This window comes from Salipiger bermudensis (genome assembly GCF_017309175.1).
Classification (GTDB): domain Bacteria; phylum Pseudomonadota; class Alphaproteobacteria; order Rhodobacterales; family Rhodobacteraceae; genus Salipiger; species Salipiger bermudensis.
In genome coordinates this window covers 280993-393282 of sequence record NZ_JAEKJV010000002.1, presented here as the reverse complement: position 1 = coordinate 393282, position 112290 = coordinate 280993, and the positions used below count along the sequence as shown (strand labels likewise).

Sequence of the window (112290 nt, the reverse complement as noted above, 5' to 3'; positions counted from 1 at the left end):
GCTGATGCGCGATCCCGACCACGCCCTACGGTTGATCGAGGCCGTGGTCGCGGCAGTGGATCTGCCGGTGACGCTCAAGACCCGGCTGGGCTGGGACGATGGCAGCCTGAACGCGCCCGAACTTGCGGCCCGGGCCGAGGCGGCGGGCATCCGGATGATCGTGATCCACGGCCGCACCCGCTGCCAGTTCTACAAGGGTCGCGCCGACTGGGCGGCCATCCGCAAGGTGAAAGAGGCGGTCAGTGTGCCGCTGGTCGCCAATGGCGACATCACCGACGCGGCAAGCGCCCGCGAGGCGCTGCGGCTGTCGGGCGCTGATGGCGTGATGGTCGGGCGCGGGGCGCAGGGGGCGCCGTGGCGCCTGGCCGAAATCGCCCACGCGCTCTACGGAGCGCCGCTGCCCGAGATCCCCGAGGGTGCGGCTCTGACCGATCTTGTGCGCGAGCACTATGACCGGATGATCGATTTCTACGGCCCCGAGCTTGGCGTGCGCTGCGCACGCAAGCATCTGGGCTGGTACATGGACGCCGCCGGCACCGATGCCGCGATGCGCCGCAAGGTGCTGACCGAGCGCGACCCCTCCCGGGTCGGTGCATTGCTCAAGCCGGCGCTTGAAGAGGCCCTCGAGGAGGCCGCATGAACACCGAGATCCAAGGCCAGCTCTGGTCCTCCCTGCCGATCCCGGCGATCCTTCTGGACGCCGAGGAGCGCATCGCCGACATGAATCCGGCCGCCGAAGGCTTCATGAACAACTCGGCCAAGTGGCTGATCGGGCAGCCGATCTGGGATCGGCTTGCGGTCGACGCGCCGCTCGAGGAAAGCCTTGCCCGGGCGCGCGAGAATGGCACGCCGCTCTTCGTCAACGATGTCGACGTGGGCACCGGGGCGCGCCCGCCGCTGGTCTGCAACCTGCAGATCGCGCCGGTCCAGAGCCATCCCGGCTGGTTCATCATGCTGATCTCCCCGCGCGAGCTTGCCGGGCGGATGACCCAGAGCCATTCGGTGAAATCGGCGGCCAAATCGGCCATCGGCATGGCCGAGATGCTGGCGCACGAGATCAAGAACCCGCTCGCCGGCATCGCCGGCGCGGCGCAGCTCCTGAGCATGAGCCTCAGCAAGGACGACCTCGAGCTCACCGACCTCATCGTTGCCGAGACGCGCCGCATCGTGAAGCTGCTCGAACAGGTCGAGCAGTTCGGCAACCTTTCGGCCCCCGAGAAGAAGCCCGTGAACATCCACGACGTGCTCGACCGGGCGCGGCGCTCGACGCAGCTCGGGGCCGGGGCGCACATGAAATTCATCGAGGAATACGACCCCTCGCTGCCGCTCGCCTACGGCGATCCAGACCAGCTTTTGCAGGTGGTTCTGAACCTGCTGAAGAACTCGGCCGAGGCGGCGGACCAGAAGGCCGGCGGCACGATCCGCCTGCGCACCTTCTACGAGCATTCCTTCCGCATGCGCCGGGCCGATGGCTCGACCCAGAAGCTGCCGCTGCAGATCGAGGTGATCGACGACGGCCCCGGCCTGCCGGACGACATCAAGGGCGACGTGTTCGACCCGTTCGTCTCGGGCAAGGAGAACGGCACCGGCCTCGGCCTCGCGCTGGTGTCCAAGATCATATCCGACCATGACGGCTGGATCTCGGTGGACTCCGTCCCCGGCCGCACGGTCTTTCGCATTTCGCTTCCGCGCGCCCCGCGCGAGACTGAGGAGAAGAGCTAATGGACGGCACCGTTCTTGTCGCAGATGACGACCGCACCATCCGCACGGTCCTGACCCAGGCCCTGACCCGGGCCGGCTGCAAGGTGCACGCGACCTCGTCGCTGACCACGCTGATGCGCTGGGTCGGCGAAGGGAAGGGCGACGTGGTGATCTCGGACGTGGTCATGCCCGATGGCAACGGGCTCGAGATGCTGCCGAAGATCCATCAGGACCGGCCCGAGCTGCCGGTGATCGTGATCTCGGCGCAGAACACCATCATGACCGCGATCCAGGCCGCCGAGGCCGAGGCCTATGATTACCTGCCCAAGCCTTTCGACCTGCCAGACCTGATGAAGCGCACCGCCAAGGCGCTCGACAATCGCAACCGCACGCCGAAGCGCGAAGAGGTGGCGACGATCGGTGCCGACGGCCCGGACGAGCTGCCGCTGGTCGGCAAGACCCCGGCGATGCAGGCGCTCTACCGCCTCGTGGCGCGGGTGATGAACACCGATCTGCCTGTCCTGATCTCGGGCGAGAGCGGCACCGGCAAGAGCCTGATCGCGCGGGCGATCCACGATTTCTCCGACCGCCGCACGCTGCCCTTCGTCACCGTCACCGGGGCCGACCTGTCGGATCTCGAGGGGCCGGCGCGGGTGCTCGCGCGGGTCAAGGGCGGGACTCTGCTGATCGACGAGATCACCGACATCCCCGACGAGATCCAGGCCCGCGTCGTGCGGATGATGGATATCCCCGGCGAACACGTGCCGCGCTTCATGGCGACCTCGCAGGGTGATCTGGCGCAGGCGATGGAAGAGGGTCATGTGCGTCAGGATCTCTACTATCGCCTCTCGGGCGCGACCATCAACGTGCCGAGCCTGCGCGAGCGGGTCGAGGACATCGCGCTGCTCACCGACCACTTCCTCGCCCGCGCCGAGCGTGAGGGCGCGCCCAAGCGCTGGCTCTCGGCGGATGCGGCCGAGCTCTTCCGCGCCTACAGCTGGCCGGGCAACGTGCGCCAGCTCGAGAACTCCGTGCGCCGCCTGAGCCTGACCAGCCGCGCCGAAGAGATCAGCCGCCCCGAGGTCGAGGCGGTGCTGGGCAACCAGCCCGACACGGGTCCGATCCTGCGCGGCGGCGATGCCGAGAAACTCGGCACCTCGGTGGCCCGCCACTTGCGCCGCTATTTCGACCTGCACGGCAACATGCTGCCGCCTCCGGGGCTTTACGCGCGCATCCTCAAAGAGGTCGAGGCGCCCCTGATCGAGATCGCGCTGGAGGCGACCGGCGGCAATCAGGCGAAATGTGCCGATCTTTTGGGAATCAACAGAAATACGCTGAGAAAGAAGATCACCGACCTCGATATTCGCGTGACACGCCGCCGCAAACTGATGTAAAACCGCCACAGAGATGTGGCCGCGCTGCTTGGCTTTCGGCGAAAGTGGCGAAGAAGCCACAAGATATGGCGGTTCGCTGCATCGAGCAGCACATCAGGATGAGGTCGGCCTGTGGCCATCCGGGCACGGAAATCAGTCTCGCGCAGCGCGGCGTGGTCAAAGCTGGCCCGTCTGCGGCGTCAGCGCATGGTACAGAACATCGCGGCCCTGGGTCTCGTGATCCTCGGCCCGCTGCTGGCGCTGATGACCTTCATCGCGCTTGGCCCGCTCGACAAGGGCAGCGGGCCGGAACTGAGCCTCAGCCTCGTCCTTCTGGCCGATCTGATCTACGTCCTGCTTCTGGCGACGCTGGTCCTGGCCCGCGTCGCCCGGATGATCGCCGACCGCCGGGCGCAATCCGCGGGCTCGCGCCTGCACCTGCGCCTGACCGGGGTGTTCGCGCTGATGGCGCTGCTGCCCACGGTGACGGTCGCGGTCTTCGCCGTGCTCACCATCAATATCGGCCTCGAAACCTGGTTCTCGAGCCGGGTGCAGAACGTCGTTGGTGCCTCGCTCGCCGCTGCCGAGGCCTATGAGGAAGAGCAGCGCCGCGGCCTGGCCGAGGACGTCGACGCGCTGGCGCGCTTCGTCGACAACGCCCGCCGTGCCAACTTCGCTTTCGATGACGGTGACATCCGCCAGATCCTCGCGCAGGGGCAGGGGCAGGTGCAACGCGGCCTGCGCGAAGCCTACGTGATCGACGGCGCCGGCGAAATCCGCGCCCGGGGCGAACGCTCCTACCTCTTCGACTACGAACAGCCCACCATCGCCCAGTTCGCGCTTGCCGAGGACGAGGGCGTGGTGATGATCCCCGACTGGGACAATCACGAGCTGCGCGCGCTCACCCCGCTGGATGCCTATGCCGACCGCTATCTGTATGTCAGCCGCGCCGTCGACGGTAACCTTCTGAACCTGCTGGATGAAACCCAGGCCACGGCACAGTTCTACCAGCAGCAGGAAAGCGAGCGCGGGCGCCGCCTGTTCGACTTCGCGCTGCTCTATCTTGGCTTCGCCGTACTGCTGATCCTCGCCGCCACATGGCTCGGCCTGTGGTTTGCCGAGCGCCTGTCGCGCCCGGTCGGCCGTCTGACCGGCGCCGCGCAGCGCGTTGGCGCGGGCGATCTTGACGTGCAGGTGAAGGAAGAAGAGGGCGACGACGAGATCTCGATGCTCGGACGCTACTTCAACCAGATGACCCGCCAGCTCAAGGCGCAGCGCGAGACCCTGCTCGAGAACACCCGCCAGATCGAGCGCCGCCAGCGGCTCTTCGACAGCGTGCTCTACTCGGTCACCTCCGGCGTGGTCGGGCTCGATGACAGTGGTCGCGTCACCTTCGTGAACCGCTCCGCCGAGCGCCTGCTGGGATGGCACGAAACCAAGTCCGAAGTGCCGATCACCGTCGCCGTGCCCGAGTTCGGGGCGCTGTTCGACAAGCTGATGGCGACCGGGCAGGAGACCGCGCAGGAAGAGGTCAAGGTCAGCCGCGAGGGGCGGCTCGAGCACTTGCTGGTGCGCATGTCGCTGCGCCGCCGCGACGACGGCTCGCTCGAGGGCTACGTGGTCGCCTTCGATGACGTGACCGATCTGGTCAGTGCGCAGCGTATGGCCGCGTGGGGCGACGTGGCGCGCCGCATCGCCCACGAGATCAAGAACCCGCTGACCCCGATCCGGCTCTCGGCGGAGCGTATCAAGCGCAAGTTCGGCCGCCAGATGCAGGGCGAGGATGCCGAGAAGCTGGACCAGATGACCGAGGTCATCGTGCGCCAGACCGAGGACCTGCGCCGCATCGTCGACGAGTTCTCCAAGTTCGCCCGCATGCCCGAGCCCGAGCGCCGCCCCGAGGACGTGGTGACGCTGCTGCGCGGTGCGGCGCTGCTGCAGGAGACCGGCCAGCCCGACGTGCGCTTCGTCATCGACCTGCCTGAGGGCGAGATGCCTGCCGAGCTTGATGCCACGATGATCGGGCAGGCGCTGACCAACATCATCAAGAACGCCGGCGAGGCGATCGAGTCGCGTGTCGAAGGCGGCGCGCCCGAGGACTACGCCCCGGAGATCCGCGTCAGCCTCACGCAAGAGGACGGCCGCGCGCTGATCCGGGTGATGGACAACGGCATCGGCCTGCCGGAGGACCGGGCGCGGCTCTTCGAGCCCTACGTCACCACCCGCGACAAGGGTACCGGCCTCGGCCTGCCCATCGTGAAGAAAATCATCGAGGAGCATGGCGGCAGCCTCGCCCTCGAGGACGCGCCGCTCTTCGACGGCGACACCCATGCCGGGGCGATGGCGGTGATCCGCCTGCCGCTCGGGTCGATGCCGGCGGATCCGGCGCAGAAGCAGAAGATCATTGCAGAGTTAGAGGGGCAGACATGAGTGACATCCTGATCGTCGACGACGAGCGCGACATCCGCGAGCTGATCGGGGACATCCTCGAGGACGAGGGCTTCAGCACCCGGCTGGCGGCCAACAGCTCCGAGGCGATGACCGAGGTAAACGCCGAGCCGCCCGGGCTGATGATCCTCGACATCTGGCTGAAGGACAGCAAGATGGACGGCATCGACATCCTCAAGACCGTCAAGCGCGACAACCCCGATATCCCGATCATCATCATCTCGGGCCACGGCAATATCGAGATCGCCGTCGCGGCGATCAAGCAGGGTGCCTATGACTTCATCGAGAAGCCGTTCAACATCGACCAGCTGCTGGTGGTGATCCGCCGCGCCATGGAGACCTCGCGCCTGCGCCGCGAGAACCAGAAGCTCAAGCGCCGCGAGACCGAGGTGGCGCAGATGGTCGGCGACAGCGCCGCCTTCCGGGCGCTGGTGAGCCAGCTCGACAAGGTGACCAAGTCCAACGGACGGGTGATGCTCACCGGCCCGGCGGGATCGGGCAAGGAGGTGGCGGCGCGCTACATCCATGCCAATTCAGGCCGCGCGCAGGCGCCCTTCGTGACGGTCAACTGCGCCGGGGTCGAGCCCGAGACCATGGAAGAGGTGCTGTTCGGACGGGAAAGCCCCGAGCGCGGCATCGAGCCGGGCCTCCTGGAGCAGGCGCATGGCGGGGTGATCTATTTCGACGAGGTTGCCGACATGCCGGGCGGCACCCAGTCCAAGATCCTGCGCGTGCTGGTGGACCAGTCCTTCACCCGGGTTGGCGGCTCCGACAAGGTGCGCGTCGATCTGCGGGTGATCTCCTCCACCAACCGCGATCTTGACGCCGAGATCGATGCCGGCCGCTTCCGGCAGGAACTCTACCACCGGCTCAACGTGGTGCCGATCGCGGTGCCGAGCCTCGAGGACCGGCGCGAGGACATCCCGATGCTGGCGGCGCATTTCATCGAGGCCTGCAACAAGAGCCAGGGCCTGCCGGTGCGCCCGCTCTCCGAGGACGCGGTGGCGTTGATGCAGACCATGGTCTGGCCCGGCAACGTGCGCCAGCTCAAGAACCTTGTCGAGCGGGTGCTGATCCTCGGCGAGGGCACCGGTCCGATCGAGGCCCGCGAACTGCCGCAGGATGCGCCCTCGGGCGTCGAGGAGGAGGGCCGCGTGGTGCTCTCGGGCACGCTGGCGACGCTGCCGCTGCGCGAGGCCCGCGAGGCCTTCGAGCGCGAGTACCTGCTGACCCAGATCAACCGCTTCGGCGGCAACATCTCCCGCACCGCCGCCTTCGTCGGCATGGAGCGCTCGGCGCTGCACCGCAAGCTGAAGTCGCTGGGCGTGGTGACCGGCTCGAAATCCGGCGGCCGCATGGCCTATGTGGACGAGGACCATGTCCAGCAGGCAGGCTGACGCGGCGCTGCTCGCGCTGGCGCTGTTGCTCGCAGGCTGCGGCGCGACGGTGTCGACAAAAGGAAGCCTCGCCGCGCCGCCCGCCGCCGCCACCGAGGCCCGCGAGGCGAGGGTCGCCGAGCTCACCCGGGCGCTGCTGGCGCTTGGCCACTCGGTCGACCCCGCCGAGGCGGCCCGCGCCGCCCGCATCGCGGTCGAGGTGCCGCTCGCGCGCGCCCGCGACTGGCAGGTGACCGACCCGCCGCTGGTGCACAATTTCAAGGTCGTCAACGGATTGCGTGACAAGGGCGTGTGCCAGGATTTCGCCGACGCGCTCGAGATCGCGCTGGCCGGCGAACGGTTCCGCACCCTCGAGTTGCACAGGGCCATCGCAAATGCCCGCAACCTCAAGCTCGAGCATGCCACGGTGATCGTCACCGCCAGCGGCGCGCCGATGGAAAGCGGGCTGGTGCTCGATCCCTGGCGCACGGGGCAGGGCCGTCTCTGGGTCGGCAGCGTCACCGAAGACCCCGACTACCACTGGGAGTCCCGCGCGGCCGTGCGCGCGTGGCACGCCGCGTGGAAAGCCCGCGCGAGGGCCGGGACCTGACGCCGGCAGGTCTTCTTCTGGCTCGAAATATCCCGGGGAGTTTGAGGGGCAGCGCCCCTCATCGGCCCACCAGATGCCGCGCCGCGAGGCATCGGCCCAAGCGCGCTCGGACCGCCTTCAAAGGCCGCAGTCCCGCCCGTCCGGCGGCCCTGAGGGCAACCGCCCGTTGACGCTCTGGCGCGCCCGTGTCATGCCAACGAGACGTCTTGGGCCAACCACGAGGAACGGATGAAGGTCATCATTTGCGGGGCGGGGCAGGTCGGATGGCAGATCGCCCGGCACCTCTCGGGCGAGCGCAACGACGTCACCGTCGTCGACAGCAACCCCGATCTCGTCCGCCGTGCCACCGATACGCTCGACGTGCAGGGAATCGCGGGCTTCGCCTCCTACCCGGACGTGCTCGAAAAGGCCGGTGCGCGCGATGCCGACATGATCATCGCCGCCACCCATTCCGACGAGGTCAACATGGTCACCTGCCAGGTGGCCCACTCGGTCTTCGCGATCCCGCGCAAGGTGGCGCGGCTGCGCTCGCAATCCTACCTCACGGCGATCTATTCCGATCTCTACCGCCGCGATCACATGCCCATCGACGTGGTGATCAGCCCCGAGCGCGAGGTCGCCGAGGCGGCGCAGCAGCGTCTCTCGGCGCCGGCGGCCTTCGACACCGAGCGCTTCCTGCAGGGCGATGCCCAGCTGCTGGGTCTGACCATCGACGATGACTGCCCGATCGTGAACACGCCGTTGCGCCAGCTTTCCGACCTGTTCTCGACCCTGCGCGCGGTGGTGGTGGGCGTGCGCCGCGAGGGCACGCTTTTCGCGCCAGAGCCGGGCGACCAGCTTTTCGCAGGCGATTCCTGCTACGTGGTGGTGCATCACGAGGATATCCGCCGCACCCTCGAGATCTTCGGCAAGTCGCTGCGCAAGCAGGAGCGGGTGGTGGTGATCGGCGGCGGCAACGTGGGCCTTGCCGTGGCCAGCGCGCTCGAGAAACGCACCGAGCGCATCCGCGCGAAGGTGATCGAGCGCGACCGCAGGCGGGCCGAGCGCGCGGCCGATGCGCTCGAGCGGACCATCGTGCTGCATGGCGACGGGCTCGACGCGGCGCTGCTGGCCGAGGCCGGCATCGACCGCGCCGACGCGGTGCTCTGCGTCACCGACGACGACAAGACCAACATGCTGGCGGCGGTGCGCGCCAAGGCGGCAGGTTGCCCGATGGCCATTGCGCTGGTCAACGACCCCACCATGGTGCCGCTGATGGAGCCGCTGGGCGTCGACGCCTATATCAACCCCCGCGCCACCACGGTGAGCTCGATCCTGCGCCACATCCGCCACGGGCGGGTGCGTTCGGTCTACTCGATTGGCGATGCCGAGGCCGAGGTGATCGAGGCCGAGGTGCTCTCGACCTCGTCGCTGGCCGGCAAGATGATCCGCGAGATCGACTTTCCCGAGGGCGTGCTGGTGGGCGCGGTGCGCAAGGGAGACAAGGTGGTCAAGATCACCGGCGACCTGCGCATCGAGGATGGCGACCGCGTGGTGATCTTCGCGCTGGCCAAGGACGTGGCGCAGGTCGAGCGGCTGCTCCAGGTCTCGATCGATTTCTTCTAGGCCGATGCGCGCGCTGTCCCGAACGCCGCTGCTGCTCCTGCTGACCGGGATCGTCTGCGCCTCGATGATCCTGCCGGCGGCGGTGTCGCTCTCCGAGGGCGAGTATCACGACGCGCGCAGCTTCTTCTACGCCGCCATCGTGGGGCTGGTGCTCACCGTGCTGATCGCCATTGCCCAGGCCACACGGCGGCACAACCGGAACGCCTCGCGCCAGCTGCTGGCGCTGATGACCGCGTTCATCGTGCTGCCGGCGGTGATGGCGGTGCCATTCCACGAGGCGGTGCGCACGACCAGTTTCCTCAACGCCTTCTTCGAGATGGTCTCGAGCTTCACCACCACCGGTGCAACCCTGTTCGACGCGCCGCGCCTGTCCTCGGCCGAGCATCTCTGGCGCGCCCAGGTGGGCTGGCTCGGCGGTCTGCTGATGTGGGTGGCGGCGGCGGCGATCCTCGCACCGCTGACGCTTGGCGGTTTCGAGATCACCGCCCGTGGCGAGCCGGGCCAGAGCGTCGATGCCGGGGCCACCCTGCGCGACCTGTCGGACCCGGCCGAGCGGCTGTCGGTCACTGCGCGCATGCTGGTGCCGATCTATTGCGGGCTGACGCTGGCGCTGTGGATCATGCTGATGATCGCGGGCGACCCGCCGTTGCTGGCGGTCAGCCACGCCATGTCGACGATGGCAACCTCCGGCATCTCGCCGCTTTCGGCACCGCTCAGGGCGCCTTCGGGCATCGCGGGCGAGATGATCGTGTTCTGCTTCCTGTTCTTTGCGCTGTCGCGGCTGACCTTCTCGGGCGACACCGGCGCCTCGTACCGGCCCGGCCTGCGCGAGGATCCCGAGTTCCGCATGGGCTTGGCGCTCGTCATCGTGGTGCCGGCGCTGCTGTTCCTGCGTCACTGGATCGCCGCCTTCGACGTCGGCGAAGAGCAGAACCTCCTGCAGGGGCTGCGGGCGCTCTGGGGCGGCATCTTCACCGCGCTGTCCTTCCTGTCGACCACCGGGTTCGTGAGCGCCGACTGGGCCGAGGCGCGCAGCTGGTCCGGGCTCGAGACCCCGGGGCTGATGCTGATGGGGCTGGCGATCATCGGCGGCGGCGTCGCCACCACCGCGGGCGGCGTGAAGCTGCTACGCATCTACGCGCTCTTCCTCGCCGGCAAACGCGAGCTTGAGCGGCTGGTGCATCCGCATTCGGTCGGCCATTCCGGCGTCATGGCGCGGCGGATGCGGCGGCAGGGTGCGTTCATCGCCTGGGTGTTCTTCATGATGTTCGCGATGTCGATCGCCGCGTTCTCTCTGGTCTTCAGCCTGTTCGGGCTGGATTTCGAGAACGCCATGACGGTCACCATCGCGGGGCTGACCAATTGCGGCCCGCTGCTGCGCGCGGCGGCCGAGATGCCGGTCGATCTGGCGGGACTGAGCGGCGGCGCCAAGCTGACCTTCGGGGCGGCGATGGTGCTGGGCCGGCTCGAGCTGCTGGCGATCATCGTGCTTCTCACGCCGGGGTTGTGGCGCGACTGAGGTGCTGTCCCGCGCCGCCTCGGGCCGGGGCCGTGGGCGCATTCCGTGGCGTCACGGGCGGCGGGGCTCCGCGGCCCACACCTGCATCTGTGTGAGGCAGAGGGCTTGCGGGCACCGCTGATCGGGGCTACGGGCCTATTTTTACACTGGAAGTTCCGCTGTACGCGATACATACTCGGCAAAACGAGGGAAGGCCGCAAAGCGGCAAAGGGCAAGAATAAAGGCAATTTCAATGGCTTCGGACAGACAGAACCTGCAGGACGCATTCCTTAATCACGTCCGCAAAACCAAGGTTCCGGTGACGGTTTTTCTGATCAACGGCGTCAAACTTCAGGGGGTTATCACCTGGTTTGACAATTTCTGCGTGCTGCTGCGCCGTGATGGCCAGTCCCAGCTTGTCTACAAGCATGCGATCTCGACCATCATGCCGTCGCAGCCGATCAACCTCTATGACGGCGACGGCAACGATTGAAAGAACACGCAACGCATGTGACCCGCGCGTGGGTCCTGCATCCTGACATCCGGTCGGACCGGGATCGGCGCGACGCGGATATGGCCCTCGAGGAAGCGGTGGCTCTGGCCGCGGCGCTTCCCGACCTCGAGATCGTCGGCAGCGCCGTCGTGCCGCTGCGCGATCCCCATCCCGGACATCTCTTCGGCACCGGCAAGATCGAGGAACTGCGCCAGCAGATCCAGGATGCCGAGGTCGAGCTGGTGCTCGTCGATGGTCCGGTGTCGCCGGTGCAGCAACGCAACCTCGAGAAGGAATGGAAGGTCAAGCTGCTCGACCGCACCGGCCTGATTCTCGAGATCTTCTCCGACCGCGCCGCCACCCGCGAGGGTGTTCTGCAGGTCGAGATGGCGGCGCTGAGCTACCAGCGCACCCGGCTGGTGCGGGCCTGGACCCACCTTGAACGGCAGCGCGGCGGGCTCGGCTTCGTCGGCGGCCCCGGCGAAACCCAGATCGAGGCCGACCGGCGCGCGATTGACGAGCAACTCGTGCGGCTGCGCCGTCAGCTTGAGCGCGTGGTCAAGACCCGCGACCTGCACCGCAAGGCGCGGGCCAAGGTGCCGTTCCCGATCGTGGCGCTGGTGGGCTACACCAACGCCGGCAAGTCGACGCTTTTCAACCGGCTGACCGGGGCCGAGGTGATGGCCAAGGACATGCTCTTTGCCACGCTCGACCCGACCATGCGGGCGGTGAAGCTGCCCACGGGCATCGATGTGATCCTGTCGGACACGGTGGGCTTCATCTCGGACCTTCCCACCGAGCTGGTCGCGGCCTTCCGCGCCACGCTCGAAGAGGTGCTGGCCGCGGATATCATCGTGCATGTGCGCGACATCTCGCACCCCAACACCGAGGAGCAGGCCGCGGACGTGGCCGCGATCCTCGACAGCCTCGGGGTCGACGAGGAGGTGCCTCTGGTCGAGCTGTGGAACAAGACCGACCGTCTTGCGCCGGATGTTCACGAGGGCGTGCTGCAGCGTGCGGCGCGCGAAGAGACCATCTTCGCGGTCTCTGCGCTCACCGGCGAGGGACTCGACACCATGCTCGAGGCCATCACCGAGCGGCTGCAGGGCGAGACCCTCGAGGAAGAGCTTCGCCTTGCCTTCGACGACGGCAAGCGCCGCTCGTGGCTGTTCAAGAAGGGGCTGGTGCAGGGCGAGGCGCAGGACGAGGACGGTTTCGTGCTTCAGGTGCGCTGGTCCGCCAAGGACCGCGCCCAGTTCGAGACGCTCTGATCTCACGCAGGGGTGGCGCGCCGGTCGCGGCGTGCTAGCCTGCGCCGCGACAGTCGCAGAAAGAGACCCCTGCCATGGCCGAGCACAGCCGAGTGACCTCGTGGTTCATCGACGGGCCGCGCAAGATGGGCTGGTCCGACGTCGGCATCATGATGCTGGCGGTGGGCGTGCCGCCGTTGGTGGCGGTGCTGGCCTTCGGACCCATCGGTATGGCGGCCTTCGCCGCGTCGATGCCGGCGCATCTGGCCGCGCGCGAGGGCGGGGCGCCGGTGGCGCTGCTGGCGACGATGGTCACCGGGCTCGGTGGCATGGTGGCGATCGCCGATCCGGTGATGGCGCTGATGGTGGCGGGATGCCTTGCGGCGATGACCGCCATCGCGGCGCATCACCGGCTGGCGCGCCCGGCGATGCGGGCATTGCTGACGTGGACGCTGTTCACCTCGCCGCTGATCCCCTCCGACAACCTGCCGCAGCTCTTGGCGATCTACCTCGCCGGCATGGTGTGGAGCATCTCCGTCACCTCGCTGGCCAGCAGGGTCGGCGTGCCCGAACCGCCGAAGCCGGTGAGCCGCGTCTACAGCTTCACCTTCGGGGTGATCTTCGGTGTCGGGCTGGTGAGCGCGGTCTGGCTCGGCCAGCGCGCCTTCGGTACGCATGGCTTCTGGCTGCCGCTGACCTTCGTGATCCTGTCGATGCCGCCCTATGGCACGCTGTTCTCGCGCAGCCTGATCCGCACGCTGGCGACGCTGCTCGGCGCGGCCGCCTCGGTGGCGCTGACGCTTCTCGCGCCGCCGCAATGGCTGACCATCGCGCTGGCGCTGCTCTGCTTCCCCGTCGCGTTCCGCTTCATTCCGCGCAGCTCTTTCGTCGGCACCGCGCTGCTGACGTTCACCATCCTCGAGATGCTGTCGCTGATCTCGGATATCGACGTGCTCGCGGTGGAGCGGGTCGAGACGGTGATCCTCGCCAGCCTGATGACGCTGGGGCTCGGGCTCGTGGCGGCGGGTGCGCTCTGGGTCCTGAAGCGCGACGCCCTGCACGAGATCGTCGGCCGCGACCAAGGCTGAGCGGGGCGCTCAGCTGGCGAAGAGCGCGCGATCGGTCGCGATCAGACGCAGCGCCGAGAGATACCGCGCCGCCTGCCGCCGCGACGGCTCGGGCGGGGTGTTGGCCCAGACCCCGAGCGCGAACAGCCGCTGCAGGAAGACCGTCGCCTCGGGCGTGCTTCCGACCGGGCCGTAGCCCTTGGAGAGCGCCGCGGCGTGCCGATCAAGCGCTTCGGCATCGTCCGAGAGCGCCACCGCGTCGATCAGCAGCGAGACCAGATCCCGCAGCGGCTCGTCGGGTTTGGCGTTTTCGAAATCGAGCCCAACCAGCCCCTCGCGCGTCGCGATGAGGTTGGCGAGATGCAGGTCGCGATGGGTCACCGCGCGCTGCGAGGGCGTGCCGCGCACGGCGCGGAACATCGCCTCGAGCCGCGCCACCTCGGCGCGGAACGCGTCGATTTCGGGGATCGTGCGTTCGCCGCTGTCATGTTGCTCCAGCAGCCGGTGCAGCCAGGCGATCTGCCCCTTGGGGCGGAACGGGTGCGCCTCGCGAGTCAGCCCGTGAAACCGCCCGAGCCACTGCCCCGCGGCCTCGAGCTGCCGTGCGGCGTTCTCCTGGGCGAGCTTCGGCACCACCGCCGCAAGGCTCGGCCCATCCGCATACGTCATGCCCAGCACCAGCCGCGCGGCGTCGAAGAACAGCACCGCGGGGGCGCCCTTTGGCCACGCCTCGGCAAGGGCGCGCTGACGCGCCGCCTGCGCGCGGGCCTTCTCGGCGGACGCGGGCGCGTAGACCTTTACCACAAGCCGCTCATCGGGGGAGGCAGCGCAGAACACCTGCGCGCGCTGCGTCTTGTCGGTGTTCTTCAGGCAGCCAAGCCCGAACGCCGTGCCGGGCCGCTGCTCTGCCAGTGCCGCACGGGCAATCGCGCGCGCATCCGCAGGAGCAAGATGCGTCTCGCCCGGCCGCTTGCCGCTCATTCCGGGATCAGCCGCGTGACCCCGATCGAGGCGGCGCGGGCGAGTTCCGCATCCAGCGACATCGGAATGTACTCCCCGCGGCGCCATAGCGTGCCGAGATCGTCGTAATGGCGCGACAGGAAGTGCCCCGACTGGCCGGTCGACGAGATGAAGACCGAGGAGTCCGGGTCGGCGAAATCATAGACCCCGCGATAGGTCGCTGCGTGGATGTTGAGGAAAGGCTCCGGATCGCGCCCGGAGGTGCGGCCGCGCTCCAGCGTGAAATCGCCGCCGCTGGTGTTCTGGCGGATGTTCACGAAGTGGCGCAGCACCGGGATCTCGCCCAACACCGCATGTGCGTGCAGCGCCTGGTGCGCGTCGCCCCAGCGCAGGCTCTCGAGCGAGCCGCCATAGGTCTCGGCGATCCACACCAGCGCATCGTCGAGCGATTGCCGCGCGATGTCGCTGCAGGTCTCGACCACCACCGAGCGGATCACGTCGCACCAGACCGCCGCGCCATCGACATTGCGGAACACCCGCTCGATGAACAGCGGCTCCACGTGGTTGAAGCGCTCGGCCAGCGGCCCGAGCTCGTCGCGGATCAGCCGTTCCTGCAGTGCCCGCACCCAGGCGGCATAGATCAGCGGCTCCGGCAGGTGCTCGTTCATCTCGCCGTTCCAGTTGGCAAGCAGGTCGAGCGCTTGCTGGCGGCGGCGCTCGGGCGTGCCGTCAGGCGCCGCCTCGCCGGTGTACCACAGGTCGCGTCCGATAAGCGGCAGCAGCGTGCGCGCCGCCGGCGAGACGGTGTCGAGCTGCGCCTCGATAAAGCTGTCGCGGGTGTGCACCTGACGACCCTGCATGAGCTGGGTCCAGCGCATCACGCGCTGGCTGTCGCCCCAGTCGAAGCTCACATGCATCGGGAAGGGGCGGTCGATGATCTTGTTGTTGGTGTTGCCGACGATGCCGCCATCGGGATCGGTCCAGACCGGGTTGGCGCTGTCGGGCAGCATGCCCTGCCAGCGGTTGGCCTCGATCCAGCCGGGCGAGGGCAGGCGGCCTTGGCTCTGATGCGCGGGATCGCGGGCCGGCATCGCGCCAATGAGCTTCATCGCGATGCTGTCGCGGTCGATCAGCGTCAGCATCTGCGACGGCGCCACGAACCGTCCGCTGCTCTCCAGCGCCTCCTCGACGCTTCCCGCGCGCATCAGCCCGATGGCGGCGCTCATCGAGCTGTCGTCTTCGGCAAGCGCCGTCCAGTTCAGGCTCACCACGTGGCCCGGCGGCGTGATGGTCTCGAGATCGAAGCGGGTGCGCGGCAGCACCGGGCCGTTCTCGGTCCAGCGCAGGGTGACGGTGACCGGCGTGTCGTCCTTGATCTCGATGATCGAGCGCCGGGTGCGGAACCGCGCCCAGCCCTCGGGGGTGCGGTACTGCTCGGAATTCTCCGGGTTCAGCTCCTCGATATGCAGGTCCTGGTCGTCGAGATAGGACGAGGTCAGCCCCCAGGCGAGATCCTGCGAGCGCCCGAGCATCACCGCGGGCACGCCCGGGATGGTGCCGCCGATGACGCCGCCCGAGGACAGCTGCAGCCGCGCCAGATACCAGGTCGAGGGTGCGGTGAGGCCGAGATGCGGATCGTTGGCCAGCAGCGTGCCGCCACCGGCCGAGCGGTCCGGCGCGGCGGCGAAGGCGTTCGATGCGCCCGCCAGCCCACGCTCGGGCACCGGCGAGAGCGGGGCGCGCGGGCCTTCGCTTGCCGCCGCGAAGCGCGGCATGTCCCGGTTCGGGAACAGGCTGGCGTAGTCGGGCAGGGCGGCGGTGCCGTCTCCGGGCATGTCGGGCAGGATGTCGGCCAGCCGGTTCGGGTCGGGCAGCAGCAGCGAGGTGCGGGCGCGCAGGATCTCGTCACGGAACTGGCCCGAGAGCTGCAGCGCCATCAGCTTGACGATCGCGAGCGAATCCGCCGGCTGCCACGGCGCAACCGGGGCGTTGAACAGGAAGAACTCCGGCGCGCCGCGCCCGAGGCTCTGGTCGTTGATCTCGGCGATGCGGGCGTTGACCCCGGCGGCATAGGCGCGCAGCGCCTGCGTGGTGCTCGCGTCCTGTGCGTCCACCGAACGCGTCGCGGCGGTGTAGAGATCGAGCCGGCGCATCAGGATGTCGGTGTCGAGCGTGCGCCGTCCGAACACCTCCGACAGACGCCCCTGTGCGGTGCGCCGCATCAGCACCATCTGCCAGATGCGGTCCTGGGCATGGGCATAGCCGAGGCCGAAATAGGCATCCCGGTCGCTCCGGGCGAAGATATGCGGCACCGCCGCGTTGTCGCGTACGATCTCGATCTCGGCAGCCGCGCCCGCTACGGCAAGGTCCTTGTCGTATTCGGGCAGCGAGCGCGAGGCGAGGTAGTAGACAAGCAGCACCACGATCACCGACAGCATGATCGCCATCGAGGCAAATCTCAGGAGCCATCGAAAGAGTGTCGCCATTGGGAAAACCCTTGCTGTCCGGTTTTCCGGGGCTTAGCGCGCCGCCGCCCCCTTGCCAAGGGGCGGGGCAGCGGCGACAAAGTGCAAAGCACAGCGATAACGGGAGGTTTACCCATGGCGAAATGCGCGTTCCTGGGTCTTGGGGTGATGGGATACCCGATGGCCGGCCACATGGCGGCGGCGGGGCACGAGGTTACGGTCTACAACCGCAGCACGGCCAAGGCGGAGAAATGGGTGGCCGAGCATGGCGGCGCCATGGCCGCGACCCCGCGCGAGGCCGTGGCGGGGGCCGAGTTCGTCATGGCCTGCGTCGGCAACGATGACGACCTGCGCTCGGTCTGCCTTGGCGAAGACGGCGCTTTTGCCGGCATGGGCGAGGGCGCGCTCTTCGTCGACCACACCACGGTCAGCTCGATGGTGACCCTCGAGCTCTACGCCATCGCGAAAGAGCAGGGCGCAGGGTTCGTCGACGCGCCGGTCTCGGGCGGTCAGGCCGGGGCCGAGACCGGTCAGCTGGTGGTGATGTGCGGCGGTGATCAGGCCGATTACGACCGCGCCGCTCCGGTGATCGACGCCTATGCCAAGCTCTGCAAGCGCATCGGCGACAGCGGCGCCGGGCAGAAATGCAAGATGGTCAACCAGATCTGCATCGCGGGCCTCGTGCAGGGGCTGTCCGAGGGGCTGGCCTTCGCCGAGAAGGCGGGCATCGACGGTCGCGCCGTGGTCGACGTGATCGGCGGCGGCGCCGCGGGGTCATGGCAGATGGTGAACCGCTACGAGACCATGCTCGACGATCAGTTCGAGCATGGCTTCGCAGTCGACTGGATGCGCAAGGATCTGGCCATCTGCCTCGCAACCGGCGAAGAGATCGGCGCTGCCTTGCCGGTCACGGCGCTGGTCGACCAGTTCTACAAGGACGTGCAGCAGATGGGCGGCGGGCGCTGGGACACCTCCTCGCTCGTCAAGCGCCTGAAGGCGTTCGGCTGACGTCACCGTCGGATGCCTCCGGCGGGGATATTTGAGGCCAGAAGAAACCAAGAGCGCTTCGCCCCTGATTTCTTCTGGCCACAAATATCCCGGGGGTTAGCGCGCCCCGGCGCGCGAAGGGGGCAGCGCCCCCTCCGTCCCTGAGCGTCACGCCAGCGTGGCGTCCATGGTGATCTCGGTATCGAGGAGCTTCGAGATCGGGCAATTGGCCTTGGCGGTCTCGGCGGCCTTGGCAAAGTCCTCCGCCGTCGCGCCCGGCACCTTTGCGGTAACGGTCAGGTGGCTCTTGGTAATGGCAAAGCCGTCATCCTTCTTCTCCAGCGACACAACCGCCTTGGTGGAAATGTCGTCAGCCGTGAAGCCGGCGTCGCCGAGGATCATGCTCAGCGCCATCGAGAAACAGCTCGCGTGGGCGGCGGCGACCAGTTCTTCGGGGTTCGAGCCCGGCTCCCCCTCGAAACGCTTCTTGAAGCCGTAATTCACCTCGTCGAGCACGCCGGACTCGGTCGAGATCGTGCCGGTGCCGTCTTGCAGGCCACCTTTCCAGTTCGCCGATGCGGATTTGTTGATCATCTGCCGTTCCTTTCCGTCTGTCTTTCAAGAGGCCCGTTTCCGGGCATTCGAGGGTCCAACGCGGGGGCGGCGGGGAAGTTGCATGGCCTGTCGCAGCCGGGGCCCGCCATCTCCGCCCACGCTCACATTCCATATTGTCTTTTCCACACCCCATCCTCTATGCTGACCGACAGGCCGATGCTGGACATTGGCCAACAGAGTTTCGCTGCGACGGCGCGTCCCCGACAAAGGACCCGGCGCAGACCGATCGGGCCGCAAGGCCAACCGAAGACCGCCCGGACCGCTCATCGGCGACGGGCCGCAAACAGGCGCCGGACGCGACACGCGGACGAGCGTCGGAGAAGAACCGCGATGACGCGTGCGACGCAGACGAGGCACCCGGGTGAAGGCATATTGCCTTCCCGTGCCTGCGCGCCGCAACTCGCCCAGACAAGCCACGCCGCAACCCGTCTCCACCCGCCAGGGAGGAGCGAGCTTGCGCCGTGCAGACGGACAACATGGCAAAGAAGATGCTCATCGACGCCACCCACGCGGAGGAAACCCGCGTCGTGGTGGTGGACGGAAACAAGGTCGAGGAATTCGACTTTGAATCGGAGAACAAGCGGCAACTCGCCGGCAATATCTATCTCGCGAAGGTCACCCGCGTAGAGCCCTCGCTTCAGGCGGCCTTCGTGGATTACGGCGGCAACCGCCACGGGTTCCTCGCGTTCTCCGAGATCCACCCCGATTACTACCAGATCCCGGTCGCCGACCGTCAGGCCCTGATGGAAGAAGAGGCGGCGCTCGCCGCCGAGGCCGAGGAAGAGGAAGACCAGCCCAAATCCAAGCGTTCGCGGTCGCGGCGCTCGCGCTCCCGCACCTCGTCCAAGGCCGAGAAGGCCCGCTCGGAGGACAAGACCGCCAGCGCCGATCCGTCCGAGATCAAGGGCATGGAGACCATCGACCTCGGCGAGGACGAGATCCCCGACGAGGACGCACCGTCCTCGCTGGCGGAAACCGTGAGCGCCGATGCGACCGACACCGTCGCCGCGGCGGATGCACCCGTCTCCGACGAGCCTGCGCAAGCGGGCGAGGAGGCCGTGGCCAAGCCCGCCGAGCAGGACACCTCCGCTCCGGCGGCCGAAGAGACCGTGTCGCAAGACACGTCCGACGACGACGCGGATGACAGCGACGACGATGACACCGATGACGGCGACGACCATGCCGGCACCGAGGACAGCATCGAGTCGGTGGCCGATGACGACACCGAGGAAGAGATCCGGCCCAAGCGCAAGCCGCGGCCGCGCAAGTACAAGATCCAGGAAGTCATCAAGGTCCGCCAGATCATGCTGGTGCAGGTGGTCAAGGAAGAGCGCGGCAACAAGGGCGCGGCGCTGACAACCTACCTGTCGCTGGCCGGTCGCTACTGCGTGCTGATGCCCAATACCGCCCGTGGCGGCGGCATCTCGCGCAAGATCACCAACGCCGCCGACCGCTCCAAGCTCAAGCAGATCGCCACCGAGATCGATGTGCCCAAGGGCGCTGGCCTGATCATCCGGACCGCCGGTGCCAAGCGCACCAAGACCGAGATCAAGCGCGACTACGAATATCTGCAGCGCCTTTGGGAGCAGATCCGCGCCCTCACGCTGCAGAGCGTCGCGCCGGCCAAGATCTACGAGGAAGGCGACCTCATCAAGCGCTCGATCCGCGATCTCTACAACCGCGAGATCGACGAGGTTCACGTGGAAGGCGACCGCGGCTACCGCATCGCCAAGGACTTCATGAAGATGATCATGCCGTCCCACGCCAAGAACGTGAAGCACTACGTCGACCCGATGCCGCTTTTCGCGCGCTATCAGGTCGAGAGCTATCTGAGCTCGATGTTCAACCCGACGGTGCAGCTCAAGTCCGGCGGTTACATCGTCATCGGTGTGACCGAGGCGCTGGTTGCGATCGACGTCAACTCCGGCCGCGCCACCAAGGAAGGCTCGATCGAGGAGACAGCGCTCAAGACCAACCTCGAGGCCGCCGAAGAGGTGGCGCGCCAGCTGCGCCTGCGCGATCTCGCCGGTCTGATCGTGATCGACTTCATCGACATGGAAGAGCGCAAGAACAACGCCGCCGTCGAGAAGAAGATCAAGGACAAGCTCAAGACCGATCGCGCCCGCATCCAGGTTGGCCGGATCTCCGGCTTCGGCCTGCTCGAGATGTCGCGCCAGCGTCTGCGTCCCGGCATGATCGAGGCGACGACCCAGCCCTGCCACGCTTGCCACGGCACCGGCCTCGTGCGCTCGGACGACAACATGGCGCTGAACATCCTACGCCAGGTCGAGGAAGAGGGCACGCGCCGCCGCTCGCGCGAGGTGCTGCTGAAGGTGCCGGTGGGCATCGCCAACTACCTGATGAACCAGAAGCGTGAGCATGTCGCGATGATCGAGGCGCGTTACGGAATGGCCGTGCGCATCGAGGGTGACCTGCACCTGGTCTCGCCGGACTTCACCATGGAGAAGTTCAAGACCGCCACGCGCAACGTCGCCGAAGTTCTGGCGCCGGTGGTGTCGGTCGATACCTCGCTGATGGACCAGATCGACGAGGATGCGCTCGCCGAGGAAGACGAGGACGAGAGCACCGAGGACAGCGGCTCGACCGGCTCCGAGACCGAGAATGGCTCGGAGAACAACAGCGACAGCGGCGAAAACGGTGACAACGGTGACGACGAGGGCAAGCCCAAGAAGCGCCGCCGCCGCCGCCGCCGCTCGCGGTCCAAGAAGTCGAACGGCGAGGGCGAGAACGGCTCCGAGAACGGCGCTGACAACGAGTCGGGCAACGGCGATAACGACAATGGTGAGCCCGGCACGGACACGCCGTCCGACGCGGCGACCGAAACGACCGGCGAAGCAACGACCGAAGAGGTCGCTGCGGCCGAGACCGACGACGCTCCGGCCAAGCCCAAGCGGACCCGCACCCGGTCGCGCTCGCGCAAGCCCAAGGCTGACGTGGTGACCGAAACCACAGACGCCATCGAAACCGAGGCTGCACCCGCCGAGGCAGAGACCAGTGGCGCCGCCGTGGTCGAGGCCTCCGAGCCGGCACCTGCCGCCGAAGACGTGGCCGCGCCCGCACCGGAAGCCGAGGGCGCCGCGGTGTCCGAAGCCCAGCCCGAGGCAGAGGTTGCCGAGGTTCCCGAGACGGTCGAGGCCGAAGCGCCTGTACCGGTCGAGGCCGAGCGCCAGCCCGCGCCCGAGGCAGAGCCTGCCGCGGAGGCACCGACACAGGCACCGGAGCCGGCCGAGGAGGCTGCGCCCGTGGTCGAGGAGGCGTCCGCCGAGGAGGTTGCTCCCGCGGCCCCCGAGGCAGAGCCTGCGCCCGAGCCCGCTCCGGTGCCGGAAACGGTCTCCGAGACAGCCGAGCCCGAGGCTGCCAATGCAGAGGCTGACGACAAGCCGAAGCGCCGCGGCTGGTGGTCGATCGGGCGCTGAGCCCCCGACCCGCATGACCGATGTTGCAAACGGCCCCGGAGATCCTCCGGGGCCGTTTTCCGTTGCGCGGCCGGGGCCACGTTTCAACGCGCCTACGGGGATGTGACCCTGCGCCGCGTGACGCGGGCCGGGTTATCTTCTATCGAAGGCATATGTTCGGAATCGACCTCATCGACGCCAGCCTCTTGCCGGCCATGTTCGTGGCGCTCGCCGCTGGGATCATCTCTTTCCTGAGCCCCTGCGTGCTGCCCATCGTGCCGCCGTATCTCGCCTTCATGTCCGGCGTCTCGATCGCCGAGATGGAGGCGGGGGGCCGCGCACGCTTGCGCGCCTTCACCGCCGCGCTGTTCTTCGTGCTGGGGCTCAGCACGGTCTTCGTGCTGCTCGGTTTCACCGCGTCTTGGCTGGGCATGTTCTTCCTGCAGAACCAGATCCTTCTGGCCCGGATCTCGGGCGTGGTTGTGATCGTCTTCGGGCTGCATTTCCTGCATGTCTTCCGCATTCCCTTCCTCGACCGCGAGGCGCGGATCGAGACCGGCGATGCCGGCGGCTCGGCCTTCGGCGCCTACATTCTCGGGCTGGCCTTCGCCTTCGGCTGGACGCCCTGCATCGGTCCGCAGCTGGGCGCGATCCTGTCGATGGCTGCCTCCGAGGCCTCGGTGGCGCGCGGCACGGCGCTGCTCGCGGTCTATGCCGCCGGTCTCGGCCTGCCGTTCCTGCTGGCGGCGGTGTTCCTGAGCCGCGCCATGGGCGTGATGAACCGGCTCAAGCGCCATATGGCGCTGATCGAAAAGGTCATGGGCGTGCTGCTGATCGCCGTCGGTCTCGCGCTGCTCACCGGGGCCTTCTCGGCCTTCTCCTTCTGGCTGCTCGAGACCTTCCCGGCGCTTGGCGAACTGGGCTGAGGCGGCCAAGATCCGGCCTTAGTCTTGCCCTCGCGGCCTGTTAGCGACAGGATCGCGAAAAGAGGGCAGGGATGATGGGCAACGACCCGCAGGCAGAAGCCGCGCCAGAGGCGGCGCAGGAGGTGCGGCGCCGCCGGGTGTTCTACATCCCGGGGTACGATCCCATCCATCCCCGCCGCTACCGCGAGCTCTATCGCAAGGAAGGTGCCGAGCAGGCACGGATCTCGGGCTACGAGATCGCGCTGACGCCCGGCGCTGGCGGCGGGCATTACGGCTGGCAGGTCGCGGCGCGCATCGACGGCGCGGAGGTCGCGGCAGAGGTCGAAGTTCTGATCTGGTCCGACATCGTGCGGGACAGCATGTCGACCAGCATCCCCGCCACCTATCTCCAGCTGATCCGCACCGCGTGGGAGTACATCACCACCGGCGCACTCAGGCGGCTGATGCGGCTGCGCAAGGGGCCGGTGATCGCGGCGCTCTACCCGGTGGGGATGCTGCTTGGCCAGCTTGTGCTGGCGCTGCTGCTGCTCTGGGCGATGGTCTCGGCGGCGGGGCTCCTCCGCCCGTGGCTGGGCGTCCTCGCCGATATCGGTGGGCTGGTCGCGGGGGCCGCGGCGGCGGTCTGGCTGCTGCGCTGGTTCAAGGCCAGGGACGGCAAGCTCTTCGCCTATTACCTGATGCACGACTACGCCTATTCGGCGCAGCACCGCGGCGCCAACCCGCCCGAGCTCGAGGCGCGCATGGCCAGCTTCGCCGATGCGATTGCCGACGCGCTCGGCGACGACGTGGACGAGGTTCTGGTGGTCGGCCACAGCTCGGGCGCGCATCTGGCGGTTTCCATCCTGTCGGACCTGTTCCGGGACGGGCGGGTGCCCGACCACGGCCCGAGACTGGCCTTCCTGAGCCTCGGGCAGGTGGTGCCGATGGTCTCCTTCCTGCGCGACGCATGGCGGCTGCGCGCCGATCTTGCCTTCCTGTCGGCCCGGGACGAGCTCACCTGGGTCGACGTCACCGCCCCGGGCGACGGCTGCGCCTTCGCGCTTTGCGATCCGGTCTCGGTCTCGGGCGTGGCGCCGGAGGACAAGCGTTGGCCGCTGGTGTTCTCGGCCCAGTTCACCCGCGCGCTCAGCCCCGAACGCTGGAAGGCGCTGCGCTGGCGCTTTTTCCGGCTGCATTTCCAGTATCTCTGCGCCTTCGATGCGCCGCGCGACTACGATTATTTCCAGATCACCGCCGGTCCGCTCAGCCTCGCCAGCCGCTACGCCGGACGTCCGCCCTCGGCCAGCCGCATCGACGTGGCGGTGTCGAAATTCACCTCGACCGCGCCATGACCCTGCCGCCGAAACCCGCCTCGCGCCCCGACAAGGTCTCGCTCTGGCGCTACCTCAAATTGTTCCGGCAGGATCTGCTTTCGGCGCAGCCCGAACGGCTCTACCGGGCGTGGATGGCCGAGTTCCGCACGCCGTTCTTCCGCTCCTACCTCGTCAACCAGCCCGATCTGGTGAAGACGGTGCTGAAGGACCGGCCGCTCGACTTCCCCAAATCGGAACGGATCTCGGAAGGCTTGCGGCCTCTGCTGGGAGAGTCGGTCTTCCTGACCAACGGCGCGCAGTGGCAGCGTCAGCGCCGCATCATCGACCCGGCCTTCGAGGGCGGGCGCCTGCGCGAGACCTATCCGGCGATGTGGGCGGCGAGCCGGGCGGCGCTGGCGCGGCTTTCGGCACGCGCCGGCGAGATGGTCGAGATCGAGGAGCAGACCAGCCACGCCGCCGCAGACATCATCTTTCGCACGCTGTTTTCGATCCCCATCGAAGACGATCTTGCGGCGCAGGTCTTTCACGAGTTCCGCGCCTACCAGCGGACCCAGCCGATCCTCAACCTCGCGGCCTTCCTGCCACTGCCGCGCTGGATGCCGCGCTTCTTCCGGCCTGACACCAAGGCCGCGGCCAAGCGCATTCGCGGGCTGATCACCGCGCTTTGCGAGCGCCGCCGCGCCGAGATCGAAGCCGACACCGCGCCGGACGACCTTGCCACCAAGATCATGACCACCGCCGATCCCGAGACCGGCGAGACCTTCTCGACCGAGGAGATGGTCGACCAGGTGGCGATCTTCTTCCTCGCCGGGCACGAGACCTCGGCCTCGGCGCTGGCCTGGGCGCTCTACCTCGTGGCCACCCATCCCGACTGGCAGGAGCGGCTGGCCGAGGAGGCGCAGCTTCTGGGCGAGGCGCCGGACTTTGCCGACATCGCCAGGCTCAGGCTCTCGCGCGATGTCTTCCGCGAAACGCTGCGGCTCTACCCGCCGGTGCCGATGATGGTGCGCGAGACGACCTGCCCAGAGCGGTTCCGCGACCGCGATCTGCCAAAGGGCGCGCAGATCGTGCTGAGCCCGTGGCACCAGCACCGCCACGCACGGCTCTGGGAGAACCCCGACGAATTCGACCCGGCGCGCTGGGGCACGGAAAATGGCCGCAGCTGCGCGCGCGAGGCCTACATGCCGTTCTCCGCCGGGGCGCGGGTCTGCACCGGGGCGGGCTTTGCGATGGTCGAGGGGGTGCTGATGCTGTCGCTGCTCCTGCGCGATCTCAAACTCACCGCGCTGCCCGGGAAGACCCCCGAGCCGGTGGCCTTCCTGACCGTGCGGGCCCGCGACGGCATCCACCTGCGGGTGGAGCGCCGTTAGCGGATGACGTTAACGACGGACGTTAGCGTTAAACCTCTGTCTTTCGCCTACCCATCGCAAATCCCTTGCGATATGCCTTTGGCAACAAGGATTTTTCAGCATGGGAGAGGGTTCCTCATGAGCGTTTTCGAAGAGCAGAAGACAAAGATGTCGACCGGCCAGGGCTTTATCGCGGCGCTGGACCAGTCGGGCGGGTCCACCCCCAAGGCGCTGCTGCAATACGGTGTCGAAGAGAGCGAATATGACGGCGAAGCCGAGATGTTCGGCGAGATCCACAAGATGCGCACCCGCATCATCACCGCGCCGGACTTCACCGACGGCAAGGTGCTTGGCGCGATCCTCTTCGAGCGCACCATGCGTGGCGAGATCGACGGCATCCCGACGGCGCAGTACCTGTGGGAAAAGCGCGGCGTGGTGCCGTTCCTGAAGATCGACAAGGGCCTCGCCGACAAGGAAAACGGCGTTCAGCTGATGAAGCCGATGCCGGGCATCGAGGATCTGCTCAAGGAAGCCAAGGAGAGCTTCGGCATCTTCGGCACCAAGGAGCGCTCGGTGATCCACGAGGCCAATGCCGAGGGCATCAAGGCCGTGGTCGACCAGCAGTTCGAGCTTGGCAAGACCGTGGTCGCCGCCGGTCTCGTGCCGATCATCGAGCCCGAGGTCGACATCAACTCGGCCACCAAGGCCGAGGCCGAAGAGATCCTGAAGGCCGAGATTGCCAAGCATCTCGACGCACTGCCCGAAGGCGATGACGTCATGCTGAAGCTGACCATTCCCAGCGTCGATGGCCTCTATGACGAGCTTGCCGATCACCCGCGCGTGGTGCGCGTCGTGGCGCTTTCGGGCGGCTACTCGACCGACGTGGCCTGCGAGAAGCTTGCCAAGCAGCCGAAGATGATCGCGTCGTTCAGCCGCGCGCTGGCCGAGGGCCTGTCGAAGAAGCAGTCGGACGGCGATTTCAACGCGCTGCTCGGCAGCAACATCGACAAGATCTATCAGGCCTCGCTCTGAGCGACGCCTGCAGCCCCTCCCTCTGGGGCATCGGAAACGAAAAACGCGCCGGAGCAGTCCGGCGCGTTTTTTCTTGTCTCGAAGGCGGGATCAGGAGCGCGCGATATAGCGGTCGCGGCGATGGTTCACGGTGATCAGGATGTTGAGCACCACGGCACCCAGCAGTGACCAGAGCACGCGCTCCCAGTCGAACATGAACAGCGCCAGCAGGAAGACGCAGAGGTCGAAGCCAAGCTGCACGTGGCCTGCCTTGATGCCCTTGGTGTCCTGCGCCCAGAGCGCCACGATGCCGACGCCGCCGAGCGTGGCACCGTGCCGGAACAACATCAGCAGGCCGACGCCCGCCAGCATCCCCGACAGCGTCGCCCCGAGCGCCGGGTGCAGGTGATTGATCGTCAGCACCAGCGGCAGCGTCTCGGCGATGGTCGACATCAGCGCCACCGACAGGAAGCTCTTGATGGTGAAGCGCCAGCCGATCTGCCGGATCGCCAGCAGATAGAACGGCAGGTTGAGAACGAAGAAGATCGCGCCGAAGGGCAGGCCGCTGGGATAGGACAGCACCAGCGACAGGCCGGCGATCTGGCCGGTGAAGAGCTCGGAGGCGCGCAGGAACTGGATCGACAGCGCCACGAGCGTGGTGCCGACGAGGATGGCCTGCAGGTCTTCCCACAGGGTGTGACGGTCGGGCGGGGGCGATTGAAGCAGCAGCATGGGTTTGCCATGCCGTCACGCGGCAGTGAGGTCAAGACGCGTGCGGCGGCGACCTGACGTTCCAAGCCGGGGCCGCCCGTTTCGCGGGCGGCGGCGGGGCCGATGCCGGCTCAGAAGCCGCATTGCTCGAGCACCGCGAGCCGGAACGCACCGGTGCCCTTCGCATCGGTCCGTGCGATCTCGCGGTTGTCGATATCGAAGCCAAGCGAGGCCGCCTGCTGCAGGTGCTCGAGAACCAGAGACGAGGTCATCAGCGTGACGCTCAGGGCGCGGTCGCGGGCCATCACGTCCATCGGCTGCCGGTCGTTGCGTCCGTCGGGCAGTGTGATCCAGATCATCGCACCGCGGGCCGGTTGCGGCCACGGATCGAAGGAGACCTGCAGCTGGTCGGGCCGCGAGCGGGTGCAGAAGAAGGTGATCTTCACCGGCCCGGCCTGCTGCGACATCGCGGCACTGCCGTTGCCCTGTGAGAGCGCCCAGTCGGCCCTCGCGGGAGCGGTGGAAAACATGGTGAGCAGCGCCAGCGCGCCGGAGAGCAGAATGGATCGCATGAGAAAGACCTGAGACAAGGAAATGCCTGCTCAGGCTCTCACGGCTCCGGGCGTCCGGTCAAACGAAAGCCGGCCCCCGTGTGGGGCCGGCGATCTCTTCTTGCCTGCAGCGCTCAGAGCGTGCCAAGCGCCTTGTTGAGATTCTCGTCGACCTTCTCGAGGAAGCCCATGGTGGTGAGCCATTTCTGGTCGGGCCCGACCAGCAGCGCGAGGTCCTTGGTCATCCAGCCCGATTCCACGGTCTCGACCACCACCTTCTCGAGCGTGGTGGCAAAGGCCATCAGCGCGGTGTTGCCGTCGAGCTTGGCGCGGTGCTTGAGGCCGCCGGTCCAGGCGTAGATCGAGGCGATGGAGTTGGTCGAGGTCGCCTGTCCGGCCTGGTGCTGGCGATAGTGGCGGGTGACCGTGCCATGCGCCGCCTCGGCCTCGACGATCTGGCCGTCCGGCGTCATCAGCTGCGAGGTCATCAGGCCGAGCGAGCCGAAGCCCTGCGCCACGGTGTCGGACTGCACGTCGCCATCGTAGTTCTTGCAGGCCCAGACGAAGCCGCCGTTCCACTTCATGCAGCAGGCGACCATGTCGTCGATCAAACGGTGCTCGTACCAGATGCCCTTGGCCTTGAACTGCTCCTCGAACTCTTCCTCGAAGACCTTCTGGAACAGGTCCTTGAAGCGGCCGTCATAGGCCTTGAGGATGGTGTTCTTGGTCGAGAGATAGACCGGCCAGCCCAGCGACAGACCGTAGTTGAACGAGGCGCGGGCGAAATCGATGATCGAGGCGTCGAGGTTGTACATCGCCTGGTAGACGCCGGCCGAGGGGGCGTCATAGACCTCTTTCTCGATCACCGTGCCGTCCTCGCCGACGAATTTCATCGTCAGCTTGCCGGCGCCGGGGAAGTGGAAATCGGTGGCCTTGTACTGGTCGCCGAAGGCGTGGCGGCCGATGACGATGGGCCGGGTCCAGCCGGGCACGAGGCGCGGCACGTTGCGGCAGATGATCGGCTGGCGGAACACCACGCCGCCAAGGATGTTGCGGATCGTGCCGTTGGGCGAGCGCCACATCTGCTTGAGGCCGAACTCTTCGACCCGGGCCTCGTCGGGCGTGATGGTGGCGCACTTGACGGCGCAGCCGATCTCCTTGGTCTTCTCGGCGGCGTCGATGGTGATCTGGTCGTTGGTCTCGTCCCGGCTTTCGATCCCGAGATCGTAATACAGCAGGTCGAGATCCAGATAGGGCAGGATCAGCTTTGTCTTGATGAAGTCCCAGATGATGCGGGTCATCTCGTCGCCGTCCATCTCGACGATCGGGTTGTCTACCTTGATCTTCGACATGCAGGTCCCTTTCCGTTGTGCACGTGCAGCATGATGCGGCCTTAGCCCAGATTCGCAACTTTGGGAAGTATGGTATGCATCGGTATACAAAATGTGACGCCCATTGCAGGAAATTTGGGCGGCGATAAGGGAATGGAAAGAACTCTGCTGCTAGATGCGCGCATGTTTGCCTCGCCTCGCCTTGTTCTCGATGCCGCTCTGCTTGTCTTTCTCCTGCTCGCCGGGGGCGGTGTCACGCTGGCCTCGGCGCTCGGCCCCGCGCCACGCGAGGGCGCGCCGGTGCTGGTCATCGCGCCGCCCTGGTCCGACGGGGCAGGCTCCATGATCGCGAAGACCGGGGGGCGGGCGATCGGGCCGGGGGCCGCGTCCTTCGGCGCGCTGGCGGTGTTCGACGGCGCGGCCCCGGTGACGCAGCTGCGCGCGCTCGGCGCCTGGTCGGTGCGCGATGCCCGCGCGATGGCCTCACTGTGCGGAGGACTCACATGATGACCAAGCTGCTCTCACGGGTTCGCGGGTTGAGCGAGCCGGCGCTGGTGGTCCTGCTGGGACTGATGCTCCTGCCTGTCTTCCTGGCGACCGACCTCTATCTCGGGCGGACGACGATGCCCGGCACGCTCGCCGCCTCGGCGCTGATGGCGGTGGCGCTGCTGTCGCTGCGGCTACGCTCGGGGCTGCGGGACTACGTTCTCGCTACCGCGGTGCTGGCCGAGGTGATGGTGCTGACCGCAGACTACCAGATGCACCCGTGGCAGATCGACACCCACATGGTCTATTTCGTCATGCTGGCGGGGGTCTCGGTGCTGGGCCGGGTGGGCGTGATGCTCTACGCGGCGGGGATCGTGGCGGTACATCACGTGTCGCTGACGCTGTTGTTGCCGGCGGCGGTCTACCCCTCGACCGACCTGATCGAGAACATCATGCGCACCGCGCTGCACGCCGGCATCGTGGTGATGGAGACGGCGATCCTCACCATGGCGATCCTGCAGCGCAACGCCTTCACACGAAGTATCGAGGAAAGCCGCGAGCTGCTCGCGGATGAAAGCCACAAGGCCGCCGCCGCACAGGCCCGGGCCGAGGCCGCGGCACAGGAAACCCGCGACGTGGTGGCGCAGTTCAACCACCATCTGCACCGGCTCGCGGATCGCGATCTGGCCTGCGCCATCGACGCGCCGATGCCCGAGGCGTTCGAGACGCTGCGCCATGATTTCAACCGCGCGGTGCGTCAGCTCGAAGAGGCGCTGCGCAGCGCCGGCAGCAAGGCGGTCAGCTTCGAGGAGGAGGCGCAGGCGCTCGAGGCGGTGACCGGCGATCTCTCGTCGCGCAGCGAGCGGCAGGCGCACGAGCTTAGCGCCGCGACCCACAGCATGAGCGACATCACCCAGGCCCTGAACGCCACCGCCGATCAGGCCAGCACCGCCTCGGAGCGCGCCAGCGTCGCGCGGCAGAGCGCCGAGCAGGGCGGCGCGGTCACCAACGAGGCGATCCAGGCAATGAACCTGATCGAGCAGAGCTCGTCCGAGGTCGGCAAGATCATCGACCTGATCGACGACATCTCGTTCCAGACCAATCTTCTCGCCCTCAACGCCGGGGTCGAGGCCGCCCGCGCTGGCGAAAGCGGCAAGGGCTTCGCGGTGGTCGCCGCCGAGGTCCGGCAGCTGGCGCAGCGCACCTCCGAGGCCGCTGCCGGGGTCAAGACGCTGATCCTCGACAGCGAGGCGCAGGTGACCAATGGCGCGCGGCTGGTGAACGAGGCCGGAGCGCGCCTGTCGAGCATCGTCGACGAGGTCAGCGCGGTCAGCGGCATGATCTCGGAGATCCGGGACGAAAGCCGCGGCCAGTCCGGCGGCATGTCGGATTTGTCCCAGACGCTGGCGCGGCTCGATTCCGAGACGCAGGATACCGCAGGACTAAGCGAGGAGATGGCCGCGATGGGGCTGCGGCTGCGCAGCCACGCGCGCGAGCTGCTGGCCGAGATGGGGGCCTTCAACCTCGAAGGCGAGGACACGCCCGCAGCCAGCCATCGAAAGAGCGCGTGACCGAACGGGCCGTCGCCGCCCGGGGCGCGGGTCAGGCCGCCTCGGCCGCCTCCGCGCGGAGCAGCCAGCGCATCAGCAACAGCGCCAGGATCGCCTCGACGAAGATCCCCGCCGCCAACGGCACCGGGGTGCCATCGAACATCAGCCCGTTCGGCACCGCGATCAGCACACCGGCCACCGTCGCCACCGCTCCGATCACCGACGCGGCGAGCCCGGCGATGTGCCCGACCGGTTCCATGGCGATGGCGTTGATGTTGCCCACGGTCAGACCCATCTGGAAGAACACCGAGAGCTGCCAGACCAGGAACAGCGCAAAGCCCGGCGTGCCGGACAGGCCGAAGGCAAAGAGCGCAAGGGTGATGCCGGCCATGACCACCTGCACCGCCAACATCGCGGTGATCAGGAAGCGCATCCCCAGCCGCATCACCAGCGCCGCGTTCAGCACGCTGGCCGAGGCGGCGAGGATCGCCACGCCGCCGAACCAGATCGGGAAGCTGTCGGCGCGCCCGAAGCTGATGTCGTAGATCTGCTGCACGGTGGAGATCATCGAGAACAGCATCGCGAAGATCAGCGCCTGAGCGCCGATCGAAATCAGCACCACCCGGTGGCTGAACAGCTCGGCCAAAGATGCGCGAAAGGCCTCGAGCCGGAACGGGCGGCGGTTCTCGCGCGGGTGGGTCTCTGGCAGGCGCACCATCAGCCAGATCGAGGCGATGCTTGAAAACAGCACGAAGGCCCAGAAGATGCCGCGCCAGCTGGTGGCGTCGATGATCACCGCGCCGATCGAGGGGGCCAGCGCCGGGAACAGGGTGAAGACCATCATCACAAAGGACATGATCCGCGCCATCTCGCGCCCCGAGTAGAGGTCGCGCACGATGGCGAGCGCCACCACCCGCGGCCCTGCCGCGCCCAGCCCCTGCATCAGGCGGGCCGCCAGCAGCAGTTCGAGCGTTTCGGCATAGGCGGCGAGGATCGAGGCCACGACATACAGCGCGGCGCCGCCCAGCAGCACCGGCTTGCGCCCGAACACGTCCGAAAGCGGCCCGGTGAAGAAGGTGCCGATCCCCATGCCGAAGACGAAGCTGGTCACCACCAGCTGCGCGCGGTTGATCGCGTCGGGCGTCAGGTCGGCGCCGATCTCGGGCAGGGCCGGGAGCATGGCGTCGATGGAGAAGGCGATGGTGGCGAAGAGCATCGCGAGAAGCGCGATGAACTCGACCCGTCCGGGAACAGACCGCATGTGACCTCTGAGTTTTGCAGGGCCACGCCGGTGCAGCATCCGCTGCCGGCGGCGGGCCGGTTTACCGCTATCGCCGGGCTAGCGGAAAACGGTATACCGGCACAACCGCGGATCTGTCGGAAACACGCGCAACCCGGCCATGCGCCGCCCGCATGAGCCGTCGCTCGGCGGCCTCTCGCCGGTGTGCCGCCGCGGGCGCGGTCGGTTCAGGCGGCGCCTTCGCGGATCTCCGCGATGACCTTGGACCAGAGCTCGGTGGGCTGCGCGCCGGGCACCGCGTGCTGGCCGGCGACCACGAAGGTCGGCACCGAGGTCACGCCCATGCCGCGCGCCGTGGCATCCATCTCGACGATCTCGCGCCGGTCCGCGTCGGAGGCCAGCAGGCGCTGGATCAGGCTGGCATCGAGCCCGCACCCGTCGGCGATGTCGGCCAGTACCTCGCGGTCGCCGATGTCGCGGCCATCGACGAAATAGGCCCGGAACAGCGACGAGACCACGGCGGTCTGCACGCCCTCGATGCCGGCCCAGTGGATCAGGCGGTGGGCGTCAACGGTCGAGGGGGTGGTCTCGATGGCGTCGAGGTTCAGCGTCAGCCCTGCCTCGGTGGCATGCTCGGCCACCGGCATGTAGGCCTGCACCGCCCCCTCCTTGCCGCCGAACTTGGCCTCGAGATAGGCGCGCCGGTCCATGCCCTCGGCGGGCATGTCGGGGTTCAGCATGAAGGGCCGCCAGCGGATGGTGAACGGGTGATCCGGCTCGTCGAGCAGGGCGCGGTCGAGGAGGGCTTTGCCGATGTAGCACCAGGGGCAGATCGGGTCGGAAAAGATGTCGAGCGTGACCATGTACCATGTCCTTTTGGGGCTCTTCTAACAGGGCCCGCGCCGGGAATCGACAGCGGAACGATGCGCGCCTCAACCGGTGGCGGCGGCGATGGCGCGCAGGGTGTCACGGTCGAGCAGGCGCACCGCCCCACGGTCAAGCGCCACGATGCCGCGCCGCGCCAGCGCGTCGAGCCGGCGCGACACCACCTCGCGGGCGGAGCCGATCATGGTGGCGATCTCGGCATGGGTGGCGTGCAGAATGTCGCCCTCCGCCCGGGCTAGGAGCGCCTCGGCGAGACGGCACTCCACCCGCTGAAAAGCCACTTTTTCAAGTAGATGCATCATGCTCTGCATGCGCTGCGCGAAGGCCGAGAAGACAAATTCCCGGAACCCGGCCTCCTCGGCCATCAGCCGCAGGAACAGCGCGCGGGGGATCAGTACCAGCCGGCTGTCGCCGCGGGTCACGGCCTCGCCGGAATAGTCGTCGCCCCCCAGAAGTCCGAGGGTGGATTGCACGCAGCTCTGGCCCGGTTCGACCGCGTAGAGTAGGATGTCGCGCCCGGTGGGGCCGGTGAGGCAGACATCGACGCGCCCGGCAAGCACGATGACGAACCCGCGCACCGCCTCGCCGGGGCGGAACAGCACGGTGCCGCGCGGCGCCTCGAACGGCGACAGCTGCGCCAGCGCGGCGCGGCCCTCGGGCGAAAGCGCGGCGATCTGCGGGGGAATCTCGGTCCAGCTCATGGCGCGCAGAATGGCGCGAAAGCCCGGTTGCGGAAAGAGGGGCGCGATGCCGCGCCCGCGTGCGATGGCCTAGCCGCGACCACGCTTCTCGAAGCGCGGCAGCATGGCGGAGAAATCTCGCCCCGTGCCGCCCTCGTCCTCGACGAAGGCGCGGTAGAGCTCGAGCGCACGCTGACCCATGGGCGTGTCGGCATCCGCCGCCTCGGCGGCCTGCTGCGACAGGCCCAGATCCTTGAGCATCAGCTCGGCAGCGAAGCCGGGCTTGTAGCCGTTGTCGGCGGGGGATTGCGGCCCGACGCCCGGCGCCGGGCAATAGGCGTTCATCGACCACGAATAACCCGACGAGGTCGAGACCACGTCGAACATCGCCTCTCGCGACAGGCCGAGCTTGTCGGCCAGTGCAAAGGCCTCGCAGGTGGCGATCATCGTCACGCCAAGGATCATGTTGTTGCAGATCTTCGCCGCCTGGCCATTGCCCGAGGGGCCACAATGCACCGCCTTCTGGCCCATGATGTCGAAGAGCGGCCTGGCCTTGGCAAAAGCCTCGTCCGAGCCGCCCACCATGAAGGTCAGCGTGCCTCCCGAGGCGCCGCCGATGCCGCCCGAGACCGGCGCGTCGAGCGCGCCGAGACCGGCCTCGGCGGCCTGGTCCGCCACCGCGCGGGCGCTCTCGACATCGACGGTCGAGCAGTCGAGCAGCACCGCGCCGGGCGACATGGCCGGGATCACCTCGGCGGCGACGCTGCGCAGGATCTGGCCGTTGGGCAGCATGGTAATGACGACGTCGGCGCCGGTCGCCGCTTCGGGGCCGGAGGCGGCGGTGCCCACGCCCTCCGCCGTGGCACCGGCCACGTCGAAGCCGGTGACCTCGTGGCCGGCCTTGGACAGGTTGGCGGCCATCGGCGCGCCCATGTTGCCGAGCCCGATAAATGCGATCTTCATGGTGTCTCTCCTCCCTCGCGCAGCGCCTCTCAGAGCGCCAGTTCTGCGTCCCCGAGCGGCGCCAGCATGGCGGCAATCCGATCCTCCGTCACCTCCTCGATGGAGAGGCGCCAGCGCGGGTTGCGGTCCTTGTCGATGATCTGCGCCCGCACGCCCTCGAGGAACTCGCCCTCCTCGACGATGCGGTGCGAGACCCTGAATTCCTGCTTGAGCGCGCTGCGGATGTCGGCCTCTCCGGCGCGCAGCCGGGCCAGCATCGCCAGCGTCAGGGCCATCGAGAGCGGCGCGTTGCGGCCCACCGCCTTGGCGGCGCGCTCGGCGATCTCTCCTTGCGCGCCGTCCAGCGCCGCCTTGATCTCGGGCAGGCTGTCGGAGGCGAAGAGCTGGTCAATCTCGCTTTGAGCTGTGGCCAGCGGGCTTTCGGGCCCGGGCTGGGCCTCGGCGTCGAGCGCGGCGATGCTGCCGGTCTTGGCCAGCTCGGACTTGAGCGCCTCCCAGCGCGCCTCGGGAACGAAGAGATCGGCAAAACCCGCGTGGAGCGCATCACCGGGGCCCATGCGCGCAGCGGTGAGGCCGAGATAGGCGCCGAGCCGGCCCGGGGCGCGGGCCAGCAGCAGCGAGCCGCCGACATCGGGCACGAAGCCGATGCCGCATTCCGGCATGGCGATCTGGGCGCTCTCGCCGATCACCCGGTGCGACACGTGCCCGCCAAGCCCGACGCCGCCGCCCATGACGAAACCGTGCAGGAAGCTGACGATGGGCTTGGGATACTCCGAGAGCTTGGCGTTCATCCGGTACTCATCGCGCCAGAAGGTGCGGCCGGCATCGAACTCGCCCTTCAGTCCGGCGCGGTAGATCTCGGCGATGTCGCCGCCGGCGCAGAACGCCTTCTCGCCCTCGGCATCAAGGATCACCAGCGCGACCGAGTCGTCGTCGCGCCAGGCGTCGAGCGCGGACTCGATCTCCATGCACATGTCATAGCTCAGCGCGTTCAGCGCCTTGGGCCGGGTGAGGGTGATGTGGCCGGCGCGGCCATGGGTGCGGATGTGGGTGTCGCTCATGGGGCTCCTCGGCAGGTCGGGGCATTGTGGGCGGCAGGCCCCTCGCGGGACCTGCCAGAGCGCGGCGTGAGTGGTGCCTTGCGCGTGTGTTCGGTCAGGACGAGATCAGGCTGCGCGCCACGATCATGCGCATGATTTCGTTGGTTCCCTCGAGGATCTGGTGCACCCGCAGGTCGCGGACAATCTTTTCGATGCCGTAATCCGCGAGATAGCCGTAACCGCCATGCAGCTGCAGGCACTGGTCGGCGATCTTCGAGCCCGCCTCGGTGACGAATTTCTTCGCCATGGCGCAGAACTTGGTGGCATCCGGCGCGCCGGTGTCGAGCTTCCACGCGGCTTGGCGCAGGAAGGTGCGGGCGGCCTGCAGCTCGATCTCCATGTCGGCGAGGCGGAACTGCAGTGCCTGGAACTGGTCGATGCTCTGGCCGAAGGCGCGACGCTCGGCCATGTAGGCCAGGGTCGCGTCCAGCGCCGCCTGCGCCGCGCCGAGCGAGCAGGCCGAGATGTTGAGGCGTCCGCCGTCGAGCCCGGCCATGGCGTAGCGAAAGCCCTTGCCCTCTTCGCCCAGCAGGTTGCCGGCGGGAACCGGGCAGCCGTCCATCTGGACCTGCCGCGTGGGCTGCGCCTTCCAGCCCATCTTGGCCTCAAGCCCGCCAAAGCTCAGCCCCTCGGTTCCGTCGTCGAGCACCAGCGCCGAGATGCCGCGCGGCCCGGCCTCGCCGGTGCGGGCCATGACGATATAGGCGTCGGAATACCCGCCGCCGGAGATGAAGGCCTTGGTGCCGGTAAGGCTGTAGCCGCTCCCGGACGCCTCGGCGCGGGTGGCAAGCGCGGCCGCGTCCGAACCCGAGCCGGGCTCGGTCAGGCAGTAGGAGAGCACCGTCTCCATGGTCAGCGCCTTCGGCAGGTAGCGCGCGCGCAGATCGTCGGAGCCGTAGAGGTCGATCATCTTGGCGCACATGTTGTGGATCGACAGGAAGGCCGCCACCGCCGGGCAGCCCATGCTGAGGGCCTCGAAGACCAGCGTCGCGTCGAGACGGCTCAGCCCCGAGCCGCCGTTCTCCTCGCTGACATAGATGCCGCCGAGGCCAAGCTGGCCGATCTCGGTCCAGAGCTCTTTCGGGATCGTGCCCTCGGCTTCCCAGGCCATGGCGTTGGGCGCTACGTGTTCCTGGCCGAAGCCGTAGGCCATGTCGAAGATCGCCGTCTGCTCCTCGCTCAGCGCGAAATCCATGTCGGGCCCTCCCTGCCGTTATGGAAATGAACAAGTGTTCATAATCTGGCCGAAAGCGGATCGGGATGCAAGCGATTGCTGCGGCGCGGGTGGAGAGGCTGATTGGGGGCGCTGCCCCCGCCGCGGCTTCGCCACGACTCCCCCGAGGTATTTTCGAACCAGAGAAGATGAGGGTGCGGCGCCCCTGTCTTCTTCTGGCCAAAAATATCCCCGCCGGAGGCAGGCCGGACCCGGCGGCCGGGCGGTGCGTTCGGGAAATGGGCGCTCAGGCGAGGGTGTCGCGGATGATGCGCTCGACCTTTTCCAGTAGGACGGCGTTGTCGAACCGGGCGACGGCGGTGTCGCGGGCGGCGCGGGTCATGGCGGAGCGGTCCTCCATGTCCAGAAGCTGCGCGATGCGTGCAGCAAAGCCATCTTCGTCCCATTCGGGCACCAGCAGGCCGTTGACGCCATCCTCTACCGCCTCGGGGATGCCGGCGTGGATGGTTGAGAGGGTGATGCAGCCGCAGGCCAGGGCTTCCTGTATCGCGGTGGGCAGGCCCTCGGTGTTGCCGTTCTTGGCGGTGACCGAGTGCTGAAGGAAGATTTCGGTACCCATGAGGTGCTGGCGCACCTCGTCATGGGGCAGGGCGCCGGTGAAGGTGACCTGCGGGCCCACGCCGAGCTCAGTGGCCATCGCCTTGCAGGTCTCGAGCAGGGGGCCGTCGCCGATGAAGGTGAGATGGGCGTCGCGGCCCCTCGCGGCGGTGGCGAAGGCGCGCAGGGTGACCTGTGGGGCCTTCTTCTCGACCATGCGGCCCACCGCGAGGAAGGAGCCCGGGGCCTTCTCGGCCGGGGTGAAGCGCCGGATGTCGACGCCCGAGGGCACCACATGGGCGTTGGGATGGCTGACGCCGTGGCGGGCGAGGTTGTCGAGCAGGAACTGCGAGACGGAGAACACGCCGGCGAGCCGCGGCATCATGTGCTTGTAGGCCCGCACGGTCTTGTTCGAGCGCAGCGCGAAGCTGGCATCGGTGCCGCGGAAATAGGTGAAGCAGGGCAGGTCCATTTCCTGTGCCAGCTTGGCCACCACCAGCGCCTGGGTGCCGAACTCGGCGAGGATCACCTCGACCTCCTGAGCGCGCAGCCAGTCGCGCAGGCGCGCCTTGTTGTCACCGAAGGGAAGGCGGCCGGTGCTCTCGGTGAGCGCGTTCAAGCCCATGGCGAAGGGCGCGCGCAGGCGATCAGCCGTCGAGAGCGGCGCGCGGCGCTGGAAGATCGGCTTGCCGAGCGGATCGGTCCCGTTGAAGCGCCCGGTGAGCACGCAGGTCTCGCCGCCGAAGATGTGCTCGATATGGCGGTTGATGAAGGTCTCGCCCGGGACGAAGAAGTCGGACGTGGCGATGCAGGTCTTCATGGGGCACTCCGAAGGTTGCGGCGCGGTCCTTGTGCCCCTCCCGACCGCGCCGCGCAAGTGGGGCGCCCGTCTGCCGGGCGCCCCGATGTCGCTCAACCGAGCACGCTGGCCACCGCGTCGCGGGTCACCGAGACGATCTCGTCGGCCTCGGCGCGGCTCAGGCAGAGCGGCGGGGCGAAGCCCAGGATGTCGCCCTGCGGCATGGCGCGGGCGATCACGCCGCGCTCGAGCATGGCGGACACGACCTTGGCGCCCTTGCCCTCGGAGGCGTCGAAGAAGCGGCGCCCGTCGCGGTCCTGCACCAGTTCCACCGCACAGAGCATACCCTCGCCGCGCACCTCGCCCACATGGGCATGATCGCCAAGGGCGGCGCGCATGGTCTCGGTCAGGTAGCGGCCGGTTTCTGCGGCGTTCTGCACCAGGTTCAGCTCGTCGATCAGCTGCAGGTTGGCGATGCCGGCAGCGGCGCCGATCGGGTGGGCCGAGTAGGTCCAGCCATGGCCGAGCACGCCGTACTCGTCGGTGCCCTGGCACAGCACGTCCCACATGCGCTGGCCGACGATGGTGGCCGAGAGCGGCGCGTAGGCCGAGGTCAGCCCCTTGGCCGAGGTGATCAGGTCGGGCTTCATGCCGTAGTGATCCGAGCCGAACATCGAGCCCAGGCGCCCGAAGCCGGTCACCACCTCGTCGGCGATGAGCAGGATGTCGTGGCGGTCGAGCACCTCCTGGATCGCCGGCCAGTAGCCCGCGGGCGGCGGCACGATGCCACCGGTGCCCAGCACCGGCTCGCCGATGAAGGCGGCGATGGTGTCGGCGCCCTCTGCGGCGATCAGCTCCTCGAGCTTGGCCACGCAATGGGCCACGAACGCCGCCTCGCTCTCGATGCCCTCGGGCCGGCGGTAGTAGTAAGGCGCCTCGGTATGCACCACTTGCGCCAGCGGCAGGTCGAACTTCTTGTGGAACAGCTCGAGCCCGGTGAGCGAGCCGGTCATCAGGCCCGACCCGTGATAGCCGCGCCAGCGCGAGATGATCTTCTTCTTCTCGGGGCGGCCGAGGATGTTGTTGTAGTACCAGACCAGCTTGATGTTGGTCTCGTTGGCATCCGAGCCGCCAAGGCCGAAATACACCCGCGCCATATGATCCGGCGCCCGGTCCATGACCATCTTGGCCAGCGTGATCGAGGCCTCGGAGCCGTGGCCGGCATAGGCGTGGTAATAGGCCAGCTCATGCGCCTGCTTGGCGATCGCCTCGGAGATCTGGGTGCGGCCATAGCCCACGTTCACGCAGTAGAGCCCGGCGAAACCGTCGAGCAGGCGGTTGCCGTCGCGGTCGGTGATGTAGACGCCTTCGCCGCCGGTGACGATACGCTGGGGCGCCTCGCCGCGGGCGAACTGGCCGAGATGGGTGGAGGGGTGGAAAAAGCTCTCGCGGTCCCACTTGCCCAGTTGGTCATTCGTCAGCATGGATCGTTCCTTCTTGGTGTTCTTCAGGCGCGCGGGGCTCAGCCCCAGTCGCGGCAGACGTATTTGATGTCGGTGAAGGCCTCGAGGCCCTGCCGGGCGCCCTCGCGGCCAAGGCCGGACTGCTTGGTGCCGCCGAACGGAATCGGCGCACCGGTGACCTTGGTGCGGTTGACCGCGACCATGCCGAATTGCAGCGCCCTCGTGAGGCGGTAGATGCGGCGCGGGTCGAGGCTGTGGACATAGGCCACGAGCCCGTACTCGGTGTTGTTGGCGCGGGCGATCACCTCGGCCTCGTCGTCGAAGACGGTGAGCGGCGCGACGGGGCCGAAATTCTCCTCCGACATGATCGCGGCGCTGTCGGGCACGTCGGCCAGCACCGTGGGCGCGAAGAACAGCGGGCCGTGGCTTTCGGAGACTTTGCCCCCGGCGAGCAGCCTGGCGCCCTTCTCGACGGCGTCGGCGACCTGCGCCTGCTGCTTTTCGATGGCGCGCTCGTGGATCAGCGGGCCGATCTCGGGGTCATCCATCCCGTGACCCATGGTGAGCGCCTCCACCGCCTTGGTGAAGCGGGCGCAGAAATCGTCATAGACGGCGCGCTGGATGTAGAACCGGTTGGCGCCGAGACAGTCCTGACCGGACGTGGCGAACTTGGCCTTCACCGCCTCGGTGACGGCGCGGTCGAGGTCGGCGTCGTCGAAGACGATGAAGGGGGCGTGGCCGCCAAGCTCGAGCACCAGCCGCTTCACCGTGTCGGCGGACTGCCGGTAGAGCAGCCGCCCGATCTCGGTCGAGCCGGTGAACGAGAGCGCACGGACGCGGGTGTCGGCGGTCCATTCGCCGACAATGGCGGCGGCGTCGCCGATCACCGTGTTGACCACACCTTCGGGGAAGCCCGCGCGGCGGGCCAGCTCGGCCAGTGCCAGCGCCGAGAGCGGGGTCTCGGCAGAGGGGTGAATGACCACGGTGCAGCCGGCGGCAAGCGCCGCGGCGGCCTTGCGGGTGATCATCGCGCAGGGGAAGTTCCACGGGGTGACGAGGGCGGCCACACCCACCGGCTCGCGCCAAAGCTCCATCTCGGCATCCGGCAGGTGGCTGGTAACCCCCTCGATATTGGGGCGCAGCGCCTCTTCGGCGTAGAACTGCACGAAGCTCGCAGCGTAGTCGATCTCGCCACGGGCCTCGCTGATCGGCTTGCCCTGTTCGGCGGTCATGATGCGGGCGAGGTCTTCCTTGGCCTCGACGATCAGCGCGTGCCAGCGGTGCAGGATCGCGGCGCGGTCCTGCGGCAGGGTCAGCGCCCAATCGGCAAAGGCAGCATGGGCGGCATCAACGGCGGCACGGGCGCCATCGGCCTCGCTCATCGCCACCTTGGCGACAAGCTGCCCGGTGGCCGGGTCGCGCACGGCAAGACGGCCTCCACCGGGGAAATCGCCGGCATTGGGCATGAGGGCGGGATCGGCAAGGCCGAGGGTCGGGCTGTTCGAGAGATCGGTCATGGGCAACACCTCCTGAGTGTCCTCAGGATGCATCGGACGGGGGAGAGGATTTCTCCGGAGTTTCTCGCGGGTGAAGAAATTTTCTCTCCGTTTTCGCTGCAGTGCGGAGAGGAATTCTCTGGTCGTCTGGCTGGGCGCCATCGAAGGCGCTGCCGGTGCAGCGCAGGGCGACAGGCGGTCACCGGCTTGGCGACGAGGTCGCTGGACGAGCGCCGAGGGCAGGCGCGGCTTGGTCGCGGAGGGCCGGTCGGCACCCTTGCGATTGGGGCCGCGCGGCCTTCGATGAGCGGAGGGAAACTCTCTGCCTGTCTCGCGCCGCGCTCAGGGGGCGCCGCGCAACAGCCCCATGGCAGGGGGATCGGCCTTTACCGGCTTGGTGACGATGTAGCTGTAATAGCGCCGCACCCCGGCGCGGCTCTCCAGCAGCCCGTCCATCATCTCCTGGAAGGTGGCGACATCGGTTGTGACCACCTGCATGAGGTAGTCATAGCCGCCGCCGATGGCCCAGCAGCCGGTGATCTGGTCCATCCGGGCCACGGTGCGCTCGAAGAGCTGGAAGCTCTCGGCCTTGTGGCTCTCAAGCTCGACGGTCACGAAGACCTGCACATGGGCCCCGAGCGCGGCAAGGTCGATCTCGGCCCGGTAGCCGGTGATGTAGCCGGCCTTCTCAAGCCGCTTCATGCGTTCCCAGCACGGGGTGGGCGAGAGGTTCACCCGCGCCGCCAGTTCGGTCTTGGCGATACGGCCCTCGCGGCTGAGCGTGGCGAGGATGGCGATGTCTCTGTGATCGAGGCGGGTGGACTGCATCCCTCGCTTGTTCCGGGATGGGCGCGGTTTGTCAATCTGGACCGCGGGGCATGGTCGCCAAGCCGGGCTGCGGCGCTGGACATGGCGGCGCATTCGCGGGACGCTCGGGCAACAGCGGACTGACGGAGGACCCATGAGCGACATTCGCATCCTGCAGGAACCGGAGCTGCGCGCGCATGTGCATCTCGACATCACCATCGTCGACGTGATCGAGGCCGCCTTCGCCACGCTGGCGCGCGGCGGGGTGCAGATGCCGCCGATCCTGTCGATGCACATGCCGCAGGTGAATGGAGAGGTGGATGTGAAGACCGCCTACGTGCCGGGGCTGCCGGGCTTCGCGGTGAAGATCTCGCCCGGGTTCTTCGACAATCCCGCCAAGGGGTTGCCCTCGACCTCCGGGCTTATGGTGGTGCTCTCGACCGAGACCGGACGCGTGCAGGCGGTGTTGCTCGACAATGGCTATCTCACCGACATTCGGACCGCGGCCGCCGGGGGCGTGGCGGCCCGACATCTCGCGCCGACCGATGCGCGCCGGGCGGCGATTTTCGGGGCGGGGCTTCAGGCGCGGCTACAGCTTCAGGCGTTGCGCCTCGTGCGCCCGATCCGCGAGGCGGTGATCTGGGCCCGCGATCCCGCCAAGGCACAGGCGCTGGCAGCGGATCTCTCGGACGACGCGCTGAACGTGCGCGCCTCTGCCGATCCCGCGGACGCGGCGGGCTTTGCCGACGTGATCGTCACCACCACGCCCGCGACCGAGCCGATCCTCAGGGCAGAGTGGCTGCGCGCTGGGCAGCATGTCACCGCCATGGGGAGCGATCAGGCCGGCAAGGCCGAGCTGGAGCCCGCCTGTCTGGCGCGGGCCGATCTCTATGTTGCCGACCGTGTGAGCCAGACCAGGCTGATGGGAGAGTTACGCGGCGCGCTCGAGGCCGGTGTGCTGGCCGACGATGCGAACCTCCCTGAGCTCGGGCAGGTGATCACCGGGGCCCATCCCGGGCGCACCGATCCGGAGCAGATCACCATCGCCGATCTCACCGGCACCGGGATACAGGACACCGCCATCGCGAGCCATGTGCTGGCGCTGATCTGAAACGCCATGCGCGGCGCGCATGGGGGCAGTTGCATCCATCGTTGGGGGCAGGGCGCGGGGGGATGGTAGCGTCTTTGGACAATGCTTTCCGACAGACGAAGGAGTCTCTCCCCGATGCTCACCGAACCGCTTTCCGCCCTCACCGCGCGCACCTTGCAGGCCTGCGGCGTCACCACGTCGCTCGATGTTGCCGGCGGCATGGAGGTGGTCTCTCCGCTCACCGGCGAGACCGTGGCCTCGGTCGCCCCCCAGAGCGCCGCCGATGCCGAGGCGGCGGTGAGCCGTGCCGCAGTGGCCTTCCGTCACTGGCGCATGGTGCCCGGCCCGCGCCGGGGCGAGCTGGTGCGCCTGTTCGCCGAAGAACTGCGCGCGTCGAAGGACGATCTCGGACGGATGGTGTCCATCGAGGCGGGGAAATCACCCTCGGAAGGGGCCGGCGAGGTGCAGGAGATGATCGACATCTGCGACTTCGCCGTCGGCCTGTCGCGCCAGCTCTATGGCCTCACCATCGCCACCGAGCGGCCGGGGCACCGGATGATGGAGACATGGCACCCGCTGGGCGTGGTGGGCATCATCACCGCGTTCAACTTCCCCTGCGCGCCGTGGTGCTGGAACGCGGCGCTGGCGCTGGTCTGCGGCGACCCGGTGGTCTGGAAACCCTCCGAGAAGACCCCGCTGACCGCGCTCGCCTGTCAGGCGGTCTTCGAGCGGGCAGTGGAACGTTTTGGCGACGACGCGCCCGAGGGGCTCTCGCAGGTCCTCGTAGGCGGCCCGGCGCTGGGCGAGGTGCTGACCGACAGCCCCTCCGTCGCGCTGATCTCGGCCACCGGCTCGACCCGCATGGGCCGCATCGTCGGCCCGCGCGTGGCGGAACGCTTCGGGCGCTGCATCCTCGAGCTTGGCGGCAACAATGCCGGCATCGTCTGCCCCTCGGCGGATCTCGACATGGCACTGCGGGCCATCGCCTTCGGGGCCATGGGCACCGCCGGGCAGCGTTGCACCACCATGCGCCGGCTCTTCGTGCATGAGAGCATCTATGACCAGATCGTGCCGGCGCTGAAAAAGGCGTATGCCTCGGTCTCCGTCGGCAACCCGCTCGAGACGCAGGCGCTTGTCGGCCCTCTGATCGATGGCGCCGCCTTCGAGGCGATGCAGGACGCGCTGGGCGAGGCCCGGGCGCTGGGCGGCCGCGTCCACGGCGGCGCGCGCGAAAGCGTCGGACCGGAGAGCGCCTTCTACGTCAAGCCGGCGCTGGTCGAGATGCCCGAGCAGGCCGGCCCGGTGCTGCGCGAGACCTTCGCGCCGATTCTCTACGTGATGACCTATTCAGATTTCGACGGCGTGCTCGAGGCACACAACGCGGTGGGCGGCGGGCTGTCGTCGTCGATCTTCACCACCGACCTGCGCGAGATGGAGCTGTTCCTCTCGGCGCGTGGCTCGGATTGCGGCATCGCCAACGTCAATATCGGCACCTCGGGCGCCGAGATCGGCGGTGCCTTCGGGGGCGAGAAGGAGACCGGCGGTGGCCGCGAGAGCGGCTCGGACGCGTGGCGCGCCTATATGCGGCGGGCCACCAACACCATCAACTACTCGCGCGAGCTGCCGCTGGCGCAGGGTGTGGTGTTCGACATCGACTGACCGCCAAGCGCCCGTCGCCACCAAAGACCAAAAACCCCGCGGGCAGCGCTCGCGGGGTTATATATGTTCGTGCGGTTTCAATGCGTTGCGGCGTTCTTCTCAGCTGTCGCCGCAGGCGCTCACATCGAGAAGCTGGTGCCGCAGCCGCAGGAGCTGGTGGCGTTCGGGTTCTCGATCACGAAGCGCGCGCCGATCAGCTCCTCGGAGAAATCGATCACCGCGTTGGTGAGGAACGGCAGCGAGACCTCGTCGATCACCACCTGTTCACCGGAGCCTTCGAGCACCAGATCATCGTCGGCCGGATCGTCGAGCTTGATCTCGTACTGGAAGCCCGAGCAGCCGCCACCCTCGATGGCCACGCGCAGGGCCTTTCCCTGGGCATGGGCGCCGATCTCGTGAAGGCGGGCAAAGGCACGGTCTGTGACTTTGGGGGGCAGATTCATGGCAAGACTCCCAACGGTTTATCTTGGCGGACTTGTCGAATATAGGGATCTCAAGGACAGGCGGCAACCGGGCGAAACGATCCGGCCCGCGACAGACATGAAGGCGAACGCGCATGGCGATCTACGCTTGCGATCCGCAGCACGCACGCGGACGACGCGTGCCCGAGGAAGAGAGCGCGTTCCGCTCCTGCTTCCAGCGCGACCGGGATCGCATCATCCACTCCTCGGCCTTCCGCCGGCTCAAGCACAAGACGCAGGTTTTCGTCGAGCACGAGGGCGATTTCTTCCGCACGCGGCTGACCCATTCGATCGAGGTGGCGCAGGTGGCGCGCACCATGTCGAACGCGCTTGGGCTCAACACCGATCTCACCGAGGCGGTGGCTCTGGCGCATGACCTCGGCCACACGCCCTTCGGCCACACCGGAGAGGACGCGCTGCACGAACTGATGGCGCCCTATGGCGGCTTCGATCACAACGCGCAGGCGCTGCATATCGTCAGCTCGCTCGAGCGTCACTATGCTGAATTCGACGGTCTCAACCTCACGTGGGACACGCTCGAGGGCATTGCAAAGCACAACGGCCCGCTGCTGCCGCTGGCCGAGGGCGAGGATCTGCCTGTGACGCTGGCCGAGTACAACGCCCGACACGATCTCGAGCTGCACACCCATGCCAGCGGCGAAGCGCAGGTGGCGGCGCTGTCGGATGACATCGCCTACAACAACCACGATTTGCAGGACGGGCTGCGCGCCGGCCTGTTCACCGAGGCCGAAATCGCCGAGCTGGCGCTGATCGGCCCGGCCTATGCCGAGGTCGACCGGCTCTATCCCGGTCTCGACGCCTATCGCCGCCGCCACGAGGCGCTGCGTAGGGTGTTCGGCTACATGGTCTCGGACGTGATCGACACCAGCCGCGCCCGGCTCGAGGCCGCCGCGCCGGACGGGCCACAGGCGATCCGCGATCTTGGCCGCCCGGTGATCGCATTCTCCGATGACATGTGGGTGCAACTCAAGGAGATCCGCAGCTTCCTGTTCCGCCGCATGTACCGCGCGCCCTCGGTGATGGAGATCCGCACCAAGGTCACGCAGGTGGTCTATGACCTGTTTCCACTGTTCATGGCGACGCCGTCGCTGCTGCCCGAGCGCTGGCATGCCGAGATCGCGGCGGCCGAGGACGAGACCGCGCTGGCGCGGCTGGTCTGCGACTACATCGCCGGCATGACCGACCGCTATGCGCTGCAGGCCCATTCGCGGCTGATGGGCGTGGACATCCTGCACGACGTGCGCTGAGCCGGCGCCGCGTCGCCGGATTCACTGGACAGCACCGCCTTTCGACACATCTGATGGTGTCCGGCGCGCGGGCCTCTGCCTGCGCGCCCTTGCGTGTGCCCGTCAGGGTGGCGTTCGAGTGAAAGGAAGACGATGGCAGTGGCTGAAACCGCGGGTCTCGACCCGGTGATTGGATTTGCGCTTGTGGGCGCGCTCGGCGTCGGCTCGCAATGGCTGGCGTGGCGGCTCAGGATGCCCGCCATCGTGCTGATGCTGGTGGCGGGCCTCGCGATCGGGCCGGGGCTGGGGGTGCTCAACCCGTCCGAGGATTTCGGCACGCTGATGCAGCCGATGCTGGCCATCGCCGTGGCGATCATCCTCTTCGAGGGCGGCATGACGCTGAACTTCCAGTCGCTCAGCGATGCCGCCACCGGTGTGCGCCGGCTGGTTCTGGTCGGCGGGCCGCTGGGCTGGGCGGCCTCGACGGCGGCGCTGCACTGGGCCGCGGGGCTGTCATGGGAAGTTTCGGCGGTGTTCGGCGGCATCATGATCGTCACCGGCCCCACGGTGATCGCGCCGCTCCTGCGACAGGCCCGGCTCAAGCGCCGCCCGGCGGCGCTGCTGCAATGGGAGGCCATCGTCAACGACCCCGTGGGCGCGCTGGCGGCGGTACTGGCCTTCGAGGTGGTGATCGTTCTCAACAACGCCGAGACCGCGGGCGACGCGGTGCTGCAGATGGTGCTGGGCGTGGCGGTGGCGATCGCTCTGGGTGTCGCCGGCGGCTGGGGGCTGGCACGCGCCTTCCGCAATGCCTTGGTGCCGGAATACATGAAGGTGCCGGTGCTCTTCGTGCTGCTGCTCGGGGTGTTCGCGCTCTCCGACAGCCTGCTGCACGAGAGCGGCCTGCTGGCGGTGACCGTGATGGGGCTGTGGATCGCCAACGCCAACCTTCCGAGCTACGAGGAGCTGCGCCGCTTCAAAGAGCACGCCACGATCCTGCTGGTCTCGGGGGTCTTTATCCTGCTCGCCGCCAACATGAGCCGCGAGACGCTGCTGTCGCTCGACTGGAGCGCGGCGCTCTTCGTGGCGGTGGTGATCCTGATCGCGCGCCCGATCCCGGTGCTGGCGGCCCTGGGCTTCTCCAACATCCCGTGGCGCGAGCGCCTGCTGGTGGCCTTCACCGGCCCGCGCGGCGTGGTGCTGGTGGCGGTGGCCGGGCTCTTCGGCGAGCGCCTCGCCTCGCTGGGCGTGGCCGATGCCGAGCGCATCGCGCCACTGGCCTTCGCGCTGGTGGCGGCAACCGTGGTGCTGCACGGCTTCACGCTGACGCCGATGGCGCGGCTGCTGGGCCTGACGGCCACCGAGACACCGGGCGTGCTGATCGTCGGCGGCTCGCGCTGGTCGGTGGCGCTGGGGATGGCGTTCAAGAAGCTCGACCTGCCGGTGCTGGTGGCCGATCCCAACCGCGCCCACCTGCGCAGCGCCCGCGAGGCGGGGCTCGAGACCTTCTGGGGCGACATCCTGTCCGAGGCCGCCGAGCACAAGCTCGATTTCGTCAGCTACGACAAGATCATCGCCGCCACCGACAACGATGCCTACAACACGCTGGTGGCCACCGACCTCGCGCCGGAGTTCGGTCGCGAGCACGTGTTCCAGCTCAAGCGCGTGCGCGAGACCTCGGCCCGCCACGCCCTGCCGGCGACGCTCGGAGGGCAGAAATTCGCCGCCGACGAGACCTTCTTCGAGGCCAATGCGCGGCTTGCCGAGGGCTGGGAGTTCCGCGTCACCAAGCTGTCGGCGGAATTTACGCTGGCGCAATGGCGCGAGACCAACCCCGAAGCGGTGCCGGTTGCCGATCTCGGCCCGAACGGAACGCTGCGCCTTCTCGGGCCCGAGACCAAGGTCAAGGAGACCGAGGGCACGCGGCTGCTCTTCCTCGCGCCCAAGCGTCAGGAGCGCAAGGAAGACCGCCGCGACGAGAACGGGCAGGACACCATGAAGGCCGGCTGACGCGGGCGCGCCGTCCGCGGGGGATCTCCCGGTCGCACTGGCCGGCCTGCCTCCGGCGGGAGTATTTTTGACGAAGAGAAGCTCAAAGAGAAGACAGGGGGCGCTGCGCTCCTGTCTTCTTCTGGCTGAAAATATCCCGGGGGAGTCCGCGCGCCGCGCGGGCGGGGGCAGCGCCCCCTCTTAGCGGACGTGGAGCGCGTGCGGCGCAGGCCATTTGACCCTGCCCGCCGAAGTGGTAGAGGGAACGCCGACCGTATGGAGACGCTGACATGAACCTCTTCACCGATATTCGCGCGCTTGTCCTGCAGGCGATCGAGGCGCTGCAGGCCGAGGGCGCGCTGCCCGAGGGCCTCGCCACAGCCGCCGTCACGGTGGAGCCGCCGCGAGACCCGCTGCATGGCGACATGGCGACCAATGCCGCGATGGTGCTGGCCAAGCCCGCCAAGGCCAAGCCGCGCGACATCGCCGAGGCGCTGGCCGCGAAGATCGCCGCCGACGACCGCGTCGACCACGCCGAGGTGGCGGGGCCGGGCTTTCTCAACCTGCGGCTCGCGCCGTCGGTCTGGCAGGCGCTGCCGCAGGGCGTGCTGGCCGCCGGCACCGATTTCGGGCGCTCGCAGATGGGGCAGGGCGCGAAGGTCAATGTCGAGTATGTCTCGGCCAACCCGACCGGCCCGCTGCACGTGGGCCACACCCGTGGCGCGGTGTTCGGCGACGCACTCGCGAGCCTGCTGGATTTCGCAGGCTACGACGTCACCCGCGAATACTACATCAACGACGGCGGCGCGCAGGTCGACGTGCTCGCCCGGTCGGTCTACCTGCGCTACCTTGAGGCGCAGGGTCACGAGGTCGAATTCGCCGACGGGACCTATCCGGGCGACTACCTGATCCCCGTCGGCGAGAAGCTGAAGGAGCAGGTCGGCGACCGGTATGTCGGCCAGCCCGAAGAGGTCTGGCTCGAGGAGGTGCGCAACTTCGCCACCGACGAGATGATGGCGCTGATCCGCGAGGATCTGAAGATGCTCGGCGTCGAGATGGACGAGTTCTTCTCGGAGAAGTCGCTCTACGGCACCGGCCGCATCGAGGCCGCGATCGAGAGCCTCAACGCCAAGGGCCTGATCTATCGCGGCGTGCTGGAGCCGCCGAAGGGCAAGAAGCCCGAGGACTGGGAGCCGCGCGAGCAGACCCTGTTCAAGTCGACCGAGCACGGCGATGATGTCGACCGGCCGATCATGAAATCCGATGGCGCCTGGACCTATTTCGCCCCCGATATCGCCTATCACTACGACAAGGTGAGCCGCGGCTACGACCAGCTCATCGACGTGTTCGGCGCCGATCACGGCGGCTACGTCAAGCGCATGAAGGCGGCGGTCTCGGCGCTGTCGGACGGCAAGACCCCGCTCGACATCAAGCTGATCCAGCTGGTCAAGCTGTACAAGAACGGCGAGCCGTTCAAGATGTCGAAGCGCGCCGGCACCTTCGTCACCCTGCGCGACGTGGTCGAGGAGGTGGGCCCCGACGTGACCCGCTTCGTCATGCTGACCCGAAAGAACGACGCCTCGCTCGATTTCGACTTCGCCAAGGCGGTGGAGCAGTCGAAGGAAAACCCGGTGTTCTACGTGCAATACGCACATGCCCGGATCTGCTCGGTGATGCGCAAGGCAACCGAGGCCGGCGTCGACGTGTCGGACGCCGCGCTGGCCGGGGCCGATGTGTCGGTTCTGAGCCACGAGGCCGAGCTCGGGCTGATGAAGAAACTGGCCGAATGGCCGCGCCTGGTGGAGATCGCCGCCAAGGGGCACGAGCCCCACAAGGTCGCGATCTGGCTCAATGAATTGGCCTCGGACCTGCACGCGCTGTGGAACAAGGGCCACGATGAGCCCGCGCTGCGCTTCCTTCAGGACGACGCCGCTCTGAGCCAGAGCAAAATCGCGCTGGCGCGGGCGGTCGCGGTTGTCATTTCCGCGGGCCTTGGTATCTTGGGCGTGACCCCGGTGGAAGAAATGCGCTGAGCCAGAACGCCGCGCCGCCCCGGGAGCACGGGCAGAGCAGAACACCCGCGGGGCGGCAAGGCCGCGGCGGGGCAGCGAGGCAGAATGGCGGATTTCACCTATGACGCGCCTGCGGATGAGCAGGCGCCGAGCGGGAACAGGATCGCGACGCTGACCAACTGGGCTGGCGCGGCGGTCTCGCTGGCGCTGATCGCAGGTGTCGGCGTCTGGGGCTACAAGCTGGTGATGCGCGACGTCACCGGCGTTCCGGTGGTACAGGCGATGGATGGGCCGATGCGCATCGCGCCCGAGGATCCGGGCGGCACGCTCGCCGACCACCAGGGACTTGCGGTGAACGACGTGGCCGGCACCGGCCTCGCGGCGCCGGTTCCCGACCAGCTTCTGTTGGCACCGCAGCCCGCCGGGCTCAGCGACGAGGATCTGCCCGTGGCAGAGCTTCCGAAACCGGTGCGCCGGGCCCAGGATCGTGCTGCACCGGCGGTGCTGACCGACGACGAGGGCGGCACGCTGGCCGAGCCCGCGCCCGCCGCGGAGGGCAGTGACATGATCCGCGCACTGGCCGATCAGATTGCCGCCGACGCCCAGCCGCTCAGCGCTCTGGCAGAGGGCGAGGATGCCGAGGTGCAGACCGCGCTCGGTGACGCCGATGCCGAGGAGGGGGCGCAGGCCTCCGAGCAGGTCGCCGCCGTCGCGGGCCCGCCGGGCGCGTTGGTGCGTTCTCTGCGACCGTCCAGCCGGCCCGCTGCGCTCAACACCGCCGGCCCGTCGCCGGAGGCGACCTTGGCCGCAGCGCTCGAGGCCCAGCAGGGCCCCAGCGAGATCGACCCCACGACGCTGCCCGCCGGCACCCGTCTGGCGCAGCTCGGTGCCTATGACAGCCCCGAGACCGCGCGCAGCGAGTGGCAGCGCTTCTCGTCCCGCTTTGGCGAGTTCATGGACGGCAAATCGCGGGTCATCGAACGCGCCACCTCGGGCGGGCGGATCTTCTATCGCCTGCGCGCACACGGCTTCGCCGACCTCTCGGACGCGCGCCGCTTCTGCGCCGCCTTCGTGGCGGAGAACGCCGATTGCATCCCGGTGACCACACGGTGAGCGGCCAGCGTTTCGGAGCGGCGATCCTCGGGCCCGAGGGCCTGCGTCTTTCAGCCGAGGAGCGCGGCTTCTTCGCCCGGACCGATCCGTTTGGTTTCATCCTCTTCGCCCGCAACCTCGACAGCCGGGCGCAGATCAGCGCCCTCACCGCCGAGTTGCGGGACGCCGTGGGCCGCGATGCGCCGATCTTCATCGATCAAGAGGGTGGCCGGGTGCAGCGCCTGCGCCCGCCGTTGGCGACCGAATGGCTGCCACCGCTCGATGACGTGGCGCGCTTCGGCGACAGCGCCGCCGAGGCGATGCGGCTGCGCTTCCTGATCACCGCACTCGAGCTGCGCGGTCTTGGCATCGACGGCAACTGCGCGCCGATGCTCGACGTTGGCCGCGCCGCGACCCATCCTTTCCTGCGCAACCGCTGCTATGGCGAGACCCCCGAACGCGTGGCCGAGATCGGCCGCGCCGTGGCCCAGGGCCTCCTGCAGGGCGGTGTGCTGCCGGTGATCAAGCACCTGCCGGGCCACGGGCTTGCGCAGCTCGACAGCCATCTCGACCTGCCGCGCATCTCCGCCCCGCGCGAGGAGCTCGAAGCGATCGACTTCGCCGCCTTCCGCCCGTTCCACGATCTGCCGCTCGGAATGACCGCGCATCTGGTCTTCGAGGGGCTCAACACCGCGCCCGCCACCGTCGATCCCGCGATGATCCGGCTGATCCGCGACGAGATCGGCTTTGACGGCTTCCTGATGACCGACGATATTTCGATGCAGGCGCTGTCGGGAACCGTGCCCGAGCGGGGCGCCGCCTCGCTGGCCGCCGGCTGCGATTGCGTTCTGCATTGCAACGGCGACATGGCCGAGATGGCGCCGCTGATGGAGGTTGCCGGCCGGATGAGCCCAGAGGCACAGGCCCGCGCCGAGGCGGCGCTCAAGGCCCGCACCGCGCCGGCCGCGCTTGACATCGACGCGCTCAAGGCCGAGCGTGAGGCGCTTCTGCCCGAGACCGCCTGATGTCAGACGAGGATTTTGACAGCACTGTCGAGACGCTGAGCGTCGCCGAGCGGCTTGCCGCAGAGGCGCTGATCGTCGATGTCGACGGGTTCGAGGGCCCGCTCGACCTGCTTCTGACGCTGTCGCGCACCCAGAAGGTCGACCTGCGCAAGATCTCGGTGCTTGAGCTCGCGCGTCAATATCTCGCTTTTGTCGACCGGGCCAAGGCGCTGCGCATCGAGCTGGCCGCCGATTATCTCGTCATGGCCGCCTGGCTCGCCTTTCTGAAATCGCGCCTGTTGCTGCCCCCCGATCCCACCGAGGAAGGACCCTCGGGCGAGGAACTGGCGGCGCATCTGGCGTTCCAGCTCGAGCGCCTGCAGGCGATGCGCGATGCCGCCGCGCGGCTGATGGCGCGCGATCGTCTGGGGCGCGATTTCTTCGCCCGTGGTCTGCCCGAGGACATGGAGCGCGTCCGTCGGGTGCGCTACACCGCCACGCTGATGGACCTGATGCAGGGCTATGCGCGGATCCGCACCCGCGACGAGTTCCGCCCTTTCGTGATGGACCGCGAGAGCGTCTACACCATGGAGCAGGCGCTCGACCGGATGCGCGGGCTGCTGGGCTTTGCCGGGCAGTGGACCGACATCTCCTCCTGGCTGCCCGACGGCTGGGAGGCCGACCCGGTCAAGTGGCGCTCGGCCACCGCCGCCACCTTCGCCGCCTCGCTCGAGCTGGTGAAGGAAGGCCATGCCGAGATCCGCCAATCCGAGACCTTCGCGCCGATCCAGCTGCGCAAACGGGAGACCCGCCATGACCGAGACTGACGCCACTGCCAGCGGCGCGCCGGGCGCGGCCGAAGAGGAGGGCGCCCGGGCGCCCGAACCGACCGAGGCCCCCGAAGACCTTCCGGAAAACGCGGGCGGGGACGCGACCGCAAGACCGCGGGACACCCTCTTCGAGGCTCCGCCGCTGGCCGAGCAGGAGCGCATGGTCGAGGCCATCCTCTTCGCCTCGGCCGAGCCGGTGACGGTGCGCGAGCTCGAGGCGCGGATGCCGCATGGCTCCGACCCCGCCGAGGCGCTGGTGCGACTGCGCAGGCATTACGAGGATCGTGGCGTGAGAGTGGTGCGCGTGGGCGATGCCTGGGCCATTCGCACCGCGCCGGATCTCGGCTTCCTGATGCAGAAGGAAACCGTCGAGACCCGCAAGCTCAGCCGCGCCGCCATCGAGACCCTTGCGATCATCGCCTATCACCAGCCGGTGACCCGGGCCGAGATCGAGGAGATCCGCGGCGTCAGCGTGTCGCGCGGCACCGTCGACCAGCTGCTCGAGATGGAGTGGATCCGCTTCGGGCGCCGCAAGATGACGCCGGGCCGCCCGGTGACCTTCGTGGTGACGCAGGATTTCCTCGACGAGTTCGGCCTCGAGAGCGCCCGCGACCTGCCGGGGCTGAAGGAGCTGCGCTCTGCCGGCCTGCTCGACAACCGCCCGCCGCCGGGCACCATCCCGCTGCCGGGCGACAGCGCCGGAGACGAGGGCGAGGACGAGGCGCCCGGTCAGAGCGAACTGTTCGAGGACTGATCCCGCCCCGGAAGGCCGCGCGGCGCAGTTGCCGGACTGTCGTCGGGCCCTGAGAACGCGATCTCGGGTGAGGGCGCGTGCTCACGCGGCTCCGGGATGCGCGCGCAGATCGGCTCAATCTTAGCGGTTTCTTTCACGATTGCTCAATGGCTTTGGCTTTAGAATTGGCATTCGTGGTTCCATTCGGGAAATGCCTCAAAGCCTTGCAGGAGCATGAAATCATGTCAGTTGTCCGGTCCTCCGTCTTCTCCTTTCAGCGCGGAAACAGCCGGGCCAGCGGCATCCCGGCCAGCCACACGACCCTGCGCGGCGTGATCTGGCTCCGCTGGGCCGCGCTCAGCGTCGTGGCGTTCCTGTGCCTCATGGCGATTGAAGGGCATGTCTACGCAATCCCCGGCCTCTATGCCCCGGTGGGCGCCGCCGTCTTCTCGATCCCGACCGTGCTCGCCACGCTGCTGGCGCTCGCGGCGACCTTGATGCAGACGCCGCTGCGCACGGTGTCCCGGCTCGAGGCGGTGCTCTGGGGCATGGTCATTGCCGTCGCCGTCGGGGCGCAGGTCCTGCACGCCCAGGGGCTCAGCTTCGGCGCTGGCGAGATGGGGCAGAACACCGCCTTGTCGTTCATCCTGCTCGCGCTCGGACAGCTCTGCTTTGGACGCCTACGCGAGGCGCCCTTCGGGCTCACGATGATGGCCATGGCGCTGCCTTTTCTCGGCCTGTGCGGCTATCTCTTCGCCCAGCCGCAGATGTTTGGTGCCATGTCGCTGCCCACCAGCGTGATGCTGCTTGGGCTCGGCACCGCCGGGATGTTGCGATTCATGCGGCGGCCGCTGCTGCGCTCGGCGATCGGCAACTCTCCGGTCGGTCGGGCGGCGCGCCGGCTGTTGCTGCTCTGGGTCGGCTGGCTGGCGATCTCGGCCGTGATCCTGAGGTTCGTCGAGCCGGCGTTTCAGTCGCTGACCATGTTCTTCGTGATGGTGCTGTCCTCGGTGGGGGTGTTCATGCTGGTGCTCTACCTCGCCATGCTGGCCGAGTCGCGCCACAAGCTCTATGCGCATCGCAAGGGCGCGGTGGCGCAGGCGCTGCTGCGCGATCCGGAAAGCGGCCTTTACGGGTCCGAGATGGCGCGGCTCTTCATGGCGACCTTCGGCGCATCCGCCCCGGTCGGAATTGTTCTGGTCGGGTTCGAAACCGCCGGTGGCGACCGCGACAAGATGTGCCCCGAGCTGCGAGGTTCGACGCTGAAGACGCTGGCGGCGCGCCTGCGCGATGTGCTGCGCCCGGAAGAACTGCTCACGCGGGGTACGGATGACAGGTTGATGATCCTGATCCGTGACGTTTCCGGGGAAGAGATCGAGCCGCGCGCCGCACGTCTACTGAATGCGGCGCGCGGGCTCGAACAAAACCTGCAGGGGGTGTCGGTCTCGGTCGGGGCTGCCTGCTCGCGCCGCGGCGACACCGCCTTCGGCCCGGCGCTGAGCCGGGCGCAGGGCGCCCTGAGCGAGGCCGAGCGCGCGGGCTGCAACCGCGTGGTGCTGGCCCGCGCCGCCTGAGCGCCACCGGCTGGCGCTTGCCTTGTCAGGAAGCTTGCCGCGCCGCTCTCAGCCACCGCGGCGGCGTCCAAACGGGTGCCCGGCCTGTCAGCTTAGACAGCCCTGGTCCGTCGCTGCGGTCAGGTGCGGAAATGCTTCGAGAGCTTCAGGCCCTGGCCCTGGTAGTTCGAGGCGATCCCGGCGCCGTAAAGCTGCTCGGGCAGTTCATCCATCCGCTCATAGACCAGACGGCCCACCACCTGCCCGTGCTCGAGCACGAAAGGCGCCTCGTGGCAGCGCACCTCGAGCACCCCGCGCGAACCGGTGCCGCCGGCGCCCGCGTGGCCGAAGCCCGGATCGAAGAAGCCGGCGTAATGCACCCGGAACTCGCCCACCATGGCCAGGTAGGGCGCCATCTCGGCGGCATAGGCGGGGGGAATGTGCACCGCCTCGCGGCTCACGAGGATGTAGAAGGCATCCGGGTCGAGGATCAGTTGGCCGCGATCGGAGTGCAGCGGATCCCAGAACTCGGCCGGGTCGTAGTGGCCCAGCAGGTCGAGATCGATCACCCCGGTATGGGGCTTGGCGCGCCAGCCGACCAGCGTGCCCTCCTGTGGCCTCAGATCGACGGAAAAGCCCAGCCCCTCGCGGATCACAGCCGGGCCACCGGTCACCAGCGTGTCGCTGGCATGCAGCGCGGTGAGCTCGGCATCGTCGAGCACCGACTGCCCGTTGCGGAAGCGGATCTGGTTCAGGCGCATCCCCGTCCGCGCCAGCACCGAGAAGCTGCGCGGGCAGATCTCGGCATAGAGCGGACCGGCATAGCCTGCGCTCACGCGGTCGAACTCGGTGCCGCCATCGGTGATGGTACGAGTCAGCAGATCGAGCCGCCCGGTCGAGCTCTTGGCGTTGGCCACGGCGTTGACGCCCTCGGGCAGAGACAGCTCTTCGAGCAGCGGCACGACGTAGACGCAGCCCTTTTCGAGCACCGCGCCGGCGGTCAGATCGACCCGGTGCATCTCGAACTCCGACAGCCGCTCGGCGACGCTGCGGCCACCGCCGGCGAGGAACGACGCGCGCACGCGGATCGCCTCGGTGCCGAGCCGCAGGTCGAGGCTCGCGGGCTGGATCTGCCCCTCGGCCATCGGCTGCGACAGGCGGATCGCGCCTTCGGCGATCATGGTTTCGATCTGCTGGCTGGCGAGCACCCCGGTCATGCCTGTCCCCTTGTTGCGTCTGCTGTCCTTAGCAAGCGGCGGCAGGCGAGGGAACGACAAAAACCCGCCGTCCGAGGCGGTAAGGCCTTGGAACATGCGGGGTTCTGTATGCGGGGTATTTTGGTCGGGCTAGCAGGACTCGAACCTGCGACCTTCCGTCCCCCAGACGGACGCGCTACCAGGCTGCGCCATAGCCCGACTTGGTGTGCGGTTCATACCGGTTTTGACGGCAGGGGCAAGCCGATTCTGCACGAAAAATCGGCGTGCCCTTCGATCAGTGCCGTGCCGCCCGGTCCGCCCGGTCCGCCCGGTCGAGCCAGTTGCGCAGCGCCGCAACCGGGGCTGTGAGCGCCGCAGCCTCGGAGGCGCCGAGCCGGTCGAGCCGTGCCAGATGGCGCAGCGCGCCGGCAGGCGGGACGGGCAGGGCTGCGAGATCGGGAAGATCCGGGAGCGCGCGGCTGGCGGGCAAGGGCGACTCGGGGAGCGGAGCGGGATCGGCCCCGAAGACGTTCTCTGCCGAGACCTGCGGCGCGTCCGAGGCCATGGGCGACTCACTTGCCACGGCGGGCGCCTCGGGCTCGGCGGCCGGCTCCGGATGCGCGCCGTAAGGCTGCTCGGGCAGGGCCGCGAAGGCAGGGGCGGCCTCCCCGGACGGGGCGGGCGCTGCGGTGTCGGCCGGCGTTCCGTCCTGCCGTTCTTCGAGGGAATGCGCGAGGAAGTCCGGCACCGGGCTATCCTGTTCGGCGATCGTCGGACCTTCTTCTTCCGCGTCCGGCGATGCGGAGGAAAGTTCGCTCTGCGCCTCGGCGGGGGTGGCGTCGGCCGACAGTTCCGCAGCATCGCTGAACTCGGCACCGGGCGCATCCAGCGGCGTCTCTTCGGGCGCGCTGGCCACGGTCTCCGACCCCACTTCTGGGGGTGCCGCGACTGTGTCATCCGGGCTGGTCTCGGGCACATGAGACGGGGCCTCGCCGGGCTCGGCCGCAGAGACCGGCGCCTCGGCGTCCTTCTGGGCCGTCACCGGCGCGAAGGGCAGGACCGTGCCGCTTTCGGGCTGGGCCTCGACGTAAGGCGCATCCTCGACGGTCTCGGCCACAACATCCTCGGCCTCGGCCTCGGCCTCGTCAAGCTGTAGCGGGGCCAGCGCGGCGACGTGTTTCACGCCCTGTTCGCGCAAGACCTTCTGCACGCCCTTGATGGTCAGGCCGTCGTCATAGAGCAGCGTCCTTATACCCGAGAGCAACGAGATGTCGCCGGGGCGGTAGTAGCGCCGCCCACCGGCACGTTTCACCGGCTTCACCTGCGTGAACTTGCTTTCCCAGAAACGCAGGACATGCGCGGGCGTGTCCAAAAGGTCCGCGACCTCACTGATGGTGCGGAACGCGTCGCGGGACTTGCTCATGCGGTGTTACCTCTTGTTGCCTTCGGCGACCTGCTCTTTCATCAGGTGCGAGGGCCGGAAGGTCAGCACGCGGCGCGGCTGGATCGGCACCTCTTCGCCGGTCTTCGGGTTGCGGCCGACGCGCGCCGCCTTGTCCCGCACCGAGAAGGTGCCGAAGGACGAGATCTTCACCTGTTCGCCGCGCACCAGCGCGTCGGACATGTGTTGAAGCACCGATTCCACAAGCTCGGCGCTTTCGTTCCGCGACAGTCCGACCTCGCGGAACACCGCTTCGCTCAGATCCATGCGCGTTAGGGTCTTTTCGCTCATACCCATCCCTCCCGGTTTCGCCCAAGCATGGGGGCGGGAAATTTCCGAGTCAATATCAAGCACTTGAAAGCGCGGTGTCAGGCGTGAAAAGAGCGTTAATTCGTATCTACCAGCGTAGGGCGACCGCGCCCCAGGCCAGACCGCCGCCAATCGCCTCGGTGATCACCAGATCGCCCGGTTTGAACTTGCCCTCGGAATTCGCCACCGACAGCGCCAGCGGGATCGAGGCGGCAGAGGTGTTGCCGTGGTCCTGAACGGTCACCACGACCTTTTCCATCGGCAGGCCGAGCTTCTTGGCGGTGCCGGCGATGATGCGGATGTTGGCCTGATGCGGCACCACCCAGTCGATATCGGAGGCGTCGAGCCCGGCCTTGCCGAGCGCGGCTTCGGCGGTGGCGGCGAGCTTGCTCACCGCGTGGCGGAAGACCTCTTTGCCCTCCATCCGCAGATGCCCGATCGAGTTGGTGCTGACGCCGCCATCGACATAGAGCAGGTCGCGGTAGCGGCCGTCGGAATGCAGGTCGACGGCGAGGATGCCGCGATCGTCCGAGCTGCCGGCGGCCTCCTGCGCCTCGAGGATCAGCGCGCCCGCGCCGTCGCCGAAGAGCACGCAGGTGGCGCGGTCTTCCCAGTCGAGGATGCGCGAGAAGGTCTCGGCGCCGATCACCATCACTCGGCGGACGGTGCCCGAGGTGATCAGCGCGTTGGCGTTGGTGAGCGCGTAGACGAAGCCGGCGCAGACCGCCTGCACGTCGAAGGCGAAGCCGGCCTGCATGCCGAGCTTGGCCTGCACCATGGTGGCGGCGGAGGGGAAGGTCAGGTCCGGTGTCGACGTGGCGACGATCAGCGCGTCGATATCGGCGGCGACAAGCCCGGCGTCGGCCAGAGCCGCCTGCGCGGCGCGGCTGGCGAGATCCGAGGTGGTCTCGCCGTCGGCGGCAAAGTGGCGGCGCTCGATCCCCGACCGCGTCCGGATCCATTGATCCGAGGTGTCGAGGGTCTGTTCGAACTCGGCATTGGGGACAATGCGTTCGGGCAGGTAATGCCCGACCCCCGCCACCTGCGCGCGTATGGTCATGGATCCGTTCCGTCTTTTTCCTGCTCGGCGCCAGCCTGGGCGGCGCTCTCCTCGGCGCTGCTCGCCGCCGATGCGATGCGGGCGGCGAGTCGGTCGCCAAAGCCCGATTGCGCCAGATCGTAGGCCAGTTCGACGGCGGCTGCCACACCGGTTGCGTCGGCAGCGCCGTGACTCTTCACAACGGTGCCGTTCAGCCCGAGGAACACGCCGCCATTCTTGCGGCGCGGGTCGATGCGCGCCTGCAGGCGCTTGAGCGAGGTCAGAGCGAGCAGGGCGGCCACACGCGACAGCGGCGAATAGGCAAACGCCTCGCGCAGGAACTGCCCGATCAGCGAGGCGGTGCCTTCACCGGTCTTGAGCGCGATATTGCCGGTGAAGCCGTCGGTGACGATCACGTCGCAGCGATCGCCGGGGATGTCGCCGCCTTCGGCGAAGCCGACGAACTCGAAATTGTTGCCCTCGGCGGCCTCGGAAATCAGCTCATGCGCCTGCTTGAGCTCGGCGCGGCCTTTATGCTCCTCGGTGCCCACGTTGAGCAGCCCGACGCGCGGACGCTCGAGCGACAGCCCGTTGCGGGCGTAGGAGGCGCCCATGAGGGCGTATTTGAGCAGGTCATCCGCATCGGCACGGATGTCCGCGCCAACGTCGAGCATGACGTTGAACCCCTGCGGGTTCTTCGATGGCCAGAGCACGGCAATGGCAGGACGGTTGACGCCGGGCAGCTTGCGCAGGCGCACCATCGACAGCAGCATCAGCGCGCCGGTATTGCCACAGGACACCGCGACCGTCGCCTCTCCATTGCGCACCGAATCGAGCGTGGACCACATCGAGGTGTCCTGCCCGTTGCGCATCACGTGGCTCGGCTTGTCCTCCATCGAGACAACCCCCTGAGCGTCGCGGATCTCGACCCGCTTGCCCAGCTTGCGCTTCTCGACCAGCTGGGTGAGCTGATCGGCGGGACCGTGCAGGATGAAACGCGCCTGCTTGTTCCGCTGCGCAAAGGCGGCGAGGCCGGCAACGATGGTTGCCGGCCCGCGATCTCCGCCCATGGCGTCGATGGATAGGACGATCGGTCCGCGTGCCTGCGATTTATCCTGTTCGGAGGTCATGCGGCACGGGCCTTCAGACGGTTTCAGGCTGCGTCTTCGTCCAGCTCGATCTCGTCGGCCATGGCCACGACCTCGCGCTCACCGTAGTGGCCGCAGGAGGGGCAGACATGGTGCGGGCGCTTGAGTTCGCCGCAGTTGTCGCACTCGTTGGGGTTCGCCGCAGTGAGGGCGTCATGCGCCCGGCGGTTGTTGCGGCGCGATTTGGATACTTTGTTCTGTTGGACAGCCATGTCTCAACCTCGATCTTTCGCGTGTGGGGGCAATTCGTTGCCCGTTCCGTTCGGGCGTGCCCGGCCTCATAGTCGCATAGACCCGGAGATGGCAACCCAGAATTCCGATGAAGGCGCGAAAATAGGAGTTTCCTGCGAAACCGCAAGCGTTATTTCGCGCGCAAAGAGGGGTGCTTAGCGGTTTTCACCGCCCTCGCCATCATCGGCATCGCTCTCCATGCGGGCGCGCAGGCCCGAAAGTGCCGCGAAGGGATTCGGCCGTTCGTCCTCCGGAGCGGGGGCAGCCTGCTCCTCGAGCGCCTCGGCCGCCGCCTCTGCGCCCTCGGCATGGGGGTAGAGCGGCAAGGCCAGCGACAGCGCCTCGGCCATCACCGCGCCGAGGTCGATGACATCGGGCAGGGGGTCGGTCTCGTCGTCGGTCATCTCGACCTCGGCGCCTTCGGGAATCGAGGCGAACTCTTCCTCCGGGCGCCAGAACCGCGAAACCGGCTCGTCGATGCGCGTGGTCACCGGGGCAAGTGTGACCACGCAGGGCTGGGTCACGGTGGCGCCGATGGTGGCCTCGAGGCGCCACGCATCGCGGCCCTCGGGCCGGATCTCGCCGGCGAGGCGCAGTTTCTTCAACCCGAGCAGGCCGAGCTCCTCGGCCAGTGCGCCGCGGCGCGCCTCGTCTGGTCTCAGGTCGAACGGGGTTGGCTGGTTGTTGCGCAGCGCGGCCACGCGCAGCCGTTCGGGGGTGGAACCGGATTGGCTCATATGGCTGCCTTTCCTTTGCTTGAAGGGCTTGGCTCGGTTATGTAATCGGGGATAGAAACCCGCAAGGGCCAAGACAACAGGCAAGGCGCAGCAGATGGCAAAACCCGCAATTCCGGCGATCGTGGCAATGGTGGCCGTTCTCGGGCTGTCCGCGTGCAGCGCGCAGTACCGGACGCATGGCTATGTGCCCTCGGAAGAGGATCTGCAGGAGATCGTGCCGGGAATCGACACCCGCGGCACCGTGGAAGACGTGATCGGCGTGCCTTCGGCTTCGGGCGTGGCCAATGATGGCGGGTTCTACTACATCGAATCCGAGATGCGCCATTTCGCCTGGCAGGCCCCCGAGGAGATCAACCGCGAGGTGCTGGCGGTCAGCTTCGATTCCGACGGCGTGGTCGACAACATCACCCGCTACGGGCTCGAGGATGGCAACGTGGTGCCGCTCACGCGCCGCGTCACCAAGACCACCGATGGCGAGCTGAGCTTCATCCGCAAGCTCTTCGGCAATATCGGCGGCATCTCTCTCGACCAGTTCACCCAGCAGTAACGGGCGGGCGCCGTGGCAACCTTCGGGGAGAGCGACGGCGCGGCGGAGGACAGCGGCGACGTCCTGTTGCAGCGCGGGCGCTACCGGGTGCGGCTGGCCTCGTGCCCAGAGGATCTGGCCCGGGCGCAGGCGCTGCGCGGGCGGGCGTTCCTTGGCCCGGACGGCCCTGCCGATGTCGATGCGTTCGACCCTCTCTGCCGGCACGTGCTGATCGAGGAAGTCGGTGAAGGCACGCTCTTTGCCTGCTTCCGCTATCTCTGGCTCGACGATGGCGCCGCCGTCGGGACAAGCTATTCCGCCCAGTATTACGACCTGTCGCGTCTCGAGGGCTTCGGCGGGCCGATGCTCGAGCTGGGGCGGTTCTGCCTGCGCCCGGGATCCGGCGATCCGGATGTGCTGCGGCTGGCCTGGGGCGCGATCACCGGACTGGTGGATGCGGGCGGCGCGCGCCTGCTTTTCGGCTGCGCGAGCTTTGCTGGCACCGATCCTTCGCCCTTTGCGCCGGCCTTTGCCCATCTCGCCGCACGACATCTGGCGCCGGCGCGCTGGCAGATCCGGCGACGGGCGGAAGAGACGGTGGGGTTTCCGCAGCAGGGTGCCGATGCGCGGCGGGCGATGTCGCTGATGCCGCCGTTGTTGCGCACCTATTTGGGCATGGGCGGTTGGGTCAGCGATCACGCGGTGATCGACCGCGCGATGAACACGCTGCATGTCTTCACCGGCGTCGAGGTGGCCGCGATCCCGCCGGCGCGCGCCAAGGCGCTCCGCGCGATCGCGGGCTGAGGCCGCTCAGGCCTCGGCGGCGACCTGTTCGTCCTGCGCATCCTGTTCCTGCGCACGCATGGCACGCAGCGCGTCGAGACGGCGGCGGAAGCGCGGTGCATCCATCCTTTGGGTGACGTTCTCGCAGAGCCGCTCGGCCAGCGCCATGCGCCCGTCGCCCTCGAGCCGCATCAGCAGCTTGCGCAGGTAGGGCGTGTGGTCGCGCCGGGCGCGCATCATCCGGGCAAAGCTCAGCCGGTCGAGCCGGTCTTCCGCGGCGGCAGTGAGCAGCGGCACCAGCAGCTCGAGATCGAGCAGGTCGCCCTGCAGTGCGCTGCCCATGAAGGGCAGGCGAAAGCGGTCGACATTGGGCCGCGCGAAGAGCGCCGAATGCATCGCATCGAAGCGCTCGCGCGGATCGTAGAGCACGTAGCCGCGCTGCGCCGCGTCAAGCATGTCGGGGGCGTAGCCGAAGCGCGAGGTGAAATCGGTGCGGCGCATTTCGACGAAGCGCTCGTCCCATTCGGTGACGCGCGGGTCGAGCGTGGCCTGCGGTTGCAGCATCACCACCCGGGCGCCGGGCGCGGTGACCGAATAGGCCGCGGCGGCATAGCCACAGGGGCCGGCGCCGTAGAACAGCACGGTTTCGAAATCGTCGAAGAACCCGTCATCAAGCAGCTGGTCGAAGAAGGTGTAGACCGCCTCGTCGCGGAACCAGGTGTCGGCGGTGCAGAGCACCGAGAGCGTCGACCAGTCGCATTCGCGTGCCATCTCCCAGCCAAGCGGCGTTGCGGTCTCGGACAGCGCGTCGATGCCGGGAACGGACTCGAAGCTCACCAGAAGCGTGTCGCCGCGTTCGACAAAGACCGCATGGTGCTGTGCCCCGAGCGGTTCGGTGAAGCCGTCGGTATCGCCGATCTCGGAGATCTGGCGGATCCACTGCTTGCGTTCGAGCCCGCTGAGATCGACCGCGGAGAGGTCTGTCTGATCCTGCATCTGTGCCTGCCATGTATCTGGAAACCGCAGTGTCGCGGGTGTTCTGGTTGGAGGAAACAGTGTTCTGCGTTTTTGGCGGAAATATGCTTAATTCGCGGTAACATTGGCGCCCGACGTTGCCTCAAAAGTAGCAGTTTTCGCGGAGACGGTCGCGTCCGGAGTTCACGCACCGTCCTCGGCCGCCCGGGCGCGCTGCGCGAAATGGTGCAGCACAGAGGCGGTCTGCGGCGCCAGGGGCTGGCTCGGCGGCGTCATCAGGAGCCGCCCGAGCAGCGCCCGGTAGGGCTCCTGCAGCATCAGCGCCTCGAAGCGCGCCTGCCGCCACGCCACCGCCGCCGCGTGCAGGCGGCTCAGCTCGGCATCGCCGGCCAGCGCAGCGCGCCGCTCGGCCACCTTGGGCGCCAGAGCGAGGATCGAGCGGTCCTCGTCGGTGTTGAAGTTGCGCTCGACCCAGTAATCGAGGCCCAGCAGGTGGTCGGAATGCACAGCCCGCCCGCGATCTGCCTTGAGCAGGTAGCTCTCCATCGCACCGAGCGGGTAGTGGTTGAGCTGTGCCAGACCGTAGTTCGAGCGCCCATAGTTGGAGAAGATCCGCCTTGTGCGAAACTGTGCGTCGAGCTCGCGGCCTTCGCCATCGAACCAGCGCGCTGCGTCCGCGCGGTCTGGATCGGGATTGCGCGGACGGTGGACGCCGAGTTTCCGGTAGGTGCCATCATTGCGGTAGAGCGTCTTGAACATCGCCGAGCGCCACGGCCAGACCATCGCCACCGGCGCGGCGCGGGTGAACTGCTCGGGCACCGGGCGGTCGGCGTAGCGCAGCTGGCCTGCATTGCCAAAGAGCCGCCAGGTCAGGGTGATGGCATCCGCGTCGGGCAGGGCGGCGATCAGGTCGGGCAGGCTGCGTTCGCCGACATGAACGTTGACGAACTCGTCCACGTCGAGCGCCAGCAGCCAGTCGGCCTCGCGCACCGCGGCGCTCTTGTCGGCCAGCTTCAGCCCGGAGAACTGGATGCCGCCCTTGTCATAGGGGCCGTCATTGCGGATGTGGGTGACGTGGCCGAGCGCGTCCAGCCGGTCGAGCAGCGCGTCCGTCCCGTCATCGCAATCGTTCGACAGCGCCACCACGTGGGTGACGCCGCAGGCCAGGTGATGCGCCAGCCAGTCGAGCAGGAAGGCGCCCTCGTTGCGGACGCAGAGAACGGCGGTGATCTTCACGCGCTCACCAGCCTTTCCGGAAGGTCACGACCTTGGCCTCCGAGGCCTTCGGGAAATAGGTCAGCCCGGCGCGCTGCATGGCGTCGAACACCGCCTGAACGCCGCTCTGGCCGATCCATTGCGGGTGCAGCTCGATGATGGCGCAGCGCAGACCGGACCAGTCGCCCGCGGGCAGGAGACCCGCCTCGGCGCCCTCGATGTCGCAGACCAGCACGTCGGGCTGAACCTCCTCGAGCACGTCCGAAAGCCGATGCTGGTCGATCCTCACCGTCTCGGTGATGCTCTCGGGGTCGGCCTCGCGATCCATCGATGAGGCGAGGAAATTGCGCCGGACGTGGAACGCCACCGGATCGCCGCCCTCCGCGCTCAGCAGGGCGTTGCGCACCTCGACGTTTTTCACCTCGTTGGCCTCATGCACGCGCGCGATATAGGGGATCAGCGCCGGGTTGGCCTCGTAGCTCACCACGCGCGCCACCTTGCGCTTCACCGAAAGAAGCGTCGACATGTAGCCGATGCCGCCGCCCAGCTCGAGCACCCGGTCGCCCTCGTGCACCACGCGCGAGACCGCGTCGCATTCCTTGCGCTCGTAGGTCTCTTCCCGGATCGCGCCGCGCACCCGGCCCGTGGTGATCTGCGGATGCTTGGGGATCTTAAGCCCGCGCGAGCGCAGGAACGGGTTCTTGGGACCGTCGCCATCCATGTCTCAGCTCTCCAGGTCGAGGGCGAGGGCATAGGCCACCCGCTCGGTTTCGGTCAGGCGCAGGGCGAGGGCCTGCTGGTAGAGCTCTTCGAACTCCGGGGTATTGTGCAGCTCTTCCGCCTTGGTCTTGTGCCAGGCGAGGCCGGCTTCGTGCAGGCGCCTGAGCTCAGGATCGGCGAGCAACCGGTCGATCTCGGCCCGCAGGCGCGGCAGGTTGCGCTTGATCGTCAGGTCGCGCGCGCCGCCCCAGTCCATGCGGATCCAGTAGTTCAGCCCGATCGAGCGGTCCACATGCAGCGCGCGCCCGCGCTGCCGCTTGATCAGGAAGCTCTCGGCGCTGCGCAGGGCGTAATGGTTGAGCTGAACGAGATCGTAGCCGATGGTCTTCTTGGAATTGCGCCAGCCGTTGCGGAGCGCCTCGCGGGTCATGTCGGTGCCGGAGCCGTTGACCCATTTCACCTTGTCTTCGAAGCCCTCGGCGAGCTTGTTGGGCCTATGGCAAGAGATCTTGCCATAGGCGCCGATGTTGCGGAACAGCGTCTTGAAGCCCCAGACCGTGTGCGGCTTGGGGCAGAATTTCGGGGCACAGGTGTCGAACTGGTCGATCACCGGGCGATCCTCGAGCCGCGTTACGCCGTTATGGCCGAAAAGCCGCCAGGTCATGGCGATGTTGCTGGCGTCGGGCACGCGCTCGAAAAGGTCGACGAGGGTGCCGTTGCCGCAGCGGATGTTGACGAACTCGTCGACGTCGATATGCGCGATCCAGTCGGCCTCTTGCAGCACCGGCTCCTTGAGCGAGCGGTCGAGCGCGTGCTGTTGCGGCGACTTGCCTGCCCAGTTGTCGTTGTCGCGATGCTGGAGCACGCCCATCGTCTGCAGCCGGTCGAGGATCTGAGACGTCCCGTCCTCGCAGCCATTGCTGTAGATCAGGAAGTTATCGAAGCCCACGGCGCGATGATAGGCGACCCATTCGACGATATAGGGCGCCTCGTTCTTCATGCAGCCGACGATGATATTGCCGGTGCTGCCCTTGGGGCTTTGGCGCGGTGCCGGGGTGTAGGGTGCGGGCTCGGCCTCTTCCTTGACGCGCCCGAGTCGGTTGTGCGGCCTGAAGGGCGAGCGCTGCAGCTTGGCGACGTTTTGCCGGGCCAAATCGGGCAGGTAGCGCTCGGCCCAGGGCGAGAGCTTGGGCATCGCGGGGGCCGGTGCAGGCGCGGAGGGCGCCTCGGCAATGGCTGCGATCTCGGGGGCCTTTTCGGCCTCCGCCTCCGCGCTGGCCTGCGCGATGCGCCAGCGGAAGGCCATGAGATACTGCGTCGCGCGGAAGCCGAGGGTCGGGTCCGCCTCCTGCCAGGGCGCAGCTGCGCGCGCGGGCGCGAGGCGGGCGGGATCGAGGCCGGGATGCGCTGCGGCGAGCGTGGCGAGGTCGTGCGCAAAGCGTTCGGAGACCGCGTGCAGGCTGCCCGGGTCGATGGGCGCGCCGTGCACCTTGATCTCGCCCAGCATCTTGCGCCAGAGCTGGCGTGGCAGGATGGTCTCGCGCAGCGCCAGGAGCCGCAGCAGAACGTCGTTCATCTGGCGGCAGCGCGCCATCCACGCCGCAGAGGGCAGCGCCGGCGCACGCTCGGGTTCGGCCTTGCCGATGGTCTCGGTGATGCCGAAGGCGGCGCGGATCTCTTCGGTGGCGGCCTCGGAATAGAGCAGAGGCAGATCGAGCGACCGGAAGCGCAGGCGGCCCGCACCGAACACCGCCCCCCATTCCTGTTGCAGGCGCTTGAAATCAAGCCAATGCACCGCACCCTGCACCTCGGAAAAGCGCCCGGCCTGCAGGTCAGGCGCGGGATGGGTGGCGCGTGCCGCGTCCCACCAGCTCTCTTCCGCCAGCAGCCCAAGCTCGAGATCGAGCGGACGGCTCCGCCCCTCGAGCAGCTGTGCTGTATAGCGACCGACAAGCATCCGGGCCGGATCATCGATATGGGCGACGATCTCGATCTCTTCGGAAAGTGGTGAAAGAAGGTCTCTCAGGTATTTGATTTCAATTGAAGATGCGAGATTTGATCCAAGTTGATGCGCCGACAGGATCAGCGTCTCGGGCTGGGTCTGGGCCACCTCATTGGCCAGCTGTTGCGCAACCTCGGCACGCAGCGCCGCCTGCTTCTCGGGGGTGATGAAGCCCCGGTTGAAGCGCAGCGTATCGACCGCGTCCGGCGCGCTCACCGCCATGAAGAGCCGGGTGTGGTTCTTGGCGCCCGGGGTGCGGGCATAGAGCACGCCCTTGGATTTCAGCTGGTCGCGCTTGGCGTGCAGCACCCGTTGCAGCCGGTCGGTCGCGGGGCCGTCGGGGCCAATGTGCACGACGATTTTCATTCCGCGCCCTCCGGGCGCATCGATCTGTTTTCGTTGGCCTTTCCCCACCATGGCAGGTCAATACCCAGATGCGCCGAAAGCAACTCGGACGCGTCCGGATCGTCGATATCATACTCGAGGAAGCGCGGGTCTCCGGCAAAGATCGTGCGCAGGAAGGCGTAGTGCTGCGCCACCCATTGCGCGCGCTGCAGACGGGTCTCGCCATAGCCGCGCGGCAGTCCGGGGATGTTCCCGTTCGGCATGCGGTCGCTGCCAAGGTCTGACCAGCGCAGCATCGAATGCGCGGTGGCGTCGGGGTCGCGGTACGAGGCCACGAAGCGAAGCTCCGAGTAACGCTCGCGCAGACTCTGGATAAGTCCAAAATCTGTTTGAGGCCAGAGGCATAGATCGCGATTTAAAACCGATACCTCAGTGAGTGCATCGAAGACGCCGAGCTTCTCCAGCGGATCGCCCGAGCCGTAATAGCCATCATAGAGCTGCCGCGCGACGAAGCTGCCGGCGATGCTCTTGTCCGGGCAGGACCTACGCCGCAGCTTGAAATCCGCCACCCGGAGACCGGCATGTTCGAGTGCCACGCCCAGCGTGGTTGTCCCGGTCTTCGGCAGGCCGAGATTGATCACCCGCACGCTCATGACACCATCCCGAGCTCGCGCATCAGCTCGAGCTCTCCGGGCGGCAGCGTCGGCAGGGCCCTCAGATGCGTGCACATCTCGGCATAGGCGGGCTGCGCCATCAGATCGTCGCACTTGGCGCGGTGACGGCGCACCGCCTCGTCGTGCAGGGCCCCAAGCGGACCCGCCTTCATCTTGTGCAAGGTCGCTGCGAGCGCCGGCAGGTGGCGCTGGATCGACCGGTCCTCAAAGGCGGGATCGTTGCGCTCGCGCCAGTAGGTGTCGTCGAAGGCGCGGCCCTCGCGGTTGACGTCGCCGCGGTCGTTCTTGACGAGGTAGCTGTCGAGCGAGCGCAGCGCGTAGTGGTTCAGTGTGGCATGGCGGCGGGCGCCGGCGGCGGGAAACTTGCGGATGCGGCGGGTGTTGGCCGCCACAAGGAACTTCTGCGGCACCGGGCGGCCGGAGCCATCGGTCCAGCGTGGTGGCTCGTCGCCTTCGGTCACGCGGTGAAAGGGCCGGTGGGCGCCAAAGTAGTGCAGGGGGAAATCGTTTCGCACCAATGTTTTGACCTCGATCGCGCTCTCGGCGCACCAGAGATCGGGATTGTGCGAGCGGCTGAACTGTTCGATCACCGGACGGTCCTCGAAGCGCTCGACGCCATCATTTGCGAAGAACTGGAAGCTGACCGAGATCGCCTGCGGATCGCCGCAGGCCTCGATCAGCGCCGGGATCGTGTGGTCGCCCGTGTGGATGTTGAGAAACTCGTCCACATCCGCCACCCAGACCCAGTCCGCCTGCCGCACGACCTCGTGCTTCTGGGCGTGCTTCAGTGCCTCCATCTGGTAGTTGCGGCCCTTGGCGGGATTGGGCAGGTGCACCACGCCCCAAGGCGCCAGCGCGTCGAGCAGCGCATCGGTGCCGTCGCTGCAATCGTTGGAATAGATCAGGAAGTCGGTGACCCCGAGAAGGCGGTTGTAGGCCACCCATTCCAGCAGGAACGGGCCCTCGTTCTTCACGCATGTCACGGCGGTTATGCGCATCCCTGCGCCCCCGCTTTTCTGTCACTCATGGGCCTGCCCGGTCCGAAATTGCCCGGAGGTATGCTCCCCCGTGGCCTTACCCTCACCATGAGACAATCGCAGCTTGCCCCGGTCCGGTCAACGCTGGCGGTGCCGCGCGGGCGGCGCTGTGGCCGCACGGTTCCAACGCGCCTGCGACCTTCGGGGGATTGACCGCGCCCTTCGGGGCGGGCACTTCGGAGGGTAGGAGGAGGCCCCGCATGAACAATCCCGCTACCATCGACGACGTCCAGAAACTGCTGTCCGAGGCAGGCTATGTCTGCGGGCGGCCGCTCGCGACGGTCGTCTTCCTGTCGCTGAAGCTCGGGCGGCCTCTGTTTCTCGAGGGCGAGGCCGGCGTCGGCAAGACCGAGATTGCCAAGGCGCTGGCTTTGATGCTGGGGCGGCGGCTGATCCGGCTGCAATGTTATGAAGGGCTCGATGCGGCGAGCGCGGTCTACGAGTGGAACTTCCCGGCGCAGATGATCGCGATCCGGACTGCCGAGGCGCAGGGCAACGCCGACCGCGAGGTGCTTCAGCGCGAGCTCTTCGGCCCCGATTACCTCGTCGAGCGGCCGCTCTTGCAGGCGATGCGGCCTGACGAGCACGGCGCGCCGGTGCTGCTGATCGACGAGCTCGACCGCACCGACGAGCCGTTCGAGGCGTTCCTCCTCGAGGCTCTGTCGGATTTCCAGGTGACGATCCCCGAGCTTGGCACCATCAAGGCGCCCGAGCCGCCGATCGTGATCCTGACCTCGAACCGCACCCGCGAGGTGCATGATGCGCTCAAGCGCCGCTGCCTCTACCACTGGGTCGATTACCCGGACTTCGCCCGCGAGGTCGAGATCCTGCACGCCCGCGAGCCCGGCGTGGCCGAGGCGTTGAGCCGCGAGATCGTGGCCTTCGTGCAGGCACTGCGCACCGAGGACATCTTCAAGAAGCCCGGCGTGGCCGAGACCATCGACTGGGCCAAGTGCCTGCTGGCGCTCGACGTGGTCGATCTCAGCCCCGAGGTGATCTCGGACACGCTGGGCGCGATCCTGAAATACCAGGACGACATCGCGAAGATTCAGGGCTCCGAGGCGGCGCGGCTGCTCAAAGATGCGAAAGCGACGTTGGAACCGGGCTGAGAAACTTGCACAATGGCCGCAAGACGGGCATGTCGCCCCGGCATCTGAAGAAAGACGATACCGGCCATGGCAAAGAAGCCGACAGGAAAGAACACCTCGGGGCGCGGTCAGCGCGACCTGAAGGTCAAGGTGAAGTCGGCGCGCGGGCGCACGACCTCCTCGACGCGCTGGCTGCAGCGCCAGCTCAACGATCCTTACGTGAAGCGCGCCAAGGACGAGGGCTATCGCGGCCGCGCCGCCTTCAAGATCCTCGAGCTCGACGAGAAATACCGCTTTCTCGTTCCGGGGGCCCGCGTGGTCGATCTTGGCTGCGCGCCGGGCGGCTGGTGCCAGGTGGCGGTGCCGCGGGTCAACGCGCTTGGCGAGCGGTCGGGCAAGGCGCAGGGCTTCGTGCTTGGCGTCGATCTGCAGGAGGTGCTGCCGATCCCGGGCGCCGAGATCCACCAGCTCGACTTCATGGAAGAGGGCGCCGACGACAAGGTCAAGGCATGGCTTGGCGGCAAGGCCGACGTGGTGATGTCGGACATGGCGGCGTCGTCCTCGGGGCATAAGCAGACCGATCACCTTCGCATCATCTCGCTTTGCGAGGCGGCGGCGGAGCTGGCCTTTGACGTGCTTGAGGAGGGCGGCACCTTCGTCGCCAAGGTTCTGGCGGGCGGCGCAGAGCAGGGCCTGCAGGCGCTGCTCAAGAAGCGCTTCGACAAGGTGGCAAACGTCAAGCCGCCGGCGAGCCGGTCGGATTCGTCCGAGAAATTCGTCGTGGCGACCGGCTTCCGGGGCTGAAGGCTCAGCTTGGCGGCGGCCGGAACGACCGCTCGGCGCGGTTCAGGAAGGCGCGCGCGACCCCGGGCGTGAGAACGCTCTCCTCGGCAACCCGCTCTGCAAGAGGCGGTTTGCGCCGCGTCACGGCCAGAAGCGAGCGCAGTGGCCAACGGAGCCGCCTTGCCGCAGCGCCAAGCTTGGCCCGGGCGAGACGGTGATCGTTTGACGTCGTGCCGGACATGGGTTGCGAGACCTCCTTGAGCAAGGATGCGACCCGTGCCTTACCCGTTCGCTAATACGGCGCGGCGCGCGAGCGTTTGCGGACGGGGGAAGGCTCTTGTGCCCAGCCGCGCGCTGGCGCAGCCTGCGGCGATGAGCGCGTCTTGGAGAGGTGTCATGCAAAGGACCAAAGCTGCGGCCGGGCGCGTGATCGTGCTGGCCTGTCTCGTGCTCTCGGGCTGTGCGCCGGCGCCAGAGCTGCCTCGGGCCCCGATCCCGCTGCGCAACCCCACGGCCCCCGTGGCAAGCCAGGCCAACGCGACCTTGGAACGGCTGCAAGGGCGCTGGATCGTGGTGCAGGGCGCGGGTCTGACACCCGGCGCGGAGCTTGCGTTTGCCGGCGACCGCGTGACGATCGACGGCGCAGCGCTGCCGGTCCGCGATCTCTCTGCCGGGCGGTTCAGCCTGGCGGGCGAGGAGCTCTGGGTGCACTGGCTCGATGCCGATGACCGCACCGCCGCCATCGGCGAGCCGGGCGGCGCGCGGGTCTGGATCATGGACCGGACCGGAGCACCGCGCGAGCGTCTCGAAGCGGCGCGCGGGATCCTCGACTGGTATGGCTATGATCTTGGACGACTTTCCGGCAGTTAGGCGCGACTTTACAATCTTACGCTGAAATATGACGCATCTCGGTTGTGATTTGGCGTCGAGCTGCGGAAAACGGTCGCAACCTCCTGCATCTTCACGCAAAATTAACTAAATGACGTGGTGAAACGCGTCCGGGAGGAGTTTCGAAAGGTCGATGGCGAGAGATTTCTCACGATTTCTGAGACCGAGATCGGTGGCGCTGGTCGGGCCGGAGGCATGGTGCGGCGATGTCATCGGGAAGCTGCGCGAGATGGGCTATGTCTGGGACATCTGGCCGGTGGTTCCGGGCGCCCACCTCGTGGCGGGCATTCGGGCCTTCGCCACGATCGAGCGGCTGCCCGCCGGGCCGGATCTCGCGTTCATCGGACAGGACGGAGCGCAGGCGGTCGAGACCGTGGCCGCGCTGGCGCGGCGCGGCGCCGGTGGCGCGATCTGCCAGGGCGAGGCGATCCCGGCCGATCTCGGGCGAGCCGCGGGCGACATGCCGCTGCTGGGGCCCGGGTGTCGCGGCGTGATCAACGCGCTCGAACGTGCCCCGGTCTGGGATGGCGTGCACGGTCTCAAGCACGTCAAGCGCGGCGTGGCGATCATCGCCCGCAGCGCCAGCCTTGCGCAGAGCCTTTCAATGCATCGCCGTGGCCTGCCCATCGCCGTGCTCGCGGTGGCCGAGCCGGGCCGGGCGCAGACCGGGCTGGCGCTGCTGGGCGAGTCGCTGCTGCGCGACGAACGGATTTCCGCGCTCGGCATCCAGGCCGAGGATCTGGGCGATCCCGAGGCGCTGATCGAGATGGCGCAGACCGCCGAGCGGCTGGGAAAATCCGTGGTCATCCTGCGGGCCGGGCAGGAACCGGGCGCGCGGGCCCTGTTCGAGCGGGCCGGCATGGCGCAGGTGCGCAGCCCTGAAGCCCTGCTCGAGACGCTGAAGATCCTGCACGTCACCGGGGCATTGCCGGCCAACACATTCGCGGGGCTGTGCTGCACCGGCGGCACGAGCGCGCTGCTGCGCGATCTGGCGCAGTCCGAGGGGCTGCAGTTTCCAGCCTTCTCGGAGGTGCAGCGCCAGGCTTTGGAGCGCGACCTCGGCCCCGGCGTTGCGCTCGAGAACCCGCTGGATTGCAGCAGCGCGGTGCAGCGCTCGGTGCCGCGATTGACCCGGATCTTCTCCGAGGCGATGACCGGCAGGGCGGTGTTGACCTTGCTGGTGCTGGATTGCGCCCGTGAGGATCACGGCTCCGATGCCGCGTGGGACCGGGTGGCCGAGGCGGCCGCCGCGGCGCGCGGGCGGGTCGGGATGCCGCTGGCGCTGCTGGCGACTCTGCCGGAGGGCCTGCCCGAGGATCGCGCCGAAGCTCTGCTCGAAAACCGCCTGATCCCGCTTTGTGGGCTGCCTGCGGCGCTCGAGGCGCTCGCCGCCTGCGTGGCACTCGGCGGTCCGCTGCGCCGCCCGGCACCGCTCTTCATGCCGGCGCCGGATGCCGGCATCGGCGCGAGCATGTCGGATCAGGCCGAGGCGCGCAGTCTGCTGGCGGCACAGGGGCTTCACCTGACCCCGGCCGAGACGACGCCGGCGGAGGGGCCGGAGCTGCAGCTGCATCTCTGCGCCGAGCCTTCCTATGGCTATGTCCTGCGCATCCGCCAGGGGGCCGCCGAGGTTGCGGGCCTGCTGCCGCTGCGCCCGGGAGAGGCGCAGCGCCTGCTCGAGGAGCTGGGCTGCGCGGCGGCAGAGATCGAGGCGGTTGTCCCGGCGCTGCTCTCGGTGCAGGATTACGTCATTGCGCAGAAGGGGATGGTGGCCGAGTTCGAGCTCGTGTTCCGTCCCGGCACGCGCGGACCGGCGCTGGCCAGCGGGCTGAAAATCCGCGCCGCGAGCGCCTGAAGATCGACAGGCGAGGGGCACAGAGTTGATGCAGGACGAACGGGCGTTTCTAACCGGGCTATTCGAGGCCGCGGTCGCCGCCGCCGATCCGGAGCGCGCGCTGCGCGCGGCTCTGCCGGAGAAGCCCAAGGGGCGCACCGTCGTCATCGGCCTCGGCAAGGGGGCGGCGCAACTCGCCGCCGCTTTCGAGCGGCTCTGGGTTGACCCGGTCGAGGGCGTCGTGGTGACGCGCTACGGTTATGCCGCGCCCTGCCAGCATCTGCGTGTCATGGAAGCGGCCCACCCTGTGCCCGATGCGGCCGGGCTCGAGGCCAGCGCGGCGCTATTCGAGGCGGTCTCGGGGCTGGGACCCGACGATCTTGTGGTGGCGCTGGTCTGCGGCGGCGGCTCGGCCCTGCTGCCGGCGCCGCCCGACGGGCTGACGCTCGAAGACGAGCAGGCGCTGAACCGCGCGCTTCTGGGCTCGGGCGCGCCGATCGGGGTGATGAACGCGATCCGAAAACATGCCAGCCGGATCAAGGGCGGGCGGCTCGCCGCCGCCTGCGCGCCGGCTAGGGTGGTGAGCCTGATCGTCTCGGACGTGCCGGGTGACGATCCCGCACAGGTGGCCTCGGGGCCGACGGTGCCGGACCGCGTCGATGCGAACGCGGCCCTGGGGATGATCGAGGCGTGGAACATCGCGCTGCCCGACACCATCCTGGCACACATCCGCAGCGCCGCCTCCGCCGCCCCGATGCCTGACGATCCCTGTTTCAGCGGCAACGAGGTGCACGTGGTGGCCTCGGCGCGGCTGTCGCTGGAAGCGGCGGCGCGCAAGGCCGAAGAGGCCGGGCTCTCAGCGGCAATCCTGTCGGATTCGGTCGAGGGCGAGGCCCGCGACGTGGGCTATGTGCACGCCGCCATCGCCCGAGAGGTCGCGACGCACGGCCGTCCCTTCGCGCCGCCGGTGGTGCTGCTCTCGGGCGGCGAAACCACGGTGACGCTGCGCGGCGATGGCGGGCGTGGTGGCCGCAACACCGAGTTCCTGCTGGCCTTTGCCCACGCCATTGACGGGCAGGACGGCATTCATGCGCTTGCCGCCGATACCGACGGCATCGATGGCACCGAGGACAACGCCGGGGCGTTCGCCGACGGCACCACCGCGGCCTCGCTGCGCGACAGTGGCGAGGACGCGATGACGCTACTCTCGCGCAACGACGCATGGGGCGCGTTCGAGCGCGCGGGCGGGCTTTTCGTGCCGGGGCCGACGGGAACCAATGTCAACGATTTCCGGGCAATTCTGGTGACGGCCGCAGGCTGAGAAGGCCGACCGCGCCAGTCGCGCGGCTATCACAGTTTGCAGGCTCAAGCCGTGCGCGAAGAACGACCCGGCCGCAGGTCTGTCTTGTCCGAAGTGCCTATTCAGCCGCCTGTTGCGCCGCTTCCCACTCCTGCCAGGCCTCGGGCGTATCGAGATCGATCAGCGCATGGGCTCCGGGAAGGGGAAAGTCGCGAACCCGGTGGATATTTGCCGTCAGCACCGCCTTGGCACCGAAATCTCCGCTCAGCGCCTGAAGCGCCGGGAAGCAGTCGGACGGGAACAGCACCGGGTGGCCCGGCGTGCCGTCCTCGGCGGTGGCGCGCTGGATCGTGGGGTGCGGAACCGCGCGGAAGGCCGCGATCAGCTGCGACATGTCGGCGGCAGTGATTTCGGGCATGTCGGCGGGCAGGATCATCACCCCCTCGAGCCCGCGGGGCAGCAGGCTGACCGCGCGGCGCAACGAGGAGGACATGCCAAGCTTGGCATCCGGCACCTCGACGATCTGCACGGGCAGGCCACGCAGTGCCTCGGCGCGCGGGTGGTCATGCGCCGGTAAGGCCACCGCGACATGATCCCCGGCTTCGAGCGCCGCGAGCGCCTGACGGCGCAGCAACGGCACGCCCCTGACCTGCATCAGAAGCTTGTCGGACCCGCGCATCCGGCGGCTGGCACCGGCAGCGGGAATCAAGATCGCGATTCCTCCCATGCGGGCCTTATACCGGATGTTGCATGTTAGCGGTGCGTTTTTTGGTGAAGATTTCATTACGCGGGGGCAATGGGACGTTAATCAAAAAAAACCCCGGCCAGGAGCAGGGGGCACCACCGGTCGTATACCGCGCGAAATCCCGCCTCGCGCGTCGGAAAGCGCGGTTGACCCTCCGCGCCATTGCAATAAGGTGCCTCGCCGGAGTCACTTGAGGGAACAAGCCCAAGATGGTGTTAGCGCCCAAACACGAAGATGAGGACGAGCGCCTCGCCGAGCTGGAAAGCTACGGCGTGCTCGACAGCGCGCGCGACCCCGCTTTCGACGAGGTGGTCGATCTTCTGGCGACCATGCTCGACATGCCCGTGGCGCTGATCAGCCTCGTGGACGAGGACCGGCAGTGGTTCCGCGCACGCCATGGCTTCGAGCCCTCCGAGACGCCGCTCGAGCAGTCGATCTGCGCCCATGCCATCCTCGGCGACGATATCCTCGAGATCGAGGACACGCTGGATGACGCGCGCACCGCCGACAACCCGCTCTGCTGCGGCGTGCTGGCCGAGATGCGTTACTATGCCGGGGCACCGCTCATCACCCGCAGCGGCCATAGCATCGGCTCGCTCTGCGTGCTCGACACCAAGCCGCGCAAGCTCACGCCGGCGCAACGTCAGCTGCTGATGGTGATGTCGCGCCAGGTGATCCGCCAGCTCGATCTTCAGCGCGCACTGAAGAACAAGGAGATGCTGCGCGAGGAAATCGATCATCGGGTCAAGAACTCGCTGCAGACCGTCGCCTCGACCGTGCGGCTCTACCGCTCGCGCATCACCAATGCCGAGGCGCAGGACGCGCTTGACGCCATCGGGCGGCGCGTCGATGCCATCGCGCAGCTTCATGCCGAGCTCAACCTGACCTCAAAGATGCATCACGTCCGGCTCGACAGCTATCTCGAGCGGGTGGCGCAGCTCTTGCAGCGCAACGCTCTGACCGGCACGCGGGTCGAGATCGAGGGCGCGACCCGCATCGAGGTCGATTCCCGGGTCGCCGCGGCGCTTGGCGTGATCGCCAACGAATTCGCCGCCAACGCCGCGAAATACGCCGAGCCCGAGAGCGGGGACGAGGTCGTGATCCGTTTCCGCCTCGAGCGTACCGGCCCCAACCGCATGCAACTGATCTGCAGCGACAATGGCCGGATGCGCAGCGCAGAGCCGGTGGTCGACTCGCTGTCGTCGACCTCGCTCGGGGCACGTCTGATGGAGGCTGCGGCCACCCAGATCGGCGGCACGCTGAGCGAGGGCCGCGTCGAGGGCGGGTTCGAGCTTTGCGCCGACCTGCCCATCGACATGCACCGGAGCGAGAGCGACCGGGTCGGCCGGGTCAGCCAGACACCGGCTCGAGGGGCCGCACGCGCAGCCGAGTGACGCGGTTGTGCTCGCGCTCCATCACCTCGAAGCGGAAGCCGTGGAAGGTGAAGCGCTGGCCGACGGTGGGGATCATCTGCGCCTCGTGAATGACGAGGCCCGCGATGGTGTTGGCCTCGTCGTCGGGCAGTGACCAGTCGGTGGCGCGGTTGAGATCGCGGATCGTCATCGCGCCGTCGAGCCAGAACCAGCCATCGTCGCCCGCCTTCACCTGGTGCTCGGCATCGGGGTCGTGCTCGTCGGTGATCTCGCCGACGATCTCCTCGAGGATGTCCTCGAGCGTCAGCAGCCCCTCGAGCGAGCCGTACTCGTCGACCACTAGCGCGAAGTGGGTGTGCTTGCGCAGGAAGTTGCGCATCTGGTCGGCAAGCGTCGTGGTGTCGGGCACGAAATAGGGCTTCATCATCACCTCGGTGATGTTGAACTCCTCCAGGGCCTCGGCGGCGCGGTCGCCGGCATTGGCGATGGTCTCGTACATGGCGCGCATCAGGTCCTTGGCGTGGGCCACGCCGATGATGTTCTCGGGATCGTCGCGATAGACCGGCAGACGGGTGTAGTTGCTCTCGAGGCACTGCTTGAGGATCTCGCGAGGGCTGCTCGAGGCGTCGATCATCTCGATATTCGAGCGGTGCAGCATGATTTCCTCGACGGTGCGCTCGGCAAGATCGAGCGCGCCGAGGATACGGTCACGGTCTTCCTTTTCCACCACGCCCTCGGAATGACCGAGCTGCAGAGCGCCGGCGATTTCCTCGCGCACGGCAAGGATTTGGCTGTCGGGATCGGTCTGCACGCCGACGGCGCGCAGCAGCAGCCGCACGATGGCACGGATGGCGCTCACGATGGGCGAGAACACCAGGATGATCAGCGAGATCGGCCGCGCGACGCTCGAGGCCGCGCTCTCGGGATTGGTGATGGCGTAGGTCTTGGGCAGCACCTCGGCGAAGATCAGCACAAGCAGCGTCATCACCAGCGTCGCCATCGCCACGCCGCTGTCGCCGAAGAGACCGGTGAACAGCGTGGTGGCCAACGAGGTGGCGAGGATGTTGACGAGGTTGTTGCCCAGCAGCACCGAGCCGATCAGGCGCTCGTTGTCCTCGGTGATCTTGAGCGCGGTGTCGGCGCCCTTGGAGCCGCGATCCTGCGCCGCGCGCAGCTTGCCGCGCGAGGCCGCGGTCAGCGCCGTCTCGGAGCCCGAGAAGAAGGCCGACATCAGGATCAGCAGGGCGATGGCCCCGGCGGTGATCCAGAGGGTGAGATCGGTGCCGGAGGCGGCGGCGGTGGTGGCGTCCATTGGGGGGCGTCTCTTGCTGGGTCTGTCCGGTGGTCCGGGACGTTATGGGGTGCGCACGGGTGCGGTTCAAGGCCGGCGCCGGCGCGGTGACACTAGGGCCGGGGGCGGGCGCGCGTTTTTCAGGCCGCCTGAGCTTTCCTTGCACGGGGTCGGCGGTAAGTGACCCGGCGGGTCACTCGCGGGCGAGCGGGTGATGATCGAGCACCAGCTCGCGCAGCCGCTCCTCGAGCACGTGGGTGTAGATCTCGGTGGTGGCCACGTCGGCATGGCCGAGGAAGGTCTGGATGGCGCGCAGGTCGGCGCCGTTCTGCAGCAGGTGGGTGGCGAAGGCGTGGCGCAGGGTGTGCGGGGTGACCTTCGCGGGCGACACGCCGGCGCGCACCGCCATGTCCTTGATCTGCAGATAGAAGGCGTGGCGGGTCAGGTGCCCGGCCTTGCCGCGCGAAGGGAACAGATGCGGCGAGCCCGGCTTGCCCTTGGCGCGCCCGGCCTCGTCCTGGGCATCGCGGCAGGCGAGCCACGCCGCCAGAGCTTCGCGCGCGGGGGGCGAGAGCGGCACCATGCGCTCCTTGCCGCCCTTGCCACGGATCAGCAGCATGCGCGGATCGCCGCGCGCCGCCGAAGCAGGCAGGGTGACGAGCTCGGTCACCCGCATGCCGGTGGCGTAGAGCAGCTGCATCAGGCAGGTGTTGCGCCGCCGGTCATCCTCGGTGCGGCCGTGCTCGGTGGCCGCCTGAAGCAGCCGGTCGACCTCTTCGATCGACAGCGTCTTGGGCAGGCGCTTGCTCTTGCCGGGGCCCGAGATCTGTACCGCCGGGTTGTCCTCGCGCAGGCCTTCCTCGAAGGCGAAGCGGTAGAGCTGCTTGATCGAGGACAGCCGCCGCGCCCGGGTCGAGACGGCGAGCCCCTGCGCCTCGCACTCGATTAGGTAGGCTTCCACATCGGCGCGCTGCGCGGTGTCGAGCCCGTGCCCGCGTGCCGCCAGCCAGCCGGTGAAATCGTTGAGATCGCGCGCATAGGCGGCGGTGGTGTTGTCGGCGGCACCGCGTTCCGCGGCCTGTGCCTCGAGAAAGGCGCCGGTCCAGTTGGCAGCGCTCATCGCAGCGCGCCCTCGTCCTCGAGGATCAAGAGCTCGATGGCGGCCCGGCGTGCGGTGTCCTCGAGCCCCACGGCGCGCAGGGTGGCCAGTGCCTCGGTCAGATCCTGGTGATTGCCGGCGGCGCCGGTCTCGAACAGTGCCATGCTGCGCAGCACCACCTCGCCGAGCTTGCCATGCTGCAGCCGCCGCGCCAGCTCGGCCGGCGGGGTTGGATCGTCCCAGGCGCGCGCCACGGCGGCCTCGAAGGCGGCCTCGGGCAGCGGATCGGGAGCCTGACCGGATGCGATGGTCGCGGCAAGGCCGAGCCGGCCGCCTGTCTCGTCCAGCGCGCGTGCGGCGGTCTCGTAGCCCGGCGACAACAGCGCGGCGCGGCGCGCCAGCCGACCTGCGCGCCCCTCGAGCGTATGCTCGCTCAGCCGCTCGCCGAAAAGCTCGGAGAACGGCACCAGCAGGCCCGCGCTGCGCATCTGGCCCCAGGCCGAGACCAGCGCCGGCCCGATCAGGTCCTCGCGGCCCTCGTTCAGCGCCGCATCGAGCGCCTGCACCGCGGCAACGCGGTCCCAGACGCCGCCCGACGCGGCGGGCCTGCGCTCGGAGTAGAGCCCCAGCAGACGGTTGGCCGACAGCGCGCCATGCGCGGCCAGCCGTTCGGCGGCCAGAAGCTGCGCCCGCCAGCCGCTGGTGCCGCTGAGATCGGCGGCAGCGAAGGCGCGGGGCAGGGGTTGCGTGGGCAGGGTCTCGCCCACTGCCTCGAACAGGCGGAATTGCAGCGGCGTCGGCTGCGCCGGCGGCGGCACCGGGTTGCCCTCGTCAACCAGCTCGGGCTCGACGAAGCGGAGCAGCAGCTCGGCATCGCGGTCGTTGATCTGGTCGAGCGCGTCGGCGGTGCCTAGCACCGTCACCGCATGATCCCAGCGCCCGTTGCGGGCATCGCAGAACACCCGCGTGGCCAGATCGTCGGACAGCTGAGGCTGGCGCTGCAGCACCCGGCAGGCTGCGTCGGGACTGTCGGCCAGCAGCGCGAGGTCGAACCAGCGCGCGAAGAGATCGGCGCTGGTGGCGCCGCCGGCGCGCTCGATCAGCGCGAGGCCGGGATCGACGGCGCCTTCCTCGATCAGCCGGTCGAGCCGGGCCGCCAGCAGCGGTGCGCCCTCGCCGGAGCCGATGGGCGCATCGGCCTCGGCCAGCAGCAGGGTGAAAAGAAGGGCCGAGAGCGCCGGTACCGCCGGGTCGACCTCCTCGATGAGCTCGGCGAGGGTGTCGACCTCGCTGCTTCGCCAGAGGTTGCGCGGCAGGCCGGTGACGGACATCGGCAACAGCCCCACCGCCTCGGCGGTGGGTTCGCCAAGCGGCGCGCTCTCGACCTCGGGGCGCTGCACCGAGCTGGCCACCGGCGGTTCGTCGAGCGGCACGCCGAAGGGCTGCGGATTGCGCAGCGGCGAGGGGCGCAGCACCGCCGGCGCGTTGCTGTCGCCGCCATCGAGCCAGTCGATGGCCGACATCGGCCGCTGCGCGTCCTGCGCGACAGCCGCCGAGGCCACGCCCAGCCCGAGCGCAAGTGTCAGGATCCTAGTTCGCATCAAGCTCCACGGGCTCGCGAATCTCGGTTTGCGGCGGTGAGAAATCGGCGCCGAAGAACGGCCCGATATAGGCATATCCCACCAGCGCGATCCCGCCGAGGATCAGTAGGATGAAAAGCCATTTGATGATACGTCCCATGCGATCGGTCGTCCTGCCTCGTGTCTTTTTCCGAACTTATACCTAGCCTTTTCGGCAAACTCACGTCATTCACGGCCTCGAAAGGTAACATTGGCGATGGATGGCCGAGATACAAGCGTGCAGGCACTGAAGCTTCGAAAGACCGTGGTTCTCGTGGGGATGATGGGGGCCGGAAAAACCGCCGTGGGCAAGGCACTTGCGGCAGCGCTGCATGTTCCTTTCCGGGATTCGGACGCCGAGATCGAGCTTGCCGCCAACATGACCATCGCCGAGATCTTCTCACGCGATGGTGAGCCGTTCTTCCGCCAGAAGGAAAGCCAGGTGATCTCGCGGCTGCTCGATGGCACGCCTTCCGTGCTCTCGACCGGGGGCGGTGCCTACATGAGCGCCGCGAACCGCAAGATGATCACCGAACGCGGCGTGGCCGTCTGGCTCGATGCCGCGCTGCCGGTGCTGTGGAACCGCGTGAAGCACAAGAACACGCGTCCGCTGCTGCGCACCCCCGATCCGCACGCCACGCTGCGCGAGATCTACGAGCAGCGCGTGCCGGTTTATGCGCTGGCCGACGTGACCGTGACCTCCGAGCAGGCCAAGACGGTCGAGGCGATGGCGCAGCGGGTGATCGAGGCGCTGAAGGCGCGTTCGGATGTATTGCAAGAGGACAAGACGGAATGAGCGGAACGGTGCATGTGGCGCTTGGCGAGCGGGCCTATGATGTGCGGATCGGCGAGGGGCTTCTGGCCCGCGCCGGGGCGGAGATCGCGCCGCTTTTGCGCCGCCCGCGCGTTGTCGTGGTGAGCGACGCCACCGTCGCGGCCGCCCATCTCGAGACCCTGCGCGGCGCGCTCGCCGCCGAGGGCATCGCCTGCGAGGCGCTGTCGCTGCCGCCCGGAGAGGCGACGAAGTGCTGGCGCGAGCTCGAGCATGTCACCGAGTGGCTGCTTGCGCAGAAGGTCGAGCGCCGCGACGTGGTGGTGGCACTTGGCGGTGGTGTGATCGGCGACCTCGTCGGCTTTGCCGCCGCGATCCTGCGCCGCGGCGTGCGTTTCGTGCAGATCCCGACCTCGCTTCTGGCGCAGGTCGACAGCTCGGTCGGCGGCAAGACCGGGATCAATTCGCCCGCCGGCAAGAACCTGATCGGCGCATTCCACCAGCCGGCGCTGGTGCTGGCCGATATCGGCGTGCTGGACACCCTGACGACCCGCGATTTCCTCGCCGGCTATGGTGAGGTGGTGAAATACGGCCTGCTGGGCGATGCCGCCTTCTTCGAGTGGCTCGAGGCCAACGCCGCAGGGGTCGCCTCGCGCGACCGGGCCGCGTTGACCCGCGCGGTGACGCGCTCGGTCGAGATGAAGGCCGAGATCGTGGTGCGCGACGAGACCGAGCAGGGGGATCGTGCGCTGCTCAATCTCGGCCACACCTTCTGCCACGCGCTCGAGGCTGCCACCGGCTATTCCGACCGGCTGCTGCATGGCGAAGGCGTGGCGATCGGCTGCGCTCTGGCCTTCGAGCTGTCGTCCCGGCTGGGGCTTTGCCCGCAGGAGGATCCCTCGCGGCTGCGGGCCCATCTCAAGGCGATGGGGATGAAGGCGGATCTGGCTGACATCCCGGGAGAGCTTCCGGGTGCCGAGGCGCTCTACGATCTCATGGGCCAGGACAAGAAGGTGGTCGATGGCGCCATCCGCTTCATCCTTGCCCGAGGCATCGGACAGGCCTTCGTGACCGCCGACGCCCCGCGCGAGACGGTGCTCAAGGTGTTGTCGGACGGGCTGGCCGGGCGCTGAGCCCGACCCTGCCGCCGGCTGCTTTAACCCTCGATTAACCGTTTCAGCCCCTGCCGTCGCAGGATCGTGCCCGAATCGTCATGGAATCGATTCTTGACGCGGCTAGCGTCCGCCCTGAGCCGCGCCGGGGGTGGTGCGGCGCTGCCTCGTCCGCGTCACTGGAGGGATCCGTCATGATGGTCATCGACCCGTTCCGCTTCGTCCTTGCCTGCTGCTTCCTGCCGGCCCGCAACGGCATGCTTGCCCAACTGATCCGCGGCAAGCGGTTCTGAAGATCGGCACGCCCGGGGCGCCCGGGCGGCTGACCTCTCGCGCCTGCGCGAGATCCAAGAGACGGTGTCGCGACCGGGACGGGCCCGCGGTCTCGATGTCGAACGGACTTCGCGGCGGCATGTTCCCGGGGTCAGCCTCATAGCACCCGCCGGCCCAGGCCAAGGCGCACGCGGGCAGATCCGGGCACATGGCGTGCCGCTCTAGCAATATCGATGTCGGAGAAATGGAGCGGGTGAAGGGAATCGAACCCTCGTCGTCAGCTTGGGAAGCTGCTGCTCTACCATTGAGCTACACCCGCGACAGGCGATTGCTTACTGCACCGGCCAAGCCTAGGCAAGCGGGATATGCGCCGACGTGTGCGGCGGGCCGCCATTGCCGCGCCGCGGCAGGCGAATCCGCCTTGCACGCATGGGCCGGGACGCATAGAAGACCGCAAATTCGACAGAGACGAGCGGCTTTGAAGAACGGGGCCGCGCAAGAACCAAGGAAGATGGTATGCAGGTCACCGAGACGCTGAATGAAGGTCTGAAACGCGCCTATGAGCTGATCCTCACCGCCGAGGAGCTGGACGCAAAGGTCAACGCCAAGCTGGCCGAGGCACAGCCCGAAATCGAGATGAAGGGTTTCCGCAAGGGCAAGGTTCCGATGCCGCTGCTGAAGAAGCAGTTCGGCCAGCGCCTGATGGGCGAGTCCATGCAGGAAGCGATCGACGAAGCCATGTCGAAGCATTTCGAGGACAGCGGCGACCGCCCGGCGCTCCAGCCCGAGGTCAAGATGACCAACGAGGACTGGAAAGAGGGCGAGGACGTCAACGTGGCGATGAGCTACGAGAAGCTCCCCGAGGTTCCCGAGGTCGACCTTTCCGGCGTCGAGATCGAAAAGCTCGTGGTCAAGGCCGATGACGCCGCCGTCGACGAGGCGCTGGCGTCGCTCGCCGAGACCGCGCAGGATTTCAACGACCGGGCCGAGGGCGCCGAGGCGCAGGACGGCGATCAGGTCGTGATCGATTTCGTCGGCAAGGTCGATGGCGAAGCCTTCGAAGGCGGCGCTGCCGAGGATTACCCGCTGGTGCTGGGCTCGGGCTCGTTCATCCCGGGTTTCGAAGAGCAGCTGACCGGCGTGAAGGCCGGTGACGAGAAGGCCGTGGAAGTGAACTTCCCGGAAGAGTACGGCGCAGAGAACCTCGCCGGCAAAGCCGCCGTGTTCGACGTGACCGTCAAGGCCGTCAAGGAGCCGGTTGCCGCCGAGATCGACGACGAGCTGGCCAAGAAGTTCGGTGCCGAGGATCTCGAGGGTCTCAAGGGCCAGATCCGCGAGCGCCTCGAGGCCGAGTATGCCGGTGCCGCCCGTCAGGTGATGAAGCGTGGCCTGCTCGACAAGCTCGACACTCTGGTCACCTTCGACCTGCCGCCGAGCCTGGTCGAGGCCGAGGCCAAGCAGATCGCGCACCAGCTCTACCACGAAGAGCACCCGGAAGATCACGGCCACGACCACGGCGAGATCGAGCCCACCGAGGAGCACAACAGCCTCGCCGAGCGCCGCGTGCGTCTTGGCCTGCTGCTCGCAGAGATGGGTCAAAAGGCCGAAGTCGAAGTGACCGATGCCGAGATGACCCAGGCGATCATGAACCAGGCTCGCCAGTACCCGGGCCAGGAACGCGCCTTCTTCGACTTCGTGCGCCAGAACGCGCAGATGCAGCAGCAGCTGCGCGCTCCGATCTTCGAGGACAAGGTCATCGATCACATCGCCGAGCAGGCCAAGGTGTCCGAGAAAGAGGTCACCAAGGAAGAGCTTCAGACCGCGGTAGAAGCGCTCGACGAAGAGTGATCCAAGGTTCGGATGGCGGGGTGCGTCAGCACCCCGTCGCCCGAAGAGGCTGTTCCGCTTGCGGGGCAGCCTTTTTCTTTGCCTGCGAGTCCTGTGCCATGGTCCGCAGCAGCTCGATCACCGCGTTGCGCTGTTCCGGCGCGAGCGGACGCAGCAGGGTCGCGGCGGTGCGGACGTCGTCGAACACCGCCTGTTCCTGCTCGGACACGGGCATGTCCGCGTCGATGAAGAACTGGTCGAGAGGCATGTCCAGCGCCTGAGAGATCAGCCAGAGCTGTGCCGCGGGAATCCGCCCCGCGCCCGTCTCATATTGATAGATCTGCTGGACATGCGCGCCGATGCGCTTGGCAAGTTCGTTCTGAGTGAGGCCGGCGCTGCGCCGGTAAAGCCTCAGCTGCGCACGGATGCGCTCTTCCAAAGTCACGTGTCTTTTCCTCTGTCTTCCCCCGACCGGGCGACGCCCCTGGCGTGTCCCGGCGTATCGCCTGTCTGACATTCCGAGACTGAAGGCAACGAAAACCACAGAGTTTTATCTATATTTGATAGTTTGTTTATTGGGTCGCTGGTTTGGGCCATTCATAGCGTGATATTGTTTCTTTCGAATATGACGCCTGTTTGAGTAATGGCGGGGGCGGAGACACGCCCAAAAGAAAAACCGCGCCGGAGGACCGGCGCGGTTTCGACATTCATGGCGATGGGCCGAGCCGGATGGCTCAGTCTTCGCGAGCCTCTTCGGCCTGACCCTCGGGGGTCTCGACCAGGTCGCCATCGTCCGAGGTGGCGGCGCCGAGATCGTCGAACAGTTCCGAGATCTCGAATTCGGCCTGGGCCTCTTCCTCGGCCGCCAGTTCCTGGATCGACTTGCCCGATGCCTGCAGCTCGGCCTCTTCGGGCGAACGTGCGACGTTGAGCTCGATCACGCACATGACCTCGGGGTGCAGGTGCACCTCGACTTCGTGCAGACCCAGTTCCTTGATCGGCAGGCGGATGATGACCTGCTTGCGGTCGATCGAGAAGCCTTCCTCGGTGGCGACATCTGCGGCGTCACGGGTGGTGACCGAGCCGTAGAGGTTGCCGCCATCGGAGGCGGAGCGAATCACGACGAACTGCTGGCCGTCGAGCTTCTCTGCCAGCGCTTCGGCTTCTTTCTTGGTCTCGAGGTTACGGGCCTCGAGCTGCGCCTTCTGGGCTTCGAAATGCGCGATGTTCTCTTTCGAGGCGGTCAGCGCCTTGCCCTGCAGCAGCAGGTAGTTGCGGGCGAAGCCGGGCTTGACGTCGACGACGTCGCCCATCTGGCCGAGCTTGGCCACGCGCTCAAGAAGAATGACTTGCATGCGAGTGCCTCCTTATTTCACGACGTAGGGCAGCAGGGCGAGGAAGCGGGCGCGCTTGATGGCGCGGGCCAGTTCACGCTGCTTCTTGGCGGACACTGCGGTGATGCGCGACGGCACGATCTTGCCGCGCTCCGAGATGTAGCGCTGCAGCAGCTTGGTGTCCTTGTAGTCGATCTTGGGTGCATTGTCGCCCGAGAAGGGGCAGACCTTGCGGCGGCGGAAAAACGGTTTTGCAGCCATGGTTTAACTCCTCTTACTCAGGGTATCAGTTGCGGCGGTCGCGACGGTTGTCACGCTCGTCACGCTTCTGCATCTGGACCGACGGGCCCTCGGCGTGCTCGTCGACCTTGATGGTCAGGACGCGCATCACGTCGTCATGCAGGCGCATCAGGCGTTCCATTTCCTGAACCGCGGTCGCCGGAGCGTCGGTCTTCAGGAAGGCGTAGTGGCCCTTGCGGTTCTTGTTGATCTTGTAGGCCATCGTCTTGACGCCCCAGTACTCGGATTCGACGACCTTGCCGCCGTTGTCCGAGAGGACGGTGCCAAAATGTTCGACGAGGCCTTCGGCCTGCGCGTTGGACAGATCCTGACGCGCAATAAAGACATGCTCGTAAAGCGGCATGTGAGCTCCATTTCTATCAAGGCGCATTTCATAGGGCAGGCATCCTCTCCACTCCTGCCCACGAGAGACTGCGCGGTTCATACGGTCTCGCGGAGGGATGCGCCCGTATACACCTCTCGGCGGGGGGATCAAGGGCCAAGACGGGCAGGGCGGAGGATCGCTGGATGGCCCGGGCCGTCGCCCAACTGCCGTGCCACCGGGTGGCGGATCCAGAAGCCAAGGAAGCTCCGCGTCGCCGGGACCGGGACGCCCAGTGGATGCCGGCGGAGCCCCGCGCATCAGGCGCCCCGTCGGCGGGCCCTCGCACGAATGCACGGTGCGGCTGTTCATTTTTCAACAGACTCTGTGGGAGGAGCTGCAGTTGCGGCGGCGCAGCATTGCCCCAATCTTTCTGTCATCGAAAACACGCACCCAACCAGTGGAGCCCACCGTATGAAATCCCTTCTCCTCGCCGGCCTCGTCGCCGCAGCACCGATCGCCGCCGCCGCCGCCCCCGAGGCCTACGAGATCGACTCGAGCCACGCCCAGATCGTGTTCAGCTACAACCACCTCGGCTTCTCGACCGGCTACGGCATGTTCTCGGGCTTTGAGGGCGATATCTCCTACGACGCCGAAGATCCGGCGGCCTCCTCGGTGGAAGTGTCCTTCCCGGTGCGCTCGATGATCACTGGCTGGGAAGCCCGCTTCGAGCACTTCATGAGCGACGATTTCTTCGGCGCGACCGATGAGGACATGGTGACCTTCACCTCCACCGGAATCGAAGTGACCGGCGACAACACCGCGCTGATCACCGGCGACCTCACCCTGAACGGCGTGACCAAGGAAGTCGTGCTCGACACCACCCTGACCCAGGCGGGCGAGCACCCGATGGAAGGCAAGCCCTGGCTCGGTTTCGTGGCCACCACCACCCTGGTCCGCTCGGACTACAATGTCGGCGCTTTCGCACCCTACGTCAGCGACGAGGTCGAGCTCGAGATCTCGCTCGAGGCGATGAAGGCCGAGTAAGGCTGGACCTGCTCCTTAGCGAGTAACCTGTTTCCCCGTGGGACCCCCGGTTTGCATCTGCTGCCGGGGGTCTTTTTCTGCCGCGACGGTTTCGGGCGGGCGCTCGTTCGGACGGAACCGGCGGAACCAGGCCTCGAGCGTGCGGAAACTGATCTCGGCCATGGCCCATGAGACGAGTGAATAGGCGATGAGCAGCAGCCAGAGGGCCGGGCCCTCGCCGATGATGCCCGGAATGCCGAGGCCGAGACCGAGGCGCGCCGTCAGGTCGAGCGCGATCAGGTGGTAGAGGTAGATGCCGTAGCTCACCTGTCCGATCCGCATGAGGGGCTGGCGGGCCAGCACATCTTGCAGCGCGCCGCGCTCGCGCACCACCAGAGCCATCAGCGTCAGCGTCATCAGAAGGTGGATCGCGAGGTTCTGCAGTCCGCGCATGTCGAACGGGGCGAATTGCATGATCAGCGCCATCAGGGCGAGCGCGGCCAGCGGCGTGGCGCGATGGGCGCAAAGCGGGCGCAGCCGGTCATAACTGCCGGGCCGGTGCAGCAGGATCGCGGCAAGCGAGCCGAGGATGATCGGCGCGTAGGTTGCGTTGAACATCCGGAAGACCAGCGGTCCCGCGGTGAGTGGCGGGTCGGCGGGCGGCATCATCACCAGGCCCACGTTCAGCGCCACCAGCGCCAGCGCCACCGGCACCCAGAACCGGCTCGGCAGCAGCATCAGCAGCAGCGGCCAGATCAGGTAATACTGTTCCTCGACCGAAAGCGACCAGGTGATCGACAACGTCGGCACGTGCTCGGTAAGGAAATTCGACAGGAAGAGATAGTAGAACGGCACCGCCTGCAGGTACTCGGTCTCGCCCTTCACGAGGATGTAGTAGGCGCAGAGCGCCGTCACCACGAAGCCATAGACCGGCAGGATGCGCAGTGCCCGGCGGATGTAGAAGTTGCGCAGCGAGAACCTCCCCCTCCGCGCGCGCTCGCGCAGAAGCAGGGTGGTGATCAGAAAGCCGCTCAGCACGAAGAAGAAGTCGACGCCAAGGAAACCCCGGTCGAGGATTTGCCAGTCCGGATCGCGCACCGGCTGGGCGTGATGCCAGAGCACCATCGCGATGCAGAGAAAACGCAGACCGTCGAGGCAGCGGAAATGGCTGCGGGCGCGGTAGGCGGCATGGCCGGTGGCATCACTCATCACGTCTGCACTTCAATCCCTCCGGCGCGCGGCCCGGTTTCCCGGAGACTGGCGCCGGTCACGTTGCCCCCGCGCCATGCTTAACAGCGCAAACGGGGGCGAGTCATGGCAGAGCTGCGGCAAGACGCGGGAATTTCGCGCCCCGTGCGTCGTGCGTCACGGTTTGCGGCCCTCGTAATCGGCCAACCGCTTGCCGGGCTCGTCGACGAAGAGGCCGGGCAGGGGCGTGAGCGCGGTGATCCTGTCGAGCCGCAGGCTGTCGAACGCACCCGTGGTTTCGTTCCACGCCACGCAGGTCCAGATCCGGCCCCAGTAGTCCAGCCGCAGCGGACGGATCTCGAGCGCGCTTCCGTCGCCCCTCAGAGTGATGCGCAGCCGCTGCCGCGCCCGGATCGCGGCGCGCACCGCGGGCATGTGGCGAAAGCCCTCGGCGGCCTCGTGGAACGGGTAGCTGGCGAACCCGAAGGCGCCGGGCTCGGGGGCACCCTCCTCGGGCAGAACCGCATCGATCTTGGCCGAGAGGCTCTGCGCCGCCTGGGCCAGCTCGGGCATTTCGCCGGCGCCGGCGCCGATCGCGGCGAGGCCCAGATGCAGCACCTCGAGCTCGGTCTCGGTGAGGGTCAGCGGTGGCAGTGTGAAGCCGCCGCGCGCGGTGTAGCCGCGCCCGCGCTCACCCTCGATCGGCACGCCCGAGGCCATGAGCACGTCCATGTCGCGGTAGATCGTGCGCACCGAGACGCCGAAGCGCTCGGCCAGCGCCTCGGCAGTGTGAAGGCGCCCGTCCTTGAGCTGCTCCATCAGGGCATAGAGCCTGTCGGTCTTTTTCATCGCGCTCTCCTCGGTGCCGGCGGGGCGGATCGAAGGTCACTGTGCCCTCCTGACATAATAGTGTCAAAGTGCATCGCATATTTCTGCGCTCAACGCCGCGCAAACGCGCCCGGCCGCTTCCGGCGCCCCGCGCGAGGCCGTAGAGATCGGGTCAGAGAGTTTACCGGACGCCCTTGAAGGCGCCCGCCACTGGAGAGAAGACAATGCTCAACAACATCGGCCTTCCGGGCCTTCTTCTGATCGCCGTCGTCGTGCTCGTGCTGTTCGGCCGCGGCAAGATTTCCAGCCTCATGGGCGAAGTCGGCAAGGGCATCACCGCCTTCAAGAAGGGCGTCGACGACGGCAAGAAAGAGCTCGAGGACGAAAAGGCGGACAGCGCCAAGGACGTCACGCCCGCCGAAGACGAAAAAGACAAGGTGTAATCCCAGATGCTGGATCTTGGTTGGTCCGAGCTTCTGGTCATCGGCATCGTTGCCCTGATCGTGGTGGGTCCGAAGGACCTGCCGGTGCTGTTCCGCAACGTGGGCCGCTTCATGGGCAAGGCCCGCGGCATGGCGCGCGAGTTCACCCGCGCGATGAACGATGCCGCAGATGAAAGCGGCGTGCGCGATGTCGCCAAGACCTTCAAGACCGCGACCAACCCGATGGGATCGGCGATGGACGGGGTGAAGGATGCGGCGCGCGCGATGACCGACCCGACGCCGGAAAAGAAGAAAGAGGGCCTCAAGGAGGACCCGAACGCGCTCGATCCCGAGCGCGAAGCGGCGAAGAAGCGCATCGAGGCAAGTGCCGCACGCTCTGCCGCAGACCGCCAGCGCCGCGAGGCCGAGGCGGCGCAGAAGCGCGCCGAGGAATCCGCCGCCAAGGCGGCGGAGCTGGAAGCGTCTCTCAAGAAAGACGGTGAGGAATGAGTCACACGGACCAAGATGAGATCGAGGACAGCTCGGCGCCGCTGATCGAGCATCTGGCGGAGCTGCGCACGCGGCTGATCCGCTCGGTGATCGCCTTCATCATCGGCATCGTGCTGGCCTTCACAGTGGCCGAGCCGATCCTGCAGTTCCTGCTCGGGCCGATCGAGGCGACGCTGCGCCAGCTCGGCGACCCGTCGCCGACGATGCAGTATACCAGCCCGCAGGAATACCTGTTCACGCTGTTCCGCATCTCGATGGTGTTCGGCTTCGGGCTGGCCTTCCCGGTGATCTCCCACCAGCTCTGGCGCTTCGTGGCGCCCGGGCTCTACAAGTCCGAGAAGGGCGCCTTCCTGCCGTTCCTCATCGCCTCGCCGGTGATGTTCCTGCTCGGTGCGAGCTTTGCGCATTTCGTCGTCACACCGCTGGCCATGGCCTTCTTCCTCGGCTTTGCCGACGTGTCGTCGATTTTTGCCAACCTGCTGTCGAATGCCGCCACCAGCGTCAGCGACGGCGTGGCCGGTGTCCCCGCCGCCTCCGAGCCGGCGGTGGTCCCCGAGACCGCCGATGGCATCCGCATCACCTTCTTCGGCAAGGTCAACGAGAGCCTCGATATCACGCTCAAGTTCATCGTCGCCTTCGGGCTGTGCTTCCAGCTTCCGGTTCTGCTCACGCTGATGGGCAAGGCCGGGCTGGTCTCGGCGCAGGGCCTTGGCAGCGTGCGGAAATACGCCATGGTGGCGATCCTTGTGCTGGCCGCGCTGGTGACCCCGCCGGACGTGACCACGCAGGTGATCCTGTTCACCGTGGTCTACGGGCTCTACGAGGTCTCGATCTTCCTCGTCCGCATCGTCGAGCGCAAGCGTGAGAAAGAGCTCAAGGAACAGGGCCTGTGGTTCGAGGACGAGCCGGACACCGAGAACGATCCGATGTTCAAGGAGTTCGACGAGGACGACGACGAACCGGATGACGATACGTCCAGGAACAAGGACAAGACGTGACCGATACGGATCTTTCCCGCATCGCGGCGGCGCTGGAGCGCATGGCTCCGGCGCCGCTCGCCGCCCCTGATTTCGATCTTGCCGAGGCTTATGTCTGGCATGTCGATCCAGACCGGCTCGAGCCGGTCGCCAAGGTAAGCCGCGTGCCGCTCGACCTGCTTCTGGGCATCGAGCGCACCCGCGACACCCTGCTTGCCAACACCGCCCAGTTCGCGCGCGGTCTGCCAGCCAACAACGCCCTGCTCTGGGGCGCGCGCGGCATGGGCAAGTCGAGCCTCGTGAAAGCCGTCTGCGCCGCCGTGCGCGACGCCGGCGAGGACGTGAAGCTGGTGGAGCTTCAGCGCGAGGATCTGGGCTCGGTGGCGCGGCTGCTGAACCTGCTGCGCGCCTCTGACAAGCGTTTCGTGCTGTTTTGCGACGACCTGTCGTTCAGTCATGACGACCAGCACTACAAGAGCCTCAAGGCGGTGCTGGACGGTGGCATCGAGGGCCGCCCCGAGAACGTGCTGTTCTACGCCACCTCGAACCGGCGCCACCTGATGCCGCGCGACATGATCGAGAACGAGCGAGGCTCGGCGATCAACCCGTCCGAGGCGGTGGAAGAGAAGGTCTCGCTGTCGGACCGGTTCGGTCTGTGGCTGGGCTTCCACCCGTGCTCGCAGGACGAGTATCTCGCGATGATCCGCGGCTATTGCGACGCATATGGCGTGGCGGTCGAGGAAGCGGAGCTGCGCGCCGAGGCGATCGAGTGGCAGGCCACCCGTGGCGCGCGCTCGGGCCGGGTGGCGTGGCAGTTCTTCACCGATCTTGCAGGACGCCGGGGCGTGGCGCTTTAGAAAGATTTTTCCTGCGAAAAATCTTCCGGGCGTCGCGGACGTGCCAGAGGCGAAGACTTTTCGTACGAAAAGTCTTCGCCTTTCGCGTTTCAGCGCAGGTAGGTCATCGGGTCGACGCTGTCGAAGCCCTTGCGCACCTCGAAATGCAGGAAGCTGGGATCGCCCGGACGCACCTTGCCGATGCTCTGGCCGCGGCTCACCGCATCGCCCTTCGAGACGGTCAGGTTGTCGAGATGGGTGTAGATCGACAGCAGCTCGTCAGGGTGGCGGATCACCACGATCTGCACGTTGTCGGTGTTGGTGGTGATCGCCGCCACGGTGCCGCTGGCCGCGGCCTTCACCGCGGTGCCCACCGGGGCCGAGATGTCGATGCCCTGGTTGTTGGCCGAGTACTCGCGGATGATGCTGCCGCTCACCGGCATCTGCATGGCGGCAGAGGCGCTGGTGCTGGCGGAGGCCTGGCTCTGGCCGATATCGGCGACCGGTTTCGGCGCGGTGGCTGCGGCTGCCGCGGGCGCGCTTGCGGCGCCGGCGACGTTGGTCGTGGCGAGCGACGGCTGGTCATCGGGCAGGGGCTGCGCTGCCGAGGGCGGCTGCGGCGTCGGCGAGCCGGTGCCCGGCGCGGTGGTGACCGATGTGGACGCCGGCGCGGCGCTCTGCTCGACCACGGGGATCAGCAGGTACTGGCCTTCGCGCAGCGTGTAGTTGCTGTCGAGCCCGTTCCAGTCCGCCAGGGTGCGCGGGGTCACGTTGTAGAGCCGCGCCACGGTATAGGCGGTCTCGCCGCGCTCGACCTTGTGACGGATCGGCTCGACTCCGGAACTGCCCGACGGTGCCGTTTGCGTCGTGGCGGGGCGGGAGGAGGCCGGGGCATTGTCGATGGCGCTGCTGGCCAGCGTCGTGATGTCGACCTCGCCCGCAGGCCGGATCGGGCCGGTGGTCGGAGCGCCCGTGGCCGGCGACGGCTCAGAGACGCGGCGGGGCAGGGCGACGACCTCTCCGGCGCGCAGGGGATCGTTGATCTCGATGCCGTTGTAGCGCGCAAGCTCGCCGGCGGGCAGGCCAACCCGGTTGGCAACATCCGCCAGCCGGTCGCCGTTGCGCGCCACCGCGACCTGGTAGTTGGGATAGGAGATCACGCCGCGATTGTCGGCCTGCGGGCGGTCGCCGACCGCGGCGAGCGCCGCTTCGCTGGTGTCGATCTGGCCGCCCATGCGCCCGCGCATGTCGTAGTCGAGCGGCTGCGAACAGGCGCCGAGCGCGGCCACGAGCGCCAGCGGCGCGGCAATCCGGATCTGCGGGAAGCGGAGGGTGCTATCCATCTCGATGTCCTCATATGCGCCCCTTGTCGCCGGGACGTCATGGATGTGAAGCCGGGCGGCCTAGCTGTCCTTTGCCAGACCTTCCACCAGCGGTACAAAACGCACGGGGCGCAGCTCGTCATACTCGTAGCCCTGCTCGGTCCGGGTGACGCGGATCAGGTGCTGCACGGTATCCGACTGGCCAACGGGCAATACCATGATACCGCCAATCCGCAACTGGGCCAAGAGCGGGCCGGGCGGATCCTCGGCGGCCGCGGTCACAAGAATGCGCTCGAAAGGTGCCTGATCCGGCAGGCCGAAGCTGCCATCTGCGGTGAAGGCGGTGATGTTCGACAGGTCGAGCGCCTCGAACACCTTGCGCGCGTCGGCCACCAGCCGCCGATGCCGGTCCACGGTGTAGACCCGGCGGGCCAGCTGGCTCAGCACCGCCGCCTGGTAGCCCGAGCCGGTGCCGACCTCGAGGACTTTCTCGCGACCCGTGAGACGCAGCGCCTGGGTCATCAGCCCGACGACCGAGGGCTGCGAGATGGTCTGCCCGCAGGGGATCGGCAGCGGCATGTCCTCGTAGGCGCGCTCGTTGAAATAGCCCTTCACGAAGGCGCCGCGGTCGATCTTCTCCATCGCCTGCAACACGCTCTGGTCGGTGACCCCGTGCGAGCGCAGCGCGAAGAGGAACTGCATCTTGGCGTCGGCGTCGAAGCTCATGCGAAGGTGCCTTCGAACCTGGCGAGCGCGGCATGATCGGTCAGGTCGGCGCGCATCGGTGTCACCGAGATGTGGCCGCCCAGGTTGACGTCGGCATCGCTGCCGGGGGTGGCAGCGACGCGCTGATCGCCGCCCCGGATCCACAGGAAGCGCCGTCCCGAGGGCGACAGGTGCGGCTCGGTCGAGAAACCGGTGCCGTCGCGACGGCCCTGCGCCGCGAGCCGCACGCCCTGGACCTTGGCCGCCGGGACGGGCGGGAAGTTGACGTTCCAGAACAGGCGGTAATCGTTGCCGCCGGTCTCCTGCGCCGAAAGGATCTGACGCACCACCGCGGCACCGTGCGCCGCGGCCGCCTCGAAGGGATTGTCGAGATCGCGGGTCTCGGGGCCGAGATACTGCGACAGCGCGATCGCCGGCAGCCCTTGCAGCGAGGCCTCGAGCGCGCCCCCGAGCGTGCCGGAATAGAGCACGTTCTCGGCCGAGTTGTTGCCGCGGTTGACACCTGACAGGACGAGATCCGGGGGCGTGTCCTTGAGCACGTCATGCACGCCGGCGAGCACGCAATCGGCGGGGCTGCCTTCGGCGGCAAAGCGGCGCGGGCCCATCTCTGCGATCATCATCGGGCGGGTATAGCTGATGCAATGCGCGACGCCCGATTGCTCGAAGGCCGGGGCCACGGTCCAGACTTCGCCGTCCGGTCCCGCGATCTCGCCTGCGATGGCCTCGAGCACGGCGAGCCCCGGCGCGTTGATGCCGTCGTCATTGGTGATGAGAATGCGCATGGAACCCCCTGTCTTTCGGCCTGAATAGGCAATGTGACAAAAGGGGGCAAGCGCCCGGGCACGATCCCTGGCCGAGTGTGGCGCGCACCGCGCGGTCTTCGATCGATCCCGCGTGTCGGGAGGCCGAGGGGGCGCTGCCCCCTCTTGGCGCTGTGCGCCAATTCACCCTCCGAGGTATTTCGAAACCTGAGAAGACAGACGTCCTGCGCCCCTGGCTTCTCTTCGTCAAAAATACTCGCGCCGGAGGCAGGCCGGACGGGGGGCGCGCAGCCGTAGAGCCGCCTCCGAAGCAGCGTCGCGTCAGCGCGCGACGAGGATGATCGCGGCGTAGTGGCTGGCGGCGGCGGCGAGCACATGGCCGTGCCAGATCGCGCGCGCATAGGGGATGCGGTTGGAATGGTGGAAGATCGTGCCGACCGTGTAGACCAGCCCTCCGGCGACCAGCAGGATCAGGGCCTCGGGCGACAACGCCTTGAGGAAGGGCCAGGCGGCGATGCCGCCGAGCCAGCCCTGGGCGAGGTAGAGCGCAAAACCGAGCCGGGCCCAGCGGTGGATCGAGCGCAGTTTCAGCGTGATGCCGACGGCCGAGATCGTCCAGGACGCTGCGGTCAGCGCCAGCCCCTCGGTGCCGCCGATGCCGAGCAGGGCCATCGGCGTGTAGGTGCCCGAGATCAGCAGGTAGATCGCCGCGTGATCGAAGCGGCGCAGCACCGCCCGTGTGGGCGCGTGCAGGGTCAGGTTGTAAGCCGCCGAGAAGCCGAAGCTGCCGATCAGCCCGAGCGCGTAGGGCACCAGCGGCCACATCGCCCCGGGGGCGCCTTCAAGGGTGGCCCAGACGAACAGCGCCGAGACCGCCGCGACCGCGAAACACACGCCCAGCACCAGCACGACACCATCTGCGATCTGTTCGGCCAACGTGTGGGGGAGGGTGTATCGGGTCATGCGTATCGTCTCGGACTTGTCTCCGGCTTTCCTGTTGGAGCGGCCGCGACGGCGGTCTCGGAGCAGGCTGCCGAAACCCGTTGGCCGACGGTGAAAGGCGCATAAAGCGAGGGAAGAACAAGATGATACGGAAATGTGGCTAAAATGTGGCGGCGCTCTGTCGCCGCGTGGGCGCGCGGCGAGGGCACGGATCCGGTCCCCCGGGCGAGGCTTGGTGCGCCCGGGCGGAAGAAGGCCCGTTTGCGGGCCTCGCGGTGGGTGTCAGGCGAGCCGCGCAAGCGGGGTCACCGTGGCCCGGCTGCCTTCGGCGATGCGCTCGAGCGCCCTTCGGAACGCCTGCGTGTGCGGCGCCTGCATATGGGCGTCGTAGGCCTCGGGGGTCTCATATTCGGCCATGAGCAACACACTGCCGCCTTTCTCGGTGAGAGCCTCGAAGCGGATGTTTCCGGGCTCCACGCGGGCGGCCTCGGCCAGTCGGGTGGCGAGGGTCTTGAGTCGGGTATCCTGTCCGGGCCGGGGAATGGCGCGGACCATGACGGAACAAGTCATCTGTCTCTCCGTGAATCTGCTGTTGAAAACGCTTTGCGCCGCGCTGCGGCGTGTGTCGCTAACATAGGCGTGATCTCGCGGATTGCACGGTCGGGGCGCATCAATAAAACGTGTCGGGACGCCCCCGAAGGGGCGTCCCACCTGCGTTTCGCGATCAGGCCGCGGCCTCCTGCGGTGCGCCGAAGCGCTCGTAGAAGCCCTCGCCGTCCTCGCCCATGTCGCGCAGCAGCGCCGGGCACGCGAAGCGGTCGCCATAGGCCTCTGCCAGCTGGTCGCAGCGCTCGGCGGCATAGGGCGTCCCGAGGATGTCGAGCCAGGAGAACGGCCCGCCGGACCATGGCGCGAAGCCCCAGCCGAGGATGGCGCCCACGTCGCCTTCGCGGATGTCCTCGAGCACGCCTTCCTCGAGCGCGCGCACCGCCTCGAGCACCTGCACGAAGAGCAGGCGGTGCTGCACCTCGGTGAGCGAGGGCTGCGCGTCCGCGACCGGATACTTCGCGGCGAGCCCGTCCCAGAGCAGCTGGCGCTTGCCCTTGTCGTCGTAGTCGTAGAAGCCGGCCTTCGCCTTGCGTCCCAGACGACCCTCGTCGGCCATCCAGAACACCACCTCGTCGACCGCGCCGTCGGGATAGGCGTCGCCCATCGCCGCCTTCGTCGCCTTGGCGATCTTCACGCCGAGATCGATCGAGGTCTCGTCGACCAGCTGCAGCGGCCCCAGCGGCATGCCCACGAGCTTGGCGGCGTTCTCGATCAGCGCCGGCTCGACGCCCTCGGCCACCATGCGGATGCCCTCGTTGATATAGGGGATGATGCAGCGGTTGGCGTAGAAGAAGCGCGCGTCGTTGACCACGATCGGGGTCTTGCGGATCTGGCGCACGAAATCGAGCGCCTTGGCCACGGCACGGGTCCCCGTCGCCTTGCCCTTGATGATCTCCACCAGCATCATCTTCTCGACCGGCGAGAAGAAGTGGATGCCGATGAACTGCTCGGGATTGCTCGCGGCCTTGGCAAGCTCGGTGATCGGCAGGGTCGAGGTGTTGGTGGCGAAGATGCAGTCCTCGCCCACATGCTCGAGCACCTTTTGCGTCACCTCGGCCTTGACCTTCGGGTCCTCGAACACCGCCTCGACGATCAGGTCGCAGCCCGCAAGCTCGGCGTAATCGTCGGTCGCGGTGATGAGGGAGAGCGCGGCGTCCTTCTTCTCCGGTGTGGCCTTTTTCCGGGCGATGCCCTTGTCCATGTAGGAGGATGTGTAGGCTTTACCCTTCTCGGCGGCCTCCTTGGACTGGTCGAGCAGCACCACCTCGATCCCGGCCATGGCCGAGACCAGCGTGATGCCGGCCCCCATCATGCCCGCGCCAAGCACACCGACCTTCTTCACCTTCTGGTCCGGCACGTCGGGCCGGTTGGCGCCTTTCTCGAGCGCCTCCTTGTTGATGAAGAGCGAGCGGATCATCGCGCTCGACGACGGGTTCAAAAGCACGTTGGTGAACCAGCGCGCCTCGATCTTGAGCGCCGTGTCGAAGGGCACGAGCGCCCCCTCGTAGACCGCAGAGAGCATCGCCTTGGCCGCCGGATAGACGCCCTTGGTCTTGCCGTTCACCATGGCCGAGGCGCCGACGAAGGTCATGAATCCCGCCGGGTGATAGGGCGCGCCGCCGGGCATCTTGTAGCCCTTCGCGTCCCACGGCTTGACGATGTCGGCGGGGCTGGCCCCCAGCAGCCAGGCCTTGGCGTCGGCCAGCGGATCCTCGGACACCTCGTCGATCAGCCCGGCGCTCTTGGCCTTCTTCGGGTCCGAGAGCTTGCCCTCGAGCAGGAAGGGCGAGGCCGCCATGGCGCCAAGCTTGCGCGACAGCCGCGTGGTGCCGCCGGCCCCGGGGAAGATGCCGACCATGATCTCGGGCAGGCCGATCTTGGCCTTGGGGTTGTCGGCGGCAAAGATCCGGTGGCAGGCCAGCGGGATCTCGAAGCCGATGCCGAGCGCGGTGCCGGGCAGGGCGCAGGCGATCGGCTTGCCGCCCTTGTTCTTGTCATCCATGCCGGCGCGCTCGATCTTCCGCAGGATGGTGTGGATCTGCATGATGCCGTCGAAGATGCTCTTCGCGGGATCGTCGCCGCCATCCTCGCGCATCTTGGCGATCACGTTGAGATCCATGCCGCCGGCAAAGCTGCCCTCCTTGCCGGAGGTCAGCACGATGCCTTTCACGGCCTCGTCGGCGAGGGCCTCGTCGATGAGCGTGTCGAGCTGCTGGAAGCCCTCGATGCTCATCACGTTCATGCTCTTGCCCGGGGTGTCCCAGGTGATGGTGGCGACGCCCTCGGCGTCGGTCTGCAGGGTGAAATCCTGGCTCATGATCTGGTGTCCTCCCGTCACACGCGTTCGATGATGGTGGCCGCGCCCATGCCCGAGGCGACGCAGAGCGTGGCAAGACCGGTGCTCTTGCCGCTGCGCTCGAGCTCGTCGAGCAGGGTGCCGATGATGATCGCGCCGGTGGCGCCGAGCGGGTGGCCCATGGCGATGGCGCCGCCGTTCACGTTGACGCGGTCATGGTCCACGTCGAAGGCCTGCATGAAGCGCAGCACCACGCTGGCGAAGGCCTCGTTGACCTCAAAGAGATCGATGTCCGAGATCGCCATGCCGCTGTCGGCGAGGATCTTCTCGGTCACCGGCACCGGGCCGGTCAGCATGATGGTCGGATCGGTGCCGATCTTGGCGGTGGCGCGGATGCGGGCGCGGGGCTTGAGCCCGTGCGCCTCGCCGAACGCCTTGGAGCCGATCAGAACCGCGGCGGAGCCGTCGACGATGCCGCTCGAGTTGCCGGCATGGTGCACGTGCTCGATCTTTTCGAGATGCGGGTATTTCATCAGCGCCAGCTGATCGAAGCCCGGCATCACCTCGCCCATCTCCTTGAACGAGGGCTTGAGCCCGCCCAGCGACTGCATGTCGGTGCCCGGGCGCATGTACTCGTCACGGTCCAGCATGGCGACGCCGTTCTGGTCGCGCACGGTGATCACCGAGCGCGAGAAGCGGTCGTCGCCCCAGGCCTCGGCGGCGCGGCGCTGGCTTTCGACGGCAAAGGCGTCGGCATCGTCGCGCGAGAAACCGTACTCGGTGGCGATGATATCGGCCGAGATGCCCTGCGGCACGAAATAGGTCTTCATGGCGAGGCTCGGGTCGACTGCGATGGCGGCACCGTCGCTGCCCATGGCAACGCGGCCCATCATCTCGACCCCGCCTGCGATGTAGCCTTCGCCGGCGCCGCCGCGCACTTGGTTGGCGGCGAGGTTCACCGCCTCCATGCCGGAGGCGCAGAAGCGGTTGATCGACAGGCCCGGGATGCGCTCGTCAAGATCCGAGGCCAGCACCGCCGAGCGCGCCAGGCAGCCACCCTGTTCGGCCACCTGCGTGGCATTGCCCCAGATCACGTCCTCGACGGCGTGACCCTCGAGCCCGTTGCGCTCCTTCAGCGCGTTCAGCGTCAGCGCCGACAGCCGCAGCGAGGTGACCTCGTGCAGGGCGCCGTCCTTGCGGCCCTTGCCGCGCGGGGTGCGCACGGCGTCGTAAATATAGGCGTCAGTCATTCTGCTCCTCCTCTCAGGCCCGGTCCGCTGGGGAGCCGGGCATCAGGTCGTATGGGTGTTTCCAGCCGTCGAGCGCCTCGATGTTCGACAGCCAGCGATCGATCTCCGGCCAGTCGCCGCGGGCGAAGCCGAAGGGTTCGGGGTAAAACAGGTAGCCGCAGCATGAGAAATCGGCATGGGTCGGGCCGTCTCCCACGATCCAGTCGCGCCCCGCGAGGTGGGCGTCGAGAACCTGGTAGGCGGCCTTCAGGCGGCCCTGGGTGAAAGCGATGACCTCGGCCGGGCGCTTGTCCTCGGGCAGGAAGTTCATCAGGAAGCGCGTCATGCCGGCCTGGCTCGAGAGCTTGTGGTTGTCCCAGAACACCCAGCGCATCACCTCGCGCGCCTCCTCGAGGGTCGCGCCGCCGAAGCGACCGGTCCTCTCGGTGATGTACATCTGGATCACGCCGGACTGGGTCAGCCTGACGTCGCCATCCACGAGTACGGGGGCTTCGCCCATCTCGTTGACCTGCGCGCGATACTCGGGGCTGCGGGTCTCGCCGTTGAAGAAGTCGACCTTCACCGGCGCCCAGTCGAGCCCGGAGAGCGCGAGGGGCAGGGCGGCTTTGTAGGCATTGCCGGACTCACCGAAGCAATAGAGTTTGATGATCATTCAGTCGTCCTTTCGGCTGCGCCTTTGGGTCGGGCAGGAGCGGGGGTTTCGCCCCCCCGCACCCCCGCGGAGTATTTTCGACGAAGAGAAGGGGCTGCCGCCGAGAGCGGGTAACCGGGTATTAAACTCGAATGCGGTAGGCTCCTCGCGCGGTACAGGCTGGAGAGCCGATGACCGCACGTGGAGAAGCGCCGCCGTCCCGCCGCAGCACTGGCCGGATGGCGGCGTGGACCGAGAGCTGCCCACCATGCCGCCGCAAGTGTTCCCCGCCGCGCGGCGCCGGGCCCGATGCGCGGTCCCTCTGCTTCTTTACGTCCCAAATACTCCACGGGGGTCCGGGGGTGTGAAACCCCCGGTCCTTCGCGCGGGATCGGCGCAGAGGATGGATCCGTGGCCGGATCAGTGGCGATCATGCTGCGCATTGGCCCTCCCTGCCGCCGCGGCTCTTGTGAGATCTGTCGTGCCTAGCGCTTGCGCGCTTCCAGCTCGGCATTGAACAGCCGCAGCCGGTGCGACAGCGTTTCGCTGTCGGTGACGCTATCGAAATGCTCGAAGAGGAAGGACAGCGCCTCGCCCTCGTCGAGCCCGGCCTCCCCGGCAAAGCGCCGCAGGCCGCGATAGCCGTCCTCGGTCATGGCGACCGACAGGCGGCGGGTCAGGCGGAAGCGTTTCGGCAAGGTCTCTCTCCTTCGGTCAGGGCGGATGGGCGGGGCCTGAGACCCCGCCGCCACCCTCGCGTCAGAAGCTTTCGACGTCCAGCGCCATCACCGGCTCGGCGCCGCTCTCGATCCGCGCCAGGTGGGTGCGGGTCGCGGGCAGCTGGCGCGCCATGTAGTAGCGCCCGGTGGCCATCTTGGCGTTGAGGAAGGCGCGGTCGGCGCCGTCCCCGGCCAGGGCAGCCTTCGCCGCCACCGCCATGCGCGCCCACATCAGGCCCAGGCAGACATGGCCGAAGAGGTGCATGAAGTCATACGACCCCGACAGCGCCTCGTTGGGGGTCTTCATGCCGTTCTGCATGAAGAACATGCCGGCCTGCTGCAGATCCTTCGACGCGGCCTTGAGCGGCTCGAGGAACTGCGCGTCAAACGCCTCGTCCTGTCCCTTGTGCTCGGCGATGAAGCGCTTGACCATGTCGAAGAAGGCCATGACGTGCTTGCCGCCATCCTGCGCCAGCTTGCGGCCCACCAGGTCCAGCGACTGGATGCCGTTGGTGCCCTCGTAGATCATCGTGATGCGCGCATCGCGGACGAACTGCTCGAGCCCCCATTCCCGGGTGAAGCCCGAGCCGCCCAGCGTCTGCTGCGCCAGAACCGCGGTCTCGAAGCCCTTGTCGGTGAGGAAGCCCTTGATCACCGGGGTCAGCAGCGAGATGAGCCCCTCGGCCTCCTTGTCGCCCGAGCGATGCGCCTGGTCGATCAGCGACGCGCCCCAGAAGACGAAGGCCCGCGCGCCCTCGGTCAGCGCCTTCTGGTCCATCAGGTTGCGGCGCACATCCGGGTGCACCATGATCGAATCCGCCGGCCCCTCGGGGTTCTTGGCCCCGGTCACGTCGCGGCCCTGCAGCCTGTCCTTGGCGAAGCCGAGCGCGTTCTGGTAGGCCACGGCCCCCTGCGCATAGCCCTGCAGGCCGACGCCCAGACGGGCTTCGTTCATCATGGTGAACATCGCCCGCATGCCCTTATGCGCCTCGCCCACGAGGAAGCCGGTGGCGCCGTCGTAGTTCATCACGCAGGTGGCGTTGCCGTGGATGCCCATCTTGTGCTCGAGCCCGCCGCAGCTCACGGCGTTGCGGTCGCCCAGAGAGCCATCCGCGTTGACCATGAATTTCGGCACGATGAACAGCGAGATGCCCTTCACCCCCTCGGGCCCCCCGGGGATCTTGGCCAGCACCAGATGGATGATGTTGTCGACCATGTCGTGCTCACCGGCGGAGATCCAGATCTTGGAGCCGGTGATCTTGTAGGTCCCGTCCTCCTGCGGCTCGGCCTTGGTCTTGATCAGGCCGAGATCGGTGCCGCAATGGGGCTCGGTGAGGTTCATCGTCCCGCCCCACTCGCAGCTCACCATCTTGGGCAGGTAGGTGGCCTTTTGCTCCTCGGAGCCATGCGCATGGATGGCGTTGTAGGCGCCATGGGTCAGACCCTGGTACATGTTGAAGGCCATGTTGGCGGAGGAGAACATCTCGCCCACCGCGGTGGAGACGAGATAGGGCAGGCCCTGGCCGCCATAGTCTGGATCGCAATCCAGCGCCGGCCAGCCGCCTTCGCGCATCTGGTTGAAGGCGTCGTGAAAGCCCTCGGGGGTGCGCACCACGCCGTTCTCCAGCGTGCAGCCCTGCGCGTCGCCCACCGGGTTCAGCGGGGCGAGCACGTTCTCGGCGAGTTTCGCCGCCTCGTCGAGGATCGCCGCGGTGGTGTCGCGGTCGAGCTCGTCATAGCCCGGAATGCCGGTGCTGCTGACGTCGAGGACGTCGTGCAGCACGAACTGCATGTCCTTCACGGGGGCGGTGTAGCTCGGCATATGTCTCCTCCTTCATGCCTCCGGCTGACAGGTCAGCCGGCCTTTTTCTGCTGCAGCTGCTGGAGCATCCTCTCGCCCCATGCCAGCTGGTCCTTCAGGTCGCTGATCGCGGCATCGAGCTCGTCGCGCTGCTTGTGCAGGTCGTCGAGCCGCTGCTGGGCGATCTCGTAGGTGCGGGCGATCTGCGTGTGCTGCTGGTCGCCCATGTCGTACAGGTCGAGCAGCTGGCGGATCTCCTCAAGGCTGAAGCCGAAGCGCTTGCCGCGCAGGATCAGCTTGAGCCGGGCGCGGTCGCGCCGGGTGAAGAGCCGTTTTTGACCTTCCCGCACCGGGAAGAGCAGCTCCTTCTGCTCGTAGAAACGCAGGGTCCGGGGGGTGACGTCGAACATGTCGCACATTTCCCGGATCGTCATCATCTGCTCGTCGCTCATTGGTTTTGCTCCCCTCACGTAGCGTTAAGATGCCGGGTGAGGTGCGCCTTCGAGCCGAGTCTTACAATGGCTAATTTGGTTGACGTAACCGAGACGCCACGTCACTTCCAGGTTGACGTAACTTCCTTTCGCGTCACCCGCATTTCGGGGACATTTCGTTACGTAAAGCCGGCGCTCCGCGAAACCGAATTCGGGGCGTGCTCAGGCGCCGCGCCGGGGATTTGCCAAAGCGCTTGCGGCCGTTCCTCATCGGAGCGGAAATAGCAGCCACGCAGGGCAGACCGTGACGAGATTCGGCCGGAGGGGCTCAGCCCTCCAGCGATTTCGCGGTGTCGTCCCGAAGCGCTTTGAGCTCGGCCATGGCCTCGTCGAGCTGGCGCTTCTGCTCGGCCAGCTCCAGCATCTGCCGGTCGGCCATCTCGAGCCAGGCCTGCATCTGCGCCTGGCTGCCCTGCTGCTCGCGCATCTCCAGCCATTGCCGGATGTCCTCGAGCTGGAAGCCGAAGCGGCGGCCGCGCAGGATAAGAACCATGCGCGCCACCTCGCGGGGGCCGTAATAGCGCGAGCGGCCCTCCCGGTCGGGGGAGAGCAGTTCGATATACTCGTAGTATCGCAGGGTGCGCGGCGTCACTTCGAAGCGCTCGCACATCTCCTTGAAGCTGAGACGGGTCTCGCTCATCTGCTCCTCCTTGATCGTGAGGCTGAACCTAGTGCGCCGGACGCTGCGGCGCAACACGATCGGCAGAGCCTTGCGAAGCCCCTGTCGCGCCCGCATAAAGGCGCCGACAGTCACGGAGGCGTCGGATGCAAGTCGACAAGACCGAGCTCGCGCGCGAGTTCATCAACCTGGTGCCGCAGGCGCGGGCGCTGCAGCTCGAGATCACCGAGATCCACGACGGCATCGCGGTGATCCGCATGCCCTACGATCCGGCGCTGGTGGGCGATCCCGACACCGGGGTGATCCACGGCGGCGCGGTCTCGACCCTGATGGACACCTGCGGCGGCGCGGCCACCATGTCGCATCCGAGCAATCCCGGCGGTACCGCCACGATCAGCCTGCGCATCGACTACCTGCGCGCCGCGACCCCCGGCCAGGCCATCGTGGCGCGGGCCGAGTGCCACCACGTGACGCGCTCGGTGGCCTTCGTGCGCGCCACCGCCCATGACGATGACCCCGACAACCCGGTGGCGACCGCCACCGGCACCTTCACCGTGGAGGGCGCGACATGAACCGCCGTCCCCCCGAACCGGTGCAGGTGGTCAAGCAACGCCGCGACGCGGCGCTCACGGCGCTGGCCGGCCGGGTGCCCTATATCCGCTTCCTGAACATTTCCTTCGACCGCCGCGGCGACGAGCTCACCGGTGTGCTGAACTACGACGACAAGCTGATCGGCAACCCGCAGCTCCCGGCGCTGCACGGCGGCGTCACCGCAGCCTTCCTCGAGGTCACCGCCATCATCACCCTGAGCTGGGGCCTGCTCTGGGAGGACGTCGAGAGCGGCGCGCTCACCCTCGACGCGCTCGAGGCCGGAGAGCTGCCGCGCCTGCCCAAGACCATCGACTTCACCGTCGACTACCTGCGTTCGGGTCTGCCGCGCGACGCCTATGCCCGCGCCCATGTCACCCGCTCGGGCCGTCGCTATGCCAGCGTCCGCGCCGAGGCCTGGCAGGACAACCACGACCGCCCCATCGCCCAGGCCCACGCGCATTTCCTGATGCCCCGCAAGGAGGGCTGACCCCACCGCCCGCAGCCCGCGTCCCCGGCTTCTTTACGTCAAAAATACTCCGGGGGAGTCCGCGCTTGCGCGGACGGGGGCAGCGCCCCCGTCCGGCCTTCCCATACCGAGCCGAGCCATGTCCGATACATCCGCCACGCCGATCACCCATTCCCGCGTTCTCAGGATCGCCATGCCGATCCTGCTGTCGAACGTGACGATCCCGATCCTCGGCGCCGTCGATACCGGCGTGGTGGGCCAGATCCCGCAGCCCGAGCCCATCGCCGCGGTCGGCGTCGGCGCCATCGTGCTTTCGGCGATCTACTGGGTGTTCGGCTTTCTCCGCATGGGCACCGTGGGGCTTGCGGCGCAGGCTGCCGGGGCCGGTGACCGGGCCGAGGTTGCCGCGCTCCTGACCCGGGCGCTGCTCATCGGCATCGGCGCAGGCGTGCTGCTGATCGCGGTGCAATGGGGCATCTTCGCCGCCGCCTTCGCGGTCTCGCCGGCCTCTCCCGAGGTCGAGGCGATGGCGCGAAGCTACATGCAGATCCGCATCTGGTCGGCACCGGCGGCCATCGCTATCTACGGCATCACCGGCTGGCTGATCGCGCAGGAGCGCACCCGCGGGGTGTTTGTCCTTCAGCTTTGGATGAACGCCATCAATGTCGGTCTCGATCTGCTCTTCGTGCTGGGCTTCGGCTGGGGCGTCGAGGGTGTCGCCATTGCCACCTTTATCGCCGAGTGGTCCGGTCTCGCCATGGGGCTGTGGCTGTGCCGCGCCACCCTGGGCCTGCCCTCGGCGCGCGACTGGTCCCGGGTCTTCGACAAGCTGCGCCTCAAGCGCATGGCGGTGGTCAACACCGATATCCTGATCCGCTCGCTGCTGCTCGAGGCAATCTTCGTTTCCTTCCTGCTGGTCGGCGGCAAGTTCGGCGATGTCACGCTCGCCGCCAACCAGGTGCTGCTGCAGTTCCTGATGATCACCGGCCACGCGCTTGACGGCTTTGCCTTTGCCGCCGAGGCGCTGGTGGGCCGGGCCTTCGGGGCCGGGCAGGTGCATCTCCTGCGGCGCGGGGCGGTCCTGACCAGCGCCTGGGCGACCGCGTCCGCCGCGCTCATGGCGCTGTGTTTCTGGCTCGCCGGCCCGGTGATCATCGACATCATGGCCACCGATCCCGGGGTCCGCGCCGAGGCGCGCAGCTACCTGCCGTGGATGGTGCTGGCACCGCTGACGCAGCTCGGGCTCACCATGTTCGACGGCATTTTCATCGGTGCCACCCGGTCGCGCGACATGCGCAACATGATGATCGTCTCGGCGGCGCTCTATTGCGTGGCGCTGGCAGTGTTCCTGGGGCCGCTGGAAAATCATGGGCTGTGGCTGGCGATGCAAATCTCTTTCGTGGCGCGCGGGCTCACCCTGGCGCTGCGCTACCCGGCGCTCGAACGTGCCGCCTATGCCGCGGCTGGACCTCTGCCGCGCGCCGCCTAGCTTGAGCCGGGATGACAGCAAGGAGACGGCAATGACACGCATTCTGGGATTGTCGGGCAGCCTGCGCCGCAAGAGCTTCAACACCGGGCTGCTGCACGCAGCCGCGGCACACGCGCCGGACGGTATCAAAATCGACGCCCGCACCATTCACGGCGTGCCGCTCTACGATGCCGATCTCGAGGCCGAGGGCACGCCGCAGCCGGTGCTCGACCTGCGCGCCGCACTTGCAGAGGCCGACGGGCTGCTGATGTTCACGCCGGAGTACAACAACAGCGTTCCCGGCGTGTTCAAGAACGCCATCGACTGGATGAGCTCGGGCGACGGCGCGGCGCTCTTCAAGGGCAAGCCGGTGGCGCTGATCGGGGCCTCTCCCGGAGGTTTCGGAACCATCCTGTCACAGAACGCCTGGCTGCCGGTGCTGCGAACCCTCGGCACCCGGCCATGGTTCGAAGGGCGGTTGCTTGTTTCGAAAGCCGCGGGGCTGTTCGATGACGAGGGCCGGCTCTCCGACGCCGCCACACGGGACCGGTTGGTGACCTTCGTCCGCGGATTCGCGGAGCAGATCGCGAAGGGCTAGGGGTGCGCGCCGACCCTCACGCGACGAAAATGGGTAAAACTTAAATTTCATCACGTTTCATCAGGTCGACGCGGATCGACGCGGTCCGCGCTCTGGTTGAGTGCGTGCCGGCGGATTATTGCTCATGCGGCGGCCTCAAGCGCCGTCATCTGCAAAATTTGTGCGAAAGCCGCGAAATTGGATCGCGGGACTTGCGCGAAGGCAGCGCTCGTCACAAAAATGATGTGTGAAATTATGATTTCAGAACGGTTATTCTTATGTTTCTTGCCCGCGTTCGAGCGCAACTTCCAGATTTGCATCGTGCCGAGTACAAGCTCGGCTGCTTCCTTCTAGAGTTTCCAGGCGACCTTGCCTCCTATGACGCGCAGGAGTTGGCGCGGCTTTGCGGCGTGTCCAAGGCGACGGTGTCGCGCTTCGTGCGGCGGCTGGGGTTCGAGAATTACGACGCCGCGCGGCGCGCCGCCCGCGACGAGCGCCAGCAATGCAACGGACAGATCAGCGTGCGGCCACGGCTGCGGACGGGCACGACCGAGATCTCGGAAACCGTGCGAGATGAGATCGACAACCTGATCTGGACCTACCAGCAGGTCGATACCGACGATCTCGAGAGCCTTGCGGATGCGGTGGTGTCGTCGCGCCGCGTCTGGCTGGTGGGTTTCCGGCTGTGCCGGGTGTTCGCGGATTACCTGCAGACCCAACTGGTACAGGTGGCGCCGACATGCGCCAGCATTCCGCAGCCCGGTGTCAGTCTTGGCGAATACGTCACCGAGATTGCTCCCGATGATCTGGTGATCTGCATGGCGCTCGGGCGCCGAGAGGGCCGTACCGAGGCGCTGCTCGACGAGCTGCGACGCAGCGGTGTGCCGATCGCGCTGATCGGCGACGAGGAGGCCGGGCTCGCCGCCGGGGTGCGCTGGCAGTTCCGCTGCCGGACCGAGACCTCCGAGGCACAGGAAAGCCACGCGGCGGTGTTGTCGCTGTGCAGCCAGATCGGGGCGCGCGCGACCCAGCGCGCCGGTGCCATCGCGCGCTCGCGGCTTCGCCGGATCGACGAGGTCAACGCGCGGCTGGGCGAGGTCTGACCGGCGGCGCTCAGGCGGTCGCGTCGAGCGGCAGGACGCGCAGCGACCGCCCACCGAGATCGCGGAAGGCGCGCTGCCGGCAGGTGAGCACGAGGATCTGCAGATCCGCCGCCTGACGATGCAGCGCGTTGAACATGCGCTCGATGCGGTCGTCGTCGGTGAACACCAGCGCATCGTCAAGGATCACCGGCGCCGCGCGGCCCGCCGCCTGCAGCATCCGCGCGAAGGCCAGTCGCACCAGCAGCGCCACCTGTTCCTGCGTCCCGCCCGAAAGGACATCCAGCGGCTCGGCCTGGCCGTGACGAACGAGGCCGTCGGGCAGCAGAGAATCCTCGGCCCAGGTGAGCTCGGCATCCTGCCACAGAAGGTTGAGGAGCGGGCGCAACTCCTTGGCGACAGGTTCAAAATAGCGCTCCCGGGCTTCGGTGCGCGCCGCGGTAAGCGCCTGTTCGAGCCGCGTGAGCGCTGCGACCTCGTGGCTGATGCGCGCGAGGTCGGCCTCGGCCCCGGCCAGCATCTCCTCGGTCTCTGCGAGACGCTCCTCGACCGCGTCCCCGGCGGCGCGGGCGATGCGCTCCTCGAGGCGGGCGAGCTCGGGCCGCAGGGTCTCGATCTCCTGTCGGGTCTGATCCTCGACCGATTGCGCCCGGGCCAGCGCCGCCTCGGCGCCGGCGAGATCGGGCGCGCTCTGAAGCTTCTCCGCATGGGCTGCCTCGGCGAGGTGCAGCTGCTGCCGCGCGGTCTCGGCCTGCGCCGCGAGCGCCGCCTCGTCGCTCTCCGCGCCCTCGAGCGCGGCGCGGGCGCGGGCGAGCCGGTCCGAGACCTGCGCCAGCAGCGTCTCGGTGCGGGTCTTCTCGGACAGCGCCTGCGACAGGCGTTCGGCGGCGCTGGCGAGGCTCGCGCGCGCGTGCTTCTCGGCCTCGCGCGCGGCCTCGTGGGCGGCAATCGCGGTGGCAAGATCGGGGGCGTCCTCGGCCTCTTCGGCCTTGGGCAGGGCGGCGAGCTGCTGTCGCAGCGCGTCGAGCCCCTCGGGCGCGAGCGAGGCCAGCACCGCGCGCGCCTCGCCAGAGGCCTGCTCGGCGCGGCTGCGGGCGGCGGCCATGCTGCGGGCGTCGTCGAGGCGCTCGGCGCCGATCTCGGCGAGGGCTGCGCGCAGGGCGGCGCGGGCCGCCTCGACCGGGTCGCTGCCGCCAATCTCGGGCGGGCGGATCTCGAGCCTGCCGATGCCGTCGATCTCGAGCTGCGCGGCGCGTGTCAGGGGCAGGGCGCCGCCTTCCTCGAGCGCGCGGCCCTCGAGCCGGACCTGCGCGGTGGCGCCCTCGGCGTAGCGCATCAGAACTTGGGTGGCGCGGGCATCGCGGGCGGCCTCGGTGGCGGTGAGATCGGCGGCGCGAGCCTCGATGCGCTGCAGGGCCTTGGCATCAGGGCCCTGTATCGCCGCCTTGGCGCGCTCCATTTCGGTGCGGGCGCGGTCTGCCTCGGCAAGGCGGGTCTCGAGATCCCGGCGCCGGTCGGCGCTGTCGCGCGCCGCTTGCGCGCGCTCGGCGCGGCGACGATCGATCTCGGACCTGTCCAGCGCCTCTGCGGCGCCTTGCAAGGTGGTCTGGGCCTGCGCATGGACCTCGGAGGCCCCGGCATGGGTGGCGCGCGCCTGCGCCGCGGCAGCCTCGGTCTCGGCGCCGAGGGTCTTGGCCTCGGTCAGTTCGGCCAGCGCCTTGCGCAGCCCGTCGAGCCGCGCCTGCGCGTTCGAGGCGGTGAGCCGGGCCATGTCGGTCTTGCGGGCCAGCGCCTCGGCTTCCTCGGCGTGGCGGGTGGCGGCCTGATGTGCGGCGCGGGCGGCCTCGAGCC

General features: G+C 67.8%; 105 protein-coding genes and 2 tRNA genes (2 of these 107 cut by a window edge). 50 read left to right on the top strand and 57 right to left on the bottom strand.

Annotated elements, in window-relative coordinates; translation table 11 throughout:
* From dusB to JF542_RS04585, 11 genes are all read left to right on the top strand, one after another.
* Nucleotides 1–640: the 3' portion of a tRNA dihydrouridine synthase DusB gene (dusB, locus tag JF542_RS04635; protein ID WP_007800982.1), read on the top strand. The gene continues 344 nt to the left of window position 1, outside the view; the window shows 640 of its 984 coding nt (coding positions 345–984); its start codon lies off the left edge, out of view; it ends in the stop codon at nucleotides 638–640.
* Complete coding sequence (locus JF542_RS04630; protein WP_007800980.1) at nucleotides 637–1722, top strand: two-component system sensor histidine kinase NtrB; 1086 nt, start codon at nucleotides 637–639, stop codon at nucleotides 1720–1722. Before dusB ends, JF542_RS04630 begins: the two co-directional genes overlap by 4 nt.
* Nucleotides 1722–3095: a response regulator gene (locus tag JF542_RS04625; RefSeq protein ID WP_007800978.1), complete on the top strand. Its 1374-nt coding sequence runs from the start codon at nucleotides 1722–1724 to the stop codon at nucleotides 3093–3095. The genes JF542_RS04630 and JF542_RS04625 overlap by 1 nt, the downstream gene beginning before the upstream one ends.
* A 186-nt stretch (nucleotides 3096–3281) precedes the next feature.
* Nucleotides 3282–5504 (top strand): sensor histidine kinase NtrY-like, encoded by a 2223-nt coding sequence (locus JF542_RS04620; protein ID WP_207074898.1) that lies wholly within the window; start codon nucleotides 3282–3284, stop codon nucleotides 5502–5504.
* A complete protein-coding gene (gene ntrX / locus JF542_RS04615; protein WP_007800974.1) occupies nucleotides 5501–6919 on the top strand; it encodes a nitrogen assimilation response regulator NtrX in 1419 nt (472 codons plus the stop codon). Before JF542_RS04620 ends, ntrX begins: the two co-directional genes overlap by 4 nt.
* Nucleotides 6900–7508, top strand: a complete 609-nt coding sequence (locus JF542_RS04610; RefSeq protein WP_207074897.1) for a hypothetical protein — start codon at nucleotides 6900–6902, stop codon at nucleotides 7506–7508. The genes ntrX and JF542_RS04610 overlap by 20 nt, the downstream gene beginning before the upstream one ends.
* A 228-nt stretch (nucleotides 7509–7736) precedes the next feature.
* Entirely contained in the window at nucleotides 7737–9113 is a 1377-nt protein-coding gene (trkA, locus tag JF542_RS04605; RefSeq protein ID WP_007800970.1) for a Trk system potassium transporter TrkA, read from the top strand.
* A gap of 4 nt (nucleotides 9114–9117) precedes the next feature.
* Nucleotides 9118–10632 (top strand): TrkH family potassium uptake protein, encoded by a 1515-nt coding sequence (locus JF542_RS04600; RefSeq protein ID WP_207074896.1) that lies wholly within the window; start codon nucleotides 9118–9120, stop codon nucleotides 10630–10632.
* A gap of 232 nt (nucleotides 10633–10864) precedes the next feature.
* On the top strand, nucleotides 10865–11104 hold the full coding sequence (hfq, locus tag JF542_RS04595; RefSeq protein WP_007800966.1) for an RNA chaperone Hfq: 240 nt from the start codon (nucleotides 10865–10867) through the stop codon (nucleotides 11102–11104).
* A 17-nt stretch (nucleotides 11105–11121) separates the two neighbouring features.
* Complete coding sequence (hflX, locus tag JF542_RS04590) at nucleotides 11122–12375, top strand: GTPase HflX (protein WP_207074941.1); 1254 nt, start codon at nucleotides 11122–11124, stop codon at nucleotides 12373–12375.
* 74 nt (nucleotides 12376–12449) lie between these two features.
* On the top strand, nucleotides 12450–13442 hold the full coding sequence (locus JF542_RS04585; RefSeq protein WP_007800963.1) for an FUSC family protein: 993 nt from the start codon (nucleotides 12450–12452) through the stop codon (nucleotides 13440–13442).
* A 9-nt stretch (nucleotides 13443–13451) separates the two neighbouring features.
* Here the strand turns inward: JF542_RS04585 and JF542_RS04580 are convergent, their stop codons facing one another.
* Together JF542_RS04580 and JF542_RS04575 are read right to left on the bottom strand one after the other, a co-directional pair.
* The gene (locus JF542_RS04580; protein ID WP_207074895.1) at nucleotides 13452–14402 is read right to left on the bottom strand and encodes a phosphotransferase family protein; all 951 of its coding nucleotides are present in this window, start codon (nucleotides 14400–14402) and stop codon (nucleotides 13452–13454) included.
* Nucleotides 14399–16867 carry a penicillin acylase family protein gene (locus tag JF542_RS04575; RefSeq protein ID WP_207074894.1) on the bottom strand — a complete coding sequence of 823 codons (2469 nt, stop codon included), beginning with the start codon at nucleotides 16865–16867 and terminating at the stop codon, nucleotides 14399–14401. The genes JF542_RS04580 and JF542_RS04575 overlap by 4 nt, the downstream gene beginning before the upstream one ends.
* Nucleotides 16868–16981: 114 nt before the next feature.
* On the opposite strand from JF542_RS04575, the gene JF542_RS04570 reads away from it, so the two are divergent.
* Nucleotides 16982–17854: an NAD(P)-dependent oxidoreductase gene (locus tag JF542_RS04570; protein ID WP_207074893.1), complete on the top strand. Its 873-nt coding sequence runs from the start codon at nucleotides 16982–16984 to the stop codon at nucleotides 17852–17854.
* 147 nt (nucleotides 17855–18001) lie between these two features.
* Here JF542_RS04570 and JF542_RS04565 read toward each other — a convergent pair whose 3' ends face one another.
* The gene (locus JF542_RS04565) at nucleotides 18002–18427 is read right to left on the bottom strand and encodes an OsmC family protein (protein WP_207074892.1); all 426 of its coding nucleotides are present in this window, start codon (nucleotides 18425–18427) and stop codon (nucleotides 18002–18004) included.
* A 497-nt stretch (nucleotides 18428–18924) separates the two neighbouring features.
* Between JF542_RS04565 and JF542_RS04560 the strand changes: the two genes are divergently transcribed.
* From JF542_RS04560 to JF542_RS04540, 5 genes are all read left to right on the top strand, one after another.
* Nucleotides 18925–21885 (top strand): Rne/Rng family ribonuclease, encoded by a 2961-nt coding sequence (locus JF542_RS04560; protein ID WP_207074891.1) that lies wholly within the window; start codon nucleotides 18925–18927, stop codon nucleotides 21883–21885.
* Nucleotides 21886–22037: 152 nt separating this feature from the next.
* Nucleotides 22038–22790 carry a cytochrome c biogenesis CcdA family protein gene (locus JF542_RS04555; protein ID WP_207074890.1) on the top strand — a complete coding sequence of 251 codons (753 nt, stop codon included), beginning with the start codon at nucleotides 22038–22040 and terminating at the stop codon, nucleotides 22788–22790.
* A 71-nt stretch (nucleotides 22791–22861) separates the two neighbouring features.
* A complete protein-coding gene (locus tag JF542_RS04550; protein ID WP_207074889.1) occupies nucleotides 22862–24121 on the top strand; it encodes a hypothetical protein in 1260 nt (419 codons plus the stop codon).
* Nucleotides 24118–25473 carry a cytochrome P450 gene (locus JF542_RS04545; RefSeq protein ID WP_207074888.1) on the top strand — a complete coding sequence of 452 codons (1356 nt, stop codon included), beginning with the start codon at nucleotides 24118–24120 and terminating at the stop codon, nucleotides 25471–25473. Before JF542_RS04550 ends, JF542_RS04545 begins: the two co-directional genes overlap by 4 nt.
* 117 nt (nucleotides 25474–25590) lie before the next feature.
* On the top strand, nucleotides 25591–26484 hold the full coding sequence (locus JF542_RS04540) for a fructose bisphosphate aldolase (RefSeq protein WP_007800946.1): 894 nt from the start codon (nucleotides 25591–25593) through the stop codon (nucleotides 26482–26484).
* A 90-nt stretch (nucleotides 26485–26574) separates the two neighbouring features.
* Here JF542_RS04540 and JF542_RS04535 read toward each other — a convergent pair whose 3' ends face one another.
* The 3 genes from JF542_RS04535 to JF542_RS04525 form a co-directional block, all read right to left on the bottom strand.
* The gene (locus tag JF542_RS04535) at nucleotides 26575–27195 is read right to left on the bottom strand and encodes a YitT family protein (RefSeq protein WP_207074887.1); all 621 of its coding nucleotides are present in this window, start codon (nucleotides 27193–27195) and stop codon (nucleotides 26575–26577) included.
* Between the two features lie 110 nt (nucleotides 27196–27305).
* Entirely contained in the window at nucleotides 27306–27746 is a 441-nt protein-coding gene (locus JF542_RS04530) for a hypothetical protein (RefSeq protein ID WP_207074886.1), read from the bottom strand.
* A gap of 113 nt (nucleotides 27747–27859) precedes the next feature.
* Complete coding sequence (locus tag JF542_RS04525) at nucleotides 27860–29077, bottom strand: NADP-dependent isocitrate dehydrogenase (RefSeq protein ID WP_007800940.1); 1218 nt, start codon at nucleotides 29075–29077, stop codon at nucleotides 27860–27862.
* 162 nt (nucleotides 29078–29239) lie between these two features.
* On the opposite strand from JF542_RS04525, the gene JF542_RS04520 reads away from it, so the two are divergent.
* Both JF542_RS04520 and JF542_RS04515 read left to right on the top strand, forming a co-directional pair.
* Nucleotides 29240–29563, top strand: a complete 324-nt coding sequence (locus tag JF542_RS04520) for a hypothetical protein (RefSeq protein WP_207074885.1) — start codon at nucleotides 29240–29242, stop codon at nucleotides 29561–29563.
* Nucleotides 29563–31113 (top strand): methyl-accepting chemotaxis protein, encoded by a 1551-nt coding sequence (locus tag JF542_RS04515; protein ID WP_007800934.1) that lies wholly within the window; start codon nucleotides 29563–29565, stop codon nucleotides 31111–31113. The genes JF542_RS04520 and JF542_RS04515 overlap by 1 nt, the downstream gene beginning before the upstream one ends.
* A gap of 31 nt (nucleotides 31114–31144) precedes the next feature.
* On the opposite strand, the gene JF542_RS04510 is transcribed toward JF542_RS04515, so the two are convergent.
* From JF542_RS04510 to JF542_RS04465, 10 genes are all read right to left on the bottom strand, one after another.
* Nucleotides 31145–32353, bottom strand: coding sequence for a multidrug effflux MFS transporter (locus JF542_RS04510; RefSeq protein ID WP_207074884.1), 1209 nt, complete (start codon nucleotides 32351–32353; stop codon nucleotides 31145–31147).
* Nucleotides 32354–32559: 206 nt separating this feature from the next.
* Nucleotides 32560–33195 carry a DsbA family oxidoreductase gene (locus JF542_RS04505; RefSeq protein WP_207074883.1) on the bottom strand — a complete coding sequence of 212 codons (636 nt, stop codon included), beginning with the start codon at nucleotides 33193–33195 and terminating at the stop codon, nucleotides 32560–32562.
* Between the two features lie 69 nt (nucleotides 33196–33264).
* The gene (locus JF542_RS04500; protein ID WP_207074882.1) at nucleotides 33265–33918 is read right to left on the bottom strand and encodes a Crp/Fnr family transcriptional regulator; all 654 of its coding nucleotides are present in this window, start codon (nucleotides 33916–33918) and stop codon (nucleotides 33265–33267) included.
* Between the two features lie 69 nt (nucleotides 33919–33987).
* Nucleotides 33988–34860 (bottom strand): 3-hydroxyisobutyrate dehydrogenase, encoded by an 873-nt coding sequence (mmsB, locus tag JF542_RS04495; protein WP_007800926.1) that lies wholly within the window; start codon nucleotides 34858–34860, stop codon nucleotides 33988–33990.
* A gap of 29 nt (nucleotides 34861–34889) precedes the next feature.
* Entirely contained in the window at nucleotides 34890–35921 is a 1032-nt protein-coding gene (locus JF542_RS04490; protein WP_207074881.1) for an enoyl-CoA hydratase/isomerase family protein, read from the bottom strand.
* 94 nt (nucleotides 35922–36015) lie between these two features.
* Nucleotides 36016–37155 carry an acyl-CoA dehydrogenase family protein gene (locus JF542_RS04485; protein ID WP_207074880.1) on the bottom strand — a complete coding sequence of 380 codons (1140 nt, stop codon included), beginning with the start codon at nucleotides 37153–37155 and terminating at the stop codon, nucleotides 36016–36018.
* Between the two features lie 265 nt (nucleotides 37156–37420).
* Nucleotides 37421–38551, bottom strand: coding sequence for a glycosyltransferase (locus tag JF542_RS04480; protein WP_207074879.1), 1131 nt, complete (start codon nucleotides 38549–38551; stop codon nucleotides 37421–37423).
* 92 nt (nucleotides 38552–38643) lie between these two features.
* Nucleotides 38644–40014: an aspartate aminotransferase family protein gene (locus tag JF542_RS04475; protein ID WP_207074878.1), complete on the bottom strand. Its 1371-nt coding sequence runs from the start codon at nucleotides 40012–40014 to the stop codon at nucleotides 38644–38646.
* A gap of 38 nt (nucleotides 40015–40052) precedes the next feature.
* Nucleotides 40053–41510, bottom strand: a complete 1458-nt coding sequence (locus tag JF542_RS04470) for an NAD-dependent succinate-semialdehyde dehydrogenase (RefSeq protein WP_207074877.1) — start codon at nucleotides 41508–41510, stop codon at nucleotides 40053–40055.
* 321 nt (nucleotides 41511–41831) lie between these two features.
* Nucleotides 41832–42317, bottom strand: a complete 486-nt coding sequence (locus tag JF542_RS04465; RefSeq protein ID WP_007800915.1) for an Lrp/AsnC family transcriptional regulator — start codon at nucleotides 42315–42317, stop codon at nucleotides 41832–41834.
* Nucleotides 42318–42450: 133 nt separating this feature from the next.
* On the opposite strand from JF542_RS04465, the gene JF542_RS04460 reads away from it, so the two are divergent.
* Nucleotides 42451–43407, top strand: coding sequence for a cyclodeaminase (locus JF542_RS04460; protein ID WP_207074876.1), 957 nt, complete (start codon nucleotides 42451–42453; stop codon nucleotides 43405–43407).
* Between the two features lie 114 nt (nucleotides 43408–43521).
* Nucleotides 43522–45045 carry an L-piperidine-6-carboxylate dehydrogenase gene (gene amaB / locus JF542_RS04455; protein WP_207074875.1) on the top strand — a complete coding sequence of 508 codons (1524 nt, stop codon included), beginning with the start codon at nucleotides 43522–43524 and terminating at the stop codon, nucleotides 45043–45045.
* Nucleotides 45046–45164: 119 nt separating this feature from the next.
* Here amaB and JF542_RS04450 read toward each other — a convergent pair whose 3' ends face one another.
* Nucleotides 45165–45488 carry a HesB/IscA family protein gene (locus JF542_RS04450; RefSeq protein WP_007800910.1) on the bottom strand — a complete coding sequence of 108 codons (324 nt, stop codon included), beginning with the start codon at nucleotides 45486–45488 and terminating at the stop codon, nucleotides 45165–45167.
* Nucleotides 45489–45601: 113 nt separating this feature from the next.
* Here JF542_RS04450 and JF542_RS04445 point away from each other — a divergent pair, with 113 nt between their 5' ends.
* From JF542_RS04445 to JF542_RS04410, 8 genes are all read left to right on the top strand, one after another.
* The gene (locus JF542_RS04445) at nucleotides 45602–46774 is read left to right on the top strand and encodes a deoxyguanosinetriphosphate triphosphohydrolase (protein ID WP_007800908.1); all 1173 of its coding nucleotides are present in this window, start codon (nucleotides 45602–45604) and stop codon (nucleotides 46772–46774) included.
* A gap of 132 nt (nucleotides 46775–46906) precedes the next feature.
* Nucleotides 46907–48763, top strand: coding sequence for a cation:proton antiporter (locus tag JF542_RS04440; protein WP_007800905.1), 1857 nt, complete (start codon nucleotides 46907–46909; stop codon nucleotides 48761–48763).
* Between the two features lie 269 nt (nucleotides 48764–49032).
* The gene (argS, locus tag JF542_RS04435) at nucleotides 49033–50775 is read left to right on the top strand and encodes an arginine--tRNA ligase (protein WP_207074874.1); all 1743 of its coding nucleotides are present in this window, start codon (nucleotides 49033–49035) and stop codon (nucleotides 50773–50775) included.
* A gap of 84 nt (nucleotides 50776–50859) precedes the next feature.
* On the top strand, nucleotides 50860–51867 hold the full coding sequence (locus JF542_RS04430) for an SPOR domain-containing protein (protein ID WP_207074873.1): 1008 nt from the start codon (nucleotides 50860–50862) through the stop codon (nucleotides 51865–51867).
* Nucleotides 51843–52871 carry a glycoside hydrolase family 3 N-terminal domain-containing protein gene (locus tag JF542_RS04425; RefSeq protein WP_242533575.1) on the top strand — a complete coding sequence of 343 codons (1029 nt, stop codon included), beginning with the start codon at nucleotides 51843–51845 and terminating at the stop codon, nucleotides 52869–52871. Before JF542_RS04430 ends, JF542_RS04425 begins: the two co-directional genes overlap by 25 nt.
* Nucleotides 52871–53677 (top strand): segregation and condensation protein A, encoded by an 807-nt coding sequence (locus tag JF542_RS04420; RefSeq protein ID WP_207074872.1) that lies wholly within the window; start codon nucleotides 52871–52873, stop codon nucleotides 53675–53677. The genes JF542_RS04425 and JF542_RS04420 overlap by 1 nt, the downstream gene beginning before the upstream one ends.
* Before the next feature lie 163 nt (nucleotides 53678–53840).
* Entirely contained in the window at nucleotides 53841–54434 is a 594-nt protein-coding gene (scpB, locus tag JF542_RS04415) for an SMC-Scp complex subunit ScpB (protein WP_224886358.1), read from the top strand.
* A 221-nt stretch (nucleotides 54435–54655) separates the two neighbouring features.
* Entirely contained in the window at nucleotides 54656–55987 is a 1332-nt protein-coding gene (locus tag JF542_RS04410; protein ID WP_207074871.1) for a GGDEF domain-containing protein, read from the top strand.
* A gap of 119 nt (nucleotides 55988–56106) precedes the next feature.
* On the opposite strand, the gene JF542_RS04405 is transcribed toward JF542_RS04410, so the two are convergent.
* From JF542_RS04405 to JF542_RS04370, 8 genes are all read right to left on the bottom strand, one after another.
* Nucleotides 56107–57183: a 2'-deoxycytidine 5'-triphosphate deaminase gene (locus JF542_RS04405; RefSeq protein ID WP_007800892.1), complete on the bottom strand. Its 1077-nt coding sequence runs from the start codon at nucleotides 57181–57183 to the stop codon at nucleotides 56107–56109.
* Nucleotides 57184–57304: 121 nt separating this feature from the next.
* A tRNA-Pro gene (locus JF542_RS04400) sits at nucleotides 57305–57381 on the bottom strand.
* A gap of 76 nt (nucleotides 57382–57457) precedes the next feature.
* Nucleotides 57458–58585, bottom strand: coding sequence for a MerR family transcriptional regulator (locus JF542_RS04395; RefSeq protein ID WP_207074870.1), 1128 nt, complete (start codon nucleotides 58583–58585; stop codon nucleotides 57458–57460).
* A gap of 6 nt (nucleotides 58586–58591) precedes the next feature.
* Entirely contained in the window at nucleotides 58592–58894 is a 303-nt protein-coding gene (ihfA, locus tag JF542_RS04390) for an integration host factor subunit alpha (RefSeq protein WP_040544887.1), read from the bottom strand.
* Between the two features lie 106 nt (nucleotides 58895–59000).
* Nucleotides 59001–59972, bottom strand: a complete 972-nt coding sequence (locus tag JF542_RS04385) for a beta-ketoacyl-ACP synthase III (RefSeq protein ID WP_207074869.1) — start codon at nucleotides 59970–59972, stop codon at nucleotides 59001–59003.
* Nucleotides 59969–61081: a phosphate acyltransferase PlsX gene (gene plsX, locus JF542_RS04380; RefSeq protein WP_007800884.1), complete on the bottom strand. Its 1113-nt coding sequence runs from the start codon at nucleotides 61079–61081 to the stop codon at nucleotides 59969–59971. The genes JF542_RS04385 and plsX overlap by 4 nt, the downstream gene beginning before the upstream one ends.
* A gap of 23 nt (nucleotides 61082–61104) precedes the next feature.
* Nucleotides 61105–61311 carry a 50S ribosomal protein L32 gene (rpmF, locus tag JF542_RS04375; protein WP_007800883.1) on the bottom strand — a complete coding sequence of 69 codons (207 nt, stop codon included), beginning with the start codon at nucleotides 61309–61311 and terminating at the stop codon, nucleotides 61105–61107.
* 174 nt (nucleotides 61312–61485) lie between these two features.
* Nucleotides 61486–62067, bottom strand: a complete 582-nt coding sequence (locus JF542_RS04370; RefSeq protein WP_207074868.1) for a YceD family protein — start codon at nucleotides 62065–62067, stop codon at nucleotides 61486–61488.
* Nucleotides 62068–62161: 94 nt separating this feature from the next.
* On the opposite strand from JF542_RS04370, the gene JF542_RS04365 reads away from it, so the two are divergent.
* Nucleotides 62162–62614 (top strand): outer membrane protein assembly factor BamE, encoded by a 453-nt coding sequence (locus JF542_RS04365; protein ID WP_040544885.1) that lies wholly within the window; start codon nucleotides 62162–62164, stop codon nucleotides 62612–62614.
* 12 nt (nucleotides 62615–62626) lie between these two features.
* Entirely contained in the window at nucleotides 62627–63397 is a 771-nt protein-coding gene (locus JF542_RS04360; protein ID WP_207074867.1) for a GNAT family N-acyltransferase, read from the top strand.
* 6 nt (nucleotides 63398–63403) lie between these two features.
* Here JF542_RS04360 and JF542_RS04355 read toward each other — a convergent pair whose 3' ends face one another.
* From JF542_RS04355 to JF542_RS04330, 6 genes are all read right to left on the bottom strand, one after another.
* Nucleotides 63404–64372, bottom strand: coding sequence for a phosphoadenosine phosphosulfate reductase (locus JF542_RS04355; RefSeq protein ID WP_207074866.1), 969 nt, complete (start codon nucleotides 64370–64372; stop codon nucleotides 63404–63406).
* A gap of 162 nt (nucleotides 64373–64534) precedes the next feature.
* Nucleotides 64535–65587: a glycosyltransferase family 2 protein gene (locus tag JF542_RS04350; protein ID WP_207074865.1), complete on the bottom strand. Its 1053-nt coding sequence runs from the start codon at nucleotides 65585–65587 to the stop codon at nucleotides 64535–64537.
* Between the two features lie 4 nt (nucleotides 65588–65591).
* The gene (locus tag JF542_RS04345) at nucleotides 65592–66287 is read right to left on the bottom strand and encodes an FkbM family methyltransferase (RefSeq protein ID WP_207074864.1); all 696 of its coding nucleotides are present in this window, start codon (nucleotides 66285–66287) and stop codon (nucleotides 65592–65594) included.
* A gap of 3 nt (nucleotides 66288–66290) precedes the next feature.
* Nucleotides 66291–68654 carry a glycosyltransferase family 2 protein gene (locus JF542_RS04340; protein ID WP_207074863.1) on the bottom strand — a complete coding sequence of 788 codons (2364 nt, stop codon included), beginning with the start codon at nucleotides 68652–68654 and terminating at the stop codon, nucleotides 66291–66293.
* On the bottom strand, nucleotides 68651–69286 hold the full coding sequence (locus JF542_RS04335) for a sulfotransferase (protein WP_207074862.1): 636 nt from the start codon (nucleotides 69284–69286) through the stop codon (nucleotides 68651–68653). The genes JF542_RS04340 and JF542_RS04335 overlap by 4 nt, the downstream gene beginning before the upstream one ends.
* Entirely contained in the window at nucleotides 69283–70305 is a 1023-nt protein-coding gene (locus JF542_RS04330) for a glycosyltransferase family 2 protein (protein ID WP_207074861.1), read from the bottom strand. Before JF542_RS04330 ends, JF542_RS04335 begins: the two co-directional genes overlap by 4 nt.
* Before the next feature lie 239 nt (nucleotides 70306–70544).
* Here JF542_RS04330 and JF542_RS04325 point away from each other — a divergent pair, with 239 nt between their 5' ends.
* Together JF542_RS04325 and JF542_RS04320 are read left to right on the top strand one after the other, a co-directional pair.
* Nucleotides 70545–71453 (top strand): AAA family ATPase, encoded by a 909-nt coding sequence (locus JF542_RS04325; protein ID WP_207074860.1) that lies wholly within the window; start codon nucleotides 70545–70547, stop codon nucleotides 71451–71453.
* Nucleotides 71454–71519: 66 nt separating this feature from the next.
* Complete coding sequence (locus JF542_RS04320) at nucleotides 71520–72236, top strand: RlmE family RNA methyltransferase (protein ID WP_007800862.1); 717 nt, start codon at nucleotides 71520–71522, stop codon at nucleotides 72234–72236.
* A gap of 4 nt (nucleotides 72237–72240) precedes the next feature.
* Here JF542_RS04320 and JF542_RS04315 read toward each other — a convergent pair whose 3' ends face one another.
* Nucleotides 72241–72456 (bottom strand): hypothetical protein, encoded by a 216-nt coding sequence (locus JF542_RS04315; protein WP_207074859.1) that lies wholly within the window; start codon nucleotides 72454–72456, stop codon nucleotides 72241–72243.
* Nucleotides 72457–72611: 155 nt separating this feature from the next.
* Between JF542_RS04315 and JF542_RS04310 the strand changes: the two genes are divergently transcribed.
* From JF542_RS04310 to JF542_RS04300, 3 genes are all read left to right on the top strand, one after another.
* Nucleotides 72612–73085: a lipocalin family protein gene (locus JF542_RS04310; RefSeq protein WP_242533574.1), complete on the top strand. Its 474-nt coding sequence runs from the start codon at nucleotides 72612–72614 to the stop codon at nucleotides 73083–73085.
* A 151-nt stretch (nucleotides 73086–73236) separates the two neighbouring features.
* Nucleotides 73237–74958 (top strand): CoA-binding protein, encoded by a 1722-nt coding sequence (locus JF542_RS04305; protein ID WP_242533573.1) that lies wholly within the window; start codon nucleotides 73237–73239, stop codon nucleotides 74956–74958.
* A gap of 28 nt (nucleotides 74959–74986) precedes the next feature.
* Nucleotides 74987–76258 carry a glycerate kinase type-2 family protein gene (locus JF542_RS04300; RefSeq protein WP_207074858.1) on the top strand — a complete coding sequence of 424 codons (1272 nt, stop codon included), beginning with the start codon at nucleotides 74987–74989 and terminating at the stop codon, nucleotides 76256–76258.
* Nucleotides 76259–76355: 97 nt separating this feature from the next.
* On the opposite strand, the gene JF542_RS04295 is transcribed toward JF542_RS04300, so the two are convergent.
* Nucleotides 76356–76964 (bottom strand): nucleotidyltransferase family protein, encoded by a 609-nt coding sequence (locus tag JF542_RS04295; protein ID WP_207074857.1) that lies wholly within the window; start codon nucleotides 76962–76964, stop codon nucleotides 76356–76358.
* Between the two features lie 227 nt (nucleotides 76965–77191).
* Between JF542_RS04295 and JF542_RS04290 the strand changes: the two genes are divergently transcribed.
* Nucleotides 77192–78376, top strand: coding sequence for a sensor histidine kinase (locus JF542_RS04290; RefSeq protein ID WP_007800857.1), 1185 nt, complete (start codon nucleotides 77192–77194; stop codon nucleotides 78374–78376).
* Here JF542_RS04290 and JF542_RS04285 read toward each other — a convergent pair.
* The 4 genes from JF542_RS04285 to JF542_RS04270 all read right to left on the bottom strand — a co-directional run bounded on the left by JF542_RS04285 (nucleotide 78333) and on the right by JF542_RS04270 (nucleotide 82485).
* Entirely contained in the window at nucleotides 78333–79667 is a 1335-nt protein-coding gene (locus JF542_RS04285) for an HlyC/CorC family transporter (RefSeq protein ID WP_007800856.1), read from the bottom strand. The two genes, JF542_RS04290 and JF542_RS04285, sit on opposite strands and share 44 nt — an antisense overlap.
* Nucleotides 79668–79839: 172 nt before the next feature.
* Nucleotides 79840–80766: a site-specific tyrosine recombinase XerD gene (locus JF542_RS04280; RefSeq protein ID WP_207074856.1), complete on the bottom strand. Its 927-nt coding sequence runs from the start codon at nucleotides 80764–80766 to the stop codon at nucleotides 79840–79842.
* Nucleotides 80763–82346 carry a hypothetical protein gene (locus tag JF542_RS04275; protein ID WP_242533572.1) on the bottom strand — a complete coding sequence of 528 codons (1584 nt, stop codon included), beginning with the start codon at nucleotides 82344–82346 and terminating at the stop codon, nucleotides 80763–80765. The genes JF542_RS04280 and JF542_RS04275 overlap by 4 nt, the downstream gene beginning before the upstream one ends.
* The gene (locus tag JF542_RS04270) at nucleotides 82336–82485 is read right to left on the bottom strand and encodes a hypothetical protein (protein ID WP_007800851.1); all 150 of its coding nucleotides are present in this window, start codon (nucleotides 82483–82485) and stop codon (nucleotides 82336–82338) included. Before JF542_RS04270 ends, JF542_RS04275 begins: the two co-directional genes overlap by 11 nt.
* 96 nt (nucleotides 82486–82581) lie before the next feature.
* On the opposite strand from JF542_RS04270, the gene JF542_RS04265 reads away from it, so the two are divergent.
* On the top strand, nucleotides 82582–83160 hold the full coding sequence (locus tag JF542_RS04265) for a shikimate kinase (protein WP_207074855.1): 579 nt from the start codon (nucleotides 82582–82584) through the stop codon (nucleotides 83158–83160).
* Nucleotides 83157–84269, top strand: a complete 1113-nt coding sequence (gene aroB / locus JF542_RS04260) for a 3-dehydroquinate synthase (RefSeq protein ID WP_207074854.1) — start codon at nucleotides 83157–83159, stop codon at nucleotides 84267–84269. The genes JF542_RS04265 and aroB overlap by 4 nt, the downstream gene beginning before the upstream one ends.
* A gap of 497 nt (nucleotides 84270–84766) precedes the next feature.
* Here aroB and JF542_RS04255 read toward each other — a convergent pair.
* A tRNA-Gly gene (locus tag JF542_RS04255) sits at nucleotides 84767–84840 on the bottom strand.
* Between the two features lie 197 nt (nucleotides 84841–85037).
* On the opposite strand from JF542_RS04255, the gene tig reads away from it, so the two are divergent.
* Complete coding sequence (gene tig, locus JF542_RS04250) at nucleotides 85038–86369, top strand: trigger factor (RefSeq protein ID WP_007800843.1); 1332 nt, start codon at nucleotides 85038–85040, stop codon at nucleotides 86367–86369.
* A 25-nt stretch (nucleotides 86370–86394) separates the two neighbouring features.
* On the opposite strand, the gene JF542_RS04245 is transcribed toward tig, so the two are convergent.
* The 4 genes from JF542_RS04245 to rpsF form a co-directional block, all read right to left on the bottom strand.
* A complete protein-coding gene (locus tag JF542_RS04245; RefSeq protein ID WP_340689138.1) occupies nucleotides 86395–86793 on the bottom strand; it encodes a helix-turn-helix domain-containing protein in 399 nt (132 codons plus the stop codon).
* Nucleotides 86794–87082: 289 nt separating this feature from the next.
* Nucleotides 87083–87703 (bottom strand): 50S ribosomal protein L9, encoded by a 621-nt coding sequence (rplI, locus tag JF542_RS04240; RefSeq protein WP_007800839.1) that lies wholly within the window; start codon nucleotides 87701–87703, stop codon nucleotides 87083–87085.
* 12 nt (nucleotides 87704–87715) lie between these two features.
* Nucleotides 87716–87943 (bottom strand): 30S ribosomal protein S18, encoded by a 228-nt coding sequence (gene rpsR, locus JF542_RS04235; RefSeq protein ID WP_007800837.1) that lies wholly within the window; start codon nucleotides 87941–87943, stop codon nucleotides 87716–87718.
* A 25-nt stretch (nucleotides 87944–87968) separates the two neighbouring features.
* Nucleotides 87969–88325, bottom strand: a complete 357-nt coding sequence (gene rpsF, locus JF542_RS04230; protein ID WP_007800834.1) for a 30S ribosomal protein S6 — start codon at nucleotides 88323–88325, stop codon at nucleotides 87969–87971.
* A 432-nt stretch (nucleotides 88326–88757) separates the two neighbouring features.
* Here rpsF and JF542_RS04225 point away from each other — a divergent pair, with 432 nt between their 5' ends.
* Entirely contained in the window at nucleotides 88758–89330 is a 573-nt protein-coding gene (locus JF542_RS04225) for a YceI family protein (RefSeq protein ID WP_007800833.1), read from the top strand.
* A gap of 15 nt (nucleotides 89331–89345) precedes the next feature.
* Here the strand turns inward: JF542_RS04225 and JF542_RS04220 are convergent, their stop codons facing one another.
* Both JF542_RS04220 and JF542_RS04215 read right to left on the bottom strand, forming a co-directional pair.
* Nucleotides 89346–90518, bottom strand: a complete 1173-nt coding sequence (locus tag JF542_RS04220) for an acyltransferase family protein (RefSeq protein ID WP_207074852.1) — start codon at nucleotides 90516–90518, stop codon at nucleotides 89346–89348.
* A gap of 156 nt (nucleotides 90519–90674) precedes the next feature.
* Nucleotides 90675–91346, bottom strand: a complete 672-nt coding sequence (locus JF542_RS04215) for a helix-turn-helix transcriptional regulator (protein WP_207074851.1) — start codon at nucleotides 91344–91346, stop codon at nucleotides 90675–90677.
* 203 nt (nucleotides 91347–91549) lie between these two features.
* Here JF542_RS04215 and JF542_RS04210 point away from each other — a divergent pair, with 203 nt between their 5' ends.
* From JF542_RS04210 to JF542_RS04195, 4 genes are read left to right on the top strand one after another with little or no spacing between them, the layout of a single operon-like run.
* Nucleotides 91550–91768 carry a twin-arginine translocase TatA/TatE family subunit gene (locus tag JF542_RS04210; RefSeq protein ID WP_007800827.1) on the top strand — a complete coding sequence of 73 codons (219 nt, stop codon included), beginning with the start codon at nucleotides 91550–91552 and terminating at the stop codon, nucleotides 91766–91768.
* A gap of 6 nt (nucleotides 91769–91774) precedes the next feature.
* Nucleotides 91775–92257, top strand: a complete 483-nt coding sequence (gene tatB, locus JF542_RS04205; RefSeq protein WP_007800825.1) for a Sec-independent protein translocase protein TatB — start codon at nucleotides 91775–91777, stop codon at nucleotides 92255–92257.
* Complete coding sequence (gene tatC / locus JF542_RS04200; protein WP_007800823.1) at nucleotides 92254–93255, top strand: twin-arginine translocase subunit TatC; 1002 nt, start codon at nucleotides 92254–92256, stop codon at nucleotides 93253–93255. Before tatB ends, tatC begins: the two co-directional genes overlap by 4 nt.
* Nucleotides 93252–94091 (top strand): DUF815 domain-containing protein, encoded by an 840-nt coding sequence (locus JF542_RS04195; protein WP_207074850.1) that lies wholly within the window; start codon nucleotides 93252–93254, stop codon nucleotides 94089–94091. Before tatC ends, JF542_RS04195 begins: the two co-directional genes overlap by 4 nt.
* A gap of 89 nt (nucleotides 94092–94180) precedes the next feature.
* On the opposite strand, the gene JF542_RS04190 is transcribed toward JF542_RS04195, so the two are convergent.
* From JF542_RS04190 to JF542_RS04135, 12 genes are all read right to left on the bottom strand, one after another.
* Nucleotides 94181–95413 (bottom strand): peptidoglycan DD-metalloendopeptidase family protein, encoded by a 1233-nt coding sequence (locus JF542_RS04190; protein WP_207074849.1) that lies wholly within the window; start codon nucleotides 95411–95413, stop codon nucleotides 94181–94183.
* 60 nt (nucleotides 95414–95473) lie between these two features.
* Nucleotides 95474–96118 carry a protein-L-isoaspartate(D-aspartate) O-methyltransferase gene (locus tag JF542_RS04185; protein WP_007800817.1) on the bottom strand — a complete coding sequence of 215 codons (645 nt, stop codon included), beginning with the start codon at nucleotides 96116–96118 and terminating at the stop codon, nucleotides 95474–95476.
* Nucleotides 96115–96900: a 5'/3'-nucleotidase SurE gene (gene surE / locus JF542_RS04180; RefSeq protein WP_207074848.1), complete on the bottom strand. Its 786-nt coding sequence runs from the start codon at nucleotides 96898–96900 to the stop codon at nucleotides 96115–96117. The genes JF542_RS04185 and surE overlap by 4 nt, the downstream gene beginning before the upstream one ends.
* 300 nt (nucleotides 96901–97200) lie before the next feature.
* Nucleotides 97201–97842: a PAQR family membrane homeostasis protein TrhA gene (gene trhA / locus JF542_RS04175; protein WP_007800814.1), complete on the bottom strand. Its 642-nt coding sequence runs from the start codon at nucleotides 97840–97842 to the stop codon at nucleotides 97201–97203.
* 261 nt (nucleotides 97843–98103) lie between these two features.
* Nucleotides 98104–98391 (bottom strand): putative quinol monooxygenase, encoded by a 288-nt coding sequence (locus JF542_RS04170; RefSeq protein ID WP_195903859.1) that lies wholly within the window; start codon nucleotides 98389–98391, stop codon nucleotides 98104–98106.
* A 154-nt stretch (nucleotides 98392–98545) separates the two neighbouring features.
* On the bottom strand, nucleotides 98546–100747 hold the full coding sequence (locus JF542_RS04165; RefSeq protein WP_207074847.1) for a 3-hydroxyacyl-CoA dehydrogenase NAD-binding domain-containing protein: 2202 nt from the start codon (nucleotides 100745–100747) through the stop codon (nucleotides 98546–98548).
* A 17-nt stretch (nucleotides 100748–100764) separates the two neighbouring features.
* Nucleotides 100765–101976 (bottom strand): acetyl-CoA C-acetyltransferase, encoded by a 1212-nt coding sequence (locus JF542_RS04160; protein WP_207074846.1) that lies wholly within the window; start codon nucleotides 101974–101976, stop codon nucleotides 100765–100767.
* Between the two features lie 13 nt (nucleotides 101977–101989).
* Nucleotides 101990–102628 carry a glutathione S-transferase family protein gene (locus JF542_RS04155; RefSeq protein ID WP_207074845.1) on the bottom strand — a complete coding sequence of 213 codons (639 nt, stop codon included), beginning with the start codon at nucleotides 102626–102628 and terminating at the stop codon, nucleotides 101990–101992.
* Nucleotides 102629–103092: 464 nt separating this feature from the next.
* Nucleotides 103093–103305 (bottom strand): hypothetical protein, encoded by a 213-nt coding sequence (locus tag JF542_RS04150; RefSeq protein ID WP_207074844.1) that lies wholly within the window; start codon nucleotides 103303–103305, stop codon nucleotides 103093–103095.
* 61 nt (nucleotides 103306–103366) lie between these two features.
* Nucleotides 103367–105148, bottom strand: a complete 1782-nt coding sequence (locus tag JF542_RS04145) for an acyl-CoA dehydrogenase (RefSeq protein ID WP_207074843.1) — start codon at nucleotides 105146–105148, stop codon at nucleotides 103367–103369.
* A 32-nt stretch (nucleotides 105149–105180) separates the two neighbouring features.
* On the bottom strand, nucleotides 105181–105579 hold the full coding sequence (locus JF542_RS04140; RefSeq protein ID WP_007800802.1) for a MerR family transcriptional regulator: 399 nt from the start codon (nucleotides 105577–105579) through the stop codon (nucleotides 105181–105183).
* A gap of 307 nt (nucleotides 105580–105886) precedes the next feature.
* Nucleotides 105887–106258 (bottom strand): MerR family transcriptional regulator, encoded by a 372-nt coding sequence (locus tag JF542_RS04135; protein WP_007800800.1) that lies wholly within the window; start codon nucleotides 106256–106258, stop codon nucleotides 105887–105889.
* Between the two features lie 125 nt (nucleotides 106259–106383).
* Between JF542_RS04135 and JF542_RS04130 the strand changes: the two genes are divergently transcribed.
* From JF542_RS04130 to JF542_RS04110, 5 genes are all read left to right on the top strand, one after another.
* Nucleotides 106384–106809 (top strand): PaaI family thioesterase, encoded by a 426-nt coding sequence (locus tag JF542_RS04130; RefSeq protein WP_007800796.1) that lies wholly within the window; start codon nucleotides 106384–106386, stop codon nucleotides 106807–106809.
* Nucleotides 106806–107315, top strand: coding sequence for a PaaI family thioesterase (locus tag JF542_RS04125; protein ID WP_207074842.1), 510 nt, complete (start codon nucleotides 106806–106808; stop codon nucleotides 107313–107315). Before JF542_RS04130 ends, JF542_RS04125 begins: the two co-directional genes overlap by 4 nt.
* Nucleotides 107316–107433: 118 nt before the next feature.
* Nucleotides 107434–108783, top strand: coding sequence for an MATE family efflux transporter (locus JF542_RS04120; RefSeq protein WP_207074841.1), 1350 nt, complete (start codon nucleotides 107434–107436; stop codon nucleotides 108781–108783).
* A 31-nt stretch (nucleotides 108784–108814) separates the two neighbouring features.
* Entirely contained in the window at nucleotides 108815–109360 is a 546-nt protein-coding gene (locus tag JF542_RS04115) for an NADPH-dependent FMN reductase (RefSeq protein ID WP_207074840.1), read from the top strand.
* 293 nt (nucleotides 109361–109653) lie between these two features.
* The gene (locus JF542_RS04110; protein WP_207074839.1) at nucleotides 109654–110442 is read left to right on the top strand and encodes a MurR/RpiR family transcriptional regulator; all 789 of its coding nucleotides are present in this window, start codon (nucleotides 109654–109656) and stop codon (nucleotides 110440–110442) included.
* 10 nt (nucleotides 110443–110452) lie between these two features.
* Here the strand turns inward: JF542_RS04110 and JF542_RS04105 are convergent, their stop codons facing one another.
* Nucleotides 110453–112290, bottom strand: partial view of an AAA family ATPase gene (locus JF542_RS04105; protein ID WP_207074838.1) — the 3' portion only. The gene runs 760 nt beyond the window's last position; only the last 1838 of its 2598 coding nucleotides appear in the window; the start codon falls outside the window, past its right edge — the gene reads right to left on this strand; its stop codon occupies nucleotides 110453–110455.

Coding starts and splice junctions, on each gene's coding strand:
- JF542_RS04630 (WP_007800980.1), top strand. CDS start 637: ATGAACACCGAGATCCAAGGCCAGCTCTGGTCCTCCCTGCCGATCCCG.
- JF542_RS04625 (WP_007800978.1), top strand. CDS start 1,722: ATGGACGGCACCGTTCTTGTCGCAGATGACGACCGCACCATCCGCACG.
- JF542_RS04620 (WP_207074898.1), top strand. CDS start 3,282: ATGGTACAGAACATCGCGGCCCTGGGTCTCGTGATCCTCGGCCCGCTG.
- ntrX (WP_007800974.1), top strand. CDS start 5,501: ATGAGTGACATCCTGATCGTCGACGACGAGCGCGACATCCGCGAGCTG.
- JF542_RS04610 (WP_207074897.1), top strand. CDS start 6,900: ATGTCCAGCAGGCAGGCTGACGCGGCGCTGCTCGCGCTGGCGCTGTTG.
- trkA (WP_007800970.1), top strand. CDS start 7,737: ATGAAGGTCATCATTTGCGGGGCGGGGCAGGTCGGATGGCAGATCGCC.
- JF542_RS04600 (WP_207074896.1), top strand. CDS start 9,118: ATGCGCGCGCTGTCCCGAACGCCGCTGCTGCTCCTGCTGACCGGGATC.
- hfq (WP_007800966.1), top strand. CDS start 10,865: ATGGCTTCGGACAGACAGAACCTGCAGGACGCATTCCTTAATCACGTC.
- JF542_RS04585 (WP_007800963.1), top strand. CDS start 12,450: ATGGCCGAGCACAGCCGAGTGACCTCGTGGTTCATCGACGGGCCGCGC.
- JF542_RS04580 (WP_207074895.1), bottom strand. CDS start 14,402: ATGAGCGGCAAGCGGCCGGGCGAGACGCATCTTGCTCCTGCGGATGCG.
- JF542_RS04575 (WP_207074894.1), bottom strand. CDS start 16,867: ATGGCGACACTCTTTCGATGGCTCCTGAGATTTGCCTCGATGGCGATC.
- JF542_RS04570 (WP_207074893.1), top strand. CDS start 16,982: ATGGCGAAATGCGCGTTCCTGGGTCTTGGGGTGATGGGATACCCGATG.
- JF542_RS04565 (WP_207074892.1), bottom strand. CDS start 18,427: ATGATCAACAAATCCGCATCGGCGAACTGGAAAGGTGGCCTGCAAGAC.
- JF542_RS04560 (WP_207074891.1), top strand. CDS start 18,925: ATGGCAAAGAAGATGCTCATCGACGCCACCCACGCGGAGGAAACCCGC.
- JF542_RS04555 (WP_207074890.1), top strand. CDS start 22,038: ATGTTCGGAATCGACCTCATCGACGCCAGCCTCTTGCCGGCCATGTTC.
- JF542_RS04550 (WP_207074889.1), top strand. CDS start 22,862: ATGATGGGCAACGACCCGCAGGCAGAAGCCGCGCCAGAGGCGGCGCAG.
- JF542_RS04545 (WP_207074888.1), top strand. CDS start 24,118: ATGACCCTGCCGCCGAAACCCGCCTCGCGCCCCGACAAGGTCTCGCTC.
- JF542_RS04540 (WP_007800946.1), top strand. CDS start 25,591: ATGAGCGTTTTCGAAGAGCAGAAGACAAAGATGTCGACCGGCCAGGGC.
- JF542_RS04535 (WP_207074887.1), bottom strand. CDS start 27,195: ATGCTGCTGCTTCAATCGCCCCCGCCCGACCGTCACACCCTGTGGGAA.
- JF542_RS04530 (WP_207074886.1), bottom strand. CDS start 27,746: ATGCGATCCATTCTGCTCTCCGGCGCGCTGGCGCTGCTCACCATGTTT.
- JF542_RS04525 (WP_007800940.1), bottom strand. CDS start 29,077: ATGTCGAAGATCAAGGTAGACAACCCGATCGTCGAGATGGACGGCGAC.
- JF542_RS04520 (WP_207074885.1), top strand. CDS start 29,240: ATGTTTGCCTCGCCTCGCCTTGTTCTCGATGCCGCTCTGCTTGTCTTT.
- JF542_RS04515 (WP_007800934.1), top strand. CDS start 29,563: ATGACCAAGCTGCTCTCACGGGTTCGCGGGTTGAGCGAGCCGGCGCTG.
- JF542_RS04510 (WP_207074884.1), bottom strand. CDS start 32,353: ATGCGGTCTGTTCCCGGACGGGTCGAGTTCATCGCGCTTCTCGCGATG.
- JF542_RS04505 (WP_207074883.1), bottom strand. CDS start 33,195: ATGGTCACGCTCGACATCTTTTCCGACCCGATCTGCCCCTGGTGCTAC.
- JF542_RS04500 (WP_207074882.1), bottom strand. CDS start 33,918: ATGAGCTGGACCGAGATTCCCCCGCAGATCGCCGCGCTTTCGCCCGAG.
- mmsB (WP_007800926.1), bottom strand. CDS start 34,860: ATGAAGATCGCATTTATCGGGCTCGGCAACATGGGCGCGCCGATGGCC.
- JF542_RS04490 (WP_207074881.1), bottom strand. CDS start 35,921: ATGAGCGACACCCACATCCGCACCCATGGCCGCGCCGGCCACATCACC.
- JF542_RS04485 (WP_207074880.1), bottom strand. CDS start 37,155: ATGGATTTCGCGCTGAGCGAGGAGCAGACGGCGATCTTCGACATGGCC.
- JF542_RS04480 (WP_207074879.1), bottom strand. CDS start 38,551: ATGAAGACCTGCATCGCCACGTCCGACTTCTTCGTCCCGGGCGAGACC.
- JF542_RS04475 (WP_207074878.1), bottom strand. CDS start 40,014: ATGCTGACGAATGACCAACTGGGCAAGTGGGACCGCGAGAGCTTTTTC.
- JF542_RS04470 (WP_207074877.1), bottom strand. CDS start 41,510: ATGACCGATCTCTCGAACAGCCCGACCCTCGGCCTTGCCGATCCCGCC.
- JF542_RS04465 (WP_007800915.1), bottom strand. CDS start 42,317: ATGCAGTCCACCCGCCTCGATCACAGAGACATCGCCATCCTCGCCACG.
- JF542_RS04460 (WP_207074876.1), top strand. CDS start 42,451: ATGAGCGACATTCGCATCCTGCAGGAACCGGAGCTGCGCGCGCATGTG.
- amaB (WP_207074875.1), top strand. CDS start 43,522: ATGCTCACCGAACCGCTTTCCGCCCTCACCGCGCGCACCTTGCAGGCC.
- JF542_RS04450 (WP_007800910.1), bottom strand. CDS start 45,488: ATGAATCTGCCCCCCAAAGTCACAGACCGTGCCTTTGCCCGCCTTCAC.
- JF542_RS04445 (WP_007800908.1), top strand. CDS start 45,602: ATGGCGATCTACGCTTGCGATCCGCAGCACGCACGCGGACGACGCGTG.
- JF542_RS04440 (WP_007800905.1), top strand. CDS start 46,907: ATGGCAGTGGCTGAAACCGCGGGTCTCGACCCGGTGATTGGATTTGCG.
- argS (WP_207074874.1), top strand. CDS start 49,033: ATGAACCTCTTCACCGATATTCGCGCGCTTGTCCTGCAGGCGATCGAG.
- JF542_RS04430 (WP_207074873.1), top strand. CDS start 50,860: ATGGCGGATTTCACCTATGACGCGCCTGCGGATGAGCAGGCGCCGAGC.
- JF542_RS04420 (WP_207074872.1), top strand. CDS start 52,871: ATGTCAGACGAGGATTTTGACAGCACTGTCGAGACGCTGAGCGTCGCC.
- scpB (WP_224886358.1), top strand. CDS start 53,841: ATGGTCGAGGCCATCCTCTTCGCCTCGGCCGAGCCGGTGACGGTGCGC.
- JF542_RS04410 (WP_207074871.1), top strand. CDS start 54,656: ATGTCAGTTGTCCGGTCCTCCGTCTTCTCCTTTCAGCGCGGAAACAGC.
- JF542_RS04405 (WP_007800892.1), bottom strand. CDS start 57,183: ATGACCGGGGTGCTCGCCAGCCAGCAGATCGAAACCATGATCGCCGAA.
- JF542_RS04395 (WP_207074870.1), bottom strand. CDS start 58,585: ATGAGCAAGTCCCGCGACGCGTTCCGCACCATCAGTGAGGTCGCGGAC.
- ihfA (WP_040544887.1), bottom strand. CDS start 58,894: ATGAGCGAAAAGACCCTAACGCGCATGGATCTGAGCGAAGCGGTGTTC.
- JF542_RS04385 (WP_207074869.1), bottom strand. CDS start 59,972: ATGACCATACGCGCGCAGGTGGCGGGGGTCGGGCATTACCTGCCCGAA.
- plsX (WP_007800884.1), bottom strand. CDS start 61,081: ATGACCTCCGAACAGGATAAATCGCAGGCACGCGGACCGATCGTCCTA.
- rpmF (WP_007800883.1), bottom strand. CDS start 61,311: ATGGCTGTCCAACAGAACAAAGTATCCAAATCGCGCCGCAACAACCGC.
- JF542_RS04370 (WP_207074868.1), bottom strand. CDS start 62,067: ATGAGCCAATCCGGTTCCACCCCCGAACGGCTGCGCGTGGCCGCGCTG.
- JF542_RS04365 (WP_040544885.1), top strand. CDS start 62,162: ATGGCAAAACCCGCAATTCCGGCGATCGTGGCAATGGTGGCCGTTCTC.
- JF542_RS04355 (WP_207074866.1), bottom strand. CDS start 64,372: ATGCAGGATCAGACAGACCTCTCCGCGGTCGATCTCAGCGGGCTCGAA.
- JF542_RS04345 (WP_207074864.1), bottom strand. CDS start 66,287: ATGGATGGCGACGGTCCCAAGAACCCGTTCCTGCGCTCGCGCGGGCTT.
- JF542_RS04340 (WP_207074863.1), bottom strand. CDS start 68,654: ATGAAAATCGTCGTGCACATTGGCCCCGACGGCCCCGCGACCGACCGG.
- JF542_RS04335 (WP_207074862.1), bottom strand. CDS start 69,286: ATGAGCGTGCGGGTGATCAATCTCGGCCTGCCGAAGACCGGGACAACC.
- JF542_RS04330 (WP_207074861.1), bottom strand. CDS start 70,305: ATGCGCATAACCGCCGTGACATGCGTGAAGAACGAGGGCCCGTTCCTG.
- JF542_RS04325 (WP_207074860.1), top strand. CDS start 70,545: ATGAACAATCCCGCTACCATCGACGACGTCCAGAAACTGCTGTCCGAG.
- JF542_RS04320 (WP_007800862.1), top strand. CDS start 71,520: ATGGCAAAGAAGCCGACAGGAAAGAACACCTCGGGGCGCGGTCAGCGC.
- JF542_RS04315 (WP_207074859.1), bottom strand. CDS start 72,456: ATGTCCGGCACGACGTCAAACGATCACCGTCTCGCCCGGGCCAAGCTT.
- JF542_RS04310 (WP_242533574.1), top strand. CDS start 72,612: ATGCAAAGGACCAAAGCTGCGGCCGGGCGCGTGATCGTGCTGGCCTGT.
- JF542_RS04305 (WP_242533573.1), top strand. CDS start 73,237: ATGGCGAGAGATTTCTCACGATTTCTGAGACCGAGATCGGTGGCGCTG.
- JF542_RS04300 (WP_207074858.1), top strand. CDS start 74,987: ATGCAGGACGAACGGGCGTTTCTAACCGGGCTATTCGAGGCCGCGGTC.
- JF542_RS04295 (WP_207074857.1), bottom strand. CDS start 76,964: ATGGGAGGAATCGCGATCTTGATTCCCGCTGCCGGTGCCAGCCGCCGG.
- JF542_RS04290 (WP_007800857.1), top strand. CDS start 77,192: ATGGTGTTAGCGCCCAAACACGAAGATGAGGACGAGCGCCTCGCCGAG.
- JF542_RS04285 (WP_007800856.1), bottom strand. CDS start 79,667: ATGGACGCCACCACCGCCGCCGCCTCCGGCACCGATCTCACCCTCTGG.
- JF542_RS04280 (WP_207074856.1), bottom strand. CDS start 80,766: ATGAGCGCTGCCAACTGGACCGGCGCCTTTCTCGAGGCACAGGCCGCG.
- JF542_RS04275 (WP_242533572.1), bottom strand. CDS start 82,346: ATGCGAACTAGGATCCTGACACTTGCGCTCGGGCTGGGCGTGGCCTCG.
- JF542_RS04270 (WP_007800851.1), bottom strand. CDS start 82,485: ATGGGACGTATCATCAAATGGCTTTTCATCCTACTGATCCTCGGCGGG.
- JF542_RS04265 (WP_207074855.1), top strand. CDS start 82,582: ATGGATGGCCGAGATACAAGCGTGCAGGCACTGAAGCTTCGAAAGACC.
- aroB (WP_207074854.1), top strand. CDS start 83,157: ATGAGCGGAACGGTGCATGTGGCGCTTGGCGAGCGGGCCTATGATGTG.
- tig (WP_007800843.1), top strand. CDS start 85,038: ATGCAGGTCACCGAGACGCTGAATGAAGGTCTGAAACGCGCCTATGAG.
- rplI (WP_007800839.1), bottom strand. CDS start 87,703: ATGCAAGTCATTCTTCTTGAGCGCGTGGCCAAGCTCGGCCAGATGGGC.
- rpsR (WP_007800837.1), bottom strand. CDS start 87,943: ATGGCTGCAAAACCGTTTTTCCGCCGCCGCAAGGTCTGCCCCTTCTCG.
- rpsF (WP_007800834.1), bottom strand. CDS start 88,325: ATGCCGCTTTACGAGCATGTCTTTATTGCGCGTCAGGATCTGTCCAAC.
- JF542_RS04225 (WP_007800833.1), top strand. CDS start 88,758: ATGAAATCCCTTCTCCTCGCCGGCCTCGTCGCCGCAGCACCGATCGCC.
- JF542_RS04220 (WP_207074852.1), bottom strand. CDS start 90,518: ATGAGTGATGCCACCGGCCATGCCGCCTACCGCGCCCGCAGCCATTTC.
- JF542_RS04215 (WP_207074851.1), bottom strand. CDS start 91,346: ATGAAAAAGACCGACAGGCTCTATGCCCTGATGGAGCAGCTCAAGGAC.
- JF542_RS04210 (WP_007800827.1), top strand. CDS start 91,550: ATGCTCAACAACATCGGCCTTCCGGGCCTTCTTCTGATCGCCGTCGTC.
- tatB (WP_007800825.1), top strand. CDS start 91,775: ATGCTGGATCTTGGTTGGTCCGAGCTTCTGGTCATCGGCATCGTTGCC.
- tatC (WP_007800823.1), top strand. CDS start 92,254: ATGAGTCACACGGACCAAGATGAGATCGAGGACAGCTCGGCGCCGCTG.
- JF542_RS04190 (WP_207074849.1), bottom strand. CDS start 95,413: ATGGATAGCACCCTCCGCTTCCCGCAGATCCGGATTGCCGCGCCGCTG.
- JF542_RS04185 (WP_007800817.1), bottom strand. CDS start 96,118: ATGAGCTTCGACGCCGACGCCAAGATGCAGTTCCTCTTCGCGCTGCGC.
- surE (WP_207074848.1), bottom strand. CDS start 96,900: ATGCGCATTCTCATCACCAATGACGACGGCATCAACGCGCCGGGGCTC.
- trhA (WP_007800814.1), bottom strand. CDS start 97,842: ATGACCCGATACACCCTCCCCCACACGTTGGCCGAACAGATCGCAGAT.
- JF542_RS04170 (WP_195903859.1), bottom strand. CDS start 98,391: ATGACTTGTTCCGTCATGGTCCGCGCCATTCCCCGGCCCGGACAGGAT.
- JF542_RS04165 (WP_207074847.1), bottom strand. CDS start 100,747: ATGAGCCAGGATTTCACCCTGCAGACCGACGCCGAGGGCGTCGCCACC.
- JF542_RS04160 (WP_207074846.1), bottom strand. CDS start 101,976: ATGACTGACGCCTATATTTACGACGCCGTGCGCACCCCGCGCGGCAAG.
- JF542_RS04155 (WP_207074845.1), bottom strand. CDS start 102,628: ATGATCATCAAACTCTATTGCTTCGGTGAGTCCGGCAATGCCTACAAA.
- JF542_RS04145 (WP_207074843.1), bottom strand. CDS start 105,148: ATGCCGAGCTACACCGCCCCCGTGAAGGACATGCAGTTCGTGCTGCAC.
- JF542_RS04140 (WP_007800802.1), bottom strand. CDS start 105,579: ATGAGCGACGAGCAGATGATGACGATCCGGGAAATGTGCGACATGTTC.
- JF542_RS04135 (WP_007800800.1), bottom strand. CDS start 106,258: ATGAGCGAGACCCGTCTCAGCTTCAAGGAGATGTGCGAGCGCTTCGAA.
- JF542_RS04130 (WP_007800796.1), top strand. CDS start 106,384: ATGCAAGTCGACAAGACCGAGCTCGCGCGCGAGTTCATCAACCTGGTG.
- JF542_RS04125 (WP_207074842.1), top strand. CDS start 106,806: ATGAACCGCCGTCCCCCCGAACCGGTGCAGGTGGTCAAGCAACGCCGC.
- JF542_RS04120 (WP_207074841.1), top strand. CDS start 107,434: ATGTCCGATACATCCGCCACGCCGATCACCCATTCCCGCGTTCTCAGG.
- JF542_RS04115 (WP_207074840.1), top strand. CDS start 108,815: ATGACACGCATTCTGGGATTGTCGGGCAGCCTGCGCCGCAAGAGCTTC.